Here is a 115,343-nt window from a genome sequence, read left to right as displayed (position 1 = left end):
GAATACTCATGGGCATACAAAGATATATTCAATGATCAGAAGAAGCTATGTGCACATGCAAAAAAGTATATCGTATTGCCTCAGAGCATTGTTATAATTGCTCGTAAATTTGTTTTGAGGAGAGAACAATGCCTTCTTTTGATATTGTATCTGAAATAGAAATGACGGAAGCAAAAAACACCGTTGATAATGCGAACCGCGAATTGGAAACACGCTATGACTTTAGAGGTGTAGAAGCATCTATTGAGTTGAAAGACGAAGTTATCCAATTAAAGTCTGAATCTGAACAGCAGGTCATGCAGCTGTTTGACATGGTTGTTGGTAAAGCGGCAAAACGTGGACTAGATGTAGGTTGTTTCGAATTAAAAGACGTTGAGCGCAGTGGTAAAACGTTTGCTCGTAAAGTGGCTTTAAAGCAAGGTATTGATAAGGATATGGCTAAGAAAGTCGTTAAGCTTATCAAAGATTCAAAGCTCAAAGTACAAGCGGCTATCCAAGGCGAAGAAGTACGTGTTACCGGTAAAAAACGTGACGATTTACAAGAAGTAATGCAGCTGGTTCGCACATCTGATCTGGGCCAGCCATTCCAGTTCAAAAACTTTAGAGACTAGTCGGTTTCTAATACAGGGTTCCAGATCAATATATGATACTGGAACTCTAGACGTCCATTGACAATCCCCCCTTAAATCTCAGACAATATGCGCGGAATTTCGAGGTGCCAAACAACGCTGATAGATAGTCGGTATATTGGATAATCGGGAAGTTGGTGCGCAAGACAAAACTTGGCAATGCCAACGCTGCCCCCGCAACGGTAAAACTGTTTAAATTGGTTGAGCCCGGAGACCGGCCTTGAATTTGACTCATTTGATGAACTTTGTGCGGTGGGCACAAAGTAGGGGACCTTCATGTTAAAAATTTCTGCGCTAAGTGCTGCTGTATTGGCAGCGGTTTCATTTCACACATCTGCGACTCAAGAAATAGAGCGCATTACTGTTACAGCAAACAAAATTGAACAGTCGCAAAAAGACGTATTAGCGTCTGTATCTGTGATAGAACGCACTGACATAGAGCGCAGTGGCGCACGCGATCTGGTTACACTTTTATCTCAGCAAGCGGGTATTCAAATTAATTCAAACGGTGGTTTTGGCCATAATGCGGGTTTGACTTTAAGAGGCGGCAGCTCAAAGCACACTCTGGTATTGATTGATGGAAACCGAGTGGGGTCAGCAACACTAGGCTATAAGTCAATCGCAAAAGTGCCTTTGCAAAGCATTGAACGTGTTGAAATATTGAAAGGCTCTCGAGCTGCAATTTATGGCTCTGATGCGATGGCTGGTGTGATCAACATTATTACGCGTCGTGCGGAGCATACAACAGCAGATATGACCCTTGGCAGTAATAGCTATCGCAATGCTCAAGTAGCCACTTCGTTTAAAAGTGACGCGTTGACTGTACTGGCAAACTTGGGCTATGAAGAAACAGATAACTTTGATGTGTTGCAAGGCACACAGCCTGATACTGATGGCCATGATAACACCAGTTTAGGGCTTAGGGCTGAGTACCAAATTACCTCTGAGAGTAAAGTATTTGCGGCTTTTCAAGGCAGTGAAGGGGATACGAACTACGATAGTCGCTTTGGCTCTAGCAATGCAACTGTATTCCAAAGTAAATTTGATAATCAATTTTTAAGCATCGGTTTTGAGACGCAGCAGGGTAATGTATCACATGCATTTACGGCAACGAAATCGCAAGATGAATCAGTTGATGTGAATGAGTTTGGTGCCAGCAAAACGGTCACTAAACGCAATATACTCAATTACGACGGACACATTGATGTGCAAGAAAACTGGGTTGTCTTGGGTGGGATAAATGCAACAGAAGATGATGTGTCTGAGTCGACTTCTACCTATGTGCAGAGTAAGCGCGATACGCTGGGTGTTTTCGTAGGCACCGTTTATGAATATGACCAAGCCTTGGTAGAGGCAACCGTACGTTATGACGACGATGACCAGTTTGGTAGTGAAGTGACGCACAGTTTAGCAGTGGGATATAAAGTGCATCGCGATGCTACATTTAGATTGGCCCATAATACTGGTTATAAAGCGCCTACTTTTAATGATTTATACTTCCCTTCATCTGGCAACCCCGCACTCTCACCGGAAGAGTCTGATAACTTTGAGCTTGGTTTAAAGGCATCAGTAGCTGACACTGTGATCGACTTTGCTATTTACCAAACGGATTACACGAATAAGATAGTGTGGCGACAAGATACTAATGGCAACTGGGGCCCTGATAATGTTGAGAATGCGCAGCATTCAGGTTTAGAGCTTAGTATTTCGAACACACTGATGTTTGGTATTGAGTCAAACTTCAACTACGCGTTTGTGAATGCTAAAGATAACACCAATGGTAAGCCACTACCTCAGGTTGCAAAGAGCACAGCCAATTGGCAGCTAGCTAAGCAATGGGACGATTTTGAAGTGATCACCGAGCTGCAATTCCGTGGTGAGCGAGACAGTACAGCATCTTTGCCGACTGGTGAGGCATATAGGTTAGACTCATATACTTTGGTGAACTTAGCGGCAAATTATGATTTTTCTGACGCAGTTAAATTATCTGCGAGAATAGAAAATTTATTCGACAAAGAGTATGGTGCGGTTGCATCAAGCTTAGTAAAGAATGAGCAAAGTGAAGTAACGGGCGTCAATTATTACAACACGCCTGAAAGACGTTTCTTTGTGAATTTACAATACCGCTTTTAATAAGCAAAAAAGGTGAGCAAATGCTCACCTTTCTTATTTTAAATTGGCCTTAAATCGCTGCTCAAACTTAGCTACTTTAGGTGCAATCATAATGCTGCAATACCCTTGATTGGGATTATCATCGAAGTAGTTTTGATGGTATTTTTCGGCATCATAAAATGTGTCAATTTCGCTCAGTTCTGTGACAATCGGGTCTTGGAACTCTGGTTGCAACTTTGCTATATGAGCTTGAGCGAGCTTTAACTGCGCATCGGAGTGATAATAAATCACGCTGCGATACTGGGTACCAATGTCATTACCTTGACGATTAAGCTGAGTGGGATCATGTAGCGTAAAAAACATGTCAAGCAGCTTCTCAAACGATACCACATTGGGATCAAATGCCAGCTGGACCACTTCAGCATGGTTAGTGGTACCTGAGCAAATATCTTTATATGTTGGATTGAGTGTATTGCCGCCGCTGTAGCCAGATGTCACTTGTGTAACCCCTTTAACTCTACGAAAAGCAGCATCGATACACCAAAAGCACCCGCCACCAAACGTGGCCAGTTGTGATTCACTCATTTATTCAACTCCTTCGTTTTGCTCACGATGAGGGAAAGCTTGTTGCTGTTTTCCTAACTCAACAGCGGTATGTTCAGGTGAGCGGGTTCGTTTAGCAAGTATGCTATAGGCTGTTGGAATAACAAACAAGGTTAAAATCGTTGCCAAACTTACCCCTGCGAATACGACCACACCTATGACCATTCTGCTCTCAGCGCCGGGACCCGTAGCTAACACTAAGGGTATGGCGCTCATAACCGTAGTCAATGAAGTCATAATAATAGGGCGCAAGCGCTGCGTCGCAGCGGTGATGATAGCTTGTTCAAATGCCAGACCTTTATCGCGTAACTGGTTGGCAAATTCCACGATCAAAATTCCATTTTTAGCACTGAGCCCGATTAGCATGACAATCCCAATTTGGCTGTAGATGTTGATTGAGTTGTTACTAAAGTATAAGCCTAACATGGCACCAATTAACCCCAGTGGCACTGTTAACATAATGACAAACGGATGCACAAAGCTTTCAAATTGCGCCGCTAAAACTAAGAATGTCACCGTGAGTGCAAGGATAAAGACATAGGTCATTGCAGATGCTCCTTCATAAAAGAGCTGAGACTCGCCTTTATAGTCGATGGCACCGTCAATCTGGTTTTCTTCACTGGCAACGGTGTTCAAGAATTCTAGCGCTTGCTCGAGTGTATAGCCTTCTGCAAGATTGGCTGAAATGGTGATTGCACGCATGCGGTTGTAGCGATTTAACCTTGCTGCAGTGGCTTCTTCTTTGATGGTGATCAGGCTATCGAGCGGGATCAGTTGGCCTGTTCGAGAAGAGACATACACATTATTGATGTCAGTTGGTGTTGTAAAGTCTGCCTTGGTGCCTTTGAGGATCACGTCATATTCCTCACCTCTGTCAATAAAAGTGGTGACACGACGTTGGCCCAGCATGGTTTCTAACGTACGACCAATATCGTCGGTGGACACACCTAAATCAGCCGCTTTGAGTTTATCAATACTGATCAGAAATTGCGGAAATGTTTCTTTGTAGTCATGATCAAGTCTCACTAATCCAGGGTTACTTCTTGCACGCTCAAAAATACGGTCTCGCCAAGCTGCGAGCTCTTGGTAGTCATTACCTTGTAATACGAACTCAATAGGTCGTGAAGAGCCTCCACCGCCAATGCCACGGCGCATAATGGCAAACGCCCTGACGTCGGTCACCTGCTGCATTTTCCCACTGATCTCTGACATAACTTGCCACGTAGAGCGTTTACGCTCATCCCAGTCTGGCATACCTACAATGGCTACTCCCCCCATACTTCCCCAGCCTGGCACACGGATCAATACGCGACTAAGTTCGTTGTTTTCAACATAGGGCATGAGGTGTTGCTCAATTTGTGCCATATTCGCGGCATTATTTTCATAGCTCGCGCCTTCAGGGCCACTCATCATAAGGAAAAATGTACCGCGATCCTCTTTTGGAGTCAGCTCGGAAGGGATTTGTTTGAATAGACCATAGCTCGCAGCCACCGACAGCAGTAAAACTAATAGGAGCCCATAGCGGCTGTGTATATTGCGTCTTAATACATTTTGATAGTGTTGCTCTAGCTTACCAAATTGATGATTCATCCACTTTGAAAAGCGCCCCTCTTGCTCTTGTTTGAGTACTTTTGAGCACAGTGCGGGCGATAGAGTAAGCGCGGTGATACTCGAAAAGATCACCGCGGCACTGACTGCAAGTGCAAATTCAGTAAATAGGGCGCCGATCCGGCCATCCATAAAGATCAGTGGTACAAATACCGATACCAATACGAGTGTTGTAGCGATGATTGCAAAACCGACCTCTCTGGCTCCTCTAAATGCTGCCAGTAATCTTGGTTCGCCTTGCTCTATGCGGCGGTGAATGTTTTCAAGCATGACAATGGCGTCATCAACCACGAGACCGATGGCGAGTACCAGAGCCAATAAGGTAAGTAAGTTAATTGAATAGCCCATTGCGAGTAAAAACATAAATGTTGCAATCAGTGCGACTGGCACCGTCACGGCAGGTATAAGCGTTGCGCGAATATTGCCTAGAAAGATAAAGATTATGAGAACAACTAACCCCATAGCAATAGCGAGGGTGCGATATACTTCTGAAATAGACTCGCGAATAAAAATAGACGAGTCATAGCTGTCTTCGATTTTGGTGCCTTCAGGTAGGTTTCTCTTGATGGCAACAAGCTCTTTTTTGACATTATCAACAACGTCTAATGTATTGGCTTTGGCTTGTTTTACAATACCAAGTCCAATCATATTTTTACCGTTTCCTCTGAAGGTACTTTCTTCATCTTGTGCCTCTAAAGACACATTGGCCACTTCGCCTAAGCGAACTAAATAGCCATTGTCACCGCGTTTAATAACGAGATCATTGAAATCACGTTGCGATGTGTAACTACGGGCAATACGAACGGCAAAGTCACGGTCTAGCGATTCAATTTCACCTGCTGGCAGCTCGACATTTTCACGACGCAATACACTTTCAATATCACTGCTCGTCACACCTCTCGCAGCCATGGCTTGACGGTCAAGCCAAATTTTCATGGCATATCTACGTTCCCCGCCAATTTGTACGCGTGATACACCATCAACAACCGCAAGTCGGTCAACAACATAGCGCTGTGCGTAATCAGAAAGTTGTAATGTATCCATCGACGTACTACTGAGAACAAACCAGGCGATGGCGTTTTCATCGTCACTTGATTTAGACACCTCAGGAGGGCGAACTTGTTCTGGAAGTCTATCTAAAGCGCGAGATACGCGTTCTCTCACATCATTGGCAGCTGCATCAATATCTCTGTTGACGTTAAACTCGATAGTGATATTAGAGCGACCATTTCGACTTGATGAGTTAATACTTTTTATGCCTTCTATTCCAGAAATGCGGTTTTCTAACACTTGTGTAATTTTGGCTTCGACCACCGCAGCGGACGCGCCAGTGTAATCGGTGCTGACATTAACGATAGGAGTCTCAATGTCTGGATACTCTCGCAAAGGCAGCATGGTAAATGCGACGATACCGAATGTGAGTAAGAGTAAGTTGATAACAATGGCAAAAGTGGGCCGTTTAACGGCCATATCAGTGATCTTCACATGTTACCCCTTAACAGCTACTTGGCTACCACTGCGTACTTTGGTGGTGCCTTCAGTCACAACTAATTCACCAGCTTGGAGTCCTGTGACGGCTACCCAGCCTGAGAAGCGATTTAACAAAGTGATCTGCTGCTGCTGTACTTTGTTGTCCTTGACGACATAGACAAAGTGCTTATCTTGTCGTGGTATTAAGCTTTTTTCCGGTACCATTAATGCGTCGAGCTGCTGCAAGTGCACTGCCACGTTTAATAGCATGCCGGGGCGGAGTGAATGATCAGGATTTTCAAAACTGGCAGTGACTTGGATGCTGCGTGTTGTTTCGTCAATACGAGGGTCAATATGTGAGATCTGGCCCACAAATGCGCGACCAGAATAGGCATCACTGGTGACGTTGGCAGTCATTCCTAAAGCTAGCTTAGCCAAGTACTTTTCTGGTAGCTGAAAATCCACTTTAATGGTACTGATATCATCGAGTGTTGTCAGCGGAGTGTTGTCTTTGACATAACTGCCGATTGATACCAAGCGTTTACCAAGTACGCCATCAAAAGGCGCGTGAATGCTCATTTCAGATAATTTGAGTTTGGTCGTTTGCAGCTGTGTTTTTAATGCATCAACCATAGAGCGCTGCGCGTCTAATTGGGAACGTGCTGCTGATTGTGTTTTGGCAAGTTCAGTCAAACGCGTCAATTGTCTTTGCTGCTCTTTTAAATTGATAGTCAACTCTTTGACAGCCAAAAGTTCTTCTTTGTTATTAAGTTGAGCTAGCTTTTGATTGCGAGAAACCGTTTGTCCATCCACAAATAAGATGTCACTGATGTAATCGCTATGTGAGCTTGTAATATCTACAGCTTGATTAGCTCTGGCGGAGCCAATGGCTTGTGCGGTGATGGCGCGTTGTTCGGTGACAACCTCATGTACTGAAACTTCGACGGCTTTGGCCGAACGATTTATTTGCTCTCCTTGTGAGGCGGGAAAATAGAGATAGCCGCATAATGCGAATAGCATTAAAATGAGAGTAGGAAAAAGGGCTTTGCCCGACTGTTTTGCACGCATAATTTAATCTCACTATTTGTAGATGATTAGTGTACAAAAATTCTTACGAGAGAAAATCACGGATATCTTGTATATTTGTGTATTAAACGAAAATATAACAGAACTTATTACTGTGTACCTAAAAGGTTACTGAAATGCGTAAAGCAAAACCCTGTAAAAGGTGCTTACAGCTGAGAAAACTATTCGTATGGCTTATTGCCATGCTGATATTTTATTGGTGGTTTTATTATGCATAAAGTTTCGTTACGCGCGTCTGCAAACCGCCATAGTATAGAGTTTATGCTTGCTGGTGGTATTTGCTTAGGGATCATAATTTTGTTTGTGACATTGCGTGCTACGCCACCGACAATTTTAGAACTGGCGCTAGCTGCTGCCGCTATCTGCTCGATATTACTTGGGTTTTTGAAAAGCCAGCAACCTTTTTATAGCATTGAATTGAGTACATTAGCGTTTAACTATGTACATAAATTTGGTGTTATGCACGTTTCTCATGGTAATTTTCACTCCAGCGGTGTCCCTTTTGTAACTCAAGGAGTTGAAAACCTTGAGTTAAATGCTGTAGGTATTAAACTAAACAATATTGATGAGTTTTTAGCAGAGCTTACCCCCCGTTTGGCTGGTAAGTTGCTTATTGAACAGCGACATATTTTTTTACAAGCTGTTAAAATACATTGCGCAAATGGCAATTGTCCATCAGAATGGCTGGTTGAAGAAACCTGTTTTGAGTCGCCAAACGGGCGAGTTTATTCAGGTCTAATGGCTATGTTTGCAAACCGGATGCAAAATTTAAAAACGGTCACTGGGTATGACTTATTGTTACCCGCGAATGTTTTGGATAGGGATATATGGCAATTTGCTACTATTTTAAACCACTGGAAATTAAATCCAGAAAAGGTGGTCAAAGATTTGCATGAGCAAATAGCCACCGCTAGATGAAGTAACAGGATATATACATGAGCTTCGATAAAGCCTTTATTAAAAGTGGTCGAAATACCATCATCCATAAAGATAAAAAGCTCGATTTAGTGATCGTAAATGGGGAAGCCCACCCGAGGATTAAAGTAACTGCGACTGGTTTGATACCTTTTAAAGAGGAGTTACCTAGAAATCGTCGGGAAGCTAAAGAGCGTTATTTAGAGGTGGTGCAAATATCAAGTCCGGACGTATTCAGTGAAGTAAAACGACTGCTATTTATTCAGTCATTAGATGGCCGTGAATACAAAGTTGATTACAGTAAAATTGGTACTAAATTATTTGTTCGGATTCACCAAGATAGCTACCTCTAACTTGACACGGAGGTAGTCAGTTAGGAGTTGTAATGCTAAAAAAATCGCTTATCGTCACAGCCGTCTCTGTTGTATTGAGTGGTTGTGGGGGCTCGGGTGGCTCAGATGAAGAAGTTGTCAGAGCCAGCATCAATGCAGGGCAAGATGTCACTGTCATAGAAAAGAATGAATTTACACTCAAAGCAACAGCGTCACCAACTGGTGGCACGTTCAACTGGCAAGTGACTTCAGGTCCCTCATTCGAAGGTTTCCCTCAAACTGGTGAAGAACTCACGGTCACCGCTCCCGATGTTAAAGGGGACAGCCTCGCAGTATTAAAAGTTGATTATTTGGCACCTTCAGGTGAACTTGTGTCAGACACGCTCAATGTTAATATCACGTCTAATAACCAACTCCCAGTTGCCAAAGTGACCCAAACTGGTCCTGAAACGCCTCCTTCAAAGTATTTGGATACCGTTGTTTTATCAGCGGAGGAATCAAGTGACCCTGACGAAAATGGTCAAGTCGTTGGCTATAAGTGGGAGCTGATATCAGGACCGAGCAATATCACTGTCGAAGACAGTGGCAGTGTGACCTTAAGTTTTGTGCACCCTTTACTTGCCGATACACAAACGGCTGTGTGGCGTTTAACCGTCACGGATGACGAAGGTGGTAGTACAACCACCGATTTTAGCGTTGCTCTGGCAAAAAATGACAAGGTGGTGTTGGCCAACGCAGGGGACGACCAGCAGGTATTGGAATTCGATACCGTGACCTTAGACGCGACCAAAAGCATGACTGTTGATGGTCAATACACTTGTGCTTGGCAGCAATCCAGTACAGGGGATTCGATAACCTTAGCCGATAGCAGCGCTTGTAAAACTACGTTCCAAGCGCCTGATAAAGACGATAAAACGTTTGCGACTTTTAAAGTAACCGTGACCGATTCATCAAATCGCACCGGCGATGACGAAGTACGTATTGATATTTTACCTAAACCACTGAGTAATCTAAACGATAGTGGAGCAAGTGCTTGTTACAATGACACTGCCATTATTAATTGTGAAAATACGGAGTTTCCACGCCAAGATGCTGAACTGGGTAGAGACAGTGTTGCTCAAGTTATTTCTAAAGAGGGCACTGGTAGTCTTGCCTTTGATTTTACTAAGCTAGACGCCGATGGCAAAGAGTTACGTGATGATGCATCCACATTTAGTTGTGTGCGAGATAATATCACGGGATTAGTGTGGGAAGTAAAAGAAGCAACTGCAGGGACATTACCTAACACCTCAACGCGCAATGCGCAAAATCACTATACTTGGGCTCTAGACCCCGACGGAACAGAGTTAATTGGCAGCGAGTACCCTGTGATAGCTCCCGCACCATGCCCTCACATTAGCGATACCTATCGATGTGGTGTGCAAGCTTTTATTAACCGCGTAAATAGTGAGTCGGGCGGCTATTGTGGCGGTAATACTTGGCGGTTGCCAAGTTATACCGAGTTGATGAGCATTGTTGATTTTGGCCGTGTAGGTGTTCATGTCTTAGATCCTACTTTCTTCCCAAATGTGCCACAAACATCACTGCAAGGGCACTTGTATTATTGGACTATTCAGACCGCTGTTGGGGGGACTGATGGCAGTGATGGAAATTTAACTCGGGCCTATGTAATTGACATGGAAACAGGTAATGATGTGCCTCGTGCAAAAGCGCAAACTGCGTATGTGAGGCTAGTACGAGGTAATACCAATGCAAATTAAAATAATTCTAGTCGCTTCGTTGTTAAGCCCTTTTGCGATTGCTCAGCAGTGTGCCTCAAGCACCTCAGTGCCGCCTTCTACACCTGATGATCGTTTTATCATTAATACTGATGGTACCGTATGCGACACCAAAACCGATATTATGTGGCAAAGATGCACATTTGGTTTTGTGTATAACGCCGAAACCGAGAGTTGTGATAACAAAGAGCAACAACTGAATTGGCAGCAAGCACTTGCTGCTGCAAGTAACAGTCGCTTGGGTGGCTATGATGACTGGCAGTTACCAAACGTGAAAGAACTGGCAACTTTAGTAGAGAGGAGTTGTGAGGATCCGGCCATCAATACGACGGTATTTTTAGGTAATCACAGTGGTAATTACTGGACGAATACCACGAATGTTAAAGACATCTCACGCGCGTGGACTTATCAATTTTCAGATGGCTTGAATGACAGTTCAAGTATTAAAACATCAGATGCTTTTGTGCGATTAATGCGATATACCTTCTGTCCAAATTCTGATTAATGAATTTATGTGGCGGTTAGGAAGTATTTTGCAGCTTAAATTTACAATGTACACCTTGCTCGGGTTAAAAAATAAGTTTGGTTGAAAAATAAAATTTGCTACCCTCGTGCTATTACGTATGGGGGTAGTATGAAGTTGTCTATATCTAGCGCTAAATCTGTTTTCTTTTCACTGTTGCTCAGTGCATCAAGTTTTGTCCATGCTGATGATAAATGTGATGTCGAATTAGGGCATGGTTTAATCATTACTGATTCTGTGATCCGCATACTTGATAATGGCCAAACTCGTGTACAAATCAATAATGATAACCAGCTGCTGGTGCGTGGTATGTGGGTTGAGCTCAATGAGCAAGAAACTCAAGTTCTACAAGAATATGCAAAAGGGATCCGCGATACGGTACCTGAGCTTGTTAATTTGGCGACGGATGGGGTCAACTTAGGGCTCAGTGCCATAGAGCAAGTAGTAGAGGGCATGTCAGATAGTAATCCTGAAGTGCTAAAAACGCAGCTGCAATATGTTGAGCGTGCGCTCATGGATAAATTTAAACGTGGTGAAGACTTTTACTATATTGCACCTCAGTCTCTGTCTAAAATTGATGACTTCTTTACCAAAGAGATCAGTGGCAAAATTCACTCTGCAGTACACGGCTCTTTAGGGGCGATTTTGGTGTCAGTTGGAGATGCGTTTAAATCGCGAGAGGGGAACATTGAAAGCCGTTTCTCAGACATGGGACAGCGTATGGAAATCATTTCGAAGGAAATTGACAAATCATTGCAGCAAAAAGCAGCGCAGCTTGAAGTGAAAGCAAACGAATATTGTGAGTGCCTCAATACACTTGATGAAACAGAAAAGCGACTACAAGTGATTGTACCGAGCTTAGCTGCGTTTGATCTGGTTCAGATCCGTTCTTAAACTGCTAGCTTATATACTCGTTTCGCGTTTTCAAAGCTAAGCTGGTGCCATACCTTGCTATCTACTTGTTGAACAAGTTCATAGTAATGTTGCCACTGAGTCTCATAATCATGTTTTATTAAGCAAACTGGGTGGTTTGATGCCAACATGATGCGCTCGGATCCAAAATAAGTTAATAGCGCACTGAGTTGGTGCTGTGGCGCTATCGGTGCATCTAATAGCTCGTGCCCAGAAAACTTAATAACGCAGTTTTTTATTTGAGACAACAATTTAATACTCTCTTGCCAATCACGGCCTTCCGTCATAAACCCAGCGTGATTAATCACTAAGGTGGCTGCTGGTTGCTCGCGATAGATATCATACATATGGCGACTTATCACTGTGTTATGTACTTCAAATTGCGCTTCAAAATGTATGTTTTGCTCTGCTAAATAACAGAGGTTTTGTCTGGTATGCTCGCATTGTAATCGCTGGGCATCATCACCTTCTGTGATATCTCGGATGGCGACTAAGCTCGGGTGTTGGAGCTTATGTAGTGCATTGCGAAACTGTTCGTGTGGACTATCTATTTGGGCATAAGCGACGGCTTTATACGGGAGCGGTGGTACGATGTTGGCCAACCACTCTAGCTCTCTCAAAGGATGATTGTTATCGAACCCAGCTTCCACATGCACGCAGGCTGCTACCTTGAACAAAGCAATATTCTGTAAAGCTGCCGGTAAATGGTTTTGTTGGATCAAGTCTAAGTGAGGCCAAGCTGGAGGGTTGTGTTTCAACCACTCGTAATTGCCCTCGTCGAGATCAAAAAAATGCAAATGTGGGTCGATAATCTTCATTAGCGTGCTGTGTAACCACCGTCTATTGTTTGTAAGCTGCCAGTAATAAACGCTGCATCATCACTGAGTAAAAATGCCACCAGAGCTGCAACTTCATTAGGTTGCCCTAACCTGCCCAAAGGCTGAAGAGCCGCTTCTTCGGCCACCACTTCCGTTTTGTCGGCACCGCTTTGTGTACAGTATCTATCAATGGCATTGTGGAAGAGTGGCGTTTCGATTGTGCCTGGACATACTGCATTAGCGCGTATGTTGTACTGTGCATAATCTAGAGCTGTGGTTTTTGCCATCGAGGCGAGTGCATGTTTACTGAGGTTGTAGGCAAAAGAGTTAGGTTTACCTACAAGCGCTTGATCTGACGAGATCAGCACAATTTTACCATCATGTTGGGCTTTCATTGCGGGCAGGACAGCTTGTATCCCTGCATAGGCCCCTTTTACATTGAGTGCGAATAATGAATCCAATGTGGCTTCATCGGTGTTTTCGATGGTCGCACTGAGGTGTTTTCCTGCATTTGATATCAAAGCATCTACGCGCCCAGTTTCTTCGACAATGCTTTGGATGGTTTGTCTTACTTGCTCAACCTGACTTACATCGCATTGACGGTGCTCACCGAGGTCGCTGTGTACAATGTCGAGATTAAATACACGATAGTTTTTATTCAGCAGCTTTTCAACAATGGCTTTGCCAATGCCAAAGCTGCCACCAGTAATGATGGCAACAGGTTGCATATATTTTCCTTAGTGGTCGTGACCGCAGCCGCCTGCGCCGTGCACATGGCCATGAGACAGCTCTTCAGCTGTTGCTGCTCTGACATTAATTACTTCAACATCAAAAGTCAGTGTTTTACCAGCAAAAGGGTGGTTTAAATCACAATCCGCGTTAAAGCGACCGACTTTGACGATGCTTACTTGATGACGGCCTTGATTAGAGTCTACGATGGCTGTCATACCTGGTTTCCATACTTTGTTGTTACCTAAGCCTTGTAAGTGTTTGATTGGGATACGTTGAATTAGGCCTTCTTGGTATTCACCATAGCTGTCTTTTGGCTCTAATGTAACCGAAAACTTGTCGCCGGCAGATTTTCCGTCTAGGGCTGCTTCAAGACCAGGAAGCATGCCTTCTTGGCCATGCAAGTAGCTAAGCGGTTCGCCGTTTGTGCTGGATTCAATTTGCTCTGAACCTTCTGTTAGCGTGTAATGAAATTCTACCGCTGTATCTTTTGTAATTTGCATATCGATTATTTTGTCTCGTGAATGTGGCCTTATATTCTACGTCAGGGCCTAGTCTGGGGGCAAGCTAGGTTCAGCAGGGCTTGGGACTTCTTTTAGTTGGGTTGCCTCTTCAAGTACATCGAGATAGCTTGGTGTAGTCACTGAATTCTTTGGTTGTGCTTTAACTTGTGTGGGTAAATGTAAGATCAGTACTTTACCGGGAGACAAAATACTTGCCGATTGTAAATTGTTCCAATCGAGCAAATCTTTCAAAGGTACTTGATAGTGTTGACTTAAATCCCACAAAGAGTCACCAGCGACAATGGTATGATGATGCTCAATAGTTGCTTGTTCCGGGGCCACTTGTTGCTCTAAATAGGGACTGATCTGATAGTTAACAGTAAGAGAACGATTAATATTCGCCTGATTAATCAATAAGATTTCACCAACACGTATCAAATTATTTTGTTTATTATTTAATTGCTTTATTTTGTTCACTGAGGTGCCAAATTGGCGTGCAATGCCATATAAGGTGTCGTTGAGTTTGACTTGGTAGCGCTTGCTAAATTGCTCTCGATAAAATGGGCTTTGCAATAACGCCTGCTCAGTGAGTGGCACTAATACCTTGTATGGGCCTTGTTCTGGCGTTTGATGCCGCAAGTAACCGCTGTTTAAGTCATGTAGTTGTTGTTTATCGATATCAAGAAGTTGTGAAAGCACGCCAAAGTTAAATGCTTGGCCAACATCTAAAATCGTGGTGGTCGCCTTATTAGCAAGCTCCGGCCGTTTAAATCCTGTTTCAGGGTGTTTCAATAAGTAACTCAGTGCGAGCAGTTTGGGGATGTAATCTGCGGTTTCTTTTGGCAGTTTTAGGTGCCAATAATGTGTGCTTTTTCCTGCTTTGCGATTACGCTTGATAGCCGCTTTCACTCTGCCTTCACCGGTATTATAGGCTGCAATGGCGTGTAGCCAGTTACCTTCAAATGTTTTGTGTAAATACGCTAAATAAGAGAGTGCGGCATCTGTGGATGCAAGTACATCACGTCGGCCATCATACCAATCATTGCTTTGCAAACCAAAGTGGTAGGCTGTGGCATCTACCAATTGCCAGACGCCAACGGCACTTTGTTTTGATACCGCTTGAGGGCGGAAATCACTTTCAACGAAGGGTAAAAGCGCAAGATCGAGAGGTAATCCGCGTTGCTCTATTTTTTTGACTATGTGGTATAAATACGCCTCAGCGCGTCGGTTTACACTAAGCAGGTATTCTGGTTGCGATAAATACCAATCGACTCTTGTTTTGATACGTTGATGCGGCGTTTGCTCAAAGCTTAGGTTGTGGGCAATATGCTGCCATATGTCAGGTGAACGATAAGGCTTTGGCGGTACCGGTTCTTGCACTGTGGTTTGTGGCGCAGTTTGAACCACTGTTACGGGCGCTTTTTCAGTTAATAAGTCTTGCAGCACATCCTGAAGAGAAGCACGTTGAATAGGTGTTTGCTTGCACCCTAAGGTGCTCAATAAAATGACGCAGCAACACAATTGTAAATAAATATTCTTACGGATCATAGGCGCTTAACACTGGAAAACACTATGAGTGATCGACAGATAAATTAGCATAGTTCATGTGTCGTACTATACCTTCTGGTGGTTATTTGTTCAAAAGCTAGTGTGCTTTTTTTGCTTTTCAGCTTGTTCAAAATAGGCGTCAAATTGAGTTTTAGCAAAGCCATTTTGTTGATATTGAAGCCGTAATTCCTCAATTTCTGTTGAGTTGTATTTCGAGTTTAACAGCGATAAAAAGCGTATAGGCAGGTGAAGTTTTTCCTTTTTATAAGGTTTACCATACCCAGGGAGTATCCACTTTATTTGTTGGGAGTGTTTAAGTGTGTGTAATGTTTTTTGCCAGTTTACAGTTTGAGCCTGGGCAATATATGGCAAGGCATTTGTCGTGTGGCCACCAAAAAGTGCTTGATTGTTATGACTATGTGCATACAGTGCTGAGCCTTTATACCCTTCAATGGGGGTGATTGTGAGTGAGTAATTTCCTAGCTCTAGACTGACCGCTGTAGACAAGGGTACAACTGTTGGAGGAGGTATTTTATGCCAACGGCTCAAGCGTTGCTTAGCTTGTTGTAGCTTGGTATGCCAATCAAGTTGTTCAAGCTCGGGGGCATGAGAAATACGTTGTTGACTCAGTAAAAGACTTTGCTCAAACCCTGCGAGTTTTTGGTCTAACTCCTGTTTTATCACATCCCCTATCGAGTTCGTTTTGGAAGATTTATCTTCAGGAGTATAAATAACAGCATTTGGAAATGCGCTTTTGAGTAATGCGGTACCAGAGAGCTGTTTAGGGTCTAAGTTAGTGGCGACGATGTAGCACAAAGGAACTGTCAGTTTTGAACGTATTTGCGCAACTAATAGTTCAAGTGCAACGAAGTCTCCGTGGCTGTCTATCAGAGCTGCACACTTATCGCCTTGGATGATAGCTTGATTCGGGATGAGGTAACGTGCTTCTTTAGTCGGTTCAATGAGTACCGTGTGTTTATCTACGTGATGCCAGCTTGCTGCATTGGCATAGATGGGGGAGAGCATAAACAGGTAAAAGAGGCTAAATGCAATCCGAATCGGCATTGTTATTTCGCCTCTAGGTGTTCACCTAAGCGTGTTACGAGCTGACTGCTTTTATTGGTCGCTGCTAGGTGCTCTTTTTCTAATGCTTGAAAATCATGACATAGATGCAAAGCAGCCATTAAAAGAGCGTTTTGATCAGTACGAACTGTGTCCCTACGCTTCATTTCATCAACGCGAGTATTCAATAACTCAACCGCATCAATAAGCGCTTGTTCTTGTCCTTCAGCACATGAAAACTGGTGGCTTTTACCAAGAAGGGTAACAGCCACCTGGCTTACTTTATCCGTCATTAGTTCGCCTGATGAGCGCTCTGAAGTTTGTCAAGTAAGCTGCTTAGTGTTGTACTTGTTTCTTTTTGCTTTTCTTCACGTTCCAGTAGTTCTAACTGCAACGTTTCATTTTCATCAACTAATTTACCATTTTGCTCTTTCAGCTGAACAATTTGCTGCTCTAACTGTTCATTCTTGCCAATCAGTTGATCTACCAGTTGTTCGAGTTGTGGAAGAATATCGTTCATTTTAAATGCGCTCTTATCACTGTGTTTTGTCATGCAAATGTAAAGCAAAGTGGGCTTTATTACCAGTATTTGCGTAGCTTTATACTGATTTTTGCGCCGTTTTGAGAGATAATTCCTGTAACTTCTTATTTTGTTCATTTGTTATTCATTAAAGTGGTCGAATTTTGGTCGCTTCGAATTGAGACGAATTCGCAAAAAGCCACTATAGTCAGTGAATAAGGGCCATTATGCTCAGTTATAGACATTCTTTTCATGCTGGTAACCCAGCGGACGTTATCAAACACTTAGTTTTAGCTGAAGTGCTCGCTTATATGACGCGTAAAGATAAGCCGTTCGACTATATAGATACTCACTCTGGTGCAGGTTTATTTGAATTGGCATCTAGTGATGCGCAAAAAACGCAAGAGTTCGAACAGGGGATAGGCCGTCTCATGCAGTATGAGGGGGGAAATGAAGCGATTCTTCGCTATATTGATATGGTAAAAAGTTTTAATGATGAAAAGTTAGCGTTTTATCCTGGATCTCCAAAAGTTGCTGAGCAATATCTACGTAAGCAGGATAAAGGTTGGTTTTTTGAATTACACCCGCAAGATTTACCCCTGTTGCAAAAAAATACGGCCCATAAGCGTTCTTTGCGGGTCAAAGGAGAAGATGGATTTAAAGGGTTATTAGGTTTAGTGCCACCTCTATCACGTCGTGCGGTAGTGTTGATGGATCCACCTTATGAAATCAAAACAGACTATCAAAAAGCTGTAAAAACGATTGTGAAGGCGCATAAAAGCTTTACATCAGGCACTTATATGATCTGGTATCCAGTTGTTGATAGATCACGTATTGATCAAATGGAAACAGAGTTGATTGCATCCGGTGTGCGAAATATTCAGCTTTTTGAGCTGGCTACGGCTGCAGATACTGAAGAACGCGGCATGACAGCCTCTGGTATGATAGTCATTAACCCGCCATATGTATTGAAAAATACGATGGATGCAGTGTTACCAGAGTTAGTGAAAGAGCTTGCTGTTGAAGAGGGCTTTTTCCGCAGTGTTGAGCTGGTCTCAGAATAGTGAAAGTTGTACGCCAATCTGATCTTAACCAAGTTCAGGTTGGAATTTATTTGCTCCACTGGCGAAGATTTCATATGCTGAACTTATGGATGCCAGTAATGCGTGCAAGAGTGAAGGATGTTAATGAGTAGTGAAACTGCCAAGGTAAAGAAAAACGCCGTTCAGTATATCGCCCGCCAAGCTATTTTGAATAGTGAACTGCAAGTACATGCCTATGAATTACTGTATCGTGACTCACAAAATAATGTATTTCCAAGCGGGGTAAGTGATGGGCTTGCTACGGGACGCTTGTTCTTTAACTCATTATTGTTTATTGGTTTAGATAGACTCGCTGCTGGCGCTTTGGCATTTGTTAATTTTTCAGATGAAACACTTATACAAGAACTTCCGAAACTATTAAGCCCGCAAGGTCTCGTGGTAGAAATTGTTGAGCGCTCTCAAGATATTGAGAGTTTGACTGCAACAGTTAATAAATTACAAAGTGTGGGCTATCGCTTTGCGCTAGATGATTATGATGGTGATCCGCGCTGGCAACCTCTGTTGGATTTAGTCGACTTCGTCAAACTTGAAGTTGAACTCCCTATCATCAAAACCACCATGATGGTGAAAAAGCTCAAACGTCAATATCCACATCTGAAAATAGTTGTGGAACGCATTGAAACACAAGAGCAATTTAATTTTATCCGTGCCGCAGGGGCAGATTATTTTCAAGGTTTTTTCTTTGCCAAGCCTGAGATGCTTAATCATGGTAATGTGGAACCCTCTAAGCTCGCGGTATTTGATTTATTGCGTTGTACAGCGAAAAAGTCTCTCTGCTTCAAAGAGGTACAAGACCGTGTATCGAAAGATTTAAGCTTAACTGCCAGAGTACTCAGATTGGCCAATGCTAAAGCAGGTGAAGATCGTATAGAGATCCGCTCAATTTCACAGGCTGTGATATATCTCGGTGAAGATGCTATTCGTCAGTTTGTTAAAGTGCTAGCGTTGAGTGAATTGGGTGCTGATAAGCCGACAGAATTAACCAAGCTTGGTTTAAATCGCGCTAAATTTTTGGAGTTATTCTTGGCACCCGGTGGTGAGGAGATGGCAGAGCAAGGTTATCTGATTGGTCTGATGTCAGTATTGGATGCCATTTTAGATGTTGAGCTCTCTGTCGTGGTGGATGAATTTTCATTGGATCCTGATTTAAGTAGCGCATTATTAAGTTATAAAGGTTTAATTGGTGGCGCACTTCGCTTGGCAATTGAAGTTGAGCGTAATAATCTAACCGAAGCTGAACTTATCTTAAATGCGATTCGCCCTGCGTCAGAGGTGCAAGTACTCTTTGATTTAATCATAAAAAGCCGAGCATACGGGGATGAAATGTTTGCTGTGGCAAGAGAAGATTTCGACAAGTAGCAGCTTTACTTGTCGACTGTGTAAAGTTTATTCCTGGACTGTACTTTTAGTACGTGACTACAGTGAGCGATACAGAGAGATTTTTCCAGTAAACTTGCTCCTGTTCTAGGTCTGCTGCAAATAGTGAATGCCGTTTAAACCAAGCTTGTTCAAACGAGAGTTCAACACTTTGATTAGTCACAGACAAACGATATTCGGGTACTTGGCTCTCTTGGCGTTTTTGATGGAAAAGAATCGCTAAACGCAAGAGCGTTAGTAACTTAGAAAATTGTTCAAGCGACTCTCCTTCAACCAATGCGTCAAGATCAACAGCTTTAATTTTTTTTCGATGAAAACGGATCAGTGTGCCAAGCAGCTGCTGTTGTTCTTGCGTAAAGCCTGGCAGTTGGCTGTTACTCACCACATATGCACTGTGTTTATGAATGCCTGAAGAGTTAATCGCAATGCCTACCTCGTGTAATTGCACCGCCCAGCGTAGGATCTCTAAATCGAGCTCTTCAAGTTGCCACACTGTTTTTGTTGCTTTGAATAGTTGTTCAATGGTTTGGCATATATGATTGGCATGCAGCGTATCAACGGCGTATTGTTCTGCGAATGAGGATATGGTGCGAGCACGGATATCAAACTCATCATTTTGCGCTAATTCATGTAATAGCCCCTCTCTCAGCGAAAAGTCACAGTACGCCATCTCCGCTATATTAAGCTGATTAAAAGCGCCTATCAGCACAGCAAGCCCACCAGCAATGCTAGATTGGCGTTCTAGAGGGAGCGCCTTGAGGTTGATATTTTCTAATGCTTGCGCTGTGATGAAACGCTTCTGGATCTGCTGTAATGATGCCAATGTCAGAATTTTGCTGTCAAATAACTCTTCATTGATTGCAATGAGGGTTTTAATGGTGCCAGATGTTCCTAAACAGGTTTGCCAGCCCGCTTTTTGATAGTTAGCGGTTATGGCTTCAATATTTTGCTCCGCATGAATAATGGCTTTTTGAAAGCGCTTATCTGTGAGCTTTCCATCGGCAAAATACCGTTGACTCATAGTAACACACCCGATATCACGGCTAGTGAGCAGTTTGTGGTGTTGATACTTACCAATGATCATTTCTGTACTGCCGCCCCCGATATCTATCACGAGCCGGTTGTGCTCGTCGTGCATGTAATTGGCGACGCCTTGATATATCAAGCGAGCCTCTTCTTGCCCAGAAATGACATTGATTTTATATGGAAAAACAGTCTTGGCCTGCTTTAAAAAATGGCGCAAATTTTGACACTTTCTCAGTGTATAGGTCGCCGCCACCTCAACGTTTTTTTTATCAAAACCATTCAGAGTTGCCGCAAACTGGGAAAGTACATGTAAAGCGCGCGCAATGGCATCTTCACTGAGGTGATCGTGTTGATCAAGACCTGCTGCCAAGTAAACGCGCTGCTTTTCTTTGTGCAGTATTTGTAATCGACCATCTACCTCCCTTGCAACTACGAGATGAAAACTGTTTGAGCCTAAATCAACGGCTGCAAATGAAGGGTATGTTGTCATATTAAGTCCTACTGCTTTCCCATTTTTTAATGTGATCATAGATGGCGATTTGAGAGCGGATCTTCTTTTTATTGCCGCGATTCACGTAGTTATTTTTTTGCTCGCTATCAATTAAGCGCGCTTTTACGCGATCTCGAAATTGTAGTTCTAATGTGTCAATGATCAACTGTTTCAAGGTTTCATCATAAATGGGTACACCTACTTCGACACGATGATCTAGGTTACGCGTCATCCAGTCAGCAGAGGAAATATATACTTGTGGACTCCCCTCATTTTCAAAAACCATTACACGTGGATGTTCTAAAAAACGGTCAACGATACTGATAACACGAATATTGTCGCTAAACCCGGCAAGGCCAGGAACTAGCGCGCACATGCCGCGAATGATCATACGGATTTTGACGCCGGCCATAGCGGCGCTGTAGAGTTTTTCGATGAGCTCTTTATCGACCAAGTTATTCACCTTCACCGTAATACGTGCGGTTTTGCCAGCGCGCGCGTTATCGACCTCTTGCTCAATAAGTGAATATATTTTCTCACGAGCATTAAGTGGCGATATCATTAAATGCTTGAAGCTAAAGGGCCTATAGCTGGTTTCTATGAATTTAAAGACATCGTCACATTCATTACAAATATCAGGGTGCTTGGTGAATAAACTAAAGTCGGTATAAATACGGGCCGTTTTTTCATGGAAATTACCCGTGCCTATGTGGGCGTATTTGACTATTTGACCTTTTTCTTTACGGTGGATCACGCACAATTTACTGTGTACTTTTAGTGCTGGTAAGCCGACCATGACTTTGATGCCATACTCACTGAGCATTTTTGCCCACTCGATATTGTTTTGTTCATCAAAGCGCGCTTTTAATTCGACCATCACTGTTACTTTCTTACCATTTTTCGCGGCGTTGATTAGTGATGCTATCAGTTGAGAGCGACTGGCAACTCGGTAAATATTGATTTTTATCTGAGTCACTTTAGGGTCAAATGCTGCTTGGCGCACATATTCCAACATGTGGTTAAACGTGTGGTATGGATAGTAGAGTAAAATGTCTTGCTCTGAAATTGCCTTAAAGGCACTCTCGTGTTTATCGAATGCACTGCTTTTTAAAGGGGGGAGTGGTTTGTTTTCTAAATATCCTCTACCTACATTTGGAAAGGCGATAAAATCTCTAAAATTGCGATAACTCCCGCCAGGGATCAGGGCGTCTTGATGTGTCACTCCTAAGCGTTTTTTCATGACTTTCATAATGCTTTCAGGCATCGCTTCATCGTAGGTGAGACGCACAGGTTCTGCATATAAGCGTTGCTTTAAACCTTTAGACATTTTGTCCAATAAGCCCTCTTCAAGCTCATCATCTAGATTATATTCTGCATCCCGAGTTAGCTTAATCTCGTACCCTTCGATGTGTTCAAACGAAAGAAAGTTGCTGAACACTTCTCGTAGGTGATATCTCACGACATCATCAAGCAGCATTAATGTTTTTTGTCTGCGCGTTCTCTCTGGCGGTAAAATAACGAACCGATCTAGCCTATCCGTTGGCAGTTCAAGTAGGGCGTACTGATGTTTGTCATTATCGTTACGCATCTCGACAAACAAGTAGGTCATGGTATCGTTGATCAGGTCTGAATAGTCTCTATTTTCGGAGAGTAAAATGGGAGACAGATGCTGTAAAACCTGATCGTTAAAATAACCTTGTAACCATTGCTTGTGGAATTCTGACAACTCTTCTGGTTGCTTTACATGGATGTTATGCGCATTTAAATCATTGAAGATTTGCTTATGGATATGATTAAATTTTTTCCCTAAAGACAGTACTTTTTTTTGAATTTGATTGAGTAACGCTTCGTTTTCATCGAAGTTAGCGTCGGGCAGGTTACTGAGCAATATCCTGCGTTTTACATCTGCAACCCTGACACGGAAAAACTCATCAAGATTGTTAGAGAAAATCCCTAAGAACCTGATGCGTTCAATGATTGGGTTATTTTTGTCTTTGGCCTCTTGCAAGACTCGCTCATTAAATGAGAGCCAGCTAAGCTCTTTGGCAAAAAAGCTGATGGCTTTAGGGTCGCTAGATAGTGCGTGCATTTTACATTCCATAGTAACGATAGCTTATTCTAGAGTATGTCCAGAATGTGACACTTATATGACAATGGGTACAACCAAATTCAGAGGGAAGATATGGCAGTGGTCAAACCTCGCTGCCATAGGAGTGTAGAAGATTTTTGATGATTTAGATTATTTGGGATCAAAAGTTAATCGGGTTCAACATCCACAATCAGGTCACTGGTGATTGCTTCTAGTGCATCTACGACATGTTCTTTATCCATGCCTGGAGGTAAGCTCACAGTGGCAAAAGCACTGAATATGGGCAAACCCCAGTTAGGTGCGCTTTGCTGCCTAGAATTCAAATGAGTAATATTGGCGCCTTTGTGACGGATCACTGTTGAAAGTTCTTGGATGATGCCTGGTCGATCATTGCCGGTGATCACCAAGTTGAGTTTTTCAATTTGAGTCACTGACTTACTTTGCTCGCCGTGCTCTATGCGGACTTCAAGTTCTGGTAATGAATGAAGTGCATTTTGCAATTCTTGCAAGTGCTCCTCAGCCACTTCAACGAGTACAATACCTGCAAATTGGCCAGCTAAATGACTTAGGTTACTAGTTGCCCAGTTACCATGGTGCTGTAGAATTGTGGCAGATATTTCTTCAACGAGACCAGGTCGGTCCTTACCTAAAAGTGTTAATACTAACTGCTTCATATCACATGTCTCTTATTATTAAATGCCTTTTTGGCGGTGGTGGAAAAGCGATTTATCGCCTTTTAAGCCTAGTAAATATGGGAGATATTGCCAATGAGATGAGGCTTGCTTTGTAAACAAATGCAAATGAAAACGCTGTGCATTCAAGGTACGAATTGCCAACGCGTAATTAAAGTTAAAAAAAGGGACAGATTCCTCATGCCTGATGTAACATAACTGTCATCTTGATGAAATATAATGCGCCGCAACTTGATAATAAAAAGGTGTTTTGATGACTTCCAATCCGCAAAAACCGTCCTTCAAAACGGATAGAAGCCGTCTCTTTAAAGACCGCTTTGCCCAATTTGGCATTACCTCGGGTGGGGTGATGGTATTGGTTGCTTTGCTGCTGATCTTCTTTTACTTACTTTATGTTGTACAGCCGATATTTGAATCTGCAAGTGTAACTAAACGCACGGAATTAGCTCTTCAAAGTAATAAAACGTATTACGGATTAGGTATGGAAGAGCAAACTGAAATTGCTTACCTACTTGATAGTTCAGGGCAAGTTGATTTTTATCAAATCAAAGGCGATAAGTCTGGTGAACAGCTGAGCTCTTTAACCGTTGAGTTAGACGGGCAAGTTAATAGCTTTGCACAGAGCGCACCTTTTTTAGGTATATTTGCCTACGGCTTAGATAATGGTCAAGTCCAGTTAGTGAAACCGAGTTTTCTGATCTCGTTCCCGGGCAATGAGCGTGTGATGAAGTCACGCTTAAGTTATCCGCTAGATGGCGTTCAGCTGGTCGTTGATGAGCAAGGGCAAGCGATCAAGCAGTTTGCTTTTAGTCATTATGAAGATAAAACCGCTGTGATCGCGCAAACTGAAGATAAGCGCGTTATCTTTGCCTCTTTTAGTGCAGAGGAAAATATGTTCTCTGGCGAAATCGAGTGGGCGGTTGAGCGCAGCTTATTGCCGATTGAAGGGCGTATTGATGAGATGTTGATATCGCCAGATACGACACGTGTATTTATTCGCTCTGCAAATCAGATTTACGTATTTGATACGCGTTTTGCCGATGAGGTTGAGCAAATTCAGTTGTTGGCAGCAAACGAAGAAAACGCCAACCTGGTTAATATGAGTTTACTAGCCGGTGCTAATTCACTGATGATCAGTAATGATAATGGTGAAGTATCGCAGTGGTTTGAAGTTAATACGGATGCAGGGCGTCAGTTTGCCAAGATCCGCGCATTTGAGAGTATTGCAGGTGCACAAGTCGATATTTTCAGTGAGTTTTATCGTCGTACTTTCTTTACCACAACCAATACTGGCGAGTTAGGGCTTTATTATACAACAAGTGAAGCGCACCTTTGGCAAGGTAAAGTCACTGAAGGGGCGATTGAGCATTTCGCAGTATCACCACGATCTAATGCCGCGTTGTTGTTATCTGACAAGACCTTAAGCGTCGTTGAGCTACACAATGAGCACCCAGAAGTGACTTGGTCTGCACTTTGGCAAGAAGTGTGGTACGAAGGCTATCCTGAGCCTGCATATACTTGGCAGTCAACTTCGGCAAGTGATGACTTTGAGTCTAAATTCTCCTTGGTGCCAATCTCATTTGGTACGATCAAAGCGGCTATGTATGCGATGTTATTTGCAGTACCAATTGCACTGTCGGCAGCCATTTATACCGCTTATTTTATGTCGCCGGAGCTACGTCGTGTAGTCAAGCCTACAGTAGAGATTATGGAAGCTTTACCGACAGTGATTTTGGGTTTCTTAGCCGGTTTGTGGTTAGCTCCACTGATTGAAGCGCATTTACCGGCCATTGTTGCATTGCTGATATTGTTGCCAATTTCTATCCTTGCGACGGCGTTTGGTTGGACTAAATTGCCGAAGCAAATCCGTCACTTGCTGCCAGATGGTTGGCATTCAGTATTACTTATCCCTGTTGTGCTTTTCATCGGTTGGTTGTCTTTTGCGATCAGTGACAGCATTGAAGTTTGGATGTTTGGCGGTAACGTACGTCAGTACCTTACTAATGAATTAGGCCTAACCTTTGACCAACGTAACTCTTTGGTTGTGGGCATTGCAATGGGCTTTGCGGTTATTCCAACTATTTTCTCTATTGCGGAAGATGCGGTATTCAGTGTGCCAAAGCATTTATCAAATGGTTCCTTGGCATTGGGCGCAACACAGTGGCAGACACTGGTTCGCGTGGTTCTATTGACTGCGAGCCCAGGTATTTTCTCAGCGGTCATGATGGGTCTTGGACGCGCTGTGGGTGAGACCATGATTGTTCTCATGGCAACGGGTAACACCCCAATTATGGACTGGAGCATCTTCCAAGGCATGCGTACGCTTGCCGCCAACATTGCTGTTGAAATGCCTGAATCAGAAGTCGGTAGCTCGCATTATCGGATCCTATTCTTAGCGGCATTTGTACTGTTTATTTTTACATTTATCTTTAACACGGTGGCTGAATTTGTTCGTCAACAGCTACGTGATAAATACAGCTCGATGTAATGGAGTGATGACATGGTAAGACAATGGTTTAAGTCAGGATCTCCGTGGATCTGGATGACAGGTGGTGCAGTTAGCATCAGTTTAATCTCGGTCATCGGCCTATTGGCGATGATCGCATGGAAAGGGTTGAGCTTCTTTTGGCCAACCGAAGTTGTACAGTTTGAGCTTGAGGGCTCGGTTGCTAAGCAAACGGTTATTGGTGAAATCTATGATCGTGAAATGGTACCTAAAGAGCGCTTAGAGGCAGCAGGTTTCGATTTATCGGATTATCAAGACGAGTATGTAGAGCGCCTTCTTGTTAAAACAGGCAACCGTGAGTTTGTTGAGCTAGATTTCCGTTGGATTTTAACGACGGATATTCAAACTCAATCTGTACCAGCTGAAATGGCAGTTTTTGAACGCAGCAAAAATGGTAACTTTTATGGTTATGTCGTTCGCGTCATTGAAGATGGTCAAGTAGTTGCACAAAATCAAGTTGAGCGCTTAGAAGCGTTGGTCGAGCGCGCCGTAGATTTAAATGAAGAAGCATTAGACCTTCAAAATGGCGATATTGGCCATATTAACTATGAGCTTGAGAGGTTGCGCTTAAAGGAGCGTGGCTATCAACTTGATAATGAGTTAACAGCTGAAATTAAAGCGGACTTAGAAGCGCAGCGTGCACAGCTTCGCGAAGACTATAAAGTGTTTGAAAAGCGTTTGTTCGAACTGCGCTCTGATGCAAAGCGTGACTATGTGGTCGTTCGTGATATGCGTGGTGAAGAAGTTACTTTACCGCTATATCAGGTATTGGATGTGTGGTTCCCAAATAATATGGGTTTCTTTGCAAAAGTTGGCCATTACTTCTCACAAACGGGTAAATTTATCAGTGATGACCCACGTGAAGCGAATACCGAGGGCGGTGTTTTCCCTGCGATTTTCGGTACTGTTTTCATGGTTATGTTGATGGCTGTGATTGTTACCCCATTTGGTGTGGTAGCAGCAATTTACTTGCATGAGTATGCTGCGAAAAACGCGGTGACTAAGATGATCCGTATCGCTGTTATTAACTTGGCAGGTGTCCCGTCAATTGTATACGGTGTATTTGGTTTAGGCTTCTTCGTTTATATGCTTGGTGGCTCAATTGACCAACTATTTTACCCAGAGGCAGCACCAAGCCCGGTATTTGGTACACCTGGGGTGATTTGGTCAGCACTGACCTTAGCGATTTTGACCTTACCTGTTGTGATTGTTTCAACAGAAGAAGGTTTATCACGTATACCAAGTTCGGTACGTCACGGTTCATTAGCACTGGGGGCAACAAAAGCGGAAACGCTATGGCGCATTATCGTGCCAATGGCAAGCCCTGCGATTATGACTGGTTTAATTTTAGCGGTTGCACGTGCAGCCGGTGAGGTAGCACCTCTGATGCTAGTCGGTGTAGTGAAAATGGCACCGACCTTACCACTTGACGGTAATTTCCCTTATATTCATTTAGACCGTAAGTTTATGCACTTAGGTTTCCATATTTATGATGTTGGTTTCCAAAGTCCAAATGTCGAGGCGGCACGTCCATTGGTATATGCAACAGCCTTCTTACTTGTTACGGTGATCATTGCGCTAAATATTACAGCGATTGGCATTCGTAACCATTTACGCGAAAAATTCAGAGCTCTAGAGCACTAATAGTACAGATTTGAAATAGGTATCCTTTTATGATTACAGTAGCGCCACAAGTAAATAACGCAGATGCTAATACTAAGTTAGATCTTGCCAACTTGAGCCCAGAGCAAACCGCTTTAGAGATCAAAGGCCTTGACCTTTACTATGGTGATAAACAAGCTCTGAGCAAAATCAACATGTTGATCCCAAAGGGTCAAGTAACCGCGTTTATCGGCCCATCAGGTTGCGGTAAGTCAACGTTATTGCGTTGTATCAACCGCATGAACGACTTAGTCGATACATGTCGTATAGAGGGGGAAATTAACCTTCAAGGGCAAAATATCTATGATAAAAGCGTGGATGTTGCAGCACTGCGACGCAACGTGGGTATGGTATTCCAAAGACCAAACCCTTTCCCTAAGTCTATCTACGAAAATGTCGTTTACGGCCTTCGCCTGCAAGGTATTAAAGACAAGCGTAAACTTGATGAAGTTGTAGAGCGTTCACTGCGCGGTGCGGCACTGTGGGATGAAGTGAAAGACCGTCTTCATGATAGTGCATTTGGCCTTTCAGGTGGTCAGCAGCAGCGTCTTGTTATCGCTCGGTCAATTGCGATTGAGCCAGAAGTATTACTACTGGATGAGCCAACCTCGGCACTTGACCCGATTTCTACACTGGTTATCGAAGAACTCATTAATGATTTAAAAGATAAGTATACTGTTGTTATTGTTACGCATAACATGCAACAAGCTGCGCGTGTATCTGACCAAACGGCCTTTATGTATATGGGCGAACTTATTGAGTACTCAGATACCAATACACTATTTACAACACCGACGAAGAAGAAAACCGAAGACTACATCACAGGTCGTTACGGTTAATTTATGACAGTTTGGTTGCCCATATACTGGGCAACTTGTTGGGGTTGTTATCAAAGGTAGGGTTTTAGATGGAACACAATATTAATAAGCATATCTCTGGCCGCTTTAATGAAGAGCTAGAAAACGTAAGAAACCATGTGTTGAGCATGGGGGGACTGGTTGAACAGCAGCTTAACCTTGCATTAGATGCAGTGAGTACAAGCAACGCGGACAAAGCACGCAAAGTCAGCGAGAATGATTATAAAGTCAATGCGATGGAAGTGAACATCGATGAAGAGTGTACGCGGATCATTGCTAAAAGACAGCCGGCAGCAAGTGACTTAAGATTGGTGGTCGCGATTGCTAAAACTATCGCAGACTTAGAACGTATTGGTGACGAAGCGGAACGTATCGCTAAAGTAGCACTTGATTCATTCACCAAAGATCAGCAGCACTTGTTGGTAAATGTAGAAAATATGGGCCGCTTGGTGTCTAAAATGTTGCATGATGTGCTGGACTCTTTTGCTCGAATGGATGCGCAACGTGCGTTTGAAGTACACAAAGAAGATGCCAAAGTTGACAGGGAATATGAGGCAATCACCCGTCAAATTATGACGTATATGATGGAAGACCCGCGCTCAATTCCAAAAATTATGGACTTAGTATGGTCTGTTCGTTCACTTGAACGTATCGGCGACCGTTGTCAAAACATCGCTGAATATGTCATTTATTTTGTAAACGGTAAAGATATTCGTCATACCTCTCAAGAAGATATCGAAAAGACTTTATAGTTTTGCTGGGGATTAATCGGAATAAATCGAACGATTAGTCCCAAGTTCATGATAAAAATCGTTCACAATTTCGGTTAATGCTGTAAACTTGGCCTCTGCACATGCATATTATTATGATTTAAGGGTCAGTTATGCCTAGTAATGCGTTTTTAGGAGTATTTGCAAAATCTCCTATAAAGCCGATTGAAGAGCACATTAAGATAGTGCATCAAGCCAGTGAAAGCTTGATCCCGTTCTTTGAACATGTCTTCAAAGGGGAGTGGACTGAAGCGGATGCACTTCGCGTTAATATTCGTAACCTAGAACGTGAAGCCGATGCGCTTAAGCGAGAAGTACGTCTTCAGCTGCCTCGCGGCCTATTTATGCCAGTTGAACGGACTGATTTACTGGAACTTATTACCCATCAAGACAAAATCGCCAACAAAGCCAAAGATATCGCAGGTCGAGTCGTTGGTCGTGAAATGGTGATCCCCGAATCTATTCAAAATGAGTTTGTTGCGTATTTAAGCCGTTGTGTAGACGCGACAAAACAGGCCTCAAAAGCGATTAACGAACTGGATGAACTGTTAGAAACAGGCTTCAGAGGCCGTGAAGTTGTATTAGTCGAAAAAATGCTGAGTGAGCTTGATGCCATTGAGCAAGATACCGATGACATGCAAATTAGAATTCGCCAAGAACTTCGCCAAGTTGAAGCTGATCTTAACCCTGTTGATGTCATGTTCTTATATAAGATCATTGAATGGGTAGGAGAATTGGCTGATATTGCGGAGCGTGTTGGTGCTCGCCTCGAGGTGATGTTAGCACGCTGATTTTAATCAGCGATAGTTTATAAAGAAGTACACCGTTGTTACTCTCAAAGCTAGACTAGAGAGCGGCGGTGTTGTGTTTGTTTAATAGCTATTTATATGTGTTCTCATAATCATAGAGTGAAGAGATAAACGTATAAATACACAATCAGTGTTTAAAAAACACTAAAGGTTTTTCAATGGATATCATTGCTTCTCATGGCTCGATGTTGGTTCTCATCGCAGCGGCAGTTGGTTTCTTTATGGCTTATGGTATTGGTGCAAACGATGTTGCAAACGCCATGGGTACTTCAGTAGGCTCGAAAGCCCTCACAATCAAGCAAGCAATCATCATTGCGATGATTTTTGAATTTGCTGGTGCTTACCTTGCAGGTGGTGAAGTTACATCGACGATCCGTAAAGGGATCATTGATGCTGCGCCATTTGCAGACATTCCAGAGCTGATGGTGCTAGGTATGATCTCGGCATTATTCGCTGCAGGCACTTGGCTATTATTGGCGTCAGTACTGGGCTGGCCGGTATCAACGACACACTCTATTATTGGCGCGATCATTGGTTTTGCTTTAGTGGCAGTAGGTAGTGAAGCTATTCAATGGGGCAAAGTGGCTGGTATTGTAGGTAGTTGGGTCGTAACACCTGCTATTTCGGGCTTCATTGCATACCTTATCTTCATGAGTGCGCAAAAGCTGATCTTTGATACTGATAAGCCTCTGACTAATGCTAAGCGTTTTGTGCCTTTCTACATGGGCCTAGCAGGCTTTGTGATGTCTTTAGTTACTATCAAAAAAGGCCTGAAGCACATTGGTATTAACTTAGGAACTTTTGAAGGTTATGCGCTTGCGATTGGTATCGCAGTGCTGATTGGCCTAATTGGTAAAGTGTTTATTGCACGCATGAAGATGGATCCAAATGCCGACAAGCAAATGCAGTTTAATAATGTTGAAAAAGTGTTTGCTGTACTAATGGTTCTAACAGCATGTTGTATGGCTTTTGCACATGGTTCAAATGATGTAGCAAACGCGATTGGTCCACTAGCAGCGGTTGTAAATATTGTAGAAAATAACGGTGAAATGGCGAAAAAAGCTGAGCTTGCATGGTGGATCTTACCACTAGGTGGTTTAGGCATCGTAGTTGGTCTTGCTGTATTAGGTAAAAAAGTAATTAAAACCATTGGTGAAGGTATTACTCACCTTACACCAAGCCGTGGTTTTGCAGCTGAACTTGCAGCTGCTTCGACAGTGGTTATCGCTTCAGGTACTGGTTTACCTATCTCGACGACGCAAACATTGGTAGGTGCCGTTTTAGGTGTGGGTATGGCGCGTGGAATTGCAGCACTTAATATGGGTGTGATCAGAAACATTGTTGTTTCTTGGGTGATTACATTGCCAGTCGGTGCCGCCCTTGCTATTGTTATATTCTATATTTTGAGAAGCGTGTTCGGCGTTTAACAAAAAACAGACTTTTAGCTTGAAAAGATCTCAGCACCATTGGTGTTGGGGTCTTTTTATTTATGGGTATATCAGTGAATAACTTACCAAGTATAAAACAATTACAATACCTAATCGCAGTGCATCAACAGCAGCATTTTGGTCGAGCGGCAGAGGCGTGTTTTGTTGGCCAATCGACCTTAAGTAGTGCGATACAAAATTTAGAAGAAACGCTGGGTTGTCAGCTGATTGAGCGAGAAAATCGCAGCTTGATGTTTACGGATGTAGGTGAAGAAGTCGTAGCTCGTGCAAAGAAAATCATTGATGATTCAATTAGTGTTGTAGAGCTAACTAAAAGCTTTAAAAACCCCTTATCTGGTAAGCTTGTCTTGGGATTGATCCCGACGATAGCTAGCTTTATTGCTGCGCCTTTATATCAATACTGTCAAACGGTTTTTCCAAACCTTCAATTGGTACTAGTCGAGGACACCAGTGATAGGTTGTTAGATAAGTTAGAGCATGGCCACATTGATATGGGGATATTGGCATTACCATATAGGACGGATAAGTTTCATACGCAGATATTAACCAAAGATCACTTTTCACTTGTTCACCATGAAGACTATGACATCCCTGAAGTGCTAGAAGACTTTAACTTACTGCCCAAAGACAGTGTATTTTTACTAGAGCGAGAGCACTGTATGACAGGACATGCGTTGAGCGCATGCAACCTTACACGCAGTGAGTGCATTAACCCGTTTGAAGCAGCCAACCTTCATACATTACTGAGTATGGTTGAATATCAGAATGGGGTGACTTTCTTGCCTCAGATGGCGTTAAACGCAGGGATCTTAGATGGTAAACCTATGATCACTCTATCGCCTCAGGCTGATGCGTACAGAGAGATTGGCCTACTATGGCGAAAAACCACTGGGCGTATACGAGACTTTAGACTATTTAGTAATGAGGTGGGCGAGTTCATTAAAAAGCAGTGCCAATAGCACTGCTTTTGAATGGAATGAAAATCATTGCTTAAGTCGAACTGAGCTTGCTCTGTGACATAATATTGGGTAGAAATAGTAAGTATACCCACACAACTAAGTTAAAATACGGTACGAATCCTAATACTGTAAACAGCTTAGTTGGATACCCTTTTTGTTTGGCGCAGCGGTAACATTGTAATGTGATCAAACAATGCACCAGTGATAGAAACAGAATAAACTGAAACATACTTATCTCCCCGAATTCCATTACGAGATGTGCTCAAATCCATTGTATGTCTTCTACTTATATGTATATAAGTTAAAAAAGAAGACATTCTTTTCGAACTTCTATTATAGTTGAGATTTTAATCGACTGCAGCGACTTTTTTCCCCATTTGAATTAGCATGCTGTTTTTAGGGATAAAATAGTTTCTAATTGATGTTTTAGTTGCTCAATTGGAAGTGGCTTTGAGATGTAATAGCCCTGTCCATAGTCCACACCAATTCTTTGGAGCTCATCAAAAATTTCTTTACTTTCAACATATTCTGCAACAGAACACTTGTCTAAAGAGTGACTTATGTCGTTCACAGCTTTAACAAGGGCAAGGTCAATTGGGTCATTTAGCATGTCTCTAACAAAGGAACCATCTATCTTTACATGCTGAGCTGGAAGCTGTTTTAGATAGCTAAATGTACTAAAACCAGTACCAAAATCATCAATGGAAAAATGGCAACCTAATTGATTCAGTTGCGTGATCATCGCTTGAGTCGCACTCAAATTATTAATACTGGCGGACTCTGTGATCTCAAAAATAATGCAGTGTGCAGGAACTTGAAAGTCGCGCAGACAGGCTTGAATATGTGGCATAAGTCGTTCATCTAGAAAAGACTGCGCTGAGAGGTTAACTGATATCTGATGTAGTTCTGGGTGCTTGGATACAGCGCGAATGCTCTCCTTGATGACTGACTGATCCATTAAAAAAGTATCATTTAATAGTTCCAAAGCAGGAATAAACTGATTTGGATAAATCACTTTATTGTCAATGGTAAGGCGAAGGAGTGCCTCAAAATATGCAATTTGTCTATTTTTAAAATCCCAAATAGGCTGATAATGAAGCTCAAATTGATTGTTTTTAAGCGCTTCCCGAACGCTGTGCCCCCACTCTAGACCTGTTTGCAAGGTACTATTTTTAGCATCCTCCTTGGTATAGCAATGGACGAGATTTCGACCAAGATTTTTGGCAATGTACAGCGCAATGTCAGACTGTTTCAAGCACTCACTTGGGTCACAATTTATTGCAGATATAAGTGTCAAACCAATGGAGCAACTAATCGTATAACTCGCCTCTTCAGAGTGAAATTGGTGGTTTTCAATTGCGCTACAAATGCTCTCTGCCATCATATGAGCATCGAGTAAGCGTGTATTTTTGAGTAAAATAGCAAACTCATCACCGCCAATCCTAAATATCAGATGCTCTTTTGAAATATGTGCTCCAAATAGCTGCGCAACTTCTTGCAGTACAATGTCTCCTTGTTGGTGACCTTTACTGTCATTAATAATTTTGAAATGGTCTAAATCAATATAAATCAGAGCATGCTCTGTATTGAGGTTATGTTTTGCTTCGTTACAGAAGAAATTGAGCTGTTGATCGAAATAATAACGATTGTGAAGGCCTGTTAGAGTGTCATGTAAAGCTAAGTGTCGCAATTGTAATTCAGCTTCTTTACGCTCATGTATGTTGTCAATTGTCGCCGTGATTGACACATTATTAGTCTGATTTTTTATTAACTGAAAGCGGCATTCCACCCAAATTGAAGAGCCAGAATAATGAGTCAACTGTAACTCGACTGTTGAAGCTTGCAACCCGTTAAATACAGCATCTATTGCTGTATTTAAGCTAGCTAAGTAGTCTGAATGTACGTATTTACCAAGGTGGGTCGCGAGTGTCGATTTGAGTTTGTGACCCGTTAATTGCTCCCATGCGGGGTTAATAAAGCGAATACAGCCTGCTGCATCTAACTCCAACACAACCGTGTTCAAATGCAGTAAAATTCGTTGATGTGCAGAGAAAAGCTCTTTATAACTCTGTTCTCTGATACTGAGTTGCTCCACTTTATTTGCAAATTCAGCGTAACTGACCATAAAGTCTTCTCGTCTAGCTGCATGATCACATACCTTGCTTAATAACGATAAATTATAAGGAGCGCGAATAAAGTCAGTGACACCCAGAAGTAAAAGTTGTTCAGCATAGTCAGCATTGCGGTTGTCGATGATAGTGACTATGGCTTGACTAGGCTTATGTTGAAGAATGTTCGCAACGAGCTCTTTTGTGGTCTCAGCCCGAGTGGATGTTGCATCTAGTAAGACGATAGAGTAATCATTTTGTAAAAACTCAGAAAGCGCTGCGTTTTCAGTGGAAACCGTATTACATGTAAAGCTTAAGGCGAGGTGATCACTGATATCTGCTGCTTTTTTTTCATTCGGCTCCAACAGTAATAGGTTTAAGCGGCTACTTTTTTCCAAGTGTGTTGATAAAACATTGGCCAGGACCTGAGGCAACACATCATGTCGCTCTAAAGGCAGTACGGCATCAATACTGTAACTGCGCGCGGTCGTTTCTGCGATACGTTCACAGTATGTTGGGGGGATCAGCACAATAGGGGTGTTTTTTGGGGTTTTTAGTAGCCCTGAGCGGATCATGCGGGAAAATCGCCAGCCGTCTATTTTTCCCACATTAAGGCCACTAATAACCAAATCAACGGCGCGTTTTTTTAATAACTGCAGCGCTTCTTGCGTATCACTGAGTTCTATTATTTGAAATACATTGAGCTTTTGTAACGTTCTTATTACGGTTTGACGTTCACCTTGATCGGCATTGACAAGTAATAAAGTAAGCTGTTTAGCCATGGCGTTACGACCCCAAACCCATGTTTTAAGTTTTTAAATATTGCCTATTCATCGTTATTTGCATGTTTTATATTGCTTTTTATTCAATATACATTGAGAGCAAGTCCTGCATCGAAAAGAATGAATACATGCAAAGCAGCCAGTAGAGTAAAGCTATTTCACACTGCTGACAAGAGGTGAAAAAGTATGAATAGATCAAGCTTGTTGCTTGATTTCATTATCTCGCAGCACTAGACTTGCCGCCTAATTGCACGAATATGAGGTCTTATATGCGCGTTGCTGACTTTAATTTTGAACTTCCTGATGAATTGATCGCCCGCCATCCGAAAGCGGAGCGTACGAGTAGCCGTCTTTTAACATTGAATGGAACTAGTGGTGATTTAGAGCATAAAATATTTAAGGATATTATTGATCTGATTGAGCCAGAAGATTTGATCATTTTCAATAACACTAAGGTTATTCCTGCTCGCATGTTTGGTCAAAAGTCGACGGGCGGCAAAGTTGAAGTTTTGGTCGAGCGTATTCTAGATGAGCACCGAGTGCTAGCGCATGTGCGTTCAAGCAAATCTCCAAAGCCTGGCGCTGAATTGATCCTTGAAGACAAGGCGCAAGCCACTATGGTTGCACGCCATGGTGAATTGTTTGAGTTAGAGTTTAAAGGTGAGCATTCCGTATTAAGTATTTTGGACGAAATTGGTCACATGCCATTGCCGCCATATATTGATCGCCCTGATGAAGAAGGTGATAAAGAACGCTATCAGACGGTGTATGGGGAAAAGCCTGGGGCCGTTGCGGCACCGACAGCGGGCCTGCACTTTGACGATGCACTCATGGCTCAACTTAAAGACAAAGGCGTTGAGATGGCCTTTGTAACCTTGCATGTAGGCGCCGGTACTTTCCAGCCCGTGCGTGTTGATGATATCAATGACCATCATATGCACTCAGAGTATATTGAAGTACCTGATGAAGTTGTGGATGCTGTGGCTAAGTGTAAGAGCCGAGGTGGTCGTGTTATCGCGGTTGGTACAACGTCGGTCCGTTCTTTAGAGTCTGCTGCAAAGGTTCACGGTGGTGAATTAAAGACTTTCTATGGCGATACAGACATTTTTATTTATCCAGGCTATCAGTTTAATGTTGTTGATGTGATGATCACTAACTTTCACTTGCCTGAATCAACCTTAATTATGCTTGTCAGTGCTTTTTCAGGACAAGAGCACATCATGAATGCTTACCATGAGGCGATCGCTCAGAAGTACCGCTTCTTTAGTTATGGCGATGCAATGTTTTTAACTAAAAAACAGTAATATAGAATTTCAAGACCGGCTAAATGCCGGTTTTTTTATATTTACACTCAACCTTTTTTGATTGTGACTTTATTTATCCCTTTTTAGCCCCAATATTAGAATTGCTCGGGCTTTATTGATAGAATCTGACAGTTTATATGGCCTATTTAAGGATTGAGGTCATTGGTTGAGTTTTGTTGGACTGTTTTTCCGACACGAGGTAGTTATGAAATTTGAATTAGATTGTACACATGGTAAAGCACGTCGCGGACGCTTAGTGTTTGAACGTGGTGTTGTTGAAACACCCGCATTTATGCCTGTAGGTACTTACGGCACAGTAAAAGGTATGACGCCAGATGAACTAAAAGACACTGGTGCACACATTTGTTTGGGCAACACATTCCACCTGATGCTACGTCCAGGTACCGAGATTATTAAACAGCATGGCGATCTACATGATTTCATGAATTGGGATAAGCCAATTTTGACAGACTCAGGCGGCTTTCAGGTGTTTAGTCTAGGCGCAATGCGTAAAATTTCTGAAGAAGGTGTACTGTTCAAATCGCCTGTTAACGGTGAAAAGATCATGTTGTCTCCTGAGAAAGCGATGGAAGTACAGCGTGATTTAGGCTCAGACATCGTCATGATATTTGACGAATGTACACCTTATCCAGCCACAGAAAAAGAAGCGAAAGACTCCATGGAGTTATCACTTCGCTGGGCAAAACGCTCTAAAGAGGCGCATGGTGATAACCCATCTGCTTTATTTGGTATTATTCAAGGTGGTATGTACCCTGAACTGCGTGCAGAATCGCAAAAAGGGTTAGAAGACATCGGCTTTGATGGCTATGCCTTAGGTGGTTTATCAGTTGGTGAACCAAAAGAAGAAATGGTTAAGATCCTTGACCACTGTGCGTATAAAATGCCAGAACAGAAACCACGTTATTTAATGGGCGTGGGCAAGCCAGAAGATTTGGTTGAAGCTGTTCGTCGTGGTATTGATATGTTTGACTGTGTTATGCCAACGCGTAATGCGCGAAATGGACACTTGTTTGTTACTGATGGTGTGATTAAAATCCGTAACGCTGTTCATAAAACAGATACAAGCCCGCTTGATGCGGAGTGTGATTGCCACACATGTAAAAATTACTCACGTGCGTACCTGCATCACTTAGACAAGTGTAATGAAATTTTAGGTGCGCGTTTAAATACTATCCACAACTTACGTTACTATCAGCGTTTGATGGAAGGTATGAGAAATGCCCTGACGGAAGGGACATTTGATGAGTTTGTCGCTGACTTTTATGAGCGTAGAGGGCTGCCAGTGCCGCCACTTGCTGATGTAGAAGCAGAATAAAGTTTTATATAAAAATTAAATGAGGAAGAGCAATGAGCTTATTTATTTCTAGCGCCCATGCAAGCACAGCGGCAGCCGCGCCAGCTGGTGGCGGTATGGAAATGCTTATCATGTTGGCTATTTTCGGTTTGGTATTTTATTTCTTAATTTACCGTCCGCAGGCTAAACGTGTTAAAGAGCACAAAGATCTAATGGGTGCACTTGGTAAAGGCGATGAAGTCTTAACGTCAGGTGGTCTCGTAGGTAAAGTTTCGAAGGTTGCAGAAGACAAAGATTTCGTGGTAATTGCCCTGAATGATCAAGTTGAAGTAACTGTACAGAAGTCAGCAGTGGCAGCCGTTTTACCTAAGGGTACAATGAAGTCGCTATAACAATAACAAAGGGATAATCCAGTGCTAAACAAGTATCCAATGTGGAAATACTTGCTTGTGCTCGCTGTTTTGGCCGTTGGCATTCTTTATGCCACCCCTAATATGTATGGTCGGGATCCGGCCATACAGATTTCAGGTAAGAAAGGGGCCAGCGCCGATTTAAGCGTACTTGATCAAGCAAATAAAACACTTCAAGACAATAATCTACCTATCAAATCTGCTGTCCTAGAAGAAGGGCAAGTTCTCATTCGCTTCAAGAATGTAGAAGATCAGCTTAAAGCACAGGATATCCTGCGTGGCGCACTGAGCGAAGACTACATTTCAGCTATTAACATGTCTCCAGCACAACCAGACTGGCTCAAGAATATTGGTGCAAACCCAATGAAATTGGGTCTGGATCTGAGTGGTGGTGTTCACTTCACAATGGAAGTAGACATGGCAACGGCATTAGGCAAAGCGCTTGAGCAGATGGAGCAAGATTATAAGAGCGATTTGCGCGGTGAAAAACTTCGTTATCGTACTATCCGCGAAGTTGCAAATAGCGACCGCGTTCAAGTTGTTATGCGCTCTGTTGAAGACAAAAAGGCCGCTGAACGCTTTTTGAAAAAGCGCTACCCTGGCAATGTTTTTGTTAACGACAGCAGTAACGAACTGGCGTTTTTCTCTAGTTTAAGTGACTTAAAACAGCGTGAATTACGCGACTATGCTATTAAGCAAAATGAAACCATTATTCGTAATCGTATTAACCAGTTGGGTGTAGCTGAGCCAAATGTACAAAGACAGGGTTCTGAGCGCATCATAGTGCAATTACCGGGTGTACAAGATACGGCACTTGCGAAAGAAATTTTAGGCGCAACCGCGACACTAGAGTTCCGTGAAGTCGATGATAGAGCTGATACTCGCACTGCAGCACAGGGCCGAGTTCCGGCAGGCAGTGAAGTGCTGTATCACAAAGACGGTTACCCTGTTGTATTGAAAAAGCGTGTGATCCTTGAGGGCTTGCACATTACCGGTGCACAATCGGGTATGGATGAATATCAGCGTCCTCAGGTAAGTATTAACCTTGATAGCAAAGGTGGCGCGAAGATGAGTGCCTTTACCAAACGTGCGGTTGGTAAGAGCATGGCCACGGTATTTATTGAGTATAAACCTTCTGGTAAAAAAGATGAGAATGGTAAAGCACTGCCGCCTATTAAGGTAGAAGAAGTCATTAACGTTGCGACGATTCAATCTCGTTTAAACAACTCATTCCGTATTACTGGTATTGATAATCCAGCTGAAGCCCACAATTTGAGCTTACTACTCAGAGCGGGTGCATTGGTTGCGCCAATTCAAATCGTAGAAGAGCGTACTGTTGGACCAAGCTTAGGGCAAGAGAACATTGAAGCGGGTATGACAGCTGTGGTATTAGGTTTTGCGTTTGTGCTTGGCTTCATGTTGATGTACTACAAAGGCTTCGGTATCGTTGCTAACTTAGCACTTGCGGCTAACTTGGTAATGATCGTCGGTGTGATGTCTATGATCAGTGGTGCAACCCTAACCTTACCTGGTATTGCGGGTATCGTATTAACTGTCGGTATGGCCGTTGATGCGAACGTACTAATCTTCGAACGTATTCGTGAAGAGCTAGCAGATGGCAGAAGTCCACAGCAGGCTGTTCATTATGGCTATGACAGCGCATTTAGCACGATTTTTGATGCCAATATTACCACGTTAATTGCAGCGGTTATCTTGTTCTCAGTGGGTACAGGCCCGATTGCTGGTTTCGCAGTGACGCTTGCGATTGGTATTTTGACGTCAATGTTTACAGCGATCATTGGTACTCGTGCCGTGATCAATGCCTTCATCGGCGGTAAACGCATCACGAAACTGTCGATATAGGAGCGAGCATGCAATTATTAAAGTTATCGAGCACAATTCGCTTTATGTCGGCAAGAAAGTTGTCGATGGCATTTTCAGCGGTTTTGATTTTGGCTTCTATCGCGTCATTTATGGTGAAAGGTTTAAACTTTGGTTTAGACTTTACTGGTGGTACAGCGGTTGAAGTTGGCTTCTCACAACCAGCAGACTTACCTAAAATCCGTAAAGTGTTGGCTGAAAATGGCTTTGCAGATGCGGCTGTGACCTTATTTGGCTCTAGCCAAGAGGTATTAGTTCGTATCGCCCCTCGTGAAGGTGTCAAAGCAGATACTATTGGTAACCAACTTATCGATGCACTGAAGCTGGCTGATAGCAGTGTTGAAATGCGTCGAATTGAGTTTGTTGGTCCAAGTGTTGGTGAAGACTTAAAAGAGCAAGGTGGCCTTGCGATGCTGACGGCACTTTTATGTATTCTGGTGTATGTTGCATTTCGATTTGAATGGCGCTTTGCTGTAGGCGCGGTTGCGGCACTTTTCCACGATGTGATCTTAACAATGGGCTTGTTCTCGCTACTTGGACTTGAGTTTGACTTAACGATTTTAGCGGCAATCTTAGCGGTAATAGGTTACTCCCTGAATGACACCATTGTTGTATCTGACAGGATCCGTGAAAACTTCCGTAAAGTGCGTATTGATGACACGCTAGAAATCATCAATATTTCACTCACGCAAACGATGAACCGTACACTTGTTACCTCTATTACAACCATACTTGTACTGATCGCTCTGTTTGTATGGGGTGGCCAAACAATTCACGGCTTCGCGACGGCGTTGTTATTTGGTGTATTCATTGGTACCTATTCATCAGTTTATGTTGCGAGCTCTGTTGCGGTTGCAATGGGTGTAAGCAAAGAAGATCTGATCCCAGTTGAAGTTGAAAAAGAAGGTGCGGATTTAGACGCAATGCCTTAATAAACCCTTCGGCAGTTACGCTTGTTAGCTGACTGTTAGGGTAAAATTCAATTTTCGATCTGAATCAAGAAGGCCACATTTATTGTGGCCTTTTCTGTTTCAAAATGATGACAAGACTGTATAATGAGAATTGTTATCAATAATAATGAATTTGAGGATTATATGTATAAACAGCTAGGAATTGCATGCGCAGCTTTAGCGCTATTTGCATGTTCAGAACAACCAAGCACACAAGCGGCCAAGACTGAAGCGCAAGCACCTGCAAGCGACAATGCATTAGGCCAATATAAAACTCAGGCAACTTCACTGTTAGCAAACATCAGAGAGCACAAATCGGCGACAGATCTTGAACAAGAATCTGCAAATTTAGTCGCTACCTCACGCGATTTATTAGCTAATTTCGTGACTAAGTACCCTCAGTGTAAAGATTACCTAGATGCCCTTGATAAAGCTGCTGATATTATTCCTACGCTGCCTCTAGAAGAGATTGAATCTGGTTACCATGAAGATGGTAAATTACCTGAGTATAGCGATCCTGTGTGTTATCATGCTAAAGACTTATTAGTACACCCTGCAACAGTGCAGGCGATTGCTAAACTTGGCTTTACTGAGAAAACGCACTATGAAGATGCTGAACTTGAAATTGTTGAAGTGATTGCGCATTTTGGCCAAGTTGAGATGGCGCTAAAATAATCTTATAAAGAGATGAAAACGCCGTTTTCATCTCTTTCCTGTTATTGTTTACTAATCTATTGTGACTGGGCAGACTTATTTTTTAGCCAGTGTGATATAGCCACGTATAAAGCTATGTGGGAAATGTGCTTGAGATATTTCATTACACACAGGTTCATAGCCATATGAACGCACGCTTTCTATTTCTGATTTAATCGCAGACTCTTTCACCAAGGGATAAATAGCATCTAAAATGCGATCTCCTTTTGCAGTATCTTTTTTGCAACCTGCGTAAAATGCTTGGTAGAGTGCGGCATAATGATCGCCTTGTTCGGCTGCCATATCTATAAAGCGCTCACCGCGATTCCCTTGCAGTATGACGCCGAGAATAAACTGAGCACGATGATCTTGACGTTCTTTCATCAGATATTCCAAAATCATCTGTGATTTGTGCACGGAACGAGGAAACCCTCGGGTATATTTGCCTGATTGATTGAATTTATAGCCGCTAAAGTATGCATGAGCATAAAGTAGCGCTTCACTCGTGCTGTACTTTGACAATGCTTCTATTGTGACGGCAATTTCTTTTTTCTGCTTTTTTTGTTCTTCTATGTTCAGCATCTGGGCTTTTTGTTTAGATTGAAATTGATATTGCAATTCAATCATGACAATAGCGGTGCCGTAAGTTGCACCAAGTGAAAAGATCGTCGCACCTAAGACAGACATTACCGCTTTGAAAGTGGTGCCCTTTACAGGATACTTTTTAGATGACTGAAGATGCGTAAATGCATCTTCTAATACAATTGGCATTTTGAGCTTTGCTAGGTAATTAGCACTCCAGAATCCTGCATAAAATAGCCCCGCGAGTATGCCATAAGTTACTTTTCCACCTACAACTATTTCCATGTACCAAGCCATTGATGAAATAGCAGCAAACACCATGCAGGCTATCGCAGAAAACCATTTGTCATATCCTTGGCCAAAAAAGCGTACAAAAAGGCCAATAATCGCGCCACTTATGGGGATCATTAAAGGGCTAAGTTTAGAATTAATCATGTAGACTTGAAACCAAATCGCGATAACGATTACAGACCCAATTACACTCCCAAGACTTGCTTTTAACAGCGTTTGTTTTCTGATCCTTTGTTCAACTTTTATTATCTGCTCGTTGAGCGAATTCATAATTATATCCATATTACATACATTTAGGCGTAATTTAATGTACGTTAATTTTAATTTAAAGCAATGGCTTTAATACTCCAAGTACTCTGTTCATCCATGTTTTTCCCCAATATTGGTAACTTCCATTAGATTGCAATCTAATTGTCATAAATCTTTGATATTTTGCTCGATTATTAAACACTTGAATTGAGTTTGGTTGTTTCAGTGGACTCCTTATACGTCATGTTGGATGACATATTGCTAAAAGAAGCTGTATATCCAATGTTTCAACCCATTTTTGATATCGCAAAAGAACAGATACTTGGATTTGAGGCATTGAGTCGCGGTAGTATTAACAATGAGTTGATACAGCCAGATAAGATGTTTGCAGCGGCCAGTAAATATGATCGATTATCTGAGCTGGAGTTACTTTGCCGTAAAAAAGCCATTGCGCAGTTTGCAGCATTGAATCTCCCCGGAAAACTGTTTTTGAATGTAAGCCCCAAGGCTTTACTTGACCCACATCACCCTAAAGGTGAGACTCTGCATCTTATCGAAGAAGCAGGCTTGAACTGTAACCGAGTAGTGATTGAGGTGACAGAGCAAGATAAAGTGGACGACGGTTTCTTATTACTTAAAACGATTTCTCACTATCGCCAATTGGGTTTTAAAATTGCAATTGATGATTTAGGTGCTGGTTACTCAGGGTTGAAGCAGTGGTCAGAACTTTGTCCCGACTTTGTTAAAGTGGATCGATATTTTATTGATTATTGCGATCAAAGCATTGTAAAAAGAGAGTTTCTTAAATCTATTATTGAATTGGCTAAAGCCACTAATACCGCGGTAATTGCTGAAGGTATTGAGCGTGTCGAAGAACTAAAGTTACTCAAAAAAATGGGGATAAAAAATGCCCAAGGCTTTTTGTTAGCAAGACCAAGCTCTGCATCTAGCGATTTAAAAGTTAACCCCAGCGACATTCTTAACGCACAAATTCAATCGGAACCAACCGCGAATAAATTTGAGCAATCAATGGCAATTGGTTGGCTTGCTCATGATGTACCTGCAATTCATATGAGCACACAATGCTTGGATGCTCATCGTCGATTTGAGAAAAATAAGGGTCTGACGAGTATCGCGGTATTAAATGACTTGCACCAACCTGTAGGGTTATTGCACCGGGACCAGCTTACTGAAGTATTTGCAGCACCTTATGGTCATGCACTTTTTGATAAAAAGTCGGTTATTAAGCTCATGGATAAACAGCCGCTCATCGTAGATGAGCAGCAGCAATTGGACTTTGTCAGCCAACTGATCACCGAAAATGAGTTTGATATTAGACGGCATATTGTAATCACAAAGGAAGGCGAATATATTGGCCTGGCTCCCCTTAGAGATATTTTGAAGCATATTACCGAAGATAAAATACGTCATGCGCAGCATGCAAACCCGCTCACTATGTTGCCTGGCAACGTCGCAATAAATGAAGCGATTGAGCAACGACTTCGTGCTAAACATGAGTTTTCACTTGCTTACGTCGATCTAAATCATTTTAAACAATTTAACGATCTTTATGGTTACGCCAGTGGAGACAGTGTCATAAAATTATTAGCCGATGTTACACTGCAAGTATGTCAACATAGTCAAAGTTTTGTTGGTCATATAGGCGGAGATGATTTTATGGTTGTTTTTGACCAAGCAGATGCTGAGTCACTCTGTCATCAGGTAATTGAACAGTTTGAGGTAAGATCTAAATCGCTATTTACTCCTGAGCATGTCGCAGCTGGGGGTTACTGGGCTACAAATAGAGAGGGGCAAAAACAATTCGTTCCTTTGTTAACCTTGTCCATTGGGCTTGTCAGCCCTGATGTAGAGTCTTGCAAGAATAGCCATCAGGTTGCTGCACTTGCAACAGATGCGAAAAAGGAAGCAAAGCGCTACCGAAATAGTTACCTGTTTGTTTGCAATAGGCGTAAACCGAGTGCGCCAATGGTTAGACTTGAAACGGCAGCGAATCATAGTTGATTAACCATTTGGGTGTAACTTATATGGGTGTTTAACCTGTTGAGAATAGCTTGTGCTATTTTTGCAACTAATTTGATTTCCTAGCGCAACCTTATTGCTTTGAGAATATAAATTGTGAAATATATATACTTAAGGCGAAGAGAAATTCTGTCTAAGTGTATATATAGTAATTAATAACGTCGTAATTACCGAGCAACTTAGCAAGTGTGGGGAACATGATGATCAAATATTTCGTAGGGCTGTGTTTGTTGACTTTAGCCTGTGCTGGCCATGTTAAAGAAGACATTAAAGAAACCATTTACGTTGCCAAAGAGCAACGCCCGCTTTATGACCGAGATTTGTTCCTCTACGAGTTATTGCAGCAAGCCTTAGATGCTGCCGATTACGACGTAAATATCGAGCATGTCAAAGTCCACCCTCATCAGCAGCGTACACTTATGGCACTTAATAAAGGGCACGTGGATCTGCACTGGAGTATGACTAGCCCAGCGAGAGAAAAGTTGGCTATCGCAGTTAAGTTTCCTTTATTCGATGGGTTGATTGGTAAGCGTGTTCTTATTATTCATAAAGCGCAATATGAACGCTTTAGGCGTGTTACGGAATTAGCGCAACTGAGTCGTTTTATCGCGGTACAAGGTCATGATTGGCCAGATACAAAAATACTATCAAGCAATGGATTGAATGTTAAACCTATCGTTAACTACCAAGCCATGTTTGATATGGTAATGAAAAAAAAGGCAGACTATTTTCCGCGCTCAATTGTTGAGGCGCAATCAGAACTCATTAACCAAAATAACAATGAACTTATGATAGTGCCTGATTATTATTTATCTTATCCAGCAAGGTTCTACTTTTTCGTTAATAAGGACAAAGCAGAACTTGCAGAGAAGTTAGAGCTTGGACTTTCTAAGCTAAAAAGTTCTGGCGCTTATAACGAGCTGTTACAGCGCTATTTTGACTTACACATATTGGCAAATAGCCATATGTTGCCTTTATCAAACCCTTTTGAGTAATCGCTTTTAGCGCCTAATCGAAGGAACTTTAAAGTCGTAAGCTTCTTTATAGCTTAAAAATGTAAGGACAACTAATACACCGCAGAATATTGAATAATTTAGGTATCCTGTTACATCAAACGCATAGTAGAAAAAGGTCATATCATACCCTTTGCCATTACGGATATAGTTTTCGATTAATGCGAAGAAGCTAATTGCAGCACTAATTAAACATAGCCAAGGTAATATACTGTCCGCAAAAGTGTATCTAATTTTATGTTTTGGGAATAGCCGCTTAGAAATTTCAACTCGGTACGTTAATGGGACCAAGATAATCAGCTCTTTGAGTAAATGCACACCGTAAATTAAGCTGTTTTGGATCAATCTATCACCAGGTGTTGAAACCAAACTAATTAACCCTGTAGTAAAAATAATATTTTCAAATAGTACGGGGATCATCGCAATAAATGCAATTGAACATATGTTCACATCTCTTAGTCTGTGCCCAATTAAAAATACGAGTGAAATAATGGAAATATAGGCGAGAAAAAAGAAGTAGGTCGCGTCTTGAATTATAAAGATCACCACTACCATTACGACATAAGGTAGTAGTAAATCTTTGAATGCAAATTGTTTTGCCATATATAATGCTTATTTTAGAAACAAATTAAGGTTTTTGTTTGGGCTTTACTTGCCCTGAACTGCTGGAGTTTGCAATAAGCATGCATTGTTGGGAGTTTCTCCCTACTGAAAAAGGGTCCGCTGGACCTAATAAACCTGAACCGCCTGCAATTAAACGGCATTGTTTGTTAGCAATCATCTTCATAGTGATTATCCTTATTTCATTATCGTCTAGTCAGCTAAATGAATGTCAGACATTCTCTTATTTCCCATGGCAAAAGGCACAACGCATAGCCTTAACAGCTTTACCAGAAGAAGTGTCACCAAATAATTAAAAAGAACCATTAGTAGCGGGTTTCATCGTACTTTATGGTAGTTTTTAAGCGGTCGACTCAATGAATTTAACACCAAATAATTTAGAGTTAAACATTTTTTTACAAAAAAATAAGATGCTAAATTCAGGCCAATTTGTGAAAGAAATTACCCAAAATAGAAAAAGTTATGCGTACCTATTCTATTTTGGAAAGCCGTTTAATGATAAAACTGTGATATTAAAGCTTAAATTTAGCCATCTCACTTTCTAACTGAGCCGCTTGAGCTTTAATGCTGTCAGTTGCTGAATGTGCTTGTTGTGACACATTGGCTGTCTGAGAGGCTGTATCAGATATGTTCACGACTCTTTTGGCTGTATCTTCTCCAGCAGTTAATTGCTCTTTTGCGGCTAATGCGATTTGATCACTCATCTGAGAGATTGCACTTAAAGAGGTTGCAACGCTGCGTAGTGCCTCGCTTGCTTCATTTGACATAGTCACTGTTTTTTCACTGGTCGCAATACTTAACGAAACGGAGGATTTGGCGTCTTGAGTGGCTGCTTGCAAGTTGCCTATCATTGTGTGGATCTCTTCTGTACTGGACTGTGTACGCTGTGCTAGCTGACGTACTTCATCTGCAACCACCGCAAAGCCGCGCCCTTGTTCTCCCGCTCGTGCAGCTTCTATGGCGGCGTTGAGTGCAAGTAAGTTAGTCTGCTCAGCAATGCTTTGAATGACACTTAAGACATTGGCAATGTTATTGACTTCTTCATCTAATGTCTGAATATTGTTTCCGGCACTATCAATTTGTTGTTCTAACAAAGCAATTGCTTCACTGGCATTAGATGTAAGCCTATCAGCATTCTGCCCTTGATTTTCGGCTTCTTGTACAGAAAAAGCGGCTTGCTCGGCGTGTTCAACAACAGTTTGAGCAGATGCTGTGAGTTCTGTGATTGCTGAAGCCACCATTTGTGTTTCTTCACTTAAACTTAGTGTCAAGTTTTCTAAGTCGTTGGAGCGGGCTTCGCCATCATAGCTTTGTTCTTTTAATTTATCACTGACTGTCATCAGCCCACTTACCACCCCTTTTAAACCATCCTGCATGTAGTGCATGGCAGCCATAATGCTATAATCTTTAGCATTTGAGGTATCAATTCGTGAGGTAAGATTGCCGTGAGAAACATGCCTAACGATATCGAGAACTTCATTTAGTTCTGCCCCGAGCTTGTTAGATAATGACAGACCATATCGTGTTACGGTGAATGTCAGTGCAACGGCGATAATCAGTGACAGGGTTAATAGCCAACTCGCGGTTTCCCAGTACCTTTCATCCACTTCTTTGTAGCTGATCCCGGTGCCTACATACCACCCAAATAAAGATGTTTTTTGTACCACAGAGGTGAGGTCAACAACTTCGCCATTTCTTTCTGAGTTCCAGTGATAAGTAATGATGCGATTGGTTTTATTCCCCACTTTCTGTTCAACTAATCTACCGATGCTGTTACCTTGTGCATCTTTAAAGTCGTTGAAGCTTGTTCCGTGTAGTTGAGGATCGTGTGGGGCGGCCACAAAGTTTAATTGCTCGTCGACAACGTAAACATATTCTGAGTCGTGGTATTTATTTTCTCGCAGTATTTGTGCTGCTAATTCTTTGGCTTCGGCTTCAGATAAAACGCCAGATTTTGCAAAGTGCTCAAATTGTTCGACAATATTTACAGTGCTTTTCATAAGCTGGTTGATACGCGCAATATTATCTGTTTCACTAGCGTGACGGAGTGATTGAAGCCCGAGTACCGCAATGGAAATTAAGGCGATAAAAATTGCTATAGCGAAAAATATGATTTTTAATCTTAGAGTCAGGGTTGAAAACACAATATGCACCTTAGCAGAGTCAGTTAAAAGTTGATGGCACTCTTATACCTTTATGATTTATCATGTTTGAGCGCGCTATGTAAGTAGGGCTTAACCGTATATAAGTAAAAATTAGATGATTTTTCCTCATATGACGACCCTATCTCTACCTATTTTGCATTGATTATGTCGACTTCCTGTTGAGTTAGGTGCCGATATTCACCCATAGCGAGATTGGGATCTAGTATGATATCGCTAATTTTTTCTCTATGTAATTCAACAACATGATTGCCTACAGCAGCCAGCATACGCTTCACTTGATGGTATTTTCCTTCACAAATCGATAGCCTTAGAGCGTATTTGTCGATGGCTTGTGCAAGTGCTGGGCGAGTATGTTGTTTTTCGTTATGCAATGCCACACCTTGGCGCAGTTTTTCTAAACAGTCTTCTGTGATTATTTCTTTTGTTTCAACAAGGTATGTTTTGAATTTCTCCTTTTTAGGCGATGTTATTTGATGTGACCAATCGCCATCATTGGTGATCAGTACCAGCCCTGTTGTATCTATATCAAGTCGACCCGCGACATGAAAATTTTTTAAGTTAGGTTCATTAAGCAAGTCAAAAACAGTAGGGTGTAGCTCGTCATGGTTGGCGCAGATATAGCCTTGTGGTTTATTGAGCATGAAATATCTTTTACCTAAATATTTCAGGTGTTTACCGCTTACTTCAATGAGGTCGTCAGCGTGGATTTGAGTGTCACTTTTTTTAGTTACTTCACCATTTATAGCCACCGCTCCTTTTTTGATCAGGATTTTTACTTTACTACGTGGAAGCTCGTTTATGTGACTAACAAATTTGTCTATACGACATGGAAATTTCATTTAATTAACCTTACTGCTGGTATGAAAAGATGCATATTATGAATCATTTAATTTTTTCGATAAATAGCAGGGTCTAAATCATAAGGGTGAACACTCAAGCTGACGGTCTCTGGTAGTAACTTTTGTAGTGTTGATAGTATATTCTCACTGAGCATTTGTTTTTGTCGCAGTGTTCTTCCAGCCAATAAATGTATCTGAATATGCACAAAGTCATGTCTACCATCGCCAATAATAGATTCAGAAAATGCAATTCGCCTTGTTTTTATGGTTTTTTCATCAAATAAGCCGGTTTCCACAGTACTTTGGTGAATGGAATAGGTTAATTCTGAAAGGTCAATAGTTAGTGACTCAGAGTGTTCAATGACGATATGTGGCATTTTGGTATCCTATATGATTAAACAAAGTCTTATCATATTGTTCTTCATATATTTAGCCAAGCGACAAATGGTCTGCTTACTGGATTATTAAAAGCAAGTTAATATGGCATTTTATCCTCCGCTGCCTTGCTTTAACTCAATAGCCCTTGATAAGGTGTTGAGTTATTAATATACCGTTGTGTTGATGTATACATGTTATCTATTTTTAAACCTAAACCATTGTTAGAGGCACCGGAGTCACAATCTCTGATTGAACTGTTTTTATGGTCGGTAGAGCATTTTGATAGTGAATATTTTTTGCAGCATACTCAGGTTGTTCAGCCAACAGAGCAGTATTTTCCTGATCGTGTTAGTAGCGTTGAAGAAATGGCACAGTCTGTTTTTCAGAGGGTAAGAGATTATGCCGGTTTAACTCAGTGGCCGATAGCGTTGACATCGCCGAGCATGATGCCAATGCAGCAATCGTTTCCACACTTTTCTTTAGCGGGAGGGCTACGAGGAAAAGGCGTGACTGTTGTGACTCCTCCCGGTTTACCCGTGCAACTTTCTTACAACCCGAATCAAATTAATCAACCTCAAGATTTAGTTGCCAGTATGGCAGGGAGTATGGCGCTGATGTTGATTCATCAGGTTGGAAAATTACCGCCTGGTGGGCAGCAAAACTTACCTGTAGCTGCTGATGTGTTGGCTATATTTATGGGGTTTGGCACCATGATATGTAATACCGCCTATCATTTCAGAGGTGGGTGTGGGTCTTGTTATAATCCATATGCGAACCGACAAGCTGCGTTGAGCGAACAGGAAAGCATATTCTTGCATGCTTTGGTTTGTCATTTAAAAGGGGATGACAAAGGGGGAAAGCACCTTAAACCACATCTTAAAGGTCTGTACAAAAAAGCTCAGAAGCAGTTAAAGAAGATATTACAAACATCTGCTGATCCTATGCTTTTGGCGCTTGAGGATAGAAGTCGTGTTTGAATATGTAGACGAGTTTTTAATTATTGCAGTAGCACATTTTTTAGCGGTTGCGAGTCCTGGGCCTGATTTTGCTATCGTCTTAAAACAAAGTGTTCAGCAAGGTAGAAGAAACGCTTTGTTTACGAGTGCGGGGGTCGGTTTAGGGATTTTTGTACATGTCTCATACTGTCTGTTGGGAGTTGCATTAGTATTGTCCAAATCGCCAGAGTTATTCAATATATTTAAATATATGGCCGGGGCGTATTTGGCTTATATGGGCATACAAGCACTGCGCGCCAAGAAAAATACTGCTCCAGAGCAGTCTATCGAAGCTACATCGATAGTTGAGTCTGATTTTAAAGCCTTGCGACGTGGTTTCTTGGTTAACGCACTCAACCCAAAAGCAACACTGTTTTTCCTTTCGTTATTTACCTTGATGATTGATCCAGATACACCACAGGCAGTACAAATTTTCTATGGGTTGTATATGGCGATGGCGACATGGATCTGGTTTTCCTTCTTGTCTGTGGTTTTGTCTAGGCCTCAAGTTCGACGTTTTTTCCATCGTGCTGGACATTGGTTCGATCGTGGCATTGGTGTTGTGCTATTGCTTTTGGCAGTGCGAGTGGTTTTATAGGTGCGTAAATGAATGCGAGAGAGTGTTTATATTTTGCTTATGGTTCCAACCTGTCATCGCTGAGGCTTAAAGCTCGCTTGCCTCACGTCCGTTTAGTCGGTAGCGCGATATTATATGGATATCGGCTTACTTTTGATATGTTAAGTACAGATGGTTCCGCTAAGTGTAATATCGTACAGGGAGCGCATGAGGATATTGTTTATGGTGCAGTGTATGCGTTGACTCAATCTGAAATTAGTCGATTAGACGCGATTGAAGGTGCGCGATATGCGCGTGTTCAATTGGATGTAGCGATGCACAGTGCAAACACCGCAGCTGTATACTGCTACGTGGCCAATACATTCGTAAGTAATGAATTACCTTTTGAATGGTATACAAACCATGTGCTTGTAGGTGCTCAAGAGCATGGCTTTCCTGAGTTTTATATTGAAAATATCAGGGCTCAAAAAAGCACGAAAGATGTAGATAAAAGTAAACACGCATCGGAATTAGATATTTATAATAGATAAGGCAATATGGATATGAGAAAAGCTCTTTGGCGCACATTGTGCTGTGCGACGACTTTGTTGATGAGTAGTAGCGTTGTCGCTTTAACGGCACCTCAGTTGGCTGAAGTAGAGAAATCGGTGCAGCAAGCCATGGATAGCTTTGCAATTCCCGGTCTGGCAATTGGGATTGTAAACAATGGGAAAGTCGTTTTAGCAAAAGGCTATGGCATAAGACAGTTTGGCAAAGTCGGCGAGGTGGATGAACATACCTTGTTTGGTATCGCGTCTAACAGCAAAGCATTTACAGCAACAGCTTTGGCAATGTTGGTTGAGGAAGGCAAGCTGGATTGGGCAGATCCTGTCATAACTCACTTACCTGAATTCCAACTGTACAGCCAACACCTGACGGAACAAATGACGATTCGTGATTTACTCAGCCATCGCAGTGGGCTTGCGTTAGGTGCCGGCGATCTCATGATCTGGCCAGACACGGATAAGTCGACAAAAGACATTCTTGCAGGGTTAAAATATATCAAACCTGTCGCACCATTACGCACTGAGTATCACTATAATAATTTGATGTTTGTGGTTGCCGGAGAGGTTGTCGCGAGAGTAAGTGGTCTAAGTTGGCAAGAGTTTATTGAGACGCGAGTTTTTCCTCAAGTAGGTATTAAGAATTCCCATGCCTCTTTCTCTCGCATTGATAAAGCGAATAAAAACTTTGCAACTGGCACAATTAAGTATGACGGTCAGTTAGAAGAGTTTGTGGGTGACTATTTAGAAGACTTTCGCGGTGCTGGTGCTATTGCGTCTAATGTTTCGGATATGACTAAGTGGTTACAAACACAAGTCAATGAGGGTAAAACGCCGCTTGGGAAGCAGTTAATTAACCGAGAAACGCATCAGTACCTATGGCATCCGCAGATTATGCGTGTACCAAAAGAAGCAGATCGCATTGCATTTCAGCAAGACTTTAAGGGTTATGCACTTGGTTGGGCTGTAGAGAGCTATTTTGGCTATAAACGAGTTGGCCATATGGGGGGGATTTTAGGTATGGGATCACAGGTTGCGATGATCCCTGAAAAAGGTTTGGGCGTGGTGATTTTGTCTAACCAACATGCTTACCCCGCAATTCGTGCAATCACCAATGAAGTATTTGAGCAAGCGCTAGGATTGGAGCCGCGAGATTGGGTCATGCAAAGCTATCAAGCGTATAAGGAAAAACGCGCTTCACTATATTCTGAGCTAGGCCCAAAAAAGGTAGCGTCCAAAACAGCAAGCCTGCCGCTTAGCAACTATACAGGAACGCTTAGAAGCCCATGGTATGGTGATGTAATCGTTGAAGAAATCGCCGGAAAACTGCACATCGACTTCACGCATACAAAGGCGCTCAAAGGCATACTACACCATCATGACGGCAATATATTTGTAGTAAAGTGGCATGAAAAGTTGCTAGAAGCTGATGCTTATATTCACTTTAAGCTAGATGATAAACAACAAGTAAACAGCGCAGATATGGAGTGGGTAAACCCTAAAATTACAGATTTTAGTTTCGATTTTCATAATCTAGGTTTAGTGGCTGTTACTCAACCACAGTAATGTGCAGCTTATTGATAAAAATATCAAACCAAAGTATCAGGGCACTCTATAAAGTGCTTTGATACACTGTCAATTCAGGTTTTTAAGGACAGTGATATGCGCACAGCTATTATATCTCACCCTCTTTGTCGCAGGCACAAAATGACTGCTGAACATCCAGAGTGCCCCCAACGTTTGGATGCTATTTCGGACCGTATCCTTGCATCGGGGTTAGACATTGCTGTGACGCATTTGATGGCGCCAAAAGCGGATGAGTCCCACTATGCGCTTGTGCATGATACTCAGCACATCGAACAGGTATTATCGTCGATACCTGATCAAGGGTTGATAGATTTGGATGGTGATACCTCATTATGCAAAGACTCTTTAAAGGCCATTGAGCGCGCAGTAGGTGCTGGTATATTGGCTGTTGATGAAGTACTTGATGGTCGCCATGACGCTGCATTTTGCTCCGTCAGACCTCCCGGACATCATGCAGATAAAGATAAATCTGCCGGATTTTGTGTTTTTAACAATGTAGCGATTGCTACTAAATATGCACAAAGTAAAGGGGTAAAACGCATCGCCATTTTAGATATCGACGTCCATCATGGAGATGGCACTCAAGCGATTGTTAAATCTGATCCTAATGTGCTCTTTTGCTCTTTATTTCAATACCCTTTTTATCCTAATACTGAGATTGAAAACACCGACACGGTCGTAAATTCTCCTTTGCCAGTGGCCAGCGATGGCGCTGATCTGCGTGCATTATATGCTCAACAATGGCTGCCGAAGTTACAACAGTTTCAACCAGAACTGATATTTATTAGTGCAGGGTTTGATGCACATTTGGAAGATGACATGGGGGGGCTTAAGTTTGTGGAAAGTGATTATGCGTGGTTTACCCAGCAAATTGCACTTTTAAACAATGAGCTTAATTGCCGGGGGATTATTTCTTATTTAGAGGGGGGATATGATTTATCCTCTTTAGGCCGCAGTGTAGAAACGCATATCCGTACCCTTGCTGAATTCTAGTCGGCTCATAGCGTCGCTTTCATTAAGTTAAATACTTGTTCTATAGCTGTAATTTGTATTTTTGCTGTGCAGCATTGCCCCTCAGAGACGAGTTTTTGTTGCACTAAAAGCGTTAAATCATCATAGTTATAGGGGGCTTTTTGTTCACCGTCAAGTGCTTTAAAATTTCCATCAGGATATATGCAGGTTGCTGTTTTAATTTGATTTTCAGACAAGTAAAAGAGGCTTTCTTGCATTCCTTCCTCACTGTCAATGTACTCTATACTTTGGTCGAATATCAGCACTAATGGGTATGATTTAATCGTCATTTTTTGTTCTCAGTCAAAGTTAGCGACAGGCAGCTAAGTATACTCAAGATGGTAGTTAGATTGCGAGGAAAGTGCTTATGATAGGTGACTCACGTCAACTGAAAATTAAAGACGTGTTTTCGGCTAGCTTATTATCGTGTGACGATTCTACGAGCTTATATGATGCGCTGATCAAAATGCGTCAATACAGTGTCAGTTCTATTTTTGTCACGCATGATGGAGAGATTATCGGTATTTGGACTGAATCCGATTGTGTGAAGCTCGATCTTAAGCATATAAACCTTCTGCAGCTACCTATTGGTGAGGTGATGACTTCTCCGGTTTATGATATTTCTTTGGATAAGACCCTCAGCGAAGCCACGATCAAGTTACATCAGCTTGGGATCCGTCACTTATTGGTGAAAGATTTAAACAATACACCAGTTGGTGTTGTATCTTTGTCTGACATTGTTCGCAATCAGGGGTTAGATCACTATTTACACTTTCGTCCTATTGAGGATCATTTTGATAAGACTGTGAGTGTGCTTGACAGTGCACAATGTGTGAGTGAAGCGATTGAACAGATGCGTCGTGACAAAGCGACTGCAGTGCTGGTCTATCACCGTCAACAACAAGAGTACGGTATTATTACTCAGCGAGATATTGCATACGCCATTTTAGATCCGCAGTGGCAAATGCCATGTTGGGAACTCGCAAGCTACCCTATGTTATCTATGACACCAGACGAAAGCTTGTTCGATGCTTATCGTAAAATGACGGCTAAATCTATAAGGCATCTAGTCATAAGAGAGAAAGTATCAAATGATGTAATAGGCTTACTCGCACTAAAAAATGTTCTAACTGAAATAGAGACTGCATACTGTAGTGAATTGGAGAATGTCTTGGCGCAGCGAGATATTGCTCTGCGTAAATCTGAAAAGAACCTGTACCTTGCTAATCGCATTATTGATGCTTCCCTAGATGGTATTATGATCACAAGAGGAAGTGGGGAAATCATTCAAATTAACCCCGCTTTTAGTGCATTAACTGGTTATCAAGATTATGAAGTCATTGGAAAGAAGCCCAGTTTGCTTAGCTCAGGCATGCATGATCAAAATTATTACGACAAAATGTGGGCGGCATTAAAAGACAAAGGGGTGTGGCAAGGAGAGATTTGTAATAAGAAAAAAAGCGGAGATATTTATGTAGAATGGCTCACGATCATAGAAATCAATGACCCTTATAGTGATGAAACACTGTATGCCGCCATATTCAGTGATATTACTGAACGTAAAAACGCAGAAGAAAAAATAGCGCGTTTGGCCTACTTTGATGAACTGACGGGCCTACCTAATCGACGCTTATTTTATGATAGGCTGTCTATGGCTCTGGCTTCAGCACACCGTGATCAGCATAAACTCAGCGTCATGTTTATCGACTTAGATCGCTTTAAGGAAGTCAATGATACTCTAGGTCACAGTGCTGGAGATAAGCTTCTTACCCAAGTGAGTGAACGAATTAAGGGGATCTTAAAAGAAGGAGATACGCTAGCGCGTTTAGGGGGAGATGAGTTTGTAGTGCTGTTGACCGAAGTTTCTGATATGGGGTCAGTGGTGTCATTTGCCGATAAATTACTATTACAATTTAACAAATCATTTGATCTTGGCAATATCGCTGTGGCCGCCACAGCTTCATTGGGGGCTTCCATGTACCCAGATGATGGTCTTGATAGCGAAAGCTTGTTAAAACACGCTGACGTGGCCATGTATCGTTCAAAAGAGTTAGGGCGTAACTCTTTTCAAATGTATAAAGCGTCTATGAATGCACGTTCACTTGAACGACTGTCTATGCAAAGTCGGTTTCAAAGCGCACTTGAAAATGGTGAGTTTGAGCTCTATTTTCAGCCCTTACAGTGTCTAGTGAGTGGTCGTATCACAAGTTTAGAATGTTTATTGAGGTGGCATGACCCCAACTTAGGCATGATCTCTCCAGCTCAGTTCATTCCATTAGCTGAAGAGTTAGGTTTAATTGTGAAGCTTGATGAGTGGGTCATTGATAGGGCGTGTGCTCAGCTTGCTCATTGGAGAAGATTAAATATTGATGTCAGGCATTTGGCTATTAATGTATCTGCTCAGCACCTTACCCAGGGGGATTTAGCACAGACACTAAGTCTTGCCTTAGCTAAATATAAACTGCATGGACATCAAATAGAGCTGGAGCTGACTGAAGGCTGCTTCATTAGCAATTTCCAACGGGCGAAAGAGGTGCTGACTAAAGTTAAAAAAATGGGAGTCAGTATCGCGTTGGATGATTTTGGTACTGGCTATTCGGCACTGAGTTACCTGACAAAATTACCAATCGATATTTTAAAAATCGATCCTAGTTTCATTGCCAAAATACCTGATGAGTACGGCAATAGCGAGATTGTCAGTGCCATTGTCGCGATGGCCAAAGCGTTAAAGTTACATGTTGTCGCTGAAGGCGTTGAAAAACACGAGCAAATGAGATTTTTACAAAAGCTAGGGTGTCATGCTATGCAAGGGTATTTGTACTGTAAGCCGCTTTCGCAAACGGCTTGGTGTGAGTTTTATCAAGCGGAGAAATTGATCTCGTAGGAAGTAAACTTACGAATATTAATGACACCTTTTTCAAAAATGAGATATTGACCTTTAATGCCTTTCAATACGCCGCTGACGGTCGGCTCTTTATCAAAGTTAAAGGAACTTATTTTTGTTGGGTAGTTCTCAACAGGGAAGGCTAAATCTACAACTTCTTCGTCTAATCGTTCAATGGCGGTGGCACCAAATAACTCAGCCAGTTCGTCGAGTTTTTCCTGGATCTGGGGAATTAACTCTTGCGCGCTTTGCTTTAAATCTAATTCAGGATTAATGCCTTTTAGCATATTGCGCCAATTGGTTTTATCTGCAATGAAGTTGGCAAGGGCCACTTCCACTAAGCCTGATTGCAGGCGCGTTTGCACTTTAAAAATTGGTAGAGCCTGAGTTGCACCTTGATCTATCCAGCGAGTTGGGATCTGAGTATGGCGTGTGATACCGACTTTAAGCCCCGACGTATTGGCTAAATAGACATAGTGCGGGATCATGCAATTGGCTTCCCCCCACTCTGGCTCTCGGCATGTGCCCTGATCATAGTGACACGTTTCAGGCTTCATGATGCACATATCGCAGCTAGCAAGCTTTTTCATACACACAAAGCAATGCCCCTGAGAGTAACTTTTTTTGGTTTTTTTACCGCAACTGCAGCAATAGATATTACCTGTAAAAGTTAAAGTAATTTCTTTGTCAAAATAATCATTGAGATTAATCAGCTCTTCGCCAATAGGCAGCTGGTACTGAATTGGATTGGTAAGGCTGGCTTTTAGTTTACTTAACGTGCCCTGCATCTTTACGCCCCTAAAGATGATACAAAAGGAGATCCTAGCAAGTCAGTTGGAAAATACCAATGGTAAATTGAAAAAATTAGATATTTCAAGGGTTTGAAATTGATATTGGTTTTTGTTTTTATTTGCGTTTTAGTATCTTAAATAAAAAACGGCTCATCGAGAGCCGTTTTAGCATATTCATCTAATTAAAGATCACTGCTCACGAGCAATAGCACGATAAGCGATGTCTGTGCGGTATTCTACACCGTCCCAGTTGATGTCTTTAACCAGTGCATAAGCACGCTTTTGTGCCTCTGTCACAGTATGACCCAGCGCTGTAGCACATAAAACACGTCCACCCGCTGTCACGACATCATCCCCTTGCTGCTTAGTACCGGCATGGAATACTTTTTCACCTTCAGAGTAATTAACCTGAAGACCGGAAATTGCATCGCCTTTTGGATAGCTCGCAGGGTAGCCTTTTGCGGCCAATACAACACCAACAGCGGCTCTAGGATCAAATTGAATTTCAGTTTGATCTAGCTCTTGGCGGTTTGCCGCCTCAATCAGTGAAACAAGGTCTGATTGTAAACGGAGCATAATAGGCTGTGTTTCAGGGTCACCGAAACGACAGTTATATTCGATAACCTTAGGTGTGCCATCTGCTGTGATCATCAAGCCCGCATACAAGAAGCCAGTGTAAGGATGGCCTTCAGCAGCCATACCTTCTACTGTTGGGTAGATCACTTCATTCATAATGCGGTCGTGAATGTCTTTTGTCACAACTGGAGCAGGAGAGTATGCACCCATACCGCCTGTATTTGGACCTTGATCGCCATTGTATGCACGTTTGTGGTCTTGGCTGGTGGCAAAAGGTAGTACATTTTTACCGTCGACCATGACGATAAATGAAGCTTCTTCACCTTCTAAGAACTCTTCGATCACCACACGGCTACCAGCATCGCCAAATGCGTTACCTGCAAGCATATCACGAATTGCTTCTTCAGCTTCTGCTTCAGTCATTGCGACGATAACGCCTTTACCCGCTGCTAACCCATCTGCTTTAACAACAATTGGTGCACCTTGTTCTTTGACATAAGCAATTGCAGGCTCAATGTCAGTGAAGGTTTGATAAGCCGCTGTTGGGATCTGGTGTCTGGCTAAAAAGTCTTTGGTAAAAGACTTTGAGCCCTCAAGCTGCGCTGCAGCTTGAGTCGGGCCGAAAATAGCCAGGCCTTCAGAGCTGAAGCGATCTACAACACCTATGACCAGTGGTGCTTCAGGACCAACAATGGTCAGCTCAACTTTGTTTTCTTTGGCGAATGCAACTAGGGCATCCAAGTCTTCAACGCCAATAGCAACGTTTTCTAACTTTGGCTCCAAAGCTGTACCAGCGTTACCTGGCGCTACAAATACAGTTTTTACAGATGGGTTTTGAGCGGCTTTGAACGCAAGCGCGTGTTCACGGCCGCCGCTGCCAATGACAAGTACATTCATGGCAAAGTATCCTATTAAATCTTTTTAAACTTTAAAGTCATACGGTCGCTTTCCCCAATCGCCTTGTATTGCGCTGACTTTTCGTCACCTAACGCAAGTCTTGGCGGCAGCGTCCAAACACCACGAGGGTGGTTTGCACTGTCTAATGGGTTGGCGTTGATTTCACTGCTTGCTACCAATTCAAAGCCTGCTTTCTTTGCCATTTCGATGACATAGCTTTGCTTCATATAACCTGAACGCTTCTGGTCTTCGTTATCACGGTGCTCTGGTAAACGGTGCTCAACAACACCTAAAATACCACCCGGTTTAAGTGCTGTATGGAATGCTTTGAATGATTTAAGCACGCCTTCATCACCTGGGCGCATATACCAGTTATGAACATTTCGGAAGGTCAAGACCATATCCGCAGAGCCTGCTGGTGCGATATCGTGATGTGTCAATGCTGAGAACTCAGTCATTTTGATTTCGCTAAAGCGCACATCATTTGAAATCTTGTCTTTAAACGAAGCCAAAGATCTTTTGTAATACTCAACTTCTGAGTCAGCTGGGAAGTGTGCTGCATACAAAGTACCTTGGCCTTTAATTGTTGGTGCTAAGATCTCTGTATACCAACCGCCACCAGGCGCGATTTCAACGACTGTCATATTCGGCTTTAGACCAAAAAACTCCAATGTTTGGACTGGGTTACGGTATTTATCACGGGCACGACTCGTCTCTGTGCGTTCGCTGCTTTGCGCTGCTTTTGCAATGCTGGCATTTGAGCTGTTAGAACTTGTTGTACTACTACACCCTGCGACTGCAGTGACAATACCTGCTGTGATTAATGCTTTAATACCTAGTTTCATTATTCAGTTCCTTCAAGGTTATTGTGATTGTCTTTTGGTCAGAATACTTGAATTTGGTGCAAACAAAAAGCGCGAAACGTTAAACGTTTCGCGCGAGTCGATTAGTGACGGAAATGGCGCATTCCGGTAAAGACCATTGCCATGCCTGCTTCATCAGCAGCGGCAATGACTTCCTCATCACGCATCGAGCCTCCAGGCTGAATAACGGCAGTGATACCAGCTTCAGCGGCTGCATCGATACCATCACGGAATGGGAAGAATGCATCAGAGGCCATTACAGAGCCTTTTACCTCCAGGTTTTCGTCAGCAGCTTTGATACCGGCGATTTTCGCTGAGTATACGCGGCTCATTTGACCAGCACCTACACCGATAGTCATGCCATCACGAGCATATACAATCGCATTTGATTTAACGAATTTAGCGACTTTCCAACAGAACAATAAATCTTTTAGCTCTTGTTCAGTTGGCTGGCGTTTTGAAACAACCGTTAGGTCATCCATTGTCACCATGCCCTGATCGCGGTCTTGAATAAGGACGCCGCCGTTTACACGTTTAATATCAACGCCTGTTGATTTCGCTTCCCACTGGCCACACTCAAGAAGACGCACGTTTTTCTTCTCAGAAACAATGTCAGCAGCTTCTGCAGAAATGCTTGGTGCAATGATAACTTCTACAAACTGACGTTCAATGATGGCTTTTGCCGTTTCAACATCAAGTTCGCGGTTGAAAGCAATGATGCCACCAAACGCAGAAGTTGGGTCCGTTTTAAATGCTCTGTCATAAGCGCTTAAAATATCTTTGTCTTCTGCTACACCACACGGGTTTGCGTGTTTAACGATAACACATGCAGGTGCATCGAAGCTTTTAACACACTCTAGCGCGGCATCGGTATCTGCGATATTGTTGTATGACAACGCTTTGCCTTGTAGCTGCTTCGCTGTTGCCACTGAGGCTTCTTCAATATTGTTCTCAACATAGAAAGCAGCGTCTTGATGTGAATTTTCACCGTAGCGCATATCTTGTTTTTTAGTGAACTGCATATTGATAGTGCGTGGGAACTTAGTCTCCTCCGCCGCTTCTTCAGTGTAATCAGCTACAAGCTTACCGAAGTAGTTGGCGATCATGCCATCATATTGTGCTGTGTGTTCATAGGCTGCAATCGCAAGGTCAAAACGCGTTTTATACGTTGTGGAACCATCATTAGCTTTGATTTCTGACAATACGCGATCATAGTCGCTAGCATTCACCACGATGGTAACATCTTTGTGGTTTTTAGCTGCGGCACGAACCATAGTTGGGCCGCCGATGTCGATATTTTCAATTGCATCTTCTAGGCTGCAGTCAGCTTTTGCAACAGTTTGTGCAAAGGGGTATAAGTTAACTACAACCATATCAATAGCAGAGATGTTGTTGTCTGCCATAACGTTTTCATCTTGGCCACGACGCCCCAAGATCCCACCATGTACTTTAGGGTGGAGAGTTTTCACGCGACCATCCATGATCTCTGGGTGGCCTGTGTAGTCAGATACTTCCGTTACCTGAATGCCGTTATCGGCTAGGAGTTTACAAGTACCGCCTGTAGAAAGAAGTTCAACACCAGACTCTGCAAGAGCGCGGGCAAACTCAACGATACCAGTTTTATCTGACACGCTTAAAAGTGCGCGACGAATAGGACGATGTATATCCATGATGGTTTTGATTTCCTCAATGATTAGTTAAGGGCTAGCTTAGAAAGGCTGTATTTTAGCTCAACTAGGATGAGAAAACGATGGAAATGATGTTAACGAGATTGAGAAATACTGAACTTTATGCACAAATCGGGTTGTAAGAGGACATTATGCCTTATTTTTTTCAGATAAATGGAGTAGAGGTTTTTTTAAGAAAAGAAGCTAGAGAGGGTGAAAACGTCCTGAGTCGGACGTTTTCAGCTTAAATACGGATTAGTTCATGCCGTACTTTTTAAGCTTTTTGCGAAGAGTACCACGGTTGATACCTAGTAAGATCGCAGCACGAGTTTGATTACCACGTGTATACGTCATTACTTCTTCTAGTAAAGGTGCTTCAAGCTCTGATAATACTAGCTCATATACATCTTGCACGTCTTGACCATTTAACTGCTTTAAGTAGTGGTGGACAGCTTTTTTAACTGCATCACGCAGTGGTTGCGGTTTCTCTTGTGACTGAACATGAGCGTTAGTGATAAAAGGAGAAGTCACATTTTGTTCGAACATCTTTATGTCTCTTTCTTAGTTAGCTGCTAGTGTTTCAAAATAGTTTTCTAATGCCTCGATTTGCGCTTCTGGCTCCTCAAGTGCATTGAATACTCGCCTAAATTGACCTTCTTGGTCATGGGACTGCAAATACCAAGACACATGTTTGCGTGCGATGCGCGCACCCATTGGTTCACCGTAAAACTGATGGAGATTTACGAGGTGCTCCATCAAAATACCGCGCACTTCAGAAACCTCAGGTGCTGGTAAGTGTTTTCCAGTTCGCAAATAATAGTCGATCTCTCGGAAAATCCAAGGACGACCTTGGGCGGCTCGACCAATCATGATGGCATCTGCGCCCGTATAATCCAAAACCTGTTTTGCTTTCTCAGGAGACGTTATGTCACCATTAGCAACAACAGGGATAGAAACCGATTGCTTTATCGCTTTGATAGTGTCGTATTCTGCTTCACCTTTATACATGCATGCACGAGTTCTGCCGTGCACAGCCAGTGATGCAATACGATTGCGCTCGGCTATTTTCGCAATTTCAACACCATTACGGTTTTCAGGATCCCATCCTGTTCGGATTTTTAAGGTTACAGGTACATCGACTGCGCCAACCACAGCCTGTACTATTTCCTCGACCAAATCCGGGTACTGTAAAAGTGCAGAACCTGCAAGTTTCTTGTTCACTTTTTTGGCTGGGCAACCCATATTTATATCTATGATTTGCGCGCCATTTTTGACATTGAATTGTGCAGCTTGTGCCATAAGTTCAGGATCAGCTCCTGCTATTTGCACTGAACGTATTCCTGATTCACCAGAGTGATCCATACGATTCATTGATTTATCAGTTTTCCAAACCTTTGGATTTGACGACAACATTTCTGACACCGCAAGCCCTGCGCCAAGACGCCGACACAACTGTCTAAATGGACGGTCGGTTATACCAGCCATTGGGGCTACGATTATATTGTTATCAAGTTGGTAAGGACCAATACGCACTACTATTCATCTGCCTCATTTCAAGGGGCGCTAAGTTTACGGTTTTTTTCGCAAAAATCAAAGGCTATAAATTGAACATAAGTGTTTTTTTTTGAACTTTTTGGGTTGACTTTTGGTAACAATATGAAGGGCTGCAAAAATTGCTGTAAATTTATTCAAAAAATTATTGCAGAGTAAATTCGGGGTTGTTTACTGAGCTGTAAAAAAAGCGTAAAGCCTGTTAAGCACAGGCTTTACGAGTAATAGAATACTAACTCAGAAGATGGTCGTTACACTTGTTATTGTTTTGTAATTCCACTCACTCGTGTCCATTCTCCTTCTTGCTTTATTGCATCTAACTCAATATATGGTGCGTATACGTCCGCAACAGATTGAGCTTGCTCTTCCAAGATTCCTGACATGGCAATTGCACCTTGTGGTTTTAAGAATCCAAGGATAATTTCATGTAATTCTCTAAGTGGTTGAGCGAGGATATTTGCAACGACGATATCTGCTTTAAATTCAGGTTGATTCTCTGGTAGATAAACTTCTAGTTGATCTGCAACACCATTACGTTGTGCATTATCTCTGCTTGCGACAAGTGCTTGTGGGTCAATATCAATACCGATCACGCGCTCTGCACCGAGTTTAATCGCGGCTATCCCTAAAATACCTGAGCCACAACCGAAGTCGACCACAGTTTTACCACTTAAATCTTGTGCCTCTAACCATTGCAAGCATAGTGACGTGGTTGCATGCGTCCCTGTACCAAATGCAAGGCCCGGATCTAGCAATACGTTTACAGCATCCGGATCTGGGATATCGCGCCAACTTGGACAGATCCATAAACGTTCGCCAAATTTGATAGGGTGGAAGTTATCCATCCATTCTCTTTCCCAGTCTTTGTCTTCTAATTGCTCAATTTTGTACTTAGGCGCCTGAGGCATCTGCTCTGTTAGGTAATCAACAACCGATTGCATATCATGAGTTGCCTCAAATAGACCAATTACAGTTGTCTCTGGCCATAAAATAACTTCGCCTGGCTTAGGTTCATAGACTGGGGTATTTTGGCTATCAATAAATGTTACAGAAGGGCAGCCTATATCCATCAATAGATCACTGATCAGATCTGCTGTTTCTGTGTTAGCATCAATTCGGATTTGGATCCAAGCCATAATGTTGTTCCTATTAAATATCTTTTTGCTTCAGTGTGCGATGAATGACACATCGGCTCACAGTAGCTATGACTGTGAGTGCTTGTGAGCACCTATTTGGTGATGTGTACAATTACTGGCACTTATTTAAATTCAAATAAAAAGGCCGCATCATGCGGCCTTTTTTTTATTCTGTATTCTTAGCCTTTGACATCTAAGAAGCTCTTCAACAGATCAGAGCGAGAAGGGTGGCGTAGTTTACGAAGTGCCTTCGCTTCAATCTGACGGATACGCTCACGGGTTACGTCAAACTGCTTACCAACTTCTTCAAGCGTATGGTCTGTATTCATATCGATACCAAAGCGCATGCGAAGTACTTTAGCTTCTCTTGCTGTTAAGCCTGCAAGCACCTCGTTAGTTGCACCGCGCAAGCTTTCCATTGTGGCTGAGTCAATCGGAGATTCAATTGTTGTATCTTCGATGAAATCACCAAGATGTGAATCTTCATCATCACCGATTGGTGTCTCCATAGAGATTGGCTCTTTTGCAATCTTAAGTACCTTACGGATCTTATCCTCTGGCATCATCATGCGTTCTGCAAGTTCTTCAGGGCTAGGCTCACGACCCATTTCTTGCAGCATTTGACGAGAAATTCGATTAAGTTTATTAATCGTCTCAATCATGTGTACAGGTATACGGATTGTTCTTGCTTGGTCAGCAATTGAACGCGTAATTGCTTGTCTGATCCACCATGTTGCATAAGTTGAGAACTTATAACCACGGCGATATTCGAACTTATCAACCGCTTTCATCAGGCCAATATTACCTTCTTGAATTAGATCCAAGAATTGAAGGCCACGGTTGGTGTATTTTTTCGCAATTGAAATTACAAGGCGTAAGTTCGCTTCAACCATCTCTTTTTTCGCACGACGAGCTTTTGCTTCACCGATGCTCATACGACGGTTGATATCTTTGATACGTTCTACGCTTAAACCTGTACTTTCTTCAATGGCTTTTAGCTTGTTAACACAACGCTCAATTTCAGGTTTTACTTCACGGAGTTTATCTGAGTGCTTGTCGCCAGCTGCAATTTCAGCATCAATCCAAGCAATATCAGTCTCGTTGTTAGCAAAGTGCTTAACAAATGTTTTCTTAGGTAACTTTGCAATCTGAACTGCTTGTTTCATGATGATACGCTCTTGAACACGTACTTTATCCATCATTTCACGCATGTTGTTAACCATGCGGTCAAACTGCTTAGGTACTAATTTGAATTTGCGGAACAGCTCACCAATCTCTTTGATTGCGGCTTGTGCATCTGGGTGACTGCGACCTTTTTCTTCAAAACATTGACGTGCACTGGTGTACAACGCACGAAGTTCTTCGAAGTGCTCGCGTGCAACTTCAGGGTCAGGACCTGATTCACCTTCTTCAGAATCGTCGTCGTCATCTCCATCATCGTCTTCATCATCTAAGTCTTCTTCACTTAGTTCTGAACCGATATGTGTTGCAGAGATAGTTGCTTCGTCATCTTCTAATGAGTCGAAGAAACCTGTGACGATGTCACTTAAGCGCATTTCTTCGGCTTCGTACTTATCCCACTGTTCTAACAAATACGTGATTGCTTCAGGGTATTCAGCAACAGAAATCTGTACCTGATTAATCCCTTCCTCAATACGCTTTGCAATAAGAATTTCGCCTTCCCGAGTCAGTAGCTCAACGGTGCCCATTTCGCGCATGTACATACGCACAGGATCTGTTGTTCTGCCAATTTCTTTTTCTACCGTTGCTAGCGCAGCTGCCGCTGCTTCTGCTGCATCCTCGTCGGTGGTTGTTTCTTGCATCATCAGCTCATCGGCATCAGGGGCTGCTTCAGAAACCTGAATACCCATATCATTAATCATGCTAATGATATCTTCAACTTGATCCGAATCTATGATGTCTTGTGGAAGGTGATCGTTAACTTCTGCAAAAGTTAAGTAACCTTGCTCCTTACCTTTCTGAATCAGAAGTTTGAGTTGTGACTGAGGAGATTGATCCATAGAGATTTATGCTTCCACTCTGATAAAGTTTATACAACGGGCGCCAGCTAAAAACAGCGTTATTTTGGTTGACGCAGTGAATAGAACATTATAACACCAAAAATTAATTTTGACCAGTTCTACGAGAGCTTAAAGCTTGTGTTAATAACGCACATTCCAGTCGTTCGTCGCTATTTAAGCCCTCAGTTTTGTCTTTAATAAGTAAGGTCTCTAATCGTAGATTTAAACACTGATCTTCAATAAATTTAAAAGTGTGTTTAAATTCGTCTTCTAAGGCCTCTTCTTGTATATTATGTTGCCAAGTAGCGAGCTTTTTTAGCGCCTCATAATCTTGGCTGTCCCTGAATGATTCTAATATATGGGCAGTGGTGTAATTGGGGTTTTCTAGACTGGTATATTGCAGTCTCAAAAACAGTGCCATTCCAGGCAATTGCATGTGTGCGAGATCTGGTAGGTAATCAACAGATTTCGCCAGTTGTGGGTGCTGCAATAACAAACCAATTGCACGTCGCATCGGTGTAACTTTGAATTTACGCTCTATATTGTGTTGCTTTTTGGGGGTTGATAACTTTGCCGTGAGTTGTTCTCGCGTTCTCCCAATGAGCCTCGCTAATGTCGTTAATAACGATTCTTGGTAAAATTCGCTTGGAATTTTATTGATCAGTGGTACCGCCTCAGCGAGTAGCTTTGCTTTACCAGCGTCGGTGGTTAAATCACATTGCTCACAAAGGCGATTGAAAAGCACTTTATTATAGTCATCAGCAGCCAATAACCTTTCTTCAAAACGTTCCTTCCCCTCTTTTTGCACTAAAGAATCAGGATCTTCGCCATCGGGTAAAAATACAAAGCCAAGAGACTTGCCGTCTTTTAGATTTGGTAATGCATGGTCAAGCGCGCGCCATGCAGCATCACGACCAGCTCTATCGCCATCATAACAGCACACGACTTTATCAGTATTACGAAATAGCGTTTGCATATGTTCTAGTGTCGTCGCAGTTCCAAGTGCTGCAACCGCATAATCAATACCGTATTCTGAAAGCGCGACTACATCCATGTAGCCCTCAACTATGAGCACTTGTTCTAATTTTTTATGTGCTTGTTTAGCTTCGTAAAAGCCATATAGTTCAAAACTCTTATGAAAAATACGTGTTTCGGGTGAATTGAGGTATTTAGGTCCTTGATCCTGACCCATGACTCGGCCACCAAAAGCAATTACCCGACCGCGTTTATCACGTATAGGAAACATCAGTCTGTCACGAAAGAAATCAAACTGTCTACCGGGTGTTTTTTCACTGGCAAGCTTGAGCTCAACTAATTGTTGTCGTTGAGCTGGATTGCGAGCGAGTTTGCTAAGTAAAGCATCCCACTCTGGTGGGGCATAGCCAATTTGAAATTTGTTGACTGTATGTTCCGAGAGTCCACGACCTTTTACATAGGCTTGGACTTGGCTGGCGTTATTATGCGAATTTAATTGCTGTTGGTAAAAACGTGCTGTATGCATCATTAAGTCATAATCTGACTTTTTTTCCTCAAAACTGCGCTGAGGACCGCCAAGTCCTTGCTCTTTTGGTATTTCAAGGTTGTATAATCCTGCAAGCTCTTCGATGGCATCAACAAATTCGAGTTTGTCATACTCCATTAAAAATGAAATGGCGTTACCATTAGCACCACAGCCAAAGCAGTGATAAAACTGTTTGTCTCTGGAAACTGTAAAAGAAGGGGACTTTTCATTATGAAAAGGGCAGCAGGCTTGATAGTCTTTTCCTGCTTTTTTGAGACCAATACGCCCGTCGATTAGCTCGACGATGTCAGTTCTAGCCAATAAGTCATCGATAAACTGTCTTGGAATTTTGCCAGCCATAAGTTTCCTAACGCTTATACGAAGAAACCGAGCACAAGGCTCGGTTTACTAATTTCATACATTTGTATGTGGGTAGTTATGCGCTCAATCTTTGTTTAATTAAACCTGAGATTTTGCCCATATCAGCACGACCTTCAGCTTTTGCTTTGATCACACCCATTACTTTACCCATGTCTTGCATACCAGCTGCGCCTGTGTCAGCGATAGCAGCATCGATCATCTCAAGCACTTCTTCCTCAGATAAAGGTTGAGGTAAGAAAGACTCAAGTACTGATATTTCACCAGCCTCGATTTGTGCTAAATCTTCTCTTCCTGCATCAGTATACTGAGTGAAAGAGTCTTTACGCTGTTTAACCAGTTTAACCAACACTGAGGTGATACCAGCATCGTCTAGCGTTGTCTGGTTATCAATTTCACGTTGCTTGATTTCAGCTAGAGCTGCTCTGATTGCCGTTAGACGAGGTTTGTCTTTGGCTTTCATTGCTTCCTTTTGGGCGTCTTTTAGCGTCGCTAATAAGCTCATATGTACAAGACCAAATGTTAATTAGTATAGTTTAACGCGACGTGCGTTTTCACGAGAAAGCTTTTTCATGTGACGCTTTACAGCTGCTGCTTTCTTACGCTTACGCTCTGCAGTTGGCTTCTCATAGTGCTCGCGACGACGAACTTCTGAAAGGATACCTGCTTTTTCACATGAACGCTTGAAACGACGAAGTGCTACGTCAAACGGTTCGTTTTCTCTTACTTTAATTACTGGCATTAAAAATTCACCTACCTAAATAATGAGCTTGGCTCAAATTGACCGAAAAATGGTCAATTGGTTCAAAAATGGTGCGGTATTGTAAGCCGAAGCGAGACCGCGTGTAAAGATCAAATTATAGCGGATCTGAATAATTGTGTCATGCGTTAATCTCTTTGGCACATTTTAGCCCGTTATTGGTGGCTCCGACGAAAAAGCATGCAAATCACCTGACCGGCTTTTTTCTCTTTTAACAACTGCCAGTTAGCTGGGAGAACCGGCTTTGCTTCTTTTTCAAATTCAACATAAATTAATGATTCATCGTGAAGCCACTCTGCGCTTTCAAGTAACTCACAACAAGGAGCGAGCAGGTCTTTTCTAAATGGTGGATCGAGATAGACAATGTCGAAAGTACGTTTTTGTTCGTTATTAATTAAGTAATCTAGCGCACTGGTTTGAACTACTTGCGCATTGTTTAAAGCGAGCGTTTGTATATTTTGTTTAATTTGCGCTGCTGCTGTTTTATCCAATTCTATAAAAGTGGCTGTATTGGCAAAACGCGAGAGGGACTCAAGACCTAAGCTGCCAGAACCGGCGAAGCAATCTAGTACATTGGCGTCACGTATGTCTGCCATTAGCCAATTAAATACGGTTTCTTTAACACGATCAGTAGTAGGTCTCAGGCCTTCAACGTCTTTTACTGGAAGTTTACGACCTTTAAATTTACCGCTGATAATTCGAATATGGCCGTCAGTGCGGGCTTGAGGCTTTCTTTTTTTCATATATTTTCACTATCGAGTTTGTTGTGCTCGATTATAAATTTTTCATCTACTTGGAACATGATACACTAAGCGCATATTATGGCGTTAACTTAGTGATTATAACAATTATCACAAAGTCTTTTGTGTGATTATTAAGGTCTTTGTACAAATCCCAATATTTTGGCAAACAGCAGGAGATCGCGGTGCACCTTTTTGCAGCGTTGCATAGCTTTGCGCTTGATAGTGGTGATCATAGACATGGTTATGGCTGCTAAATCACAATACAAACTTATATGGTATTAGTTGGTTATGGGAAAGAAAAACAAATTTTTATCTTGGTTGGGGTTTGGTAAATCCGATAAAGAGCAGGCAGAGCGCGAAGAAGCAGAGCGTTTAGCCAAAGAACAGGCAGAGCGCGAAGAAGCAGAGCGTTTAGCCAAAGAGCAGGCAGAGCGTGAAGAAGCAGAGCGTCTAGCCAAAGAGCAGGCAGAGCGCGAAGAAGCAGAGCGTCTAGCCAAAGAGCAGGCAGAGCGTGAAGAAGCAGAGCGTCTAGCCAAAGAGCAGGCAGAGCGCGAAGAAGCAGAGCGTCTAGCCAAAGAGCAGGCAGAGCGTGAAGAAGCTGAGCGTCTAGCCAAAGAGCAGGCAGAGCGTGAAGAAGCTGAGCGTTTAGCCAAAGAGCAGGCAGAGCGTGAAGAAGCAGAGCGTTTAGCGAAACAGCAAGCAGAGCGAGAAGAAGCAGAGCGTTTAGCCAAAGAGCAAGCAGAGCGTGAAGATGCCGAGCGTTTAGCCAAAGAGCAGGCAGAACATAAAGAAGCCGAGCGTCTGGCGAAAGAACAGGCAGAACGTGAAGAAGCCGAGCGTCTAGCGAAAGAGCAGGCAGAGCGAGAAGAAGCAGAGCGTCTAGCGAAACAGCAAGCAGAACGTGAAGATGCCGAACGTTTAGCCAAAGAGCAGGCAGAACATGAAGAAGCCGAGCGTCTGGCGAAAGAACAGGCAGAACGTGAAGAAGCCGAGCGTCTAGCGAAAGAACAGGCAGAACGTGAAGATGCCGAGCGTTTAGCCAAAGAGCAGGCAGGACGTGAAGAAGTCGAGCGTTTAGCCAAAGAGCAGGCAGAGCGAGAAGAAGCAGAGCGTTTAGCCAAAGAACAGGCAGAGCGTGAAGAAGCAGAGCGTCTAGCCAAAGAACAGGCAGAGCGTGAAGAAGCAGAGCGTCTAGCCAAAGAACAGGCAGAACGTGAAGAAGCGGAGCGTTTAGCCAAAGAGCAGGCAGAGCGAGAAGAAGCAGAGCGTCTAGCGAAAGAGCAGGCAGAACGTGAAGAAGCCGAGCGTTTAGCCAAAGAACAGGCAGAGCGTGAAGAAGCCGAGCGTCTAGCGAAAGAGCAAGCAGAACGTGAAGAAGCCGAGCGTTTAGCGAAAGAGCAAGCAGAACGTGAAGAAGCCGAGCGTTTAGCCAAAGAACAGGCAGAACGTGAAGAAGCCGAGCGTTTAGCCAAAGAACAGGCAGAGCGTGAAGAAGCCGAGCGTCTAGCGAAAGAGCAAGCAGAACGTGAAGAAGCCGAGCGTCTAGCGAAAGAGCAAGCAGAAGCAGAAAAACCAAAGAAAAAGGGCTTTTTTGCACGCTTAAAGCAGGGGCTGCTCAAGACCAAAGAAAACATCGGCTCTGGCTTTGCGTCTATTTTCCGTGGAAAGAAAATTGACGACGACTTATTTGAAGAGCTTGAGACCCAGTTATTGACCGCAGATCTAGGTGTTGAAACCACCATGAAGCTGATTGATAACCTAACGGATGCCGCTGATCGTAAGCAGCTGAAAGATGGGGATGCACTGTATGAATTGATGAAAAGCGAAATGGCTGAGATCTTAAAAGATGCTGAGCAGCCGCTTGAAATCAATACAGGTAAAAAGCCATATGTGATCCTAATGGTTGGTGTAAATGGCGTAGGTAAAACGACCACAATCGGTAAAATGGCGAAACAGTTCCAGTCACAAGGCAAGTCTGTGATGCTTGCTGCGGGTGATACTTTCCGAGCAGCGGCAGTTGAGCAGTTACAAGTGTGGGGTGAGCGTAATGATATTCCTGTGGTAGCTCAACATACTGGTGCGGACAGTGCATCAGTGGTATTTGATGCGTTTCAGGCGGCTCAAGCTCGCAATGTAGACGTGCTAATTGCAGATACAGCGGGTCGTTTACAAAATAAAGACAATTTAATGCAAGAGCTGGAAAAAATTGCGCGAGTAATGAAAAAGCTTGACCCAGATGCGCCACACGAAGTGATGCTGACCATTGATGCGGGTACTGGCCAAAATGCCATTAGCCAAGTTAAACTATTTGACCAAGCCGTTGGCTTAACTGGCATCACTCTGACTAAGCTAGATGGTACAGCTAAAGGTGGAGTTATTTTTGCCGTTGCTGATCAGTTTAAGATCCCTATTCGTTATATCGGTGTAGGTGAAGGCATCGATGACTTGAGAACGTTTAAGAGCGATGACTTTATCGAGGCACTATTTAGCCAAGATGAAGAGCCAAAAAGTTAAAAGCAAAAAGCGCCCGATTAGTCGAGGCGCTTTTTCTCTATAAGGACAGAGCGCACACATTGTGTAGGTGTATATGATTAAATTTGAACAGGTGAGCAAAACTTATCCCGGAGGTCACAGAGCACTGGAAAAAGTGAGCTTTGAACTGGGTAAAGGTGAACTGGCGTTTTTGACTGGCCACAGTGGAGCTGGAAAAAGTACGTTGCTTAAGTTAATTAGTTTAATGGAGCGCCCTTCAGCAGGGAAAGTATCAATAAACGATGTTGACCTAAATAGTATCTCTAACCGTCAAGTCCCTTTTGTTCGCCGAGATATTGGCATTATATTTCAGAATCACCGACTGCTTGAGCGTTACAATGTATTTGATAATGTTGCCTTGCCACTTGTCATTGAAGGGACACATCGTAAGCATATTACTAAACGTGTTCATGCCGCGCTGGATAAAGTTGGCCTGTTAGATAAAGTAAAATGTCAGCCGAGCACATTATCGGGAGGTGAACAACAGCGAGTGGGTATTGCAAGAGCCATTGTTAATTCACCTCCACTCCTACTTGCTGATGAACCGACAGGAAACTTAGACCCAGAGTTATCAATGGAGATTTTAACGTTATTTGAAGACTTTAATCGCCATGGCACTTCAGTATTAATTGCGACCCATGATTTAGGGCTGATTGCACGCATGAAATATCGCAGTCTGACATTGGAGCACGGACGCATGTTACAAGACCCTTTAGCTGTTGATCCGTTAAGAGGTGACTTTATAGGAGATTCGTTATGAGTTTGCTATTTAAAGGGCGTGGTAATCAGGTAAATAGCCAGGATAAGTCGCTTTTTTTAAAATTATACTTCTTTGTTATTACGATATTCCGCCATGGTGTCCATAGCTTAGGTGAAATGTGGCGTACACCTATGGCATCAATCATGACAATACTGGTATTAGGCTTGAGCTTGACTTTGCCTACCACTTTGTATGTTGTCGTGAAAAACGTACAAAAAGTCAGTAGTGGCTTTCAAGAAGCGGCGGAGATTTCATTATTCGTTAAAGAAGGGATCACCGAGCAAGAAACGCAAACATTAGTAAAACGCTTGGCACTCTACCCCGAGGTAGACTCTGTCAGTTTTATTTCACGCTCTCAGGCGCTAGAAGAGTTTAAGCAGATCTCAGGGTTTGGCCAAGCGTTGGATTATTTAGAAGAGAACCCGTTGCCGAGCGTGGTACTGGTCACCCCAACTAAGCGTCATCGCGGTGCAGAAAGCGCACAGGTTCTGCTTGAAAAGCTACAAGATGAGCGTGAAGTGGAGTTTGGAAAGTTGGATATTGAGTGGCTTGAACGTTTAAATGCGTTACTAGGATTGTTGAAAGAGAGTGTATTTACCGTTGGGGTCTTATTGCTAAGTGCCGTTGTTTTGATAATTGGTAATACCATTCGTTTGTCAATTATGGACAAAAAAGAAGAGATACAGGTGCTGAAGCTCGTTGGTGCGACAAATACGTTTATTCACACACCTTTCTTATGGACTGGGATTTGGTATGGAATTGTCGGAGGCTTAGTTGCTTTTATATGTGTTGTGCTGATGCTCTGGTGGTTGGAGTCTGCAGTATCATTGGTTGTAGGTGTATATCAAAGTAGCTTTGTTTTAGAGGGGTTAAATCTATCTGAGCTGTTTTCCTTACTTTTATTGGCCATTTCTTTGGGCTTTATTGGATCTTACCTTTCAGTACAAAAATACATTCGTGAAATTGAACCGGAAAAGGTCTAATTTTACTTTTAGCAGACTGTGTTGGCACACGTCTGCTAACTCTTTCCTTGAATGATCGAGTCTGTTAAATTTTACAGTTGATAAAGTTCATAAAAATCAATATCTTATTTGTTCATCTATTGTTAATAATAAAAAGCTTGATTTTTAGGCTAGAAAAGTAGTAGATTGCAGTTAGCACTCTAAGGGTTAGAGTGCTAAAATAAACGAAAGAATTTATCACTGAGGTGAAAAATGAGTAAAGACACATATGCAATGGCATTAACAGTTGGACAGCAAAGCGCGAGTATTGAAGGATATTTGCAAGCTGTGAGTACTATCCCTATGCTGGACGCTGAAAAGGAACATAAGCTTGCAACTCGTCTTCATGAAAATGGCGATTTGGATGCCGCTAAGCAGCTCATCATGTCTCACCTCAGGTTTGTAGCACACATTGCTAAAAGTTACTCAGGCTATGGTTTACCACAAGCAGACCTTATTCAAGAAGGTAACATTGGCCTGATGAAAGCCGTTAAGCGCTTCAACCCAACAGTGGGTGTAAGATTGGTTTCATTTGCAGTGCACTGGATTAAAGCCGAAATTCATGAATATGTGCTTAAAAACTGGCGCATCGTTAAAGTTGCGACAACAAAAGCACAGCGCAAGTTATTTTTTAACCTGCGTAAGAATAAAAAGCGTCTAGGCTGGTTTAATCAAGAAGAAGTTAGCACCGTCGCTTCTGAGCTGGGTGTCAGCGAAAAAGAAGTCCGTGAAATGGAATCGCGTATGAGCGGCCAAGATATGGGCTTTGATCTAGGGTCTGACGAAGATGAAGGTACTCAAAGTGGTAACTTTTCACCCGTACAATATTTAGCTGATTCAAACAGTGATATTGCTGAAGTAATTGAAGAAGAGCAGTATCAGCAGCAGGCACAAAATCGCTTGTTGGCGGCAATGAAGACGTTAGATGAGCGTTCTCAAGATATTGTTGCAGCACGATGGTTGGCTGAAGATAAGGCAACATTGCAAGATTTAGCTGACAAATATAGTGTTTCCGCTGAACGTGTTCGCCAGCTTGAGAAATCAGCAATGAAAAAGCTGCAAGCTGCGATGAGCTAATAAGTTACTCAACGAAAATACAAATACCGCTCCAGAAATGGGGCGGTATTTTTTTGTGTCATAAAAAATTGAGCTTACAAGTGTACGCTTATTTGATTATAATGCATCGATCAAGTTTTAGGAGCGCTGAGTTTGTTAGCTTTATTACGAATTTTGGCTATGGCCATATTTATTATATCGAGTTGTATTTTTGGACTGGCACTGTGTATTGTAAGACCATTTCATCGCAACAATGTGCATGTTATCGCCTCTTGGTTTGGCTCAATGGCCAAGGTAATAGGTGTAGAGTTAGTAATAGAGAGAGCACCAGAAGTAGTTGATGTTGGCCCAGCGTTGTATGTTGCAAATCATCAAAATAACTATGATTTATTTACCTTACCTGCTGTGGTACCAAAAAACACGGTTAGTATGGGTAAAAAAAGTCTCAAGTGGATCCCATTTTTTGGTCAGCTTTATTGGTTATCTGGCAATATTTTAATTGATCGTTCTAATCGCTCTAAAGCTGTGAGTACATTGGATAAAGCGGTCGAGAAAATAAAGCAAAAAGGCTTATCACTGTGGATGTTTCCCGAAGGGACCCGCAGTTATGGACGTGGACTTTTGCCATTTAAAACAGGGGCTTTTCATGCCGCGAAGAATGCTCAAGTGCCTATTATTCCGGTTTGCATGAGTTCAACTAAAGATAAAATTAAACTTAATCGTTGGAACAATGGCAAAGTTTATATTTCGATGCTGGCGCCGATAAAGTTATCAGAGGATTGTTCTGCAAGAGAGCATGCGGTGAACATTCATGCTAAAATGGCGGATAAAATCGCACAATTAGATAAAGGTGAATAAAGCTGATGGAAAATTGGCAAGAGATCAGTGAAGACATTGTTGAGTCGCTTCTTGAAGATGGCTCTAATCCAGAAAAGCTTTATGAAGTTGAGCATCACTTTGTATGTGAAAACTTTGATAAGTTGGAAGAAGCCGCATTAGCTGCATTTAAACTGGGTTATGATGTTGAAGAACCAGCAGAGTTAGAGCTGGAAGACGGTGGTAAAATATGGGGCTTTGATATTGTTGTTGAAGCTGAATTAAATGCCGAAGTTATTCTGGAAGATGTGACTAAGTTGGTTGCAATTGCAGAGCAAACTGGTGTGGAATATGATGGTTGGGGTACCTACTTTCAAGACTGATTGAGTCAAGTAATCACCCCTCAGAAAGAAATGGACTTCTCTCTATTGATTTTTTCTAATCCTTTATTCTTGTATTTTGATCTTGTAGTAGACAATTTTGTCGTAACTATGCATATTATTGCGTTTGATTAAAAAAGCTTCTCCTAGGAACCATGCACGCAACAATTCCCATTAGTGAACTTGTACCAGGAATGTTTGTAGACAGTGTCCATAAACTAAAATCTGATGCAGATATTAAATTAAAGTCACGAGGGATGGTGCGCAATTCGGCGATAATCACGCAGCTCGAAGCTGATGGTGTTTTAGAGCTCAATATAGATATTACACAAAGCCAAGTCCCTGTACCTGAGCGTTTTATCAAGACGGATGCCGCAAATAGCACAATAACACAAAGCGCACAGGCAAAATCAGCATCCAGTACTGAAGCTCAAGATTCAGCAGTTGAGCAAGATACAGACGCGCAGTTAACTTCAGCGGGGGCAAGTGCGTTACCCACAGCAGAGGTCTTTTCTGCGGCATTGAATCAATTTGAAATGCAGAATAAAAAGCTGCAACTGATCTATGGCAATATTCTCGGCGGTGAAGCATTGCAGATGCACTTGGTCAATGACATCAGTAAAGAGATTGTATCTTCAGTGACCCAAAACAGTAATGTTATGGCGATTTTAACCCGCCTTAAAGATAAACGTGGTTTTAGTTGGCGACATATGATCAACTGTACAATCTTGATGACCATCTTTGCTAAATATTTGGGTTTGAAGCCTCATGTGGTGGAACAAATGGCTATGGCCGCGATGCTTCACGATATAGGGAGGAGCAAGGTCCCACAAAGTATTCAGGAGAAGACGACCCCGCTTAGTGACAATGAAACGCGCCATATGCAAAGGCATGTTGCTTACTCTGTGGCGATGGTCAAAGAGGAAAAGGGTATAACGCCTTTGATGATAGATATGATAGTGAATCATCACGAACGCCTTGACGGCAGTGGGTTTCCAAGAGGGCTTGAGCAAGATAAATTGAGTAAGGCTGCACGCGTTATGGCCATTGTAGATACCTATGCGACCTTAACAACGGATCAGCCTAGTATGAAAGCCATAGAGCCTGTGCATGCGCTGCGTTTTTTGCTTTCCAATAAAACGCAATTTGATGCCGTACTAGTGCAAAAATTCATTAAATGTATCGGTATACACCCTGTCGGCACCTTGGTTAAGCTGACCAACGACCGTTTAGGACTGGTTATGTCCGGCAATGAAGGCTCACCAACTTCACCAATTGTGCGTGTGTTTTATAATGTGAAACACATGCATCAAATTACACTAAAAGATATTGACTTGAGCGCCACAAACGACATTAAAATTGTGTCGAATGTAAGGCCGATAGATTATCAGATCAATTTATCCCGTCTGTTGCAAGAGAACTTGCTTGTTTAGCCTGCTTGCAGCGTTTTAGTCTCTGTACTTTAGCTGAGAGCAATGCACCTGCTAGGCAACTAGACATCAATACAATCCACAGCAAGGTGCCTTTTTCACTGTGTAGAGCGAGGCAACAGCAAGCTAATGCAAAGAGTGCGGCAATGATGGCACCTAACCAGTAATGGTTAACCGGATTGTCACACTGGCCTGCACGCTGACATGCACAGTAGTTTGCCTTACATAAACAGTACACGCTGACGCCTGAAAACAGCAGCGCTGCCATAATCAATAACACCATCATGATTATTCTCCTCACTTGAATGGCAAAGAGTATATGTGAAACTCGTTAATGGTTCAATGATATTGAGAATTAGTCTCATTTATATTTGTGGATTTGACTGTTTGATTTCTGGTCTGACTTGTTATTAAAAGTAATTAAAAGCTTTAATTTTGCGCTATTAGTGGGTTAAAAGTGTCAAAGTTGAAGATTTTTAATTCTGTTTTCTGTAGTGTGTCGAGCCATTAATTTTATTGCAGTTAGAATTAAAGAGGCAAGAATGAACAGAATTATGGTTGCACTGATAGGTGCTGGTGCAGTGATCACATCAACGCAGAGTTGGGCTGCTGCATTTCAGTTAGCTGAGCAAAATGTATCAGGTTTAGGCAGAGCGTACGCGGGTGAGGCCAGTGTTGCGGATGATGCATCTGTGGTTTCTCGCAACCCTGCATTGATGAATAAACTAGAGGGCACTCAGATAAGTGTGTCTGCTATGTATGTTAAACCTGATGTGAGTTTGCAGGGGACAAGTACTAACAATGGTGTACCCGTATCAGCATTGGATAATGACAGTATTGCACCGAGTGCGGTGGTACCGAGTGCATTCATCACGACCCAGATTAACGATAAATGGTCTATTGGGGGGGGGATGTATTCTCAATTTGGCTTGGCCACAGAGTTTGAAGATGACTATGTTGCGGGCCAAATTGCAGGTGAGACTGAAATTGTTACTATCAATACAGGTGTAGCTGCGTCATACCAAATCAATGAACAGTGGACTTTAGCGGTGGGGCTAAATCATGTATATGCTGACGCTAAAATTCTCAGAAACGTTGGTGTAAATACGCTTGGCGTCCCCAGTGACACTGAGGTTGTAAACTTAGAAGGTGATGATAGCGGTTTTGGTTGGAATGTGGGGGCCGTGTTTAACATTGACGAAGACAATCGCTTTGGTTTTCATTACCGAAGTGAAACGGACATTACATTTAAAGGTACTTTCAGTAATCAGTTACCGGCAGTCGCGCCTTTTAATGGCACCGCTGGTCAAGCTTTAGCTGGAAGTGTGGCTATCACATTACCTGCAATCGCTGAAGTATCTGGCTCGCATACACTTGATAAGCAAACAGCGCTACACTACAGCATTTTATGGACAGGTTGGAAAAGTTTCCAAACACTTGCAGCTAATGTAGAAAATATTGGCACTGTATTTACAAAGGATGAGAACTTCAGTAATTCACTGCGTTACTCAATTGGTGCTGATCATCAGTGGAGCGAAGCACTCAAGTTACGTGCCGGTTTTGCGTATGATGAGTCACCAGCAGATGAAAATCACATGTCTATTTCAATCCCTGATACAGATCGTATTTGGTACTCATTTGGCGCAGAATACCAGTTAACTGCGCAGTCAAGTTTAGATGTTGGTGTGAGTATCATTCGAGGTAAAACGCAGCGCTTTGTTGAAAAAGATAACTTTGGCAGCGAGTGGGGCTTTAAATCAAAAGGCCATGCTTCAGTATTCGGTTTGCAATACAACCATACACTTTAAAGCGCGACCAAGTGCAAGAAAAAGGGCTGCGATGGTGCAGCCCTTTTTGTTATAGCTTATCTTTTAGCTGATAAAGCAAAGCATGTGCTTGCTTTGGCGTTAGTTCATCAGGGTCAATAGACTCCAACAGCAGTTCTACTTCAGAAGGTTCAGCATTGAGTATTAAGCTCTGTTGTTGAGGTAGTGCTGTCGGCTGCACACCCTCTACGACGCTTTGGTGTTGCTCCAGCAAGGTCAGCTTTTGTTTGGCTAACTTGATAACCGCTTTTGGCACACCGGCAAGGCCAGCGACTTGCAAGCCAAAGCTTTTACTCGCCGCGCCATCAAGTACGGTATGTTTGAATGCAATGGTGTCATTGTGCTCAACTGCATCTAGATGCACATTAACAAGGCCTGATTGTTGCTCTGCCAGCTCAGTGAGTTCGAAGTAATGCGTTGCAAATAATGTCTTGGCAGAGATTTTATTCGCCAAGTAGTCAGCTGTTGCGTAGGCTAGTGATAGGCCATCGTATGTACTGGTGCCTCGACCAATTTCATCCATTAATACCAAAGACTGCTCAGTTGCGTTGTTGAGTATGGTGGCGGTTTCAGTCATTTCAACCATGAAGGTTGAGCGTCCAGAGGCAAGATCATCACTTGCGCCAATACGGGTAAAGATCCTATCAATTTGACCAATTTGCGCGTGGCTTGCAGGGACAAAACTACCAATATGTGCCATTAAAACAATCAGTGCGGTTTGGCGCATATAGGTTGATTTACCGCCCATATTTGGACCTGTGATCAGCAGCATTTTTCTGTCATTGCTCAAGTGCACTGGGTTTGCAATAAAGGGCTCACTACTGACTTGTTCTACCACAGGGTGGCGACCTGCTTGAATATTGATTTCATCGCTTGACGTGAGTTCTGGTTTACAATAATCCAGAGTCTGAGCACGCTCTGCTAATGTATTCAATACATCTAAGTCAGCCAGTGCTGCGGCCATTGTTTGCAGTTGCTCAAGATATGGTGCGATTAATTCAAATAATTGCTCATATAGCTGCTTTTCAAGCGCCAGCGCTTTGGATTGACTGCCCAGTACTTTATCTTCGTGTTCTTTTAACTCAGGTATGATATAGCGTTCATTATTTTTTAGTGTTTGGCGTCTAATGTACTCAGGTGGCGCAAGGTGCGCGTTGCCTTTGCTGATCTCAATATAAAAACCATGTACCTTATTGTAACCGATTTTTAAAGTACTGATACCAGTACGTTCGCGTTCACGTTCTTCCAGCTGCTCTAAAACGTCTGTTGCCCCTTCACTGAGTGCTCGCCATTCATCCAGCTCTGCATTGTAGCCTGTGGCAATAACGCCACCGTCTCTTATCAGTACTGGCGGGTTGTCGATGATTGCGCGCTCGAGTAAATCTTGTAAATGAGGAAGTTCTGGCGATTGCGCTTTGATTTGTTGGATACGCGCATCACCACTTTCATTTAATAGCTGGTGCAGTGGTGGTAGTGCTTGCAGTGCACTGCGAAGACGGGTTAAATCTCGTGGTCTTGCGTTACACAGCGCAAGCCTTGCAACGACGCGCTCAATATCGCCAATTTGACGCAGCGCATCATACAGCTCTAGGCCTAAATGCATGTCGAGTATGCTTGAGATAGCGTTTAGGCGCGCATTAAGCTCATGTCTGTCACGAACCGGTGTATGGATACGGCGCTTAAGTAAACGTGATCCCATAGGCGTCGCTGTTTTATCGAGTACTTGAGCAAGGGTGTTATCGATAGAACCAGATAAATTGACTGTGAGTTCAAGGTTTTTACGTGTTGCCGCATCTAAAATCACAGCGTGTTCATTTTTTTCTAAGGTAATGGCTCTGATATGTGGCAGTGCTGTACGCTGCGTATCTTTGACATATTGCATGACACACCCAGCTGCGATTAACCCTGTAGAGGCACCTTCGACACCAAACCCGATAAGGTCTTTGGTGCCAAATTGTTGGCAAAGCAAGTGCTTAGCTGTATCTAAGTCAAACTCCCAATCTGGGCGACGACGGCAGCCTTTGACTTGCTCAAGCACGATTAAATTTTGGAATGACTCAGGGTAGAGCAATTCAGCTGGTTGCAAGCGCTGTAACGTTGACATCAGTGCTTCATCAGTTGCCAGCTCTACAATATTAAAGCGTCCAGAGTTGATATCTAAATAGGCAACACCGTATTTGCTTTTGTCTTGCCATACAGCAGCAAGCAGGTTGTCTTGGCGCTCTTGTAATAGGGCTTCATCAGTGACGGTACCAGGTGTGACAATACGCACAACCTTGCGCTCAACGGGGCCTTTACTGGTGGCTGGGTCACCAACTTGCTCACAAATCGCAACCGACTCACCCATTTGCACCAACCGTGCAAGGTAGTTCTCTACGGCGTGATAGGGTACACCCGCCATTGGAATGGGATTACCACCCGCTTTGCCACGATGTGTTTGCGAAATGTCGAGTAGTTGTGCGGCGCGAATGGCATCATCGAAAAATAATTCGTAAAAATCACCCATACGGTAGAATAGCAGGATCTCTTGATGTTGGGCTTTGATCCTAAGATACTGCTGCATCATAGGTGTTTGTTGCTTTATAGTATGTTCAGAATAAAGATCTAATGACATGCTTCTACCTAAGGTTTTTTGTATGGAAATACACACTAAAATCGCCGCACTAGCGGCACAATTGGGCGCTATTCTAACGAATAAAAGCTTCGTGATCACTACCGCTGAGTCTTGTACTGGTGGTGGAATTAGTTATGCGCTCACAGATACGCCGGGAAGCTCTGCCTATATCGATCGTTGCTTTGTCACATACAGTAATGAGGCGAAGCATGAATTACTGGGCGTATCAGAGCAAACGCTTGCTCAATATGGCGCGGTCAGTGAGCAGACAGTGATTGAGATGGCCGCAGGAGCAAGAGTTGCGGGTAAAGCAGATATTGCGATATCGGTATCTGGTATTGCAGGGCCAAGTGGCGGCAGTAAAGAAAAACCTGTTGGTACTGTATGGTTTGCAATAGATATACAGGGAAATACACATACATTTATGCAAGTATTTCCTGAAGGGCGAGCGGAAGTTAGATTGCAAGCTATTGAATTTATTTTGGAAAAAATAATTTCTTTAATAAAACAGTAAAAGGCTCTTGATACTGTAATTCTATACAGTATACTTGTTCGCATTACGCTAGATTGGAGAAACAGATGAACGATAACAAACAAAAAGCATTAGATGCTGCATTGTCGCAAATTGAGCGTCAATTTGGTAAAGGATCAATCATGAAGCTGGGTGATAGCCAAGCTTTAGACATCGAGTCAGTGTCAACTGGTTCATTGGGACTGGATATTGCTTTGGGTATCGGTGGTCTGCCAACTGGTCGTATTGTAGAAATTTATGGTCCTGAGTCATCAGGTAAAACAACTCTAACGTTACAGACCATTGCACAAGCACAAAAAATGGGCAAAACTTGTGCGTTCGTAGATGCAGAGCACGCACTTGACCCAGTATATGCTGAAAAGCTAGGTGTAAATGTTGATGACTTATTAGTATCTCAACCTGACACTGGTGAGCAGGCGCTTGAGATCTGTGACATGCTCGTACGCTCAGGTGCTGTAGACGTTGTTGTTGTGGACTCGGTAGCTGCCTTAACACCTAAAGCGGAAATCGAAGGTGACATGGGTGACTCTCACGTTGGTCTTCAGGCGCGTTTGATGTCACAAGCACTACGTAAGTTAACGGGTAATATCAAACGTTCAAATACACTATGTATCTTCATTAACCAAATTCGTATGAAAATTGGTGTAATGTTTGGTAACCCTGAAACAACTACTGGTGGTAACGCGCTTAAGTTCTATTCATCAGTACGTTTAGATATCCGTCGTATCGGCTCTGTGAAAGAGGGTGATGAGGTCGTTGGTAACGAAACACGCGTTAAGGTTGTTAAAAACAAGGTTGCACCTCCATTTAAGCAAGCGGAATTCATCATCATGTATGGTGAAGGGTCATCTAAGCAGGGTGAGCTAATTGACTTAGGTGTTAAGCACAAACTAGTCGACAAAGCTGGTGCTTGGTTCAGCTACAATGGCAATAAGATTGGTCAAGGTAAAGCGAACTCAATCAAGTTCTTGAAAGAAAACGTGGCAATTGCTGACGAGATTGAAGGCAAGCTACGTGAAATGTTATTACTTCAAGCAACCATTAAAGATGAAGAAGGCGAAGATAAAGGCCTTGCAGAGGTAGAAGACAAGCTATAACTCTTCTCATCTAGCGAATAATCTAGAGTAAAAAGCCGCTTACACAGCGGCTTTTTTAATTCTTATATTCCGATAAAAAGCATGAATTCAATTTTTGGTTAGGTGTTTTATACCGCGCCATCAAAATCAAACTGACGCCAAGACTCATAAACGAATACTGATACTGCGTTAGATAAGTTCATACTGCGGCTATCTGGTTTCATTGGAATTCTTAGTCTTTGCTCTTCTGGTAGAGAAAAAATAATTTCCTCGGGCAGACCACGCGTTTCTGGTCCAAACAACAATGTATCACCGGCTTGGTATTTTGGTGCATGGTGATAAGCTTTGCCTTTGGTTGTGCATGCAAATACACGTTTAGGCTTGCGCTGTTCTAAATATGCTTCGTAAGACGGGTAACGCTTAACTTCACTGAATTCATGGTAATCCAGTCCTGCACGCCTTACACGTTTGTCATCCCAGTCAAATCCCAGTGGCTCAATCAAGTGTAATGAATAGCCTGTGTTGGCACATAAACGGATAATGTTGCCCGTATTTGGTGGGATCTCAGGTTGATATAAAACGATGTCTAACATGATTAACCTCTAACTCAATTTGAGCGCAGTATAGCTTATTGGGCGTTGTGCAACTAGACAATATGAATAGGTTCTCGGGCCGTGATAAGTTTTTTAATTAATTCTTGTCTTGTAGAGCAGTCTATTTAAATATTGATTATGTCAGTTAGGTAGGTAAATATCTGACACTGAAATAGGGTAGATACCTGTTTTTTGACACAAAGTTTCTACCTATTGGCTGAACTGTCGTATGATGAGAAGGTAGTCACCTGCGTTATTAAGGGGGAAGAGTGGCGCGAGATTATGACGCATTAGTGCGTTTTTCAAGTATTTTCACCATCATAATGGCTGGTGTGATGATCGCTGCAAAGGCTTGGGCGTGGCTTTCATCGGGTAGTGCCGCCATGTTGGGCTCATTAACTGACTCCATGTTGGACGTGACCGCTTCACTGATGAGCTTTTTTGTATTGAGTTATGCGCTTCGCCCTGCGGATGATGACCATAGATTTGGCCACGGAAAAGCAGAGGCATTGGCGGGGCTTGGTCAAGCCGCGTTTATTTCTGGTTCTGCGTGTTTACTCGCTTTTCATGGTATTGAGCGTTTGTTTAACCCGGTAGAAATCAATCAAAGTTTGCTTGGTGTTTGGGTGAGTATATTTGCAATTATTTGCACTTTATTGGTTGTTGCAGTTCAACACCAAGTTGTGAAGCGCACGCAGTCTTTGGCCATTAAAGCAGATTCAATGCATTATAAGGGTGATATATTGCTCAATATTGCAGTGCTCATTGCTATGATGTTGAGCCACTACAGTATTGGTTGGGCAGATCCGGTATTTGCCATTGGCGTTGCATTATACCTACTTTATAACTGTTGGGGCATTGCTCGAGAAAGTGCTGATCACTTGATGGATAAAGAGTTACCAGAAGAAGAAAAAGCTGAAATAGTAGCGATTGCTACCTCGCACGCAGCAGTATATGGCGTGCATAATTTAAGAACACGTCAAGGTGGTAAAATCAAGTTTGTACAACTGCATCTAGAACTGGATGACGATATGCCCTTGATGGAGGCACATCAAATTGCAGATGACGTTGTTGCAAGGATCCAAGCCAACAGTGAAGGAGAAATCGATGTCCTTGTGCATCAAGATCCTGTTTCTTTAAGTGTCACTGAGTCTGCAAATTCGTAGCATTGCGTCAGCACGGCACGTCTAATTGTGTCTTCTTCACAAAGCAGTTCATGTTTGCCTGCGTAGCTTTTTATCTTACAAAGCGTTTGCTGTGATGCAAACTCGAAGTGCGCTTGGCTATTGACGATACTGTCATGCTCGGCGCTAGCGATGCTGATTGGCAGTGAAATAGGCTGCCTTTTTTTACTGGTTTCAGAAAGGGCTGCATTTAGCCAGCCAAAACTCACACCGCCAAGTTGCAGCTCACTGTGTTGTTCATATTGTGCTCTGAATGCTTGATATCGTTCATCACACCCAGTGAGTTCATTCTCTTCAAATGGTTTAGGCTGATAGGGCTGCTGGCCTATTGCAAAGTCCTTTGCTTTACCCAGCATGCAAGCGGCTTTTGCCACCCATTTAGCAAACCAAATTGGGTAGGGGGCTGTGTGTATCTCAAACATTGGTGCGCTGAGAAATACCCCTTTAGCGTCTGTATTTGGTGTCTTTTCGAGATAATGACGCACGATAGCACCACCCATTGAGTGGGCTAAAAAAAGCCATTTATCAGTGTGAGGCGTAACTTGCTCTGCGATAATGAGGCTAAGTACGTCGCTGTATTGTTTAAAGCAATGAATATGGCCAATTTGCCTATTAGCTAATAGGCGATCAGAGTAGCCCTGTCCAAGATGATCAAAGGTCACAACACCAATATTGTTTTGAGCTAGCTCCCAAAGGAGCTCCCTATATTTATATGCGCTTTCTATCCTGCCATTAACCAGCACAAGTGTGTACTTTGCTTGTGCTGGGATATGACGAAAGTAAAACACATGACCAAATTGTGTGCTGATATGGCCTTTCGTACCAGTTTGCCAATGTTGCTCTATCGCTGGCTGGTTATCATTAAGGGATGCACTGTGACTATAAAACATTAAGGTTGTTGTAATGGGATCGTTAAGGTCACATGCAGACCTTGCTGATTTTCAAATTCGATGTGGCCATGATGCACTTTTATCGCGTGTTGTGCAATCGCCAAGCCAAGGCCAAACCCGCCTGCGCTATCATTTTGCGGTGTCCTTGATTGGGAGGCTCGATAAAATGGAATACATAGCTTATCTAGCATGTCATCGCTGACACCAGGGCCATCATCGGATACCTTGATGATCAATGTTTGATTTGAGGTCATGCAAGTGACGGTGATTTGATTGTTGGCATATTTAAGTGCATTTCTAACAATGTTTTCAATTGCTCTGCTGAGTAAGATTTCATCCCCATCAATCATGGCATCCGGCAGTTCATTAGTACTTAAGGTCTTTTTTAGCTGCTGGCATTCAAAGTCCGCATCATTGATAACAGGCGCGAGCAAATCAATAATTGATATAGGGTGTGGTGCGAAGTGATTGATACCAGACTCCAATTTGGAGAGCTGTAAAATATCACTGAGCATATGTTCAAGGAGCTGAGACTCTTTTTCGATCCTCTGTAAGTAGCTATCTAGATCACCACTGGCTTTGCTGGATGCGATGCCTGTGGCCATCTGCAAACGGGTAAGAGGAGAGCGCAACTCATGAGAGATATCGGCAATTAGGCGTTTTTGGCTAAGTACTTGGGACTCTAATTGCGAGGCCATCAAATCAAAGTCTTTTCCTAATTGCCCAAGCTCGTCTTGGCGGTGTATATCTACGTTAGCGCGTGTATTAAGCTCTCCACGGGCAAGTTTGGCTGCGGCCGTTTGTAGTTGCTTAATTGGCTTAAGCAGTCCTCTGGCAAACCAGTAACTTAGACACATACTGGCAAATAAAATGATGGCGAGCTTTAACCACTGTGGCATCAGTCTAACTTTAAGAAACAAGTCGCCTTCTCGGTTATCCAAAATCATAAACAACTGAAAGTCATTATCGCGAATACGCACTTTTAAAGGACCATATGCGCGAAATTTATCGGTATTAATGGCTTTGGGCTCTCCGTCTAATGCAAAATTTAAAAGCGCTAAATCATAGTTATAAAGCTCAGGGTTACTGACTAAGCTTTTTTCTGATTCTACATGTTTGAGGTAGACCTTTGCGCGTTTACCATGCCTGCGATTTGAAATAATGTGTTCAATGGACTTTTCAGGTAAGCGCTCAGCGTGGCGTTCAATTGATCTTTGCAAGTGAAATAAGTTTTTGAGCATTGGAGGGGAAATGTCTTTAGTGGCCAATGTATCAGGCTGTAACAAGCTCACACTAATCAACAGAGATAAAGTACACAAGATGGTTAACCAGAACCAAAAGAACACTTTGATTGCTAAAAACTTCTTCATATTATGCCGTTAGGAAAATATATCCTGACCCTCGTAATGTTTTAATAAACGTATGTTCACTGTGTGTCGCTAATTTTTTTCTAACATTACTGACATGCATATCAACGGAACGGTCGTAAGCGACTAAAGGACGTCCTAATACACTTTGACATAGGGTTTGTTTACTGACGATTTCACCTGCTGATTTCATGAGCTGATATAGCACTTCATATTCTGTGCCTGTTAAAGGGATTTCATGATTGTTCAGACTCGCACTTCTCGACGCTATATCGAGTACTAGACCATTGAACTCAAGTTGTAGGGACGTGTTGTGTTGATTGAGATGGGCGACTCTGCGCGTGATGGCTTTGATCCGTGCAAGCAATTCCCGGTGATTGAAAGGTTTAGGAATGTAGTCATCAGCGCCTAACTCTAGTCCAAATATTCTGTCAAAGTCATCCCCTTTCGCAGTAAGCATAATCACGGGGGTCATCTTTTCAAGTCGCAATGACTTTAATACTTCAAAGCCATCTTTTTTGGGCATCATTACGTCTAGCAAGATGACACCATATGTGTTCATGAGTGCGCTATTTAAGCCTTGTTCACCATCAAATTTACACTCGACATTAAATTGCTCTGTCTCTAGGTATTCTGTCAGTAATTCGCAAAGTGACTGGTCATCGTCGATGATAAGAATTGACGTACTCATGATGACTTCTTTTTCAGTTATCTCGTGTGGTTATTGTACTTAACTATAAGGGGCTTCGAATCGAATTTACACTTCTTTACGCTAAAACACGCTGAACTTATGACTGGCGTGGATCTTAATGAGTTTTCATCATTTCAATAATATTTGCACATTTTTGGGGAAAATAGAGTTCTGAGATGCTTTGTTATCACTTTTGACAAAACTTTACGTTAGCTTGACGTTGCTTTTCTTTAGGCTTGCTAAAGTTCATCCTGACATGAATACAAGGCGCTCTCAGTTAAAAGGAGTAAGAGCGACTTTTCGCATTAATACAATCAACCGGAGATACCTTGATGAATAAATTAGCCAGCCTTTTACTAGTAAGTTGTATCAGTGTTGGAGTGATCCCACACGCGACTTTCGCCAGTGAAGCAACAACACATGAGCAAAAAGCAAAGCGTCATCACATGAAGCCATTTGCTCATTTAGAAAAGCGGTTATTGTCTGACAAGGCGATTCGTCATCTTGAATTGACACAAACGCAGCAAACAGAACTCAAAGCCGTATTTGCCACTTATAAAGCGCAACTAGAAAATTTGAAAGAGGCATATCCAGCTAAACCTCGTGAGGCATTTAAAGCCATCATTGAAGCGGATACATTCGATAAAACACAAGCACAGCTTTTGTTAGAAGAGCGCTCACCTAAAAAACAAGCTTTTATGTTGACAATATTGGAGGCAAGACACGCCATCCATCATATTCTTACTGATGAACAGCGCAATAAAATTGCTAAAAGAAAACGTAAGCTGATGGCGAGAAAGTACCATCAAAATGACAATTAATAAGTCAATTTGGTGAGGGCTGGTATCGTTTACTCAGCCCTTTTGTTTTACTTTAAAAAAAGCAGTAATTGATTACCAGCAGCGATGGTATTGTTTTCGCCTTCAAATATGTTTTCTGCATTTTTAGTGATGACGGCACCGTCTAACCACTCGTATACTTCCTTATTAAAAGTCACCAACACATCAACAGGGAATTCGTAATTTTCTTCTAATGTCATTAGTACATTGGCGACTTCATCGATGATCAAGGCTCCGTCGTTGAACTCAACACAAAAATAGAGGTTGTTGGCAACTTCTTTAAAGCCGTTTGCAATGTTTTCTAGGCGCTCTTTACTTTGTCCTTGTGATTGCAATAGACCAAGCTCAACATCAACTTCTTGAATTGATTCAACTAATGAGGATACGTCCTCATCATCAATTGGGTTTTCTTGCCAAAAATCTTCGGCGCTGAGCTCGCCTTTGTCTACCTTATTCCCTAAAGCGCCCATTTCATCTGGAGAAAAGTCAAAAAAAGCATCTTCAAATAAATCGGCATTTTCTTCATTCCTTAGGCCACCGGCATAGATTTTCTGGTTGTCTTTAAGGGAATCCAACACCGCTTTGTTTTCATGGGATTTATCTTTTTGAGTGGTTGATAGATAAAAGTCCTTAAAGTTTTCATTGCTCTTTTTAACTTGTTTGGCAAGGCGATGAAAATTACTGAGGTCTTTTTGCATCGACATGTAGTGTGTGACTTCCCCTTGCTCATTTTTGATTTCAGAGATGTTCCACTCAACTGGGTACATGCTGCCGTCTTTGCGATAGTTAATTGATGCGCCATAAAAAAAGCCATGCTCTTTTAATGCGGGGGTTAATTTCTCAATGATACGTTTATTGCTTTTGGGCCCCTGTAATATGCGTGGAGACATGCCAACAAGCTCCGCTAATTCATAACCTGTATGGCGGCAAAAAACAGGATTGGCGTAGATGATCCGGTAGCCTGCACTGGCATCTGCGTCAGTGATGACGATGGCATGGTGCGAATGCATCAGAACTTGCTTTAGCAGTTCAAGAGGAGAGCATTCATTGAGCATTTGGCTAAAAAACAGCATTTCTTCCATGTCTTTTGCTTGGCTTGGCATGAGTTGGCCTATTATGTGGCGTATGTTTAGGATTTAAGTATTGTCTGGAACAGTAAAAATGCCAAAAAATAGCCAGTGTAAATGTAATGAGCATGCCCCCTTTAATATGAGGGGGCAACAAAGAAGTGATGGGTAATGTGCTAACTTATATGTTAGTTGTCTAGCTTGTGCTTAAATCGCACGGGCGCATAGCTTTCTAACAACTCAGTAAGCTCTGTTTTAGTGGCGGCTTCTTTTAGATAGACATCGATAAACTTCAAACTGATGGAGTTAACAATATCAGTGACAAGGAAAGGATCTATACTGCCTAGGAAAGGCCTATTGCGGTCAAATGGAAATACATAAGGGTAGTCTGAAAAATCCCAATGCAGAGCACCGTCAATTTGAAGCATATATGTATCGGCAGCCTGTTGTTTGAATACAACGCTGTAATCGCCATTGAGAGGCAACTCAGAATGCATCATTAAATAAGGCTTTAGTGATGGCATAGTGGGAGACAAATTAAAATGCAATCCATCGAAGTTTATTGCCCCTTTACATTGATATACCTGGTGACAAAAAGCTGCAACGGTTGGGCCACCAAATGAGAGTCCAATTGCGGCTAATTGAGACAGGTCTAGCTGGCCTTTAAATGTTTTTAGGTGCTCACCGACATAATGCATACCCCAGTATTGCCCATATTGAAGACGTGTAAGTTGATCCAATGCAAAATGCATGTCTGCCACCCATAAATCGAGTCCCTTGCGATCGCCTTCAGTCCAACTCATTAACTGATATACACGTTCTACTTGTTCATCATTGAGATCAATACCTGCCAGAGAGTCAAGTTTCGCAACCAATTCATCAAAGTTAACATCAGCCAATTCACTGATGTAAAAGTCGTTGGCGCGTGCATCTTGGTCATAAGTGGCACTTTGCTCATTACTTAAGGTGACAAATTGAGCATGATGTGGGTGGCCGACACTTACTACGATATAGCCTTTTTTAGCCAGTTCTATCATGAGGATCTCTTTGTCCTCCACTGTTGATTGGTAACCATGTGAATACATGACAATGGGAAAGGGAGATGAGCTTTGCGCCAAAGGGGCGTTTTTATTCAACTCGAAGGGGAGTGTTTGTAAATACTGGTGAAGCTGAAAGTGATTATCTGTGGGTGTTGCAGTAGCGTAGGGAAATTGCTCCGTATGAAAATGAAGATAGCTTGTTGAGGGAGAGAGCGTGGTGGTTGGGTACCAAATCTTGATTAATATATCTCGATAGTCAGCGTTGTTGGGAGTAAGGTTCTCAGTACGACTGTAATCTGTGGCTGTGAAATATGTGACACCGACGGCATATTCTTCAGCACTGGTACTCATACTTATTAGCATGAAACAAAGCATAAGCAGCATATGGGTGATTGTGTGTTTTAACATAGTAATTATCCTTATCTTGTTGTATCGAATTTAAATTGATAAGGATCAGAGAAAAATGCAAGGCGAGGAAACGAACTGGTTTATTCAATGAGTGTAAGGTTATGTTTTAATTTGACTTTATAAACATGAATCTTTATCAACATGAAACATAATCGCAATTAAAGGGGGGGTGAGCCAGTATCAAAGTAAGTCTTGGCAGTTGCTAAATATTCAAAAGGGGAGAACACAGGGAGAGGGTGCCTGAAAATAGGCTCTTCTGAATAGCAGAACCTATTGTCAGAGTTTGATGATAATGCTTTTGATTAAGAGCTTTGGTGGCTTCTTATTTTGGATATTAACTCGCTTAAATCTATAGAACAGAAAGCACAAATCGCAAAAAACTGATTTAACTTAGGTTGGCCTACATCCCGCTCCCAATTTTCATAAGTTTTTCGGCAAACGCCTAAATGCTTTGCCATGATTGCGGTTGTTACCCCTTTTTTCTTACGCAATGCCCTCAGATCATCACCTGTGATGTACCTTGCAAAAAAATCTACCATTTCCTGTTCCTTTTAACATCTATTCCGTTACATTTTTACAACACTTTAAAAAGACGACCTTAAATAGCATGTGTGATTGGTTATCTATCGTATCTGTTCAGTAACAAGTTAATGCTGTGCTTTATTGTGTTTTATTTAGCTAACATATGATGCGCTTATAGATAATCTACATGCATTGACAATATTTCATTGATACGAGCTTAAAACCGACAACTACAATACTAAGCTCGTATATAAATTGTAATTTTCACAAACTTTTATCACATAAAATTAATACTGTCTATTGTTCATTCAACAATATGAAATGTTTCATAGGGTAAAATTTTTCCCTCATTTTCATGTTTGACTGGGTATTAATTTCCTCATAATTTACCAAATTGCCCAATTGTTAAATGTACACCTGGCTATTTTTATGAGCTTTATAGCGCGACATGTAAATCGTATCGTTATGATTATATTCGATTTAATAATGATTATTTTAATTTTTAGTGAGTTTTTTAAGGCGCTTTGTAAAAGGTGTTTTCTAAATTGATGAAATTACATCTGGTGCATGGGGTTGTTTATATAGAAAAGTAATTATTGCGAATTGGTGATTAATTGATGAGTGTTCGCTGGTCTTTGATCTTTAAGGAAGTGAGTGACGATAATTTGGGGTATGAGTTGATTTCCAGTCGTCATGAGCGTGGCTGTTTTTTTGACAACCACGCAAATGTACTTAGCGGTTTATCCAACTGCTTGCTGTTGCTAGAATGCCATCACTGTCTAATCCCATTTCCGCATGCATCTGATCTTGTGTTCCATGTTTGATGAATTCATCTGGAATACCTAAATGTTTTACAGGGTGGGCGATACTCTGTTGGGCAAAATACTCACTGACGGCACTACCTGCACCACCAGCAATCGCATTATCTTCTAGTGTCACAAAATGAGTATGTGTCTGAGCAAGCTTGGTCAATAAAGACTCATCGAGTGGTTTCACAAATCGCATATCCACCAGTGTGGCATCCAGTTGTTCAGCGACACTACGCGCGTTATCTAACAGCGTACCAAAGTTTAATATGGCAAGTTTATTTCCTTCACGCAGTGTATTGGCTTTACCAATTGGCAACTGCGTCATTTCAGCAGAAGGCTCAACACTTCCAGCAGAACCGCGCGGGTAACGCACAGCCGCAGGCTGATTTAGTGTGTGGCCAGTGTACAGCATTTGGCGGCATTCATTGAGGTCGCTCGGTGCCATAATCACTAAGTTTGGAATACAGCGCATAAAGCTTAAGTCATAAGCACCTTGATGGGTTTCTCCATCGGCTCCGACTATCCCAGCTCTATCAATGGCAAATAGCACAGGGAGGTTTTGGATTGCAACATCGTGGATCAACTGGTCATAAGCGCGTTGTAAAAAGCTTGAGTAGATCGCAACGACTGGGTTTAGACCCTCACAAGCAAAACCAGCACCTAAAGTCACTGCATGCTGTTCTGCGATAGCGACATCAAAATATTGACTTGGGTGCTCTTTAGAAAAGCGCACCATACCTGAGCCCTCTCGCATAGCCGGTGTGATGGCCATAAGTTTAGGGTCCTGTTCTGCCATATCACATAACCAATCCCCAAATACTTTTGAAAACGTTGGGGCGCTTGGCTTACTTTTTGGCAGTTGGTGAACACTAGGATCAAACTTTGGAACGCCATGATAGCCAATCGGATCGGCTTCAGCTGGTTGATACCCTTTACCCTTTTGAGTCTTAACATGCAGTAGCTGTGGACCTTTTAAGTTACGCATATTACGTAGCGTATCTACGAGCATATCGACATCATGGCCATCAATAGGGCCGATATAATTAAAACCAAGCTCCTCAAAAAAGGTGCCTGGTATTACCATGCCTTTAAGGTGTTCTTCTACTTTACTGGCGAGCTCTTTTACCGGAGGTACACCTGAAAGTAGTTTTTTACCACCTTCACGAATATTGGTATAAAAGCTACCAGAAAGGATACGAGCAAAGTGATTATTGAGTGCGCCGACATTTTCTGAAATAGACATTTCATTGTCGTTTAAAATAACCAGCATGTCTGATTTGACATCACCAGCATGGTTCATCGCTTCGAATGCCATACCCGCGGTCATCGCGCCATCACCGATGACAGCCACAGTTTTGCGATTTTTTCCTTCTTTTTCAGCCGCAATTGCCATCGCTAAGGCGGCAGAGATTGAGGTGCTCGAGTGGCCTACACTGAAGGTGTCATACTCACTTTCTTCTCTAAATGGAAAAGGGTGCAAGCCATCTTTTTGGCGAATGGTATGCATCTGTTCTTTTCTACCCGTGAGTATTTTATGCGGGTAAGCTTGGTGACCCACATCCCATACGAGTCTATCAACAGGGGTGTTATACACGTAATGTAGTGCGACGGTAAGCTCAACGGTGCCTAAACCTGACGCTAAGTGACCACTGCTTTGAGAAACAGAATCTAATAAATAGTTTCTTAACTCAGCACTAAACTCATTCAACTTTTGCTGTGGCAATTGCCTTAGCTGTTGAGGCTGATCAATTAATGCCAATAATGGATACTTGCTACTATCAATAGTCATATTATTCGTAATATCCTTAGCAAACCTTGCCCAATTATATACAAAGCTTGCCGATAGTTTTATAAATTTAAAGGGAACTTGTCATTAAATAGTCATGTATTTTAAGCGATAATCAATGGTCCCGCGCAATAATATACTTGGCTAGCTCAGCGAGTAAGCGTGTGTCAGCGTCTATGTTTTCTAGTGCTGAAAGCGCTTGGTCGATAAGCGTTTGTGCTTTCTCTTTTGCGCCTGTCATGCCAAGTAATGCAGGGTAGGTTGATTTATTATGTTCTAAATCCGAGCCTTGCGGTTTTCCTAAAGTATGTGTATCGCCTTCGATATCAAGAATGTCATCTTGAACTTGAAATGCCAATCCAATAGCTAAGCCAAAGTCCTTTAATTGACTACGTGTTAAGTCGGTAATTTGTGGGGCGCATAGTGCACCCAACTCGATTGCGCAATTGAGCAAAGCGCCAGTTTTTAATCTATGTATATGCTCAAGTGCTTGAATACTTGTTTGTTTATCAGTTGCAGCAATATCTAAGGCTTGCCCACCGACCATCCCTTGTAAGCCTGATGCTTTTGCGAGTGACTTAATCATCGCAACTTGTTGCTCTACAGGGGCTTTAAATTGATGTGATGCGAGAAACTCAAAGGCTAATGTCTGCAAAGAGTCACCGGCTAAAATAGCCTGAGCTTCGTCAAATGCAATGTGACAAGTTGGCTTACCGCGTCTAAGGTCATCATCATCCATTGCGGGCAAGTCGTCGTGTACAAGCGAGTAACTGTGAATGCACTCCACTGCGGCGGCTGCAATATGCAAGTCTTCAATGTTGGCCCCCAACATTTCTCCGGTCGCATAGACTAAAAATGGGCGCAGTCGCTTTCCGCCATTGCTAACAGAGTATAGTGCTGCCGCTTTAGCGGTTGGATCGGTATCTAAATCTTGGCCAAAATAAGCGTTTATTGTTTTTTCAACATCTTGCTTTGCGATGTGTAATCTTTGATGTAGTTCCACGCAGTTAATCTACCTGATCAGTAAACTCGCTAGGCGCGCTGGCTTCGTCATTGGCGAGTAAAATATTGACTTTTTGTTCTGCCTGCTGCAGCTTTTGGTTAGAAGCTTGAGCAAGTTTGACTCCCCGTTCAAATTGCTTTAACGATTGTTCTAATGTCAGTTCACCATGTTCCATTTCTTGTACAATAGATTCAAGCTCGTTGACAGCTTCTTCAAAGCTCATATTTTCAGGTTTTTTGACTGCCATATCTTTTTTTACTCTCAAGCAAAACTTTAGGAATGCAATTTTATTGGTTATAAAGATAGAGGTCAAAGTATCTGATAGACTTTTTACGGTATAAAGTGTGGAAATTGATCTGTTAGTTTGGGTTAATTCTCGCAATTTAAAGGCTTTTTAATATAATTGAATTAAGTTATTGGATAACCTGCCGATAACTCAACGTATAAGAATAACTGCGTGATAGCTCGCGAATAAATGCCTTTGGAGGGTGTGTGGATTTAGCAACCGTTATAGGTATCATTGGTGCTATAGGCCTTATTGTCATGTCTATGGTGCTCAGTAGTGATGGGCAACTTGCCATGTTTTACAATACACCATCTGTTGTTATTGTATTCGGTGGCTCAATCTTCATTGTTTTGTCTAACTTTACACTTGCTCAATTTTTAGGCATAGGAAAAGTGGCAGGCAAGGCATTTATGTTCAAAATTGAAACGCCTGAAGAGCTGATTGAAAAAGCGGTAGAGCTTGCTGATTCTGCACGTAAAGGTGGTTTTCTCGCATTGGAAGAGGCTGAAATACCAAACCCTTTTATGAGAAAGGGCGTCGATATGTTAGTTGATGGTCATGATGCTGATGTGGTCAGAGCAACATTGCAAAAAGACATCGCATTGACCGCCAACCGTCATGAACTCGGCGCTGGCTTATTTAAATCGTTAGCCGATATAGCGCCGGCGATGGGGATGATCGGTACACTGATTGGTCTTGTTGCTATGTTATCAAACATGGATGATCCAAAAGCGATCGGTCCGGCGATGGCCGTTGCTTTGTTAACAACGTTATATGGTGCTTTTTTGGCAAACGTAGTTGCGATTCCAATTCAAGTAAAACTTGAACTGAGAAAGGATGAAGAAGAAAGAAATCAACGCCTCATTCTAGATGCTATTTTAGGTATTCAAGACGGCCAGAATCCGAAGGTGATTGAAGGCATTTTGAAAAATTATCTGCCTGAATCAAAACGCGGTGATGGTGGCGAGGAGTAAATAATGTCAGACGAGAACGAATGTAAATGCCCGCCCCCCGGGCTACCTGCTTGGATGGGCACGTTTGCTGACTTGATGTCACTGCTTATGTGTTTCTTCGTTCTACTATTGGCGTTTTCAGAAATGGATGTTCTGAAATTTAAGCAAATTGCTGGTTCAATGAAGTTTGCTTTTGGTGTGCAGAATAAAATTGAAGTGAAAGACATTCCAAAGGGAACCAGTGTTATCGCAATGGAATTCACTCCAGGTAAACCTGAGCCTACTCCGATTGAAACCATTCAACAGCAGACAGTTGAAATGACACAACAAATGTTGGAGTTTCAGGCGGGCGAAGAAAGTTCTGCTGGTGGTCGTCAAGAGCAGCGTGGTAACAAACGTGGTGGTGAATCTGCTAGTACAGCGCAAGAGCAGTCTATGACTCAAGCCGTTTCCGCTGCTGATCAAGAGCAGGTTAATGAGCTGGTAAAGAAAATTTCTCAACAGTTAGAAAAGCAAATTATGGATGGTGCGATTGAACTCGAATCGCTTGGCCAGCAAATCATAATTAGGATCCAGGAAAATGGTTCATTTCCATCTGGCAGTGCTTTTTTACAGCCTAAATTTAAACCAATAATTCGCGATATCGCGGAGTTGCTCAAAGATGTACCGGGAGAGATCACGGTGTCAGGGCATACTGATGACTTCCAAGTCTCCAATGAATTGTATTTCAACAATTGGGATTTATCAGCGACCAGAGCCGTTGCGGTTGCCAGTGAAATGCAAACGGTAAGTGGTTTTGATCAAAACAGAATGGTGGTCGTTGGGCATGCTGGTACAAGACCGTTAGTACCAAATGCCAATGACGTGGATAGAAAACGTAATCGACGTGTTGAGATATCAATTCTACAAGGTAAACCGAAAGAGTCTGATCCTATTGAAGTTAGAAGGGAAAATAACTAGAAAAGATTGCGTCGAGCAGCATTTTGGGCTACCGTATATTTGCTTTTACTTTTCAATTCTTAAGGGAGTTTACCATGATTGTTTTTAATAAGTTCAATAGATTACCTGGTGGTAACGGTAATGGTAATGATACTGGGGATACTGAACCAAAATAACCAGTCATAGTAAGGTAAAGCGGTGTCATTAGTCGAATATTTAAATAGTGCTGAGTTCTCTGTAAAGTATTTAAATGCACTACTTGAAGTGTCTTATATTTTAGCGTTTATATCTGTATTTATTTTTATTTTGAATAAAGATAAATTAGCGCTTAGATATGCTTCGTTGTGCTCAATATTTTATATAATCGGCTTTTTCACATTTCAGCCTCTGATAGATCATGACACCGATAGAGTATACAGATATATAGTCTGGGCGCTCAATGACATCATATTTATTGCGATTGTCGCTTATTGGGCGCTGCGCGATAAGATGTATATGTGGCAAAGTATTCTAGTGCAGCTTGTTGTTTTACCAGCTCCGCTATTGCAGCTGTTTAGGCTTGTCGATATCCACCTGATGGATGCCAGTTATTCTGCTTATGTTTATCGAACTGTTTTACCTTTTGTTAATTTTATGACGGTTATGCTCTGTTTTGCACCACTGGTTGTATATTTTGGAAACAAAGCAAAGCAGTTGACCTGGTTTCATAGGAATGAAAAAGAGGGATAGCGTTAAATTATCCCTTTTTATATGCCTAGCTTTAGCGCTCACTCATTTAAAGTTTAATATCTTTTATTTCAAGATCTGCTGTGCCGGCGGAGAATTCTAATACACCTGCGACTTTAACCGTCGATTTATTGGCATTTTGGTCTGGTAATATCACAGTTGTCAGTTCGAATTGACATGACTCTAACCCCGTTTCTTGATTAATCCCTACAGATAAACAGTGTAGCTCTGTGTCTAATCCTATCTGAACTTCTTCACAAAAAGCCTTATCAAGTTGCTCTTGTGCGCTCATTACAACAGGTTGCATTTTTAATGTTAAATCGAAGGTTGATTTGTTGCATGCCAAATTGATTGCGCCTGTATTTGTACTGTCTTCGCCAAATGTGATCAGACTATTATTTTTGTCTCGATAATGGATGGTAATGTTAACCGACTCGATGGGTTGGCTGACAGTTTCCGGACGGCCTTTATTGCGCCAGTCTTTTAAAGAACTGATTTCAGGTAGTGCGGTTTTAAAGATAAGTTCAGGTGAATAATAAACCAATTCGCCTTGTTTGAAAGATGCGTTACTATCCCCTTGCCAAGTTTGTGCACTGGTAGAGCCAAATATATTTGCAGCTAATACACATTGAGGAATATCGGATGAGATTGAATGCGTCGCGCCTAATGAGTTTTTATCTGCATATAATCTAAATTCAGGTTTAGGTTGCAACGCTTCGCTGTTCGCTTGCCAATATACACTGTTAAATTCGAGTTTATTGATTGAGCGTTCAGCAGAAAATGCGGTTCCACAATCTTGTGATGCGCTTTCGTTAGAGGGGGAATTGTCTTGTGCAGTATTGTTTTTTTCAAGTGGTGTACCATTATCACTGCCACAAGCAATCAGCAGCAATAAAGGTACCACTGCTAATGTAACCTTGTTCATAATTAACTCCTTGGTAAGTGAGTTAATTATATTCATAAGTCGATTTTGAAAGCGACAAATGAATTGCAAAAAGTAGTAGCAATAAATGACATCATGCCCTAGAGAGAGCGAAGTGCTGACTCTAGGGTAAATGAGCAGTACTAACCTAAAGCTGGGATCAGACCAAACATTTGTAATCCCTGCGCAGAGATGATGAGTACACCACATAAACCTGCGCAAATGAGACCAAGGTTACCACCACGTACCTGATAGCCAGAATTTTGATTTTTTCGCTGTTGCCAGACCATAGCAACGGGCAAGAAGACCGCTAAAACAACCAGAGCAATGGCGGCATAGCCAAGTGCCATGATAAACCCTTGTGGGTAGAATAACGCAAAGCCCAACGGTGGTGTAAACGTGATTAAGGCTGTTTTCACTCTATCTCGCCCAGAACCTTGCTGTTTAAATGCATCGGCGAAAAAGTCAAATAAACCAAGGCTCACACCTAGAAATGAAGTCGCAAGCGCCAAGTCGGCGAAAATGGTAACGAAGGTTTGTACTTGACTATTGTGCGCTATATTTGAAATGGCGGCGACAAAGCCTGGTAGGCCTTCACTTTGTGCTAAAGCTTGTTGATCCATGACACCCTGGCTTAACAACTGCCAAAAGATGTATATGATCAGCGGCAAAGAGGCACCTGCTATCATCACTCGTCTAAGTGTTTTAATATCTAAACCCACGTATTTGACTATTGAAGGTATTGAGCCATGAAAGCCAAACGAAGTAAAAATAACAGGAATAGCCGATAAAATAAGGCCTTGTTCCATTGGCATGTTTAATAAATGCTGGCCACGCACGTACGGGGTGAGTACGAAGAATAAGCTGGCCAGGACAATTATTTTGATTGTGAACAGTACGCGATTGAGTTTATCGACAGTACTTGTACCGAGCGCGACGATGGTCGCAACTATGAGCGCTAAAACCACAGATCCTATTTGTGGTGCGATATCCATGCCCGTTACTGCTGAGAGCTTCTCTTGTAGCTGAGCGCCGCCACCTGCAATATAAGCTGCACATAGCGCATAAAACAGGAATATCATTGAAAAGTTTGCGATGTATTGGCCTTTTTTACCAAGGATCTGCTTTGCTAATGTATTGAGCGTTGCTTCTTTATTTGCGAATTGGTGTACTTCGAGCATAAGAAGGGCAGTATAGGTCATTAGCAACCAAGTTGCGATGATCAAAATAAGAGATGTTGAAAATCCAAGTCCTGCTGATGCGATAGGCAATGCCAGCATGCCTGCGCCAATCGTTGTACCAGCCACGATGAGCATGCTGCCTAGCGTTTTATTATTAAGCACAAATTGCCCCTATATCTGTGAGAGAAACAGGCACAATATACCGCTCTGCAAAAAATTGAAATAGTTTTGCTGCAAATCAAAGTGAAAGTTTGTAATTTATGTCTTACAAAGGTTAATTTTGTTTACGGATAATGCAATTAGCTTGTTTCAAAACGTGTCAATTATCATCAAGGTGGCCTTGATATATAACAGAGCATAAAAAAGCCAGCATATGCTGGCTTTTCAATACATTGTTTTAGATGCGTCAATTATGCATCGTCTTCAACCAGTGTCATCAGTGATGTATTACCACCAGATGCCGTCGTATCAACACTGATAGTCTTCTCAGTGACGAGGCGATTTAGTAGTGTATCGTAGTACTCAGCGCTGATCACTGGCAAGATTGCACCACTGCGTGCAGCTAGCTGTGTACTTACATAACCTTTGCGCTCACAGCCATTGCCGACTACCGCACCTGCCAGGTGCTCATGGGCTAAGATTGCAGGTAGCTGGTTTAGCTTAGCAACTTGCAGTACGCCTTCAGCAATGCCGCTGCTTAGTAGCTTGTCTCTAAATGCTATCGCTTCTTCATGGAACAAGTCAGAAACAACCGTGATAACTGTGTTACCTGCTGCCAGTGCAGTGATCACCGATAGCACCCAGAAGTTGAAAGACGTATCTTTATCTGCATAGCACACTACACAACCACGTGATTCATAGCGTAGTGTATTTGACTCACCCGTAGGGCCTGGTAGCTCAATCACAATATCTAGACGTTTTTCAACACGGATAATCTGTTCACGTGCATCTGCTAATGTTTTATTTAAATCATCAGCAAGCGAATCTAGGATCTCGACTTTAGCCAGTTTAGCCAGCAGCTGACGTACCGCTGAAATACGGTCGTTCAGTGGCATTGCACGCCACGCTTTCTCGTCACGCTTTGATAGTGACATCATGCGTGATACTTGCTCTTGCGCACCTTGGTAAGCGGCGATCTCTTCGTTATCCACTTTAACGTTAGTCGCTTGGATGTTTTGCTCAGCAAGGTTTTCTTTTACCAAGCGTGCAATGTAGTTTGGACCACCTGCTTTTGGACCTGTACCAGATAGACCACGACCACCGAACGGCTGCACACCGACTACAGCACCGATCATGTTACGGTTTACATAGATGTTACCGGCACGAGATAGCTTAGCAAGATATTCTGCTCGCTCTTCGATACGTGTGTGGATACCCATGGTTAGACCAAAGCCAGTGCTGTTGACTTGGTCAATCACATTGTCGATATCGCTGCCTTTAAAACGGATCACGTGAACACATGGACCGAAGACTTCTTTTTTCAGTACTGACAGGTCGCTGATCTCGTATAAGCGTGGTGCAAAGAAGAAATGACCGTTATCACCCATATCTGGAAGTGAACACTCATAATGTAGTGTTGCATTGCCTTTTAGGTATTCAACGTGCTCATTGAGTGCATTCAAAGCTTTCTGGTCAATCACTGGACCCACATCTGTAGAAAGGTGTGCAGGATCGCCAATGTGAAGCTCTTGCATTGCGCCTTTGATCATGTTGATCACTTTGTCTGCGATTTCTTCTTGTACAAATAGTACACGCAGTGCAGAACAGCGCTGGCCAGCACTTTGGAAACCTGAAGAGATAACGTCATCAACAACCTGCTCAGGCAGTGCTGTTGAGTCAACGATCATACAGTTTTGACCACCCGTCTCTGCGATCAGTGGTACTTGATCGCCACCGCGCTCAGCCAATGTTTGTGAAATACGGGTGCCCGTCTCTGTAGAGCCTGTGAACATCACTGTTTGAATACGTGTATCTGGAACGATGTGCTTACCAACTTCACTACCACGCGCGATGACAGGCTGTACGATGCCTTTTGGTAGACCGACTTCTTCCATTAGCTCAATGGTACGAAGCGCAACTAATGATGTTTGCTCAGCAGGTTTTGCGATTACCGTATTACCAGTAACGATAGCAGCTGCAACCTGACCTAGGAAAATTGCCAGTGGGAAGTTCCAAGGGCTGATACATAAGATCACACCGCGTGGGCTAAAGCGCTCATCCAGTGCAAGTTCTTCTGCTTTTGCTGCGTAGTAACGGCAGAAATCAACAGCTTCACGGACTTCATCGATGCCATCTTGAGTGATTTTACCCGCTTCTTTGATACACATTGCAATAAGTTCATCACGATGGCGCTCAAGCGCATCACCTGTACGACGCAGAATTTCAGCACGCTCGCTCACTGGTGTTTGTGACCAAGTTGCAAAAGCGGCTTCTGCGCTAGCAACTAGTTGTTGCATTTCTTGTGCATCTTGGTGACGGATAGAGCCAACAACTTCGCTATGGTTTGCTGGGTTCAATACTGCTTCGTGGCCTTCAGGTACATCCGCTGCCGTGATTAGGTTTTCATCAACCCACTTTTGTAAGTTGTCACGCATTGGCGTGATGTGGTTGATGTTGGTTAAATCTAACCCTTTAGAGTTGTTGCGCTCTTCGCCGTATAGGTCGATAGGCATAGTGATCTGCATGTTACGCTTGTGCTTAACACGTTGGATTTTTTCAACCGGATCTTCAAGTAGTGACTCAACAGGCATAGACTCATCGACAATCGCGTTTACGAATGATGAGTTTGCGCCGTTTTCAAGAAGGCGACGAACAAGGTAAGCAAGTAAGTCTTCATGCTGGCCTACAGGCGCGTATACGCGACACTGTACTTTATCTTCTGTTACTACTTGGTTGTACAGTGAGTCACCCATGCCGTGTAGACACTGGAATTCAAAGTTATTGAACTCGCCATTTGCAAGTTCAAGGATAGTCGCAGCAGAATAGGCGTTGTGTGTCGCAAACTGAGGGAAGATCACATCACGTGCGTTCATCAATTTGATAGCACATGCTTTGTAAGAGACGTCAGTCGTGGCTTTACGTGTAAATACAGGGAAGTCTTCAAGACCATCAGTTTGAGTTAGCTTAACTTCAGTATCCCAGTAAGCACCTTTTACAAGACGCACCATCATCTTGCGACCAACACGACGACATAGCGCTTCAAGCCAGTCAATAACCCAAATGGCACGTTTTTGGTATGCTTGTACTGCAAGACCAAAGCCATTCCAGTTGCCCAGTGCGTCATCAGAGAATACCGCTTCGATAATATCAAGTGAGATATCTAAACGGTCTGCTTCTTCAGCATCTACTGTGAAGTTAATGTCATACTGTTTTGCAGCAAGTGCCAACTCTTTAAGCTTAGGCACAATTTCTGCAATCACACGGTCACGGTGTGAAAATTCATAACGTGGGTGAATAGCGGATAGCTTTACAGAAATACCCGGGCTCTTAATTGGGCCACGGCCATTAGCTGCTTTACCAATGACGTGAATAGCTGTCATGTAGCTGTTAAAGTAACGCTCGGCGTCAGCCATGGTGCGCGCGCCTTCGCCTAGCATGTCGTATGAGTATGCGTAGCCTGTGGCTTCTTTTTCTTTGGCACGCTCAAGTGCCGCTTCAATCGTGGTGCCCATAACAAACTGCTGGCCCATGATCTTCATTGCATATTGCACTGATTTACGAATAGCAGGCTCGCCAATACGGCCCATAGTGCGCTTTAGTAAGCCAAATTGCTCTTCTTTATTCTTATCAGCATAGTTAACCATTTTACCGGTTAGAAGTAGGCCCCAGCTCGACGCATTTACGAATAGTGAATCACTATTACCTAAATGTGAGCTCCAGTCACCTTTGCTAAGCTTATCGCGAATTAACATGTCTTGCGTTTGTGCATCAGGTACACGTAATAGTGCTTCAGCCAAACACATGAGTACAACACCTTCCTCGGAAGACAATGAGTACTCTTCTAGTAATGCGTCTACACCGCCTTGACCGTGTTGGTCTTTACGGATATTCAGTACCATTTGACGAGCACGTTCCCATGCACGAGTACGGGCAGAAACACCAACCTCAGCCAAGGGTAAAATGTGATCGATAACAGTTTCTTCATCAATGCGGTAGAAGTCACGGATCTTTTGACGGATCGGACACTGGGTTGTTAAGTCGCCTTGAAATAGCATAGGTTAAACCCTCTATTGAAAACCTAAATACTACAGAAAGCTTAGCCAAAGGCTGTGATTGCTTTCTTGCCTCATTATTTAAAATGAACGCTGCGTAATTTTGCGGTGGTTAAATTTTAGCCCCTTTGTTCGGAGAAACAAACAACATAAAAAAGGGACATCCATAATAATTTCGAGCATTGTATAGAAAGTGCAGCAGAATGTGCTGTCTTATTTTCGTGAATTACGGTAAATTTGAGTGAGATTAGACCTTCTTGCAGAATTTTATACTGTATGACCACTTCAATAAAAACGCGTATTTTAGATAGGATCGACCATGCAATTTTAGATGAATTGCAAAAAAATGGCCGAATTTCAAATGTTAACTTAGCAAAAGCTGTCAACTTAAGCCCCAGCCCCTGCTTGGATAGGGTTAAGAAGCTAGAGTCAGAGGGCTACATAGAGGGCTACACCGCAAGATTAAATGCTGAGAAGCTTGGGCAGCAGTTGGTCGCACATGTTGAGATAACACTCAAAAGTTCAACAGAGTCAGTATTCGACACCTTTAAACAGCATGTTTTAGAGATCCCCCATGTAGTTGCCTGTGACATGGTCGCTGGAGGGTTTGACTATTTATTAAAAATTCGAGTCTCTGATATGCATCAGTATCGTGAGGTGCTTGGTCAAATTGTCGAAATACCAGGTGTTGGTACAAACCATACTTATATGGTGATTGAGCATGTTAAGCAAGATGTGGGTGTGACCATTTTACCTAAAAGCTGACATCTTTTCAGTGTTGACCATGTGTGGGAAACATACTGATTTATGCCTTTTGTCACTCTAATATAATGAAATAAAATTAGTTTTTTTGTTTTTTTGAATCATGTTTTTACAAAGAAATACATTACAAGGCATTACAAATAGCGTGTTTTTCATAATTCCTTAATCTAGATCAATAAAATGTTAATGTGTGTGAATTTTTAGTTTTTATTGGCAGTTTTTTACCCTAGGCTGACATGAAATTTAGTAGCGAAAGGTAAAACAATGACAACAGCGACGCGTACAAAGGATATTACGCCTTTAGACTCAATCACATTTCAAATTCTCATAGATGACCAACCTATTACTGCTTGTGAAGGCGAAACCGTCCTCTCAGTATTGCAGGCCGCAGACATTAAGCAAGTATGTGAAAACGACAGAAAAGTCGTCACGGGCGGATACTGTGCAATGGGCGTATGCCATTGCTGTCATGTAAAAGTGAATAAACGATACAAGCAAAGAGCATGTCAGACTTTAGTTGAACCCAATATGCAGGTCGAAACTTTAAGTAATCGTTTTAAAGATGTGGGGATTGATCATGAAAAAGTCTAACCCTGTTGTGATTGTCGGTGGTGGGCCATCTGGTACGGCCGCAGCGGCGATGCTTGGAAAGTATCAAATCCCCTCTGTTATCATTGATGAGACCTCTAAAATAGGAGGGGTTATCTACCGGGGACCACTTAGAAGTACAGCCACGCTGCCGCATTTGGACGATAATTTACAACGTGCTATGAGTGCTTTGCGCACTCGTTATGAAAAGCATAAATCGTTCATTGAACTCAAGTTGCAAACTCGTGTTCTGGGGCCAGAGGGCGATCAGCATTTATTATTGAGTGAAGGTGGGGGGCTGGCTACTTTCGAGCACAATGAATTGATCTTGGCCACGGGCTGTCATGAGCGCAGTGTTCCTTTTCCTGGTTGGCAGTTGCCTGGGGTCATGTTACTGGGCGGTGTACAATTACAAATCAAAAGTGGCTTGGTAAAACCGGGCAGTAAAATGGCTTTATTGGGAACAGGTCCACTATTACCCTTAGTGGCGTGTCAGCTGCATAAAGCGGGTGTTGATGTCGTGGGTGTTTACGAAGCGAGCGCCTTCAACAAACTCGCCAAAGAAGCGGTGGCCTTATTACACAAGCCAAAACTGACGCTCAATGGCCTAAGCATGATGAGCTACCTGAAAAAGCATCAAATTCCTTTTCACTATGGTCACGGCATTGTCAGCGCACAGGGAGATAAATACCTAGAGCAAGTATCTGTTGCGCCCTATGATGACCAGTGGCGCCCTGATATGAGTCAGGCCAAGCCATTAGACGTGGATGCGATTGGTGTCGGCTATGGTTTTGTTGCACGCACTCAATTGGCTATGTTACTCGGTATTGAACATGATTACTCTAAAGTAAGTGGTTACATACCTAAACTTGATGATAATTATCAAAGTAGTCAAAAAAATACGTATGTGGTTGGTGACAGCAGTGGTTTGCTGGGAGCAGATGCTGCGATTTGTGAAGGGCAGATAGCGGCGCTCAACATTGTGCATCAACGTGGCCTGCTAGACAGTGCGACTATGGAAAAAGAAAAGCGCAAAATAGAGCGCAAGCATGCACGTATCAAGCGTTTTCGATTTGGCTTTGACCGCTTTAGTGCGCGTCAAACTGGGTTATTGGATTTGCCTCAAGACGATACGGTTGTGTGTCGCTGTGAGCAAGCAACGAAAAAGCAGCTTACTGATGCTATCGCTGAGGGTGTGAAAGATCTAACAACACTGAAAATGCGTACTCGGATTGGTATGGGTGATTGTCAGGGGAAAACGTGCAGTAGCTATGCCCTTGATTTACTCCATCAGGCCGGACATGACAAAAATACAGGGGTCATAAAACCTCGATTCCCGCTTGATCCTATCCCTTTTACTTTTATGGAAGAAACGCTAAATGAACAAGTATGATGTTGTAATTGCTGGTGGCGGTGCTGTAGGCGCTGCGTGTGCTTATTTTTTAAGTCGTGATACAGACTTGAAGATTGCGTTGGTTGATTTAAAAAAACCTGGAAATGCATCCAGAGCATCTGCGGGTGGATTATGGGCCATCGGTGAGTCAGTAGGACTTGGCTGCGGTGTTATATTTTTTAAAACCTTGTCCAAACTGCACAGTGAGGCCAAAGGTGAAGAAGTGCCCACCATGCGTCCGCACCAATTACCAGATTGTTTTTTTGAATTTGCACTTAAATCCAATGATATGTACCCAGATCTATATGAAGAACTGCGTACCAAGCATGATGTAGATTTTAAATTTGAGCGCACTGGGCTTAAGTTTATTATGTATAACCGTGAAGATGAGTTGTACGCCGACCAAATTGTCAGTGGTATTCCCCATTTAAGTGATCAAATCCGTTGGTTGAGTGCTGAACAGCTGAGAGATGAAGAGCCTTATGTCACACCAGATGCCATTGGTGCGATAGACTTTATTTGCGACCACCAAGTGAATCCATATCGTTTGGTTGAAGCATATACTGAAGCTGCAAGGCAAAATGGCGTTGAGCTGTTCTTAAATACTGAAATAGAGTCAGTATTGAAAGAAGGTAATCGAGTGGTGGGGCTGAAAACCGCCGCGGGAGATTTACATTGTGACACGCTCGTTAATGCAACGGGGGCGTGGGCTAATGAGCTGTATAAGCAGGCGACAGGCAAAGATATGCCCGTATATCCAGTTAAAGGACAAATTGTCTTGTCTGAACGTATGCCAAAAATCATGAATGGTTGTATCAGCACCAGTGATTGTTATATCGCGCAAAAAGACAATGGGGAGATCTTGATTGGCTCGTCCACAGAGGAAAAAGGGTTTGATACCACCAATAGCTTAGATAAGATCCAAGAATTGTCCCGTGGGGCAATGAAGTGCTTACCGATTCTCAATGAGTCTAATATCAAGCGTTGTTGGGCTGGCCTCAGGCCAGGCACGCCAGATGAGCTGCCTATTTTGGGTAAAGTGTCTGGTGTTGAAGGGTATCTTAATGCATGTGGTCATTTCAGAACGGGGATTTTGACGTCTGCTATTACAGGTAAATTGATAACAGAACTCGTCACCAATCAGCCTACTTCAATTGATTTGACCCCATTTAATGTCAGTCGTTTTGATAACGATCCTGCATAACTAAACTTACCTTATTGATGACTCACGCTACTGTGTGAGTCATATATTCGACAATTTACATTTTGTGACGATTTTTTAATTTAATTTGGTGGGTATTTTTGTGCTTTTTATCGCATCAGCCTGACTTTATGAGTGAAATTGTTATCATGTAACAGTCAAATTTATATACGAGATAATAATGAAAATTAAGCACTTGTTTGCAGCGATGGCTGCTGTGCTTGGACCGCTAGCAAGCCCTTTAGCGAGCGCCTACAGCACTGAAGATACCCGTTTATTACGATTCCCTGATATTCATAAAGAGCACGTTACTTTTGTGTACTCTGGCGATATCTATGTTGCGAACACCAATACAGGTAAAAGCACGCGTTTAACGGATCATGTTGGGTTCGAAACGTTCCCTAAGTTTTCACCTGATGGTGAAAAAATTGCCTTTGCTGCTGAATATAACGGTAGTCGTCAAATCTACGTGATTAATCGTGATGGCTCAGGTCTGAAGCAACTGACTTATTATAATGATGTAGGCCCTATGCCGCCTCGTGGTGGTTTTGATTACCGTGTATTAGACTGGACACCAGATGGCAAGCATATTGTTTTCCGTGCTAACCGTACCCCTTGGGGCAAACGCATGGGCCGCCCTTATATGGTACCGGTAGAAGGTGGCCTAGAGCAGCCTCTTGCAATTCCTGAAGGTGGCGGCGGTATGCTGTCGGGTGATGGTAGTAAGTTTGTATACACGCCAATTGATCGTGAGTTCCGTACTTGGAAGCGTTCAAGAGGTGGTCGTGCGCAAGATGTATGGGTCTATGATTTAGACAAGAATACGTCTAAGCAATTAACGACACACCGTGCAACTGATCAGCAGCCTACGTGGGTGAATGACAGCATTTACTTCGTTTCTGATAGAGATTACACACTTAACCTTTACAAGTATCGTGAAGGCAAAAAGCCAGTCAAAATGACGGACCATAAAGAGTTTGATGTATTGTGGCCATCAGCAGGTCCTGACTCAATCGTTTATGAAAATGGTGGCTATTTATATCGCTTCAATGAAGCAAATAAAATGACCGAAAAACTGACTATCAATGTCGATGGTGTACGTAAGTCGGCACTACCTTACACTAAGAATGTGAGTAAGTTCATTGATTCAATGGATATCTCACATGATGGCAAACGAGCGGTATTTACAGCCCGTGGTGAGATTTTCTCAGTACCGGTGAAAAATGGTCCTACACGTAATTTGTCACATACCCCAGCAGGTCGTGAAATTGCGGCAACGTGGTCGCCAAATGCACGTTATGTCGCTTATTTAAGTGATGCGACGGGCGAATATGAGATTTATATTAAAGATCGTGCCAACAACAATGCAGTCAAGCAATTAACTGATAATGGGACTATTTGGCGTTTCGATCCTATTTGGTCACCAGACAATACCAAGCTATTATTTGCAGACAAAGACCATATTATTTGGTGGTTAGATGTTGAGAGCGGCAAATTACACAAGATTGACCGTGGTTTGCACGATGAGCGCAGCATTACACAATACACGTGGTCTCCAAACAGCAAAGACTTAGTCTTTGTTAAGAACAACGAAAACCGTTATTCATCGCTTTGGCACTATAACGTCGAGTCTAAAAAGTTAAGCCGCTTAACGGATGATATGACGTCTGAATCAAACCCTACGTTCTCAGAAGATGGCCAGTACATTTACTTCACTTCTGAACGTGACTTTAATTTAGCATTTAGTTCATATGAGTTTGATTATCTGTTTAATAAAGCAACGCGTATTTATTCGGTAGCGGTAAACGACAGCATTCAACCTATCAACACGCTACAAAGTGATGAAACACAGATTGTCGGTGACGATAAAGCGTCAGAAGAGAAGACAGAACTGGACACCAGCATTCAAGTTGATGGCTTTATGGATCGCGTCGTGTCATTACCTGCACCTGCGGGTAATTACTCATCATTGACTGGCGTGAAAGGTGGTGTGTTAACACTGAGCGGTGGCGCCCTGAAGCTTGTTGAAAACAAGGCCGATGGCAAAGTAAATACTGTCGCTAAAGGTGTTAGTGAGTACACAGTCTCTGCAAACCGTGAGCATGTCATTGCACGTGCTGGTAGCAAATATAGTGTGATCAAACCAAAAGCGAAGCAAGATCTGAAAGCGAATCAACTTGATCTTAGCAACATGAACCTGAAGATTGACCCACGTGTTGAGTGGTCACAAATGTACACAGAAGGTTGGCGTACATTGCGCGATTGGTTCTATGACGCAAATCACCACGGTCAAGACTGGGATGCAATCTTGAAGCGTTACCAACCTATGGCCGATGCAGCAGCGCACCGCACAGATATTGATTATGTGTTGAGTGAAATTGCTGGTGAAATCAATGCAGGCCACATTTATGTACAATCAGGTGATGAGCCAAAAGGCGAGCGTAAAAAGCATGGCTTGCTCGGTGCTGAAGTGGCAAGTCATCCGTCAGGTTTTGTGACTCTTAAGCATATCTTTAAAGGCGAAAACTGGCATGAAGACTTCCGTTCTCCACTAGGTGAAACGGGTGTACGTGCAAGAGAAGGTGACTTCATCTTGGCGGTTAATGGTCGTAATGTGAATGAAGTCAGTAACTTCTATGAGTTACTAGAAAATACACAAGGCGAGCAAGTTGAGCTTATTCTTAGCAAATCAACAAGCTTTGACGATAGCTGGAAAGTAACCGTTAAGCCTGTGAAGAGTGAAATCGGTCTACGTTACTTACAGTGGGTTGAAACGCGTAAAGCTTATGTCGATGAATTATCTGGCGGACGTATCGGCTATGTTCATTTGCCAAACACGGCATATGAAGGTAACCGTTCGATGTTCAAGAACTTTATGCCACAAACAACCAAAGATGCGTTGATCATTGATGACCGTTACAACGGTGGTGGTTTTATTCCTGAGCACGTGATCACTTGGTTAGCACGCAAGCCGCTAAACTATTGGAAGCGTCGTGGTGTTACACCAACCAAAACACCTCAGTTTGCTCATGATGGACCAAAAGCCATGCTGATCAATGGCTATTCAAGCTCAGGTGGTGATGCTATTCCTTACTACTTCCGCCAAGCGGGCCTAGGTAAGTTAATTGGTACTCGTACTTGGGGTGGCTTAATTGGTATCTCTGGTAACCCTTACTTAGTTGACGGTGGTCAGGTAATTGCAGCGACCTTCCGTATTCTTGACAATGACGGCAACTGGATCATCGAAAATGAAGGGGTTGTCCCAGATATCGAAGTGATTGATCGTCCAGAGCTTATCCAAGCTGGTAAAGATCCGTCTGTAGAGCGTGCGGTGAAAGAGCTATTAAAAGAGCTTGATGAAAACCCTAAAAAGAAACTCGTTGTGCCACCGGCACCAACTAAGTTTATTGACTAAATAAACGTAATTTTAAAAAAGGAGCTGAAAGGCTCCTTTTTTATTTTGGCCATATGAAGAAAAGTGTGCGTAATGCAATTAATTAACGAGCGGGCCCAAATTCTGTACAAGTGTTTTTTTTATTTGTATGGTAGCTTAAATGTTGGTACATAATCTCAGCCATTTTATTTCACAAGGAGCAAGTTAAGGAGCGCATATGAAAGTTGTATTGATCACGGGTGGGAGCCGAGGTATCGGCGCTGCAACGGCAAAGAAGCTTGCACAGCAAGGGTATGCGGTTGCTATAAACTATAAATCGAATCATGCTGCCGCACAGCAAGTGAAAGAAGATATCTTGAAAGCTGGTGGTAAGGCTCAGTACTTTCAAGCTGATATCAGTCAAGAACAACAAGTAGTCGATTTGTTTCAAGTCGTACAAGCCCACTTTGGACCAGTCACACATTTAGTTAATAATGCAGGTGTGTTGGCCCAGCAAATGCGAGTGGAAGAGATGAATGCTGAGCGCATAAATTGGATGTTGATGCAAAATGTCACCCCGTACTTTATTTGTGCACGTGAAGCGATTAAACAGATGCGTCAAAGTAGCCTTGCTAAGCAGTGCGCGATTGTAAATGTGTCATCGGCAGCGTCATATCTGGGCGGTGCAAATGAATATGTGGATTATGCTGCATCAAAAGGGGCCATTGATAGCTTTACTAAAGGCTTGTCTTTAGAGTTGGCTGCAGAGGGAATACGTGTCAATGGCGTACGCCCAGGTTGTATTTATACAGATATCCATTCGGACGGCGGCGAACCTAATCGAGTGGATAGAGTAGCGGATTTATTGCCGCTAAAGCGTGGAGGCACATCAAAAGAAGTCGCAAACGCAATTGCTTGGCTGTTGAGCTGTGAATCATCTTATGCAACAGGGACATTTATTGATTTGGCTGGGGGCAAATAGACGTCACTCAATTGCCTTTGTTGTTAAGTTTATTGTTTTTTTACTAGGCCTTAGCACTCGTTGCCCTGATACTGTGCTCATCACACTTGCTTTGATATGTGATAGAAAATGTGTTGATTAGAGAGAAAGGAAAATGTCGGCATGTGTGGGTGAGATTAATCACTAGATTGTTATGGGTTGATGTGAATCGCGATGCGGATGTCTAGAACTTTTGGGCAACAGGTTGAGCTCATATTAGTGTTAAGAGCCCACGCAAACATTTTGAGGGGGCTCAATGGCAGTGTTGTTCACCCGTTTTATTTTTTCGAAATTGCGATCAGAGCGTTGTCGCTACTGCCGTCCCAGCAACGCGTGTCTCCGCCCTCTCTATTTTCTAGTACGAGCGCATATTCAGTACCGTATTTCTCGCCTTCTTCGATGGCTTTTAAAACGGGGCCGAGTAAATAAGTATGGGTGTCGTAAATCCAGACTGGTTCCATTTGGTTACCCGTACGGGTGCTTTTATATTGCACTTCAAAATTGCCGTATTTAGACACAACCTTTGTCACAATACCTGAACAAATAAAG

101 protein-coding genes and 1 riboswitch (1 of these 102 only partly in view) are annotated in these 115,343 nt (G+C 42.5%); of the genes, 51 read left to right on the top strand and 50 right to left on the bottom strand.

Translation table 11 applies throughout. The features are described 5' to 3' along the window. Nucleotides 1-128: 128 nt before the first annotated feature. The gene (locus S4054249_RS18340; protein ID WP_046355661.1) at nt 129-611 is read left to right on the top strand and encodes a YajQ family cyclic di-GMP-binding protein; all 483 of its coding nucleotides are present in this window, start codon (nt 129-131) and stop codon (nt 609-611) included. A gap of 85 nt (nt 612-696) precedes the next feature. After that, nucleotides 697-866, top strand: a riboswitch (cobalamin riboswitch). 39 nt (nt 867-905) lie between these two features. Beyond that, nucleotides 906-2,762 (top strand): TonB-dependent receptor domain-containing protein, encoded by a 1,857-nt coding sequence (locus tag S4054249_RS18335; RefSeq protein ID WP_046355660.1) that lies wholly within the window; start codon nt 906-908, stop codon nt 2,760-2,762. A gap of 33 nt (nt 2,763-2,795) precedes the next feature. Here the strand turns inward: S4054249_RS18335 and msrA are convergent, their stop codons facing one another. The 3 genes from msrA to S4054249_RS18320 are packed head-to-tail and all read right to left on the bottom strand — an operon-like array spanning nt 2,796 to nt 7,490. Further along, nucleotides 2,796-3,326 (bottom strand): peptide-methionine (S)-S-oxide reductase MsrA, encoded by a 531-nt coding sequence (gene msrA, locus S4054249_RS18330; protein WP_046355659.1) that lies wholly within the window; start codon nt 3,324-3,326, stop codon nt 2,796-2,798. Continuing rightward, nucleotides 3,327-6,437, bottom strand: coding sequence for an efflux RND transporter permease subunit (locus S4054249_RS18325; protein ID WP_046355658.1), 3,111 nt, complete (start codon nt 6,435-6,437; stop codon nt 3,327-3,329). 3 nt (nt 6,438-6,440) lie between these two features. Beyond that, nucleotides 6,441-7,490 (bottom strand): efflux RND transporter periplasmic adaptor subunit, encoded by a 1,050-nt coding sequence (locus tag S4054249_RS18320; RefSeq protein WP_046355657.1) that lies wholly within the window; start codon nt 7,488-7,490, stop codon nt 6,441-6,443. A 228-nt stretch (nt 7,491-7,718) separates the two neighbouring features. Between S4054249_RS18320 and S4054249_RS18315 the strand changes: the two genes are divergently transcribed. The 5 genes from S4054249_RS18315 to S4054249_RS18295 all read left to right on the top strand — a co-directional run bounded on the left by S4054249_RS18315 (nt 7,719) and on the right by S4054249_RS18295 (nt 11,950). Next, nucleotides 7,719-8,426: a DUF2982 domain-containing protein gene (locus S4054249_RS18315; RefSeq protein WP_046355656.1), complete on the top strand. Its 708-nt coding sequence runs from the start codon at nt 7,719-7,721 to the stop codon at nt 8,424-8,426. Between the two features lie 17 nt (nt 8,427-8,443). After that, a complete protein-coding gene (locus S4054249_RS18310; protein ID WP_039608288.1) occupies nt 8,444-8,776 on the top strand; it encodes a hypothetical protein in 333 nt (110 codons plus the stop codon). Between the two features lie 32 nt (nt 8,777-8,808). After that, nucleotides 8,809-10,515: a DUF1566 domain-containing protein gene (locus S4054249_RS18305; RefSeq protein ID WP_046355655.1), complete on the top strand. Its 1,707-nt coding sequence runs from the start codon at nt 8,809-8,811 to the stop codon at nt 10,513-10,515. Next, a complete protein-coding gene (locus S4054249_RS18300; RefSeq protein WP_046355654.1) occupies nt 10,505-11,038 on the top strand; it encodes a DUF1566 domain-containing protein in 534 nt (177 codons plus the stop codon). The genes S4054249_RS18305 and S4054249_RS18300 overlap by 11 nt, the downstream gene beginning before the upstream one ends. Nucleotides 11,039-11,167: 129 nt before the next feature. Continuing rightward, on the top strand, nt 11,168-11,950 hold the full coding sequence (locus tag S4054249_RS18295) for a YggN family protein (RefSeq protein WP_046355653.1): 783 nt from the start codon (nt 11,168-11,170) through the stop codon (nt 11,948-11,950). On the opposite strand, the gene S4054249_RS18290 is transcribed toward S4054249_RS18295, so the two are convergent. The 7 genes from S4054249_RS18290 to S4054249_RS18260 all read right to left on the bottom strand — a co-directional run bounded on the left by S4054249_RS18290 (nt 11,947) and on the right by S4054249_RS18260 (nt 17,181). Next, nucleotides 11,947-12,786 carry an amidohydrolase family protein gene (locus S4054249_RS18290; RefSeq protein ID WP_046355652.1) on the bottom strand — a complete coding sequence of 280 codons (840 nt, stop codon included), beginning with the start codon at nt 12,784-12,786 and terminating at the stop codon, nt 11,947-11,949. The genes S4054249_RS18295 and S4054249_RS18290 overlap by 4 nt on opposite strands. After that, the gene (locus S4054249_RS18285) at nt 12,786-13,514 is read right to left on the bottom strand and encodes an SDR family NAD(P)-dependent oxidoreductase (RefSeq protein ID WP_046355651.1); all 729 of its coding nucleotides are present in this window, start codon (nt 13,512-13,514) and stop codon (nt 12,786-12,788) included. Before S4054249_RS18285 ends, S4054249_RS18290 begins: the two co-directional genes overlap by 1 nt. A 9-nt stretch (nt 13,515-13,523) precedes the next feature. Then, nucleotides 13,524-14,018: an FKBP-type peptidyl-prolyl cis-trans isomerase gene (locus S4054249_RS18280; protein WP_046355650.1), complete on the bottom strand. Its 495-nt coding sequence runs from the start codon at nt 14,016-14,018 to the stop codon at nt 13,524-13,526. A 48-nt stretch (nt 14,019-14,066) separates the two neighbouring features. Continuing rightward, entirely contained in the window at nt 14,067-15,566 is a 1,500-nt protein-coding gene (locus S4054249_RS18275; protein WP_080928327.1) for a transglycosylase SLT domain-containing protein, read from the bottom strand. A 90-nt stretch (nt 15,567-15,656) separates the two neighbouring features. Continuing rightward, nucleotides 15,657-16,631 (bottom strand): hypothetical protein, encoded by a 975-nt coding sequence (locus tag S4054249_RS18270; RefSeq protein WP_046355649.1) that lies wholly within the window; start codon nt 16,629-16,631, stop codon nt 15,657-15,659. A 2-nt stretch (nt 16,632-16,633) separates the two neighbouring features. Further along, nucleotides 16,634-16,921: a cell division protein ZapA gene (locus tag S4054249_RS18265; protein ID WP_046355648.1), complete on the bottom strand. Its 288-nt coding sequence runs from the start codon at nt 16,919-16,921 to the stop codon at nt 16,634-16,636. Next, nucleotides 16,921-17,181: a DUF904 domain-containing protein gene (locus S4054249_RS18260; RefSeq protein WP_235611259.1), complete on the bottom strand. Its 261-nt coding sequence runs from the start codon at nt 17,179-17,181 to the stop codon at nt 16,921-16,923. Before S4054249_RS18260 ends, S4054249_RS18265 begins: the two co-directional genes overlap by 1 nt. A gap of 194 nt (nt 17,182-17,375) precedes the next feature. Between S4054249_RS18260 and S4054249_RS18255 the strand changes: the two genes are divergently transcribed. Together S4054249_RS18255 and S4054249_RS18250 are read left to right on the top strand one after the other, a co-directional pair. Beyond that, nucleotides 17,376-18,212, top strand: coding sequence for a 23S rRNA (adenine(2030)-N(6))-methyltransferase RlmJ (locus S4054249_RS18255; RefSeq protein WP_046355646.1), 837 nt, complete (start codon nt 17,376-17,378; stop codon nt 18,210-18,212). 117 nt (nt 18,213-18,329) lie between these two features. Continuing rightward, nucleotides 18,330-19,610 carry an EAL and HDOD domain-containing protein gene (locus S4054249_RS18250; protein ID WP_046355645.1) on the top strand — a complete coding sequence of 427 codons (1,281 nt, stop codon included), beginning with the start codon at nt 18,330-18,332 and terminating at the stop codon, nt 19,608-19,610. Nucleotides 19,611-19,656: 46 nt separating this feature from the next. Here the strand turns inward: S4054249_RS18250 and S4054249_RS18245 are convergent, their stop codons facing one another. From S4054249_RS18245 to S4054249_RS18235, 3 genes are all read right to left on the bottom strand, one after another. Next, the gene (locus S4054249_RS18245; RefSeq protein WP_046355861.1) at nt 19,657-21,144 is read right to left on the bottom strand and encodes a phosphatase; all 1,488 of its coding nucleotides are present in this window, start codon (nt 21,142-21,144) and stop codon (nt 19,657-19,659) included. Nucleotide 21,145: 1 nt separating this feature from the next. Then, nucleotides 21,146-23,233 carry a polyphosphate kinase 1 gene (gene ppk1 / locus S4054249_RS18240; protein WP_046355644.1) on the bottom strand — a complete coding sequence of 696 codons (2,088 nt, stop codon included), beginning with the start codon at nt 23,231-23,233 and terminating at the stop codon, nt 21,146-21,148. 167 nt (nt 23,234-23,400) lie between these two features. Then, nucleotides 23,401-23,907 carry a glycine cleavage system protein R gene (locus S4054249_RS18235; protein ID WP_046355643.1) on the bottom strand — a complete coding sequence of 169 codons (507 nt, stop codon included), beginning with the start codon at nt 23,905-23,907 and terminating at the stop codon, nt 23,401-23,403. A gap of 271 nt (nt 23,908-24,178) precedes the next feature. Between S4054249_RS18235 and S4054249_RS18230 the strand changes: the two genes are divergently transcribed. The 7 genes from S4054249_RS18230 to S4054249_RS18200 all read left to right on the top strand — a co-directional run bounded on the left by S4054249_RS18230 (nt 24,179) and on the right by S4054249_RS18200 (nt 32,936). After that, nucleotides 24,179-26,413: an ABC transporter permease subunit gene (locus tag S4054249_RS18230; protein ID WP_046355642.1), complete on the top strand. Its 2,235-nt coding sequence runs from the start codon at nt 24,179-24,181 to the stop codon at nt 26,411-26,413. 12 nt (nt 26,414-26,425) lie between these two features. Then, nucleotides 26,426-28,075, top strand: a complete 1,650-nt coding sequence (pstA, locus tag S4054249_RS18225) for a phosphate ABC transporter permease PstA (RefSeq protein ID WP_046355641.1) — start codon at nt 26,426-26,428, stop codon at nt 28,073-28,075. 29 nt (nt 28,076-28,104) lie between these two features. Beyond that, on the top strand, nt 28,105-28,932 hold the full coding sequence (gene pstB / locus S4054249_RS18220; protein WP_046355640.1) for a phosphate ABC transporter ATP-binding protein PstB: 828 nt from the start codon (nt 28,105-28,107) through the stop codon (nt 28,930-28,932). Between the two features lie 68 nt (nt 28,933-29,000). Next, nucleotides 29,001-29,702, top strand: coding sequence for a phosphate signaling complex protein PhoU (phoU, locus tag S4054249_RS18215; protein ID WP_046355639.1), 702 nt, complete (start codon nt 29,001-29,003; stop codon nt 29,700-29,702). 131 nt (nt 29,703-29,833) lie between these two features. After that, nucleotides 29,834-30,511 carry a TIGR00153 family protein gene (locus S4054249_RS18210; protein WP_039608308.1) on the top strand — a complete coding sequence of 226 codons (678 nt, stop codon included), beginning with the start codon at nt 29,834-29,836 and terminating at the stop codon, nt 30,509-30,511. A 176-nt stretch (nt 30,512-30,687) separates the two neighbouring features. Further along, nucleotides 30,688-31,956 (top strand): inorganic phosphate transporter, encoded by a 1,269-nt coding sequence (locus S4054249_RS18205; RefSeq protein ID WP_046355638.1) that lies wholly within the window; start codon nt 30,688-30,690, stop codon nt 31,954-31,956. A 74-nt stretch (nt 31,957-32,030) separates the two neighbouring features. Continuing rightward, on the top strand, nt 32,031-32,936 hold the full coding sequence (locus tag S4054249_RS18200) for a hydrogen peroxide-inducible genes activator (protein WP_046355860.1): 906 nt from the start codon (nt 32,031-32,033) through the stop codon (nt 32,934-32,936). Between the two features lie 31 nt (nt 32,937-32,967). Here S4054249_RS18200 and S4054249_RS27000 read toward each other — a convergent pair whose 3' ends face one another. Together S4054249_RS27000 and S4054249_RS18195 are read right to left on the bottom strand one after the other, a co-directional pair. After that, nucleotides 32,968-33,165, bottom strand: a complete 198-nt coding sequence (locus tag S4054249_RS27000; RefSeq protein ID WP_080928335.1) for a hypothetical protein — start codon at nt 33,163-33,165, stop codon at nt 32,968-32,970. Between the two features lie 153 nt (nt 33,166-33,318). Beyond that, a complete protein-coding gene (locus tag S4054249_RS18195) occupies nt 33,319-35,826 on the bottom strand; it encodes a two-component system response regulator (protein ID WP_046355637.1) in 2,508 nt (835 codons plus the stop codon). Between the two features lie 269 nt (nt 35,827-36,095). Here S4054249_RS18195 and queA point away from each other — a divergent pair, with 269 nt between their 5' ends. The 6 genes from queA (at nt 36,096) to S4054249_RS18165 (ending at nt 42,361) form a co-directional block, all read left to right on the top strand. Next, nucleotides 36,096-37,130, top strand: coding sequence for a tRNA preQ1(34) S-adenosylmethionine ribosyltransferase-isomerase QueA (gene queA / locus S4054249_RS18190; RefSeq protein WP_046355636.1), 1,035 nt, complete (start codon nt 36,096-36,098; stop codon nt 37,128-37,130). Nucleotides 37,131-37,335: 205 nt separating this feature from the next. Beyond that, on the top strand, nt 37,336-38,466 hold the full coding sequence (gene tgt, locus S4054249_RS18185) for a tRNA guanosine(34) transglycosylase Tgt (RefSeq protein WP_046355635.1): 1,131 nt from the start codon (nt 37,336-37,338) through the stop codon (nt 38,464-38,466). A gap of 32 nt (nt 38,467-38,498) precedes the next feature. Beyond that, entirely contained in the window at nt 38,499-38,837 is a 339-nt protein-coding gene (gene yajC / locus S4054249_RS18180; RefSeq protein ID WP_023397444.1) for a preprotein translocase subunit YajC, read from the top strand. 21 nt (nt 38,838-38,858) lie between these two features. Further along, entirely contained in the window at nt 38,859-40,718 is a 1,860-nt protein-coding gene (gene secD / locus S4054249_RS18175) for a protein translocase subunit SecD (protein WP_046355634.1), read from the top strand. 8 nt (nt 40,719-40,726) lie between these two features. Continuing rightward, on the top strand, nt 40,727-41,668 hold the full coding sequence (gene secF, locus S4054249_RS18170) for a protein translocase subunit SecF (RefSeq protein ID WP_046355633.1): 942 nt from the start codon (nt 40,727-40,729) through the stop codon (nt 41,666-41,668). Nucleotides 41,669-41,830: 162 nt separating this feature from the next. Further along, on the top strand, nt 41,831-42,361 hold the full coding sequence (locus tag S4054249_RS18165) for a hypothetical protein (RefSeq protein ID WP_046355859.1): 531 nt from the start codon (nt 41,831-41,833) through the stop codon (nt 42,359-42,361). A 75-nt stretch (nt 42,362-42,436) separates the two neighbouring features. Here S4054249_RS18165 and S4054249_RS18160 read toward each other — a convergent pair whose 3' ends face one another. Next, nucleotides 42,437-43,522 (bottom strand): hypothetical protein, encoded by a 1,086-nt coding sequence (locus S4054249_RS18160; RefSeq protein WP_046355632.1) that lies wholly within the window; start codon nt 43,520-43,522, stop codon nt 42,437-42,439. 222 nt (nt 43,523-43,744) lie between these two features. On the opposite strand from S4054249_RS18160, the gene S4054249_RS18155 reads away from it, so the two are divergent. Continuing rightward, entirely contained in the window at nt 43,745-45,523 is a 1,779-nt protein-coding gene (locus tag S4054249_RS18155; RefSeq protein WP_187301404.1) for a GGDEF domain-containing protein, read from the top strand. A gap of 215 nt (nt 45,524-45,738) precedes the next feature. Continuing rightward, nucleotides 45,739-46,536 (top strand): substrate-binding periplasmic protein, encoded by a 798-nt coding sequence (locus S4054249_RS18150; RefSeq protein ID WP_230851876.1) that lies wholly within the window; start codon nt 45,739-45,741, stop codon nt 46,534-46,536. Between the two features lie 6 nt (nt 46,537-46,542). On the opposite strand, the gene S4054249_RS18145 is transcribed toward S4054249_RS18150, so the two are convergent. The 5 genes from S4054249_RS18145 to S4054249_RS18125 all read right to left on the bottom strand — a co-directional run bounded on the left by S4054249_RS18145 (nt 46,543) and on the right by S4054249_RS18125 (nt 50,556). Next, nucleotides 46,543-47,157 carry a hypothetical protein gene (locus tag S4054249_RS18145; RefSeq protein ID WP_187301393.1) on the bottom strand — a complete coding sequence of 205 codons (615 nt, stop codon included), beginning with the start codon at nt 47,155-47,157 and terminating at the stop codon, nt 46,543-46,545. Between the two features lie 25 nt (nt 47,158-47,182). Continuing rightward, nucleotides 47,183-47,341 (bottom strand): hypothetical protein, encoded by a 159-nt coding sequence (locus S4054249_RS26650; protein ID WP_155401372.1) that lies wholly within the window; start codon nt 47,339-47,341, stop codon nt 47,183-47,185. Between the two features lie 346 nt (nt 47,342-47,687). Further along, on the bottom strand, nt 47,688-49,319 hold the full coding sequence (locus S4054249_RS18135) for a methyl-accepting chemotaxis protein (RefSeq protein ID WP_046355629.1): 1,632 nt from the start codon (nt 49,317-49,319) through the stop codon (nt 47,688-47,690). 149 nt (nt 49,320-49,468) lie between these two features. Next, nucleotides 49,469-50,179: a 16S rRNA pseudouridine(516) synthase RsuA gene (gene rsuA, locus S4054249_RS18130; protein ID WP_046355628.1), complete on the bottom strand. Its 711-nt coding sequence runs from the start codon at nt 50,177-50,179 to the stop codon at nt 49,469-49,471. A 47-nt stretch (nt 50,180-50,226) separates the two neighbouring features. After that, entirely contained in the window at nt 50,227-50,556 is a 330-nt protein-coding gene (locus S4054249_RS18125) for a 5-carboxymethyl-2-hydroxymuconate Delta-isomerase (RefSeq protein ID WP_046355627.1), read from the bottom strand. A 192-nt stretch (nt 50,557-50,748) separates the two neighbouring features. Between S4054249_RS18125 and S4054249_RS18120 the strand changes: the two genes are divergently transcribed. The 5 genes from S4054249_RS18120 to S4054249_RS18100 all read left to right on the top strand — a co-directional run bounded on the left by S4054249_RS18120 (nt 50,749) and on the right by S4054249_RS18100 (nt 55,251). Further along, on the top strand, nt 50,749-51,534 hold the full coding sequence (locus S4054249_RS18120; protein WP_046355626.1) for a hypothetical protein: 786 nt from the start codon (nt 50,749-50,751) through the stop codon (nt 51,532-51,534). Next, nucleotides 51,527-52,150, top strand: a complete 624-nt coding sequence (locus tag S4054249_RS18115; RefSeq protein ID WP_046355625.1) for a LysE family translocator — start codon at nt 51,527-51,529, stop codon at nt 52,148-52,150. Before S4054249_RS18120 ends, S4054249_RS18115 begins: the two co-directional genes overlap by 8 nt. An 8-nt stretch (nt 52,151-52,158) precedes the next feature. Continuing rightward, complete coding sequence (locus S4054249_RS18110) at nt 52,159-52,659, top strand: gamma-glutamylcyclotransferase family protein (protein WP_046355624.1); 501 nt, start codon at nt 52,159-52,161, stop codon at nt 52,657-52,659. A gap of 12 nt (nt 52,660-52,671) precedes the next feature. Continuing rightward, complete coding sequence (locus S4054249_RS18105; protein WP_230851875.1) at nt 52,672-54,237, top strand: serine hydrolase; 1,566 nt, start codon at nt 52,672-52,674, stop codon at nt 54,235-54,237. A gap of 96 nt (nt 54,238-54,333) precedes the next feature. Then, nucleotides 54,334-55,251, top strand: coding sequence for a histone deacetylase family protein (locus S4054249_RS18100; protein WP_046355622.1), 918 nt, complete (start codon nt 54,334-54,336; stop codon nt 55,249-55,251). A gap of 5 nt (nt 55,252-55,256) precedes the next feature. Here the strand turns inward: S4054249_RS18100 and S4054249_RS18095 are convergent, their stop codons facing one another. Next, a complete protein-coding gene (locus S4054249_RS18095; RefSeq protein WP_046355621.1) occupies nt 55,257-55,559 on the bottom strand; it encodes a hypothetical protein in 303 nt (100 codons plus the stop codon). A gap of 77 nt (nt 55,560-55,636) precedes the next feature. Between S4054249_RS18095 and S4054249_RS18090 the strand changes: the two genes are divergently transcribed. Beyond that, the gene (locus S4054249_RS18090; protein ID WP_046355620.1) at nt 55,637-58,153 is read left to right on the top strand and encodes an EAL domain-containing protein; all 2,517 of its coding nucleotides are present in this window, start codon (nt 55,637-55,639) and stop codon (nt 58,151-58,153) included. Here the strand turns inward: S4054249_RS18090 and S4054249_RS18085 are convergent. The 12 genes from S4054249_RS18085 to rsmD form a co-directional block, all read right to left on the bottom strand. Next, on the bottom strand, nt 58,129-58,941 hold the full coding sequence (locus S4054249_RS18085; protein ID WP_046355619.1) for a DUF2797 domain-containing protein: 813 nt from the start codon (nt 58,939-58,941) through the stop codon (nt 58,129-58,131). The two genes, S4054249_RS18090 and S4054249_RS18085, sit on opposite strands and share 25 nt — an antisense overlap. A 192-nt stretch (nt 58,942-59,133) precedes the next feature. Further along, on the bottom strand, nt 59,134-60,417 hold the full coding sequence (gene purD / locus S4054249_RS18080) for a phosphoribosylamine--glycine ligase (RefSeq protein WP_046355618.1): 1,284 nt from the start codon (nt 60,415-60,417) through the stop codon (nt 59,134-59,136). 14 nt (nt 60,418-60,431) lie between these two features. After that, nucleotides 60,432-61,262, bottom strand: a complete 831-nt coding sequence (locus S4054249_RS18075; protein WP_046355617.1) for a class I SAM-dependent methyltransferase — start codon at nt 61,260-61,262, stop codon at nt 60,432-60,434. 101 nt (nt 61,263-61,363) lie between these two features. Beyond that, on the bottom strand, nt 61,364-62,950 hold the full coding sequence (purH, locus tag S4054249_RS18070; protein ID WP_046355616.1) for a bifunctional phosphoribosylaminoimidazolecarboxamide formyltransferase/IMP cyclohydrolase: 1,587 nt from the start codon (nt 62,948-62,950) through the stop codon (nt 61,364-61,366). Nucleotides 62,951-63,202: 252 nt separating this feature from the next. Further along, entirely contained in the window at nt 63,203-63,493 is a 291-nt protein-coding gene (gene fis / locus S4054249_RS18065; protein WP_010374122.1) for a DNA-binding transcriptional regulator Fis, read from the bottom strand. A gap of 15 nt (nt 63,494-63,508) precedes the next feature. Then, nucleotides 63,509-64,480, bottom strand: a complete 972-nt coding sequence (gene dusB, locus S4054249_RS18060; RefSeq protein ID WP_046355615.1) for a tRNA dihydrouridine synthase DusB — start codon at nt 64,478-64,480, stop codon at nt 63,509-63,511. Between the two features lie 278 nt (nt 64,481-64,758). Beyond that, the gene (gene prmA / locus S4054249_RS18055; RefSeq protein ID WP_046355614.1) at nt 64,759-65,634 is read right to left on the bottom strand and encodes a 50S ribosomal protein L11 methyltransferase; all 876 of its coding nucleotides are present in this window, start codon (nt 65,632-65,634) and stop codon (nt 64,759-64,761) included. A 179-nt stretch (nt 65,635-65,813) separates the two neighbouring features. Continuing rightward, entirely contained in the window at nt 65,814-67,655 is a 1,842-nt protein-coding gene (rpoD, locus tag S4054249_RS18050) for an RNA polymerase sigma factor RpoD (RefSeq protein WP_046355613.1), read from the bottom strand. Nucleotides 67,656-67,758: 103 nt separating this feature from the next. Beyond that, nucleotides 67,759-69,516: a DNA primase gene (gene dnaG / locus S4054249_RS18045; RefSeq protein ID WP_046355612.1), complete on the bottom strand. Its 1,758-nt coding sequence runs from the start codon at nt 69,514-69,516 to the stop codon at nt 67,759-67,761. A gap of 76 nt (nt 69,517-69,592) precedes the next feature. Further along, nucleotides 69,593-70,039 (bottom strand): GatB/YqeY domain-containing protein, encoded by a 447-nt coding sequence (locus S4054249_RS18040; protein ID WP_046355611.1) that lies wholly within the window; start codon nt 70,037-70,039, stop codon nt 69,593-69,595. Between the two features lie 21 nt (nt 70,040-70,060). Beyond that, nucleotides 70,061-70,276: a 30S ribosomal protein S21 gene (gene rpsU, locus S4054249_RS18035; protein ID WP_010362466.1), complete on the bottom strand. Its 216-nt coding sequence runs from the start codon at nt 70,274-70,276 to the stop codon at nt 70,061-70,063. A 173-nt stretch (nt 70,277-70,449) separates the two neighbouring features. Further along, entirely contained in the window at nt 70,450-71,037 is a 588-nt protein-coding gene (rsmD, locus tag S4054249_RS18030; RefSeq protein WP_046355610.1) for a 16S rRNA (guanine(966)-N(2))-methyltransferase RsmD, read from the bottom strand. Between the two features lie 288 nt (nt 71,038-71,325). Between rsmD and ftsY the strand changes: the two genes are divergently transcribed. The 7 genes from ftsY to S4054249_RS17995 all read left to right on the top strand — a co-directional run bounded on the left by ftsY (nt 71,326) and on the right by S4054249_RS17995 (nt 79,015). Continuing rightward, nucleotides 71,326-73,551, top strand: a complete 2,226-nt coding sequence (gene ftsY / locus S4054249_RS18025; protein ID WP_081333492.1) for a signal recognition particle-docking protein FtsY — start codon at nt 71,326-71,328, stop codon at nt 73,549-73,551. Nucleotides 73,552-73,624: 73 nt separating this feature from the next. Further along, on the top strand, nt 73,625-74,329 hold the full coding sequence (ftsE, locus tag S4054249_RS18020) for a cell division ATP-binding protein FtsE (RefSeq protein ID WP_046356124.1): 705 nt from the start codon (nt 73,625-73,627) through the stop codon (nt 74,327-74,329). Next, complete coding sequence (gene ftsX / locus S4054249_RS18015) at nt 74,326-75,312, top strand: permease-like cell division protein FtsX (RefSeq protein WP_046356125.1); 987 nt, start codon at nt 74,326-74,328, stop codon at nt 75,310-75,312. The genes ftsE and ftsX overlap by 4 nt, the downstream gene beginning before the upstream one ends. A gap of 231 nt (nt 75,313-75,543) precedes the next feature. Then, nucleotides 75,544-76,407 carry an RNA polymerase sigma factor RpoH gene (gene rpoH, locus S4054249_RS18010; RefSeq protein ID WP_046356126.1) on the top strand — a complete coding sequence of 288 codons (864 nt, stop codon included), beginning with the start codon at nt 75,544-75,546 and terminating at the stop codon, nt 76,405-76,407. Between the two features lie 132 nt (nt 76,408-76,539). After that, nucleotides 76,540-77,244 (top strand): 1-acylglycerol-3-phosphate O-acyltransferase, encoded by a 705-nt coding sequence (locus S4054249_RS18005; RefSeq protein ID WP_046356127.1) that lies wholly within the window; start codon nt 76,540-76,542, stop codon nt 77,242-77,244. Between the two features lie 5 nt (nt 77,245-77,249). Continuing rightward, on the top strand, nt 77,250-77,585 hold the full coding sequence (rraB, locus tag S4054249_RS18000; protein ID WP_039608342.1) for a ribonuclease E inhibitor RraB: 336 nt from the start codon (nt 77,250-77,252) through the stop codon (nt 77,583-77,585). 152 nt (nt 77,586-77,737) lie between these two features. After that, the gene (locus S4054249_RS17995) at nt 77,738-79,015 is read left to right on the top strand and encodes an HD-GYP domain-containing protein (RefSeq protein ID WP_046356128.1); all 1,278 of its coding nucleotides are present in this window, start codon (nt 77,738-77,740) and stop codon (nt 79,013-79,015) included. Here S4054249_RS17995 and S4054249_RS17990 read toward each other — a convergent pair. Continuing rightward, on the bottom strand, nt 78,975-79,298 hold the full coding sequence (locus S4054249_RS17990; protein WP_069949076.1) for a hypothetical protein: 324 nt from the start codon (nt 79,296-79,298) through the stop codon (nt 78,975-78,977). The two genes, S4054249_RS17995 and S4054249_RS17990, sit on opposite strands and share 41 nt — an antisense overlap. A 256-nt stretch (nt 79,299-79,554) precedes the next feature. Here S4054249_RS17990 and S4054249_RS17985 point away from each other — a divergent pair, with 256 nt between their 5' ends. Beyond that, nucleotides 79,555-80,820, top strand: coding sequence for an outer membrane protein transport protein (locus S4054249_RS17985; protein ID WP_046356129.1), 1,266 nt, complete (start codon nt 79,555-79,557; stop codon nt 80,818-80,820). A 49-nt stretch (nt 80,821-80,869) separates the two neighbouring features. On the opposite strand, the gene mutS is transcribed toward S4054249_RS17985, so the two are convergent. Then, complete coding sequence (gene mutS, locus S4054249_RS17980; RefSeq protein WP_046356130.1) at nt 80,870-83,452, bottom strand: DNA mismatch repair protein MutS; 2,583 nt, start codon at nt 83,450-83,452, stop codon at nt 80,870-80,872. Between the two features lie 22 nt (nt 83,453-83,474). Between mutS and S4054249_RS17975 the strand changes: the two genes are divergently transcribed. Further along, nucleotides 83,475-83,966: a CinA family protein gene (locus S4054249_RS17975; protein ID WP_046356131.1), complete on the top strand. Its 492-nt coding sequence runs from the start codon at nt 83,475-83,477 to the stop codon at nt 83,964-83,966. A gap of 65 nt (nt 83,967-84,031) precedes the next feature. Next, on the top strand, nt 84,032-85,081 hold the full coding sequence (recA, locus tag S4054249_RS17970; RefSeq protein ID WP_039608348.1) for a recombinase RecA: 1,050 nt from the start codon (nt 84,032-84,034) through the stop codon (nt 85,079-85,081). A 107-nt stretch (nt 85,082-85,188) separates the two neighbouring features. On the opposite strand, the gene trmL is transcribed toward recA, so the two are convergent. Beyond that, the gene (gene trmL / locus S4054249_RS17965; protein ID WP_023398897.1) at nt 85,189-85,653 is read right to left on the bottom strand and encodes a tRNA (uridine(34)/cytosine(34)/5-carboxymethylaminomethyluridine(34)-2'-O)-methyltransferase TrmL; all 465 of its coding nucleotides are present in this window, start codon (nt 85,651-85,653) and stop codon (nt 85,189-85,191) included. 335 nt (nt 85,654-85,988) lie between these two features. Between trmL and S4054249_RS17960 the strand changes: the two genes are divergently transcribed. After that, complete coding sequence (locus tag S4054249_RS17960; RefSeq protein ID WP_046356163.1) at nt 85,989-86,819, top strand: cation diffusion facilitator family transporter; 831 nt, start codon at nt 85,989-85,991, stop codon at nt 86,817-86,819. Here the strand turns inward: S4054249_RS17960 and S4054249_RS17955 are convergent. The 3 genes from S4054249_RS17955 to S4054249_RS17945 are packed head-to-tail and all read right to left on the bottom strand — an operon-like array spanning nt 86,774 to nt 89,785. Continuing rightward, complete coding sequence (locus tag S4054249_RS17955; protein WP_046356132.1) at nt 86,774-87,727, bottom strand: alpha/beta fold hydrolase; 954 nt, start codon at nt 87,725-87,727, stop codon at nt 86,774-86,776. The genes S4054249_RS17960 and S4054249_RS17955 overlap by 46 nt on opposite strands. Continuing rightward, on the bottom strand, nt 87,727-89,097 hold the full coding sequence (locus tag S4054249_RS17950; RefSeq protein WP_046356133.1) for an ATP-binding protein: 1,371 nt from the start codon (nt 89,095-89,097) through the stop codon (nt 87,727-87,729). The genes S4054249_RS17955 and S4054249_RS17950 overlap by 1 nt, the downstream gene beginning before the upstream one ends. 1 nt (nt 89,098) lies before the next feature. After that, entirely contained in the window at nt 89,099-89,785 is a 687-nt protein-coding gene (locus S4054249_RS17945; RefSeq protein ID WP_046356134.1) for a response regulator, read from the bottom strand. 332 nt (nt 89,786-90,117) lie between these two features. Between S4054249_RS17945 and S4054249_RS17940 the strand changes: the two genes are divergently transcribed. Beyond that, nucleotides 90,118-90,606 (top strand): Spy/CpxP family protein refolding chaperone, encoded by a 489-nt coding sequence (locus S4054249_RS17940; RefSeq protein WP_046356135.1) that lies wholly within the window; start codon nt 90,118-90,120, stop codon nt 90,604-90,606. A gap of 47 nt (nt 90,607-90,653) precedes the next feature. Here the strand turns inward: S4054249_RS17940 and S4054249_RS17935 are convergent, their stop codons facing one another. From S4054249_RS17935 to xseB, 6 genes are all read right to left on the bottom strand, one after another. After that, the gene (locus tag S4054249_RS17935) at nt 90,654-91,727 is read right to left on the bottom strand and encodes a PAS domain-containing protein (protein WP_046356136.1); all 1,074 of its coding nucleotides are present in this window, start codon (nt 91,725-91,727) and stop codon (nt 90,654-90,656) included. Between the two features lie 152 nt (nt 91,728-91,879). Further along, the gene (locus tag S4054249_RS17930; protein WP_046356137.1) at nt 91,880-93,139 is read right to left on the bottom strand and encodes a hypothetical protein; all 1,260 of its coding nucleotides are present in this window, start codon (nt 93,137-93,139) and stop codon (nt 91,880-91,882) included. 302 nt (nt 93,140-93,441) lie between these two features. Then, nucleotides 93,442-93,678, bottom strand: a complete 237-nt coding sequence (locus tag S4054249_RS17925) for a helix-turn-helix transcriptional regulator (RefSeq protein WP_046356138.1) — start codon at nt 93,676-93,678, stop codon at nt 93,442-93,444. 715 nt (nt 93,679-94,393) lie between these two features. Then, a complete protein-coding gene (dxs, locus tag S4054249_RS17920) occupies nt 94,394-96,259 on the bottom strand; it encodes a 1-deoxy-D-xylulose-5-phosphate synthase (protein WP_046356139.1) in 1,866 nt (621 codons plus the stop codon). Between the two features lie 112 nt (nt 96,260-96,371). Continuing rightward, a complete protein-coding gene (gene ispA / locus S4054249_RS17915; RefSeq protein ID WP_046356140.1) occupies nt 96,372-97,259 on the bottom strand; it encodes a (2E,6E)-farnesyl diphosphate synthase in 888 nt (295 codons plus the stop codon). A 4-nt stretch (nt 97,260-97,263) separates the two neighbouring features. Further along, the gene (gene xseB, locus S4054249_RS17910) at nt 97,264-97,506 is read right to left on the bottom strand and encodes an exodeoxyribonuclease VII small subunit (RefSeq protein ID WP_046356141.1); all 243 of its coding nucleotides are present in this window, start codon (nt 97,504-97,506) and stop codon (nt 97,264-97,266) included. Between the two features lie 245 nt (nt 97,507-97,751). On the opposite strand from xseB, the gene pomA reads away from it, so the two are divergent. The 3 genes from pomA to S4054249_RS17895 all read left to right on the top strand — a co-directional run bounded on the left by pomA (nt 97,752) and on the right by S4054249_RS17895 (nt 100,166). Continuing rightward, complete coding sequence (pomA, locus tag S4054249_RS17905; protein ID WP_039608359.1) at nt 97,752-98,519, top strand: flagellar motor protein PomA; 768 nt, start codon at nt 97,752-97,754, stop codon at nt 98,517-98,519. Nucleotides 98,520-98,522: 3 nt separating this feature from the next. Further along, complete coding sequence (locus tag S4054249_RS17900; protein WP_046356142.1) at nt 98,523-99,458, top strand: flagellar motor protein MotB; 936 nt, start codon at nt 98,523-98,525, stop codon at nt 99,456-99,458. Nucleotides 99,459-99,635: 177 nt separating this feature from the next. Beyond that, entirely contained in the window at nt 99,636-100,166 is a 531-nt protein-coding gene (locus tag S4054249_RS17895) for a hypothetical protein (protein ID WP_046356143.1), read from the top strand. Nucleotides 100,167-100,212: 46 nt separating this feature from the next. On the opposite strand, the gene S4054249_RS17890 is transcribed toward S4054249_RS17895, so the two are convergent. The 3 genes from S4054249_RS17890 to putA form a co-directional block, all read right to left on the bottom strand. Beyond that, on the bottom strand, nt 100,213-101,088 hold the full coding sequence (locus S4054249_RS17890) for a hypothetical protein (protein ID WP_046356144.1): 876 nt from the start codon (nt 101,086-101,088) through the stop codon (nt 100,213-100,215). A 140-nt stretch (nt 101,089-101,228) separates the two neighbouring features. Further along, the gene (locus S4054249_RS17885) at nt 101,229-102,428 is read right to left on the bottom strand and encodes an aromatic amino acid transport family protein (RefSeq protein ID WP_046356145.1); all 1,200 of its coding nucleotides are present in this window, start codon (nt 102,426-102,428) and stop codon (nt 101,229-101,231) included. A 248-nt stretch (nt 102,429-102,676) separates the two neighbouring features. Next, a complete protein-coding gene (gene putA / locus S4054249_RS17880; protein WP_046356146.1) occupies nt 102,677-106,480 on the bottom strand; it encodes a bifunctional proline dehydrogenase/L-glutamate gamma-semialdehyde dehydrogenase PutA in 3,804 nt (1,267 codons plus the stop codon). A 273-nt stretch (nt 106,481-106,753) separates the two neighbouring features. Between putA and S4054249_RS17875 the strand changes: the two genes are divergently transcribed. The 6 genes from S4054249_RS17875 to S4054249_RS17850 all read left to right on the top strand — a co-directional run bounded on the left by S4054249_RS17875 (nt 106,754) and on the right by S4054249_RS17850 (nt 114,776). Further along, nucleotides 106,754-107,242 carry a winged helix-turn-helix transcriptional regulator gene (locus S4054249_RS17875; RefSeq protein WP_046356147.1) on the top strand — a complete coding sequence of 163 codons (489 nt, stop codon included), beginning with the start codon at nt 106,754-106,756 and terminating at the stop codon, nt 107,240-107,242. A gap of 261 nt (nt 107,243-107,503) precedes the next feature. Further along, entirely contained in the window at nt 107,504-107,830 is a 327-nt protein-coding gene (locus S4054249_RS17870) for a (2Fe-2S)-binding protein (RefSeq protein WP_046356148.1), read from the top strand. Then, nucleotides 107,817-109,220: an NAD(P)/FAD-dependent oxidoreductase gene (locus S4054249_RS17865; protein ID WP_046356149.1), complete on the top strand. Its 1,404-nt coding sequence runs from the start codon at nt 107,817-107,819 to the stop codon at nt 109,218-109,220. The genes S4054249_RS17870 and S4054249_RS17865 overlap by 14 nt, the downstream gene beginning before the upstream one ends. Then, nucleotides 109,207-110,424 (top strand): NAD(P)/FAD-dependent oxidoreductase, encoded by a 1,218-nt coding sequence (locus S4054249_RS17860; RefSeq protein WP_046356150.1) that lies wholly within the window; start codon nt 109,207-109,209, stop codon nt 110,422-110,424. The genes S4054249_RS17865 and S4054249_RS17860 overlap by 14 nt, the downstream gene beginning before the upstream one ends. A 178-nt stretch (nt 110,425-110,602) precedes the next feature. Continuing rightward, nucleotides 110,603-113,836, top strand: a complete 3,234-nt coding sequence (locus tag S4054249_RS17855; RefSeq protein ID WP_046356151.1) for a S41 family peptidase — start codon at nt 110,603-110,605, stop codon at nt 113,834-113,836. A gap of 196 nt (nt 113,837-114,032) precedes the next feature. Beyond that, entirely contained in the window at nt 114,033-114,776 is a 744-nt protein-coding gene (locus tag S4054249_RS17850) for an SDR family NAD(P)-dependent oxidoreductase (RefSeq protein ID WP_046356152.1), read from the top strand. A gap of 296 nt (nt 114,777-115,072) precedes the next feature. On the opposite strand, the gene S4054249_RS17845 is transcribed toward S4054249_RS17850, so the two are convergent. Beyond that, nucleotides 115,073-115,343, bottom strand: partial view of a hypothetical protein gene (locus S4054249_RS17845; RefSeq protein WP_046356164.1) — the 3' portion only. It continues 74 nt past the right edge of the window; only the last 271 of its 345 coding nucleotides appear in the window; its start codon lies off the right edge, out of view — the gene reads right to left on this strand; its stop codon occupies nt 115,073-115,075.

Origin of the sequence: Pseudoalteromonas luteoviolacea (assembly GCF_001750165.1) — a bacterium.
Taxonomy (GTDB): domain Bacteria; phylum Pseudomonadota; class Gammaproteobacteria; order Enterobacterales; family Alteromonadaceae; genus Pseudoalteromonas; species Pseudoalteromonas luteoviolacea_G.
This window is presented reverse-complemented; position numbering and strand designations above follow the sequence as displayed.

What these genes read in the sequence shown, in the direction of transcription:
- S4054249_RS18250 (WP_046355645.1), top strand. Translation starts at nt 18,330, where the DNA reads ATGTTAATGAGTAGTGAAACTGCCAAGGTAAAGAAAAACGCCGTTCAG.
- ftsY (WP_081333492.1), top strand. Translation starts at nt 71,326, where the DNA reads ATGGGAAAGAAAAACAAATTTTTATCTTGGTTGGGGTTTGGTAAATCC.
- putA (WP_046356146.1), bottom strand. Translation starts at nt 106,480, where the DNA reads ATGCTATTTCAAGGCGACTTAACAACCCAGTGTCCGATCCGTCAAAAG.
- fis (WP_010374122.1), bottom strand. Translation starts at nt 63,493, where the DNA reads ATGTTCGAACAAAATGTGACTTCTCCTTTTATCACTAACGCTCATGTT.
- S4054249_RS18120 (WP_046355626.1), top strand. Translation starts at nt 50,749, where the DNA reads ATGTTATCTATTTTTAAACCTAAACCATTGTTAGAGGCACCGGAGTCA.
- msrA (WP_046355659.1), bottom strand. Translation starts at nt 3,326, where the DNA reads ATGAGTGAATCACAACTGGCCACGTTTGGTGGCGGGTGCTTTTGGTGT.
- S4054249_RS18145 (WP_187301393.1), bottom strand. Translation starts at nt 47,157, where the DNA reads ATGGCAAAACAATTTGCATTCAAAGATTTACTACTACCTTATGTCGTA.
- S4054249_RS18305 (WP_046355655.1), top strand. Translation starts at nt 8,809, where the DNA reads ATGCTAAAAAAATCGCTTATCGTCACAGCCGTCTCTGTTGTATTGAGT.
- S4054249_RS18265 (WP_046355648.1), bottom strand. Translation starts at nt 16,921, where the DNA reads ATGACGGATAAAGTAAGCCAGGTGGCTGTTACCCTTCTTGGTAAAAGC.
- ppk1 (WP_046355644.1), bottom strand. Translation starts at nt 23,233, where the DNA reads ATGCACGCACTATCTAGCGACCCTAAAGCCATCAGCTTTTTTGCCAAA.
- S4054249_RS18260 (WP_235611259.1), bottom strand. Translation starts at nt 17,181, where the DNA reads ATGACAAAACACAGTGATAAGAGCGCATTTAAAATGAACGATATTCTT.
- S4054249_RS27000 (WP_080928335.1), bottom strand. Translation starts at nt 33,165, where the DNA reads ATGTTTCAGTTTATTCTGTTTCTATCACTGGTGCATTGTTTGATCACA.
- S4054249_RS17985 (WP_046356129.1), top strand. Translation starts at nt 79,555, where the DNA reads ATGAACAGAATTATGGTTGCACTGATAGGTGCTGGTGCAGTGATCACA.
- S4054249_RS17975 (WP_046356131.1), top strand. Translation starts at nt 83,475, where the DNA reads ATGGAAATACACACTAAAATCGCCGCACTAGCGGCACAATTGGGCGCT.
- tgt (WP_046355635.1), top strand. Translation starts at nt 37,336, where the DNA reads ATGAAATTTGAATTAGATTGTACACATGGTAAAGCACGTCGCGGACGC.
- S4054249_RS17855 (WP_046356151.1), top strand. Translation starts at nt 110,603, where the DNA reads ATGAAAATTAAGCACTTGTTTGCAGCGATGGCTGCTGTGCTTGGACCG.
- dxs (WP_046356139.1), bottom strand. Translation starts at nt 96,259, where the DNA reads ATGACTATTGATAGTAGCAAGTATCCATTATTGGCATTAATTGATCAG.
- S4054249_RS17950 (WP_046356133.1), bottom strand. Translation starts at nt 89,097, where the DNA reads ATGAAGAAGTTTTTAGCAATCAAAGTGTTCTTTTGGTTCTGGTTAACC.
- xseB (WP_046356141.1), bottom strand. Translation starts at nt 97,506, where the DNA reads ATGGCAGTCAAAAAACCTGAAAATATGAGCTTTGAAGAAGCTGTCAAC.
- ftsX (WP_046356125.1), top strand. Translation starts at nt 74,326, where the DNA reads ATGAGTTTGCTATTTAAAGGGCGTGGTAATCAGGTAAATAGCCAGGAT.
- S4054249_RS17900 (WP_046356142.1), top strand. Translation starts at nt 98,523, where the DNA reads ATGTCAGACGAGAACGAATGTAAATGCCCGCCCCCCGGGCTACCTGCT.
- rpsU (WP_010362466.1), bottom strand. Translation starts at nt 70,276, where the DNA reads ATGCCAGTAATTAAAGTAAGAGAAAACGAACCGTTTGACGTAGCACTT.
- S4054249_RS18235 (WP_046355643.1), bottom strand. Translation starts at nt 23,907, where the DNA reads ATGAAGCAGTTAGTATTAACACTTTTAGGTAAGGACCGACCTGGTCTC.
- S4054249_RS18075 (WP_046355617.1), bottom strand. Translation starts at nt 61,262, where the DNA reads ATGAAACTAGGTATTAAAGCATTAATCACAGCAGGTATTGTCACTGCA.
- mutS (WP_046356130.1), bottom strand. Translation starts at nt 83,452, where the DNA reads ATGTCATTAGATCTTTATTCTGAACATACTATAAAGCAACAAACACCT.
- S4054249_RS18315 (WP_046355656.1), top strand. Translation starts at nt 7,719, where the DNA reads ATGCATAAAGTTTCGTTACGCGCGTCTGCAAACCGCCATAGTATAGAG.
- S4054249_RS18100 (WP_046355622.1), top strand. Translation starts at nt 54,334, where the DNA reads ATGCGCACAGCTATTATATCTCACCCTCTTTGTCGCAGGCACAAAATG.
- S4054249_RS18105 (WP_230851875.1), top strand. Translation starts at nt 52,672, where the DNA reads ATGAGAAAAGCTCTTTGGCGCACATTGTGCTGTGCGACGACTTTGTTG.
- pstA (WP_046355641.1), top strand. Translation starts at nt 26,426, where the DNA reads ATGGTAAGACAATGGTTTAAGTCAGGATCTCCGTGGATCTGGATGACA.
- S4054249_RS17860 (WP_046356150.1), top strand. Translation starts at nt 109,207, where the DNA reads ATGAACAAGTATGATGTTGTAATTGCTGGTGGCGGTGCTGTAGGCGCT.
- S4054249_RS18230 (WP_046355642.1), top strand. Translation starts at nt 24,179, where the DNA reads ATGACTTCCAATCCGCAAAAACCGTCCTTCAAAACGGATAGAAGCCGT.
- S4054249_RS17925 (WP_046356138.1), bottom strand. Translation starts at nt 93,678, where the DNA reads ATGGTAGATTTTTTTGCAAGGTACATCACAGGTGATGATCTGAGGGCA.
- secF (WP_046355633.1), top strand. Translation starts at nt 40,727, where the DNA reads ATGCAATTATTAAAGTTATCGAGCACAATTCGCTTTATGTCGGCAAGA.
- S4054249_RS18165 (WP_046355859.1), top strand. Translation starts at nt 41,831, where the DNA reads ATGTATAAACAGCTAGGAATTGCATGCGCAGCTTTAGCGCTATTTGCA.
- S4054249_RS18160 (WP_046355632.1), bottom strand. Translation starts at nt 43,522, where the DNA reads ATGAATTCGCTCAACGAGCAGATAATAAAAGTTGAACAAAGGATCAGA.
- S4054249_RS17940 (WP_046356135.1), top strand. Translation starts at nt 90,118, where the DNA reads ATGAATAAATTAGCCAGCCTTTTACTAGTAAGTTGTATCAGTGTTGGA.
- S4054249_RS17990 (WP_069949076.1), bottom strand. Translation starts at nt 79,298, where the DNA reads ATGATGGTGTTATTGATTATGGCAGCGCTGCTGTTTTCAGGCGTCAGC.
- S4054249_RS18040 (WP_046355611.1), bottom strand. Translation starts at nt 70,039, where the DNA reads ATGAGCTTATTAGCGACGCTAAAAGACGCCCAAAAGGAAGCAATGAAA.
- S4054249_RS18295 (WP_046355653.1), top strand. Translation starts at nt 11,168, where the DNA reads ATGAAGTTGTCTATATCTAGCGCTAAATCTGTTTTCTTTTCACTGTTG.
- S4054249_RS18195 (WP_046355637.1), bottom strand. Translation starts at nt 35,826, where the DNA reads ATGGCTAAACAGCTTACTTTATTACTTGTCAATGCCGATCAAGGTGAA.
- S4054249_RS18245 (WP_046355861.1), bottom strand. Translation starts at nt 21,144, where the DNA reads ATGACAACATACCCTTCATTTGCAGCCGTTGATTTAGGCTCAAACAGT.
- S4054249_RS18155 (WP_187301404.1), top strand. Translation starts at nt 43,745, where the DNA reads ATGTTGGATGACATATTGCTAAAAGAAGCTGTATATCCAATGTTTCAA.
- S4054249_RS17960 (WP_046356163.1), top strand. Translation starts at nt 85,989, where the DNA reads ATGATCGCTGCAAAGGCTTGGGCGTGGCTTTCATCGGGTAGTGCCGCC.
- queA (WP_046355636.1), top strand. Translation starts at nt 36,096, where the DNA reads ATGCGCGTTGCTGACTTTAATTTTGAACTTCCTGATGAATTGATCGCC.
- S4054249_RS17865 (WP_046356149.1), top strand. Translation starts at nt 107,817, where the DNA reads ATGAAAAAGTCTAACCCTGTTGTGATTGTCGGTGGTGGGCCATCTGGT.
- ftsE (WP_046356124.1), top strand. Translation starts at nt 73,625, where the DNA reads ATGATTAAATTTGAACAGGTGAGCAAAACTTATCCCGGAGGTCACAGA.
- S4054249_RS18090 (WP_046355620.1), top strand. Translation starts at nt 55,637, where the DNA reads ATGATAGGTGACTCACGTCAACTGAAAATTAAAGACGTGTTTTCGGCT.
- S4054249_RS18205 (WP_046355638.1), top strand. Translation starts at nt 30,688, where the DNA reads ATGGATATCATTGCTTCTCATGGCTCGATGTTGGTTCTCATCGCAGCG.
- S4054249_RS17935 (WP_046356136.1), bottom strand. Translation starts at nt 91,727, where the DNA reads ATGCCAAGCCAAGCAAAAGACATGGAAGAAATGCTGTTTTTTAGCCAA.
- S4054249_RS18320 (WP_046355657.1), bottom strand. Translation starts at nt 7,490, where the DNA reads ATGCGTGCAAAACAGTCGGGCAAAGCCCTTTTTCCTACTCTCATTTTA.
- S4054249_RS17995 (WP_046356128.1), top strand. Translation starts at nt 77,738, where the DNA reads ATGCACGCAACAATTCCCATTAGTGAACTTGTACCAGGAATGTTTGTA.
- S4054249_RS17930 (WP_046356137.1), bottom strand. Translation starts at nt 93,139, where the DNA reads ATGTTAAAACACACAATCACCCATATGCTGCTTATGCTTTGTTTCATG.
- S4054249_RS18300 (WP_046355654.1), top strand. Translation starts at nt 10,505, where the DNA reads ATGCAAATTAAAATAATTCTAGTCGCTTCGTTGTTAAGCCCTTTTGCG.
- S4054249_RS18125 (WP_046355627.1), bottom strand. Translation starts at nt 50,556, where the DNA reads ATGCCACATATCGTCATTGAACACTCTGAGTCACTAACTATTGACCTT.
- S4054249_RS18150 (WP_230851876.1), top strand. Translation starts at nt 45,739, where the DNA reads ATGATGATCAAATATTTCGTAGGGCTGTGTTTGTTGACTTTAGCCTGT.
- S4054249_RS18310 (WP_039608288.1), top strand. Translation starts at nt 8,444, where the DNA reads ATGAGCTTCGATAAAGCCTTTATTAAAAGTGGTCGAAATACCATCATC.
- S4054249_RS18255 (WP_046355646.1), top strand. Translation starts at nt 17,376, where the DNA reads ATGCTCAGTTATAGACATTCTTTTCATGCTGGTAACCCAGCGGACGTT.
- trmL (WP_023398897.1), bottom strand. Translation starts at nt 85,653, where the DNA reads ATGTTAGACATCGTTTTATATCAACCTGAGATCCCACCAAATACGGGC.
- S4054249_RS17875 (WP_046356147.1), top strand. Translation starts at nt 106,754, where the DNA reads ATGACCACTTCAATAAAAACGCGTATTTTAGATAGGATCGACCATGCA.
- pstB (WP_046355640.1), top strand. Translation starts at nt 28,105, where the DNA reads ATGATTACAGTAGCGCCACAAGTAAATAACGCAGATGCTAATACTAAG.
- rpoD (WP_046355613.1), bottom strand. Translation starts at nt 67,655, where the DNA reads ATGGATCAATCTCCTCAGTCACAACTCAAACTTCTGATTCAGAAAGGT.
- S4054249_RS18095 (WP_046355621.1), bottom strand. Translation starts at nt 55,559, where the DNA reads ATGACGATTAAATCATACCCATTAGTGCTGATATTCGACCAAAGTATA.
- S4054249_RS17945 (WP_046356134.1), bottom strand. Translation starts at nt 89,785, where the DNA reads ATGAGTACGTCAATTCTTATCATCGACGATGACCAGTCACTTTGCGAA.
- S4054249_RS18290 (WP_046355652.1), bottom strand. Translation starts at nt 12,786, where the DNA reads ATGAAGATTATCGACCCACATTTGCATTTTTTTGATCTCGACGAGGGC.
- S4054249_RS17870 (WP_046356148.1), top strand. Translation starts at nt 107,504, where the DNA reads ATGACAACAGCGACGCGTACAAAGGATATTACGCCTTTAGACTCAATC.
- S4054249_RS18085 (WP_046355619.1), bottom strand. Translation starts at nt 58,941, where the DNA reads ATGCAGGGCACGTTAAGTAAACTAAAAGCCAGCCTTACCAATCCAATT.
- rraB (WP_039608342.1), top strand. Translation starts at nt 77,250, where the DNA reads ATGGAAAATTGGCAAGAGATCAGTGAAGACATTGTTGAGTCGCTTCTT.
- S4054249_RS18210 (WP_039608308.1), top strand. Translation starts at nt 29,834, where the DNA reads ATGCCTAGTAATGCGTTTTTAGGAGTATTTGCAAAATCTCCTATAAAG.
- rsuA (WP_046355628.1), bottom strand. Translation starts at nt 50,179, where the DNA reads ATGAAATTTCCATGTCGTATAGACAAATTTGTTAGTCACATAAACGAG.
- S4054249_RS18110 (WP_046355624.1), top strand. Translation starts at nt 52,159, where the DNA reads ATGAATGCGAGAGAGTGTTTATATTTTGCTTATGGTTCCAACCTGTCA.
- yajC (WP_023397444.1), top strand. Translation starts at nt 38,499, where the DNA reads ATGAGCTTATTTATTTCTAGCGCCCATGCAAGCACAGCGGCAGCCGCG.
- S4054249_RS18275 (WP_080928327.1), bottom strand. Translation starts at nt 15,566, where the DNA reads ATGATCCGTAAGAATATTTATTTACAATTGTGTTGCTGCGTCATTTTA.
- S4054249_RS17955 (WP_046356132.1), bottom strand. Translation starts at nt 87,727, where the DNA reads ATGTTTTATAGTCACAGTGCATCCCTTAATGATAACCAGCCAGCGATA.
- S4054249_RS18280 (WP_046355650.1), bottom strand. Translation starts at nt 14,018, where the DNA reads ATGCAAATTACAAAAGATACAGCGGTAGAATTTCATTACACGCTAACA.
- S4054249_RS26650 (WP_155401372.1), bottom strand. Translation starts at nt 47,341, where the DNA reads ATGAAGATGATTGCTAACAAACAATGCCGTTTAATTGCAGGCGGTTCA.
- phoU (WP_046355639.1), top strand. Translation starts at nt 29,001, where the DNA reads ATGGAACACAATATTAATAAGCATATCTCTGGCCGCTTTAATGAAGAG.
- S4054249_RS18340 (WP_046355661.1), top strand. Translation starts at nt 129, where the DNA reads ATGCCTTCTTTTGATATTGTATCTGAAATAGAAATGACGGAAGCAAAA.
- purD (WP_046355618.1), bottom strand. Translation starts at nt 60,417, where the DNA reads ATGAATGTACTTGTCATTGGCAGCGGCGGCCGTGAACACGCGCTTGCG.
- S4054249_RS17890 (WP_046356144.1), bottom strand. Translation starts at nt 101,088, where the DNA reads ATGAACAAGGTTACATTAGCAGTGGTACCTTTATTGCTGCTGATTGCT.
- recA (WP_039608348.1), top strand. Translation starts at nt 84,032, where the DNA reads ATGAACGATAACAAACAAAAAGCATTAGATGCTGCATTGTCGCAAATT.
- dnaG (WP_046355612.1), bottom strand. Translation starts at nt 69,516, where the DNA reads ATGGCTGGCAAAATTCCAAGACAGTTTATCGATGACTTATTGGCTAGA.
- rsmD (WP_046355610.1), bottom strand. Translation starts at nt 71,037, where the DNA reads ATGAAAAAAAGAAAGCCTCAAGCCCGCACTGACGGCCATATTCGAATT.
- S4054249_RS18270 (WP_046355649.1), bottom strand. Translation starts at nt 16,631, where the DNA reads ATGCCGATTCGGATTGCATTTAGCCTCTTTTACCTGTTTATGCTCTCC.
- prmA (WP_046355614.1), bottom strand. Translation starts at nt 65,634, where the DNA reads ATGGCTTGGATCCAAATCCGAATTGATGCTAACACAGAAACAGCAGAT.
- S4054249_RS18285 (WP_046355651.1), bottom strand. Translation starts at nt 13,514, where the DNA reads ATGCAACCTGTTGCCATCATTACTGGTGGCAGCTTTGGCATTGGCAAA.
- S4054249_RS17850 (WP_046356152.1), top strand. Translation starts at nt 114,033, where the DNA reads ATGAAAGTTGTATTGATCACGGGTGGGAGCCGAGGTATCGGCGCTGCA.
- S4054249_RS18335 (WP_046355660.1), top strand. Translation starts at nt 906, where the DNA reads ATGTTAAAAATTTCTGCGCTAAGTGCTGCTGTATTGGCAGCGGTTTCA.
- rpoH (WP_046356126.1), top strand. Translation starts at nt 75,544, where the DNA reads ATGAGTAAAGACACATATGCAATGGCATTAACAGTTGGACAGCAAAGC.
- purH (WP_046355616.1), bottom strand. Translation starts at nt 62,950, where the DNA reads ATGGATATACATCGTCCTATTCGTCGCGCACTTTTAAGCGTGTCAGAT.